General features: G+C 71.8%; 112 protein-coding genes (2 of these 112 only partly in view). 26 read left to right on the forward strand and 86 right to left on the reverse strand.

The genetic code is table 11. The annotated features are described in order from the left end of the window. On the forward strand, positions 1–348 hold the 3' portion of the coding sequence (gene rarD / locus ABD295_RS17235) for an EamA family transporter RarD (RefSeq protein ID WP_344305040.1). Its footprint begins 570 nt before the window's first position; the window shows 348 of its 918 coding nt (coding positions 571–918); its start codon lies beyond the left edge, outside the window; the stop codon is at positions 346–348. 44 nt (positions 349–392) lie between these two features. On the opposite strand, the gene ABD295_RS17240 is transcribed toward rarD, so the two are convergent. From ABD295_RS17240 to ABD295_RS17315, 16 genes are all read right to left on the reverse strand, one after another. Further along, positions 393–1,478: a polyprenyl synthetase family protein gene (locus tag ABD295_RS17240; RefSeq protein WP_425574107.1), complete on the reverse strand. Its 1,086-nt coding sequence runs from the start codon at positions 1,476–1,478 to the stop codon at positions 393–395. Continuing rightward, on the reverse strand, positions 1,475–3,076 hold the full coding sequence (gene nuoN / locus ABD295_RS17245; protein WP_344305041.1) for an NADH-quinone oxidoreductase subunit NuoN: 1,602 nt from the start codon (positions 3,074–3,076) through the stop codon (positions 1,475–1,477). The genes ABD295_RS17240 and nuoN overlap by 4 nt, the downstream gene beginning before the upstream one ends. Beyond that, entirely contained in the window at positions 3,073–4,725 is a 1,653-nt protein-coding gene (locus ABD295_RS17250; RefSeq protein ID WP_344305042.1) for an NADH-quinone oxidoreductase subunit M, read from the reverse strand. Before ABD295_RS17250 ends, nuoN begins: the two co-directional genes overlap by 4 nt. Continuing rightward, positions 4,722–6,692 (reverse strand): NADH-quinone oxidoreductase subunit L, encoded by a 1,971-nt coding sequence (nuoL, locus tag ABD295_RS17255; protein ID WP_344305043.1) that lies wholly within the window; start codon positions 6,690–6,692, stop codon positions 4,722–4,724. Before nuoL ends, ABD295_RS17250 begins: the two co-directional genes overlap by 4 nt. 10 nt (positions 6,693–6,702) lie before the next feature. Next, on the reverse strand, positions 6,703–6,996 hold the full coding sequence (nuoK, locus tag ABD295_RS17260) for an NADH-quinone oxidoreductase subunit NuoK (RefSeq protein WP_344305044.1): 294 nt from the start codon (positions 6,994–6,996) through the stop codon (positions 6,703–6,705). Beyond that, positions 6,993–7,826 carry an NADH-quinone oxidoreductase subunit J gene (locus ABD295_RS17265; RefSeq protein WP_344305045.1) on the reverse strand — a complete coding sequence of 278 codons (834 nt, stop codon included), beginning with the start codon at positions 7,824–7,826 and terminating at the stop codon, positions 6,993–6,995. The genes nuoK and ABD295_RS17265 overlap by 4 nt, the downstream gene beginning before the upstream one ends. Further along, entirely contained in the window at positions 7,826–8,440 is a 615-nt protein-coding gene (gene nuoI, locus ABD295_RS17270) for an NADH-quinone oxidoreductase subunit NuoI (RefSeq protein WP_344305046.1), read from the reverse strand. The genes ABD295_RS17265 and nuoI overlap by 1 nt, the downstream gene beginning before the upstream one ends. Further along, positions 8,440–9,822, reverse strand: a complete 1,383-nt coding sequence (gene nuoH / locus ABD295_RS17275; protein WP_344305047.1) for an NADH-quinone oxidoreductase subunit NuoH — start codon at positions 9,820–9,822, stop codon at positions 8,440–8,442. Before nuoH ends, nuoI begins: the two co-directional genes overlap by 1 nt. Beyond that, the gene (locus tag ABD295_RS17280; RefSeq protein ID WP_344305049.1) at positions 9,819–12,260 is read right to left on the reverse strand and encodes an NADH-quinone oxidoreductase subunit G; all 2,442 of its coding nucleotides are present in this window, start codon (positions 12,258–12,260) and stop codon (positions 9,819–9,821) included. Before ABD295_RS17280 ends, nuoH begins: the two co-directional genes overlap by 4 nt. Next, on the reverse strand, positions 12,260–13,576 hold the full coding sequence (gene nuoF, locus ABD295_RS17285; RefSeq protein ID WP_344305050.1) for an NADH-quinone oxidoreductase subunit NuoF: 1,317 nt from the start codon (positions 13,574–13,576) through the stop codon (positions 12,260–12,262). Before nuoF ends, ABD295_RS17280 begins: the two co-directional genes overlap by 1 nt. Next, positions 13,577–14,257 (reverse strand): NADH-quinone oxidoreductase subunit NuoE, encoded by a 681-nt coding sequence (gene nuoE / locus ABD295_RS17290; protein WP_344305051.1) that lies wholly within the window; start codon positions 14,255–14,257, stop codon positions 13,577–13,579. Continuing rightward, positions 14,254–15,618, reverse strand: a complete 1,365-nt coding sequence (locus tag ABD295_RS17295) for an NADH-quinone oxidoreductase subunit D (RefSeq protein ID WP_344305052.1) — start codon at positions 15,616–15,618, stop codon at positions 14,254–14,256. Before ABD295_RS17295 ends, nuoE begins: the two co-directional genes overlap by 4 nt. Beyond that, positions 15,618–16,460: an NADH-quinone oxidoreductase subunit C gene (locus ABD295_RS17300; protein WP_425574108.1), complete on the reverse strand. Its 843-nt coding sequence runs from the start codon at positions 16,458–16,460 to the stop codon at positions 15,618–15,620. Before ABD295_RS17300 ends, ABD295_RS17295 begins: the two co-directional genes overlap by 1 nt. After that, a complete protein-coding gene (locus ABD295_RS17305) occupies positions 16,457–17,011 on the reverse strand; it encodes a NuoB/complex I 20 kDa subunit family protein (RefSeq protein ID WP_344305053.1) in 555 nt (184 codons plus the stop codon). The genes ABD295_RS17300 and ABD295_RS17305 overlap by 4 nt, the downstream gene beginning before the upstream one ends. Positions 17,012–17,023: 12 nt before the next feature. Next, the gene (locus tag ABD295_RS17310; RefSeq protein WP_344305054.1) at positions 17,024–17,383 is read right to left on the reverse strand and encodes an NADH-quinone oxidoreductase subunit A; all 360 of its coding nucleotides are present in this window, start codon (positions 17,381–17,383) and stop codon (positions 17,024–17,026) included. A gap of 287 nt (positions 17,384–17,670) precedes the next feature. Continuing rightward, positions 17,671–18,360: a demethylmenaquinone methyltransferase gene (locus tag ABD295_RS17315; protein ID WP_344305055.1), complete on the reverse strand. Its 690-nt coding sequence runs from the start codon at positions 18,358–18,360 to the stop codon at positions 17,671–17,673. 116 nt (positions 18,361–18,476) lie between these two features. Here ABD295_RS17315 and ABD295_RS17320 point away from each other — a divergent pair, with 116 nt between their 5' ends. Next, positions 18,477–19,751, forward strand: coding sequence for an isochorismate synthase (locus tag ABD295_RS17320; protein WP_344305056.1), 1,275 nt, complete (start codon positions 18,477–18,479; stop codon positions 19,749–19,751). Between the two features lie 87 nt (positions 19,752–19,838). Here ABD295_RS17320 and ABD295_RS17325 read toward each other — a convergent pair whose 3' ends face one another. Both ABD295_RS17325 and ABD295_RS17330 read right to left on the reverse strand, forming a co-directional pair. Further along, entirely contained in the window at positions 19,839–20,861 is a 1,023-nt protein-coding gene (locus ABD295_RS17325; RefSeq protein WP_344305057.1) for a hypothetical protein, read from the reverse strand. 11 nt (positions 20,862–20,872) lie between these two features. After that, the gene (locus ABD295_RS17330) at positions 20,873–21,508 is read right to left on the reverse strand and encodes an MBL fold metallo-hydrolase (RefSeq protein WP_344305058.1); all 636 of its coding nucleotides are present in this window, start codon (positions 21,506–21,508) and stop codon (positions 20,873–20,875) included. Between the two features lie 251 nt (positions 21,509–21,759). On the opposite strand from ABD295_RS17330, the gene ABD295_RS17335 reads away from it, so the two are divergent. The 6 genes from ABD295_RS17335 to ABD295_RS17360 all read left to right on the forward strand — a co-directional run bounded on the left by ABD295_RS17335 (position 21,760) and on the right by ABD295_RS17360 (position 26,039). After that, on the forward strand, positions 21,760–21,921 hold the full coding sequence (locus ABD295_RS17335) for a hypothetical protein (RefSeq protein ID WP_344305059.1): 162 nt from the start codon (positions 21,760–21,762) through the stop codon (positions 21,919–21,921). Then, complete coding sequence (locus ABD295_RS17340; protein ID WP_344305060.1) at positions 21,918–22,400, forward strand: GNAT family N-acetyltransferase; 483 nt, start codon at positions 21,918–21,920, stop codon at positions 22,398–22,400. Before ABD295_RS17335 ends, ABD295_RS17340 begins: the two co-directional genes overlap by 4 nt. After that, a complete protein-coding gene (locus tag ABD295_RS17345; RefSeq protein WP_344305061.1) occupies positions 22,373–23,587 on the forward strand; it encodes a cytochrome P450 in 1,215 nt (404 codons plus the stop codon). Before ABD295_RS17340 ends, ABD295_RS17345 begins: the two co-directional genes overlap by 28 nt. A gap of 122 nt (positions 23,588–23,709) precedes the next feature. Continuing rightward, the gene (locus ABD295_RS17350; RefSeq protein ID WP_344305062.1) at positions 23,710–23,934 is read left to right on the forward strand and encodes a hypothetical protein; all 225 of its coding nucleotides are present in this window, start codon (positions 23,710–23,712) and stop codon (positions 23,932–23,934) included. A gap of 31 nt (positions 23,935–23,965) precedes the next feature. Further along, entirely contained in the window at positions 23,966–24,253 is a 288-nt protein-coding gene (locus tag ABD295_RS17355) for a hypothetical protein (protein ID WP_344305063.1), read from the forward strand. A 436-nt stretch (positions 24,254–24,689) separates the two neighbouring features. Next, positions 24,690–26,039 carry a hypothetical protein gene (locus ABD295_RS17360; RefSeq protein ID WP_344305064.1) on the forward strand — a complete coding sequence of 450 codons (1,350 nt, stop codon included), beginning with the start codon at positions 24,690–24,692 and terminating at the stop codon, positions 26,037–26,039. A gap of 168 nt (positions 26,040–26,207) precedes the next feature. Here the strand turns inward: ABD295_RS17360 and ABD295_RS17365 are convergent, their stop codons facing one another. From ABD295_RS17365 to ABD295_RS17390, 6 genes are read right to left on the reverse strand one after another with little or no spacing between them, the layout of a single operon-like run. Next, the gene (locus tag ABD295_RS17365) at positions 26,208–28,079 is read right to left on the reverse strand and encodes a cation:proton antiporter domain-containing protein (RefSeq protein ID WP_344305065.1); all 1,872 of its coding nucleotides are present in this window, start codon (positions 28,077–28,079) and stop codon (positions 26,208–26,210) included. A gap of 42 nt (positions 28,080–28,121) precedes the next feature. Then, positions 28,122–29,048 carry a helix-turn-helix domain-containing protein gene (locus ABD295_RS17370; RefSeq protein WP_344305066.1) on the reverse strand — a complete coding sequence of 309 codons (927 nt, stop codon included), beginning with the start codon at positions 29,046–29,048 and terminating at the stop codon, positions 28,122–28,124. A gap of 38 nt (positions 29,049–29,086) precedes the next feature. Next, a complete protein-coding gene (gene menD, locus ABD295_RS17375; RefSeq protein ID WP_344305068.1) occupies positions 29,087–30,733 on the reverse strand; it encodes a 2-succinyl-5-enolpyruvyl-6-hydroxy-3-cyclohexene-1-carboxylic-acid synthase in 1,647 nt (548 codons plus the stop codon). Further along, positions 30,730–31,689, reverse strand: coding sequence for an o-succinylbenzoate synthase (locus ABD295_RS17380; RefSeq protein WP_344305069.1), 960 nt, complete (start codon positions 31,687–31,689; stop codon positions 30,730–30,732). Before ABD295_RS17380 ends, menD begins: the two co-directional genes overlap by 4 nt. After that, positions 31,686–32,246: a P-loop nucleotide/nucleoside kinase family protein gene (locus ABD295_RS17385; RefSeq protein ID WP_344305070.1), complete on the reverse strand. Its 561-nt coding sequence runs from the start codon at positions 32,244–32,246 to the stop codon at positions 31,686–31,688. Before ABD295_RS17385 ends, ABD295_RS17380 begins: the two co-directional genes overlap by 4 nt. Beyond that, positions 32,243–33,235, reverse strand: a complete 993-nt coding sequence (locus tag ABD295_RS17390) for an AMP-binding protein (RefSeq protein WP_344305071.1) — start codon at positions 33,233–33,235, stop codon at positions 32,243–32,245. The genes ABD295_RS17385 and ABD295_RS17390 overlap by 4 nt, the downstream gene beginning before the upstream one ends. 57 nt (positions 33,236–33,292) lie before the next feature. On the opposite strand from ABD295_RS17390, the gene ABD295_RS17395 reads away from it, so the two are divergent. The 3 genes from ABD295_RS17395 (at position 33,293) to ABD295_RS17405 (ending at position 34,519) form a co-directional block, all read left to right on the forward strand. After that, the gene (locus ABD295_RS17395) at positions 33,293–33,433 is read left to right on the forward strand and encodes a hypothetical protein (protein ID WP_344305072.1); all 141 of its coding nucleotides are present in this window, start codon (positions 33,293–33,295) and stop codon (positions 33,431–33,433) included. 10 nt (positions 33,434–33,443) lie between these two features. After that, a complete protein-coding gene (locus ABD295_RS17400) occupies positions 33,444–34,325 on the forward strand; it encodes a 1,4-dihydroxy-2-naphthoate polyprenyltransferase (RefSeq protein WP_344305073.1) in 882 nt (293 codons plus the stop codon). A gap of 62 nt (positions 34,326–34,387) precedes the next feature. Then, entirely contained in the window at positions 34,388–34,519 is a 132-nt protein-coding gene (locus tag ABD295_RS17405) for a hypothetical protein (protein ID WP_344305074.1), read from the forward strand. A 66-nt stretch (positions 34,520–34,585) separates the two neighbouring features. Here ABD295_RS17405 and ABD295_RS17410 read toward each other — a convergent pair whose 3' ends face one another. Then, complete coding sequence (locus ABD295_RS17410; RefSeq protein WP_344305075.1) at positions 34,586–34,855, reverse strand: DUF4229 domain-containing protein; 270 nt, start codon at positions 34,853–34,855, stop codon at positions 34,586–34,588. Between the two features lie 58 nt (positions 34,856–34,913). On the opposite strand from ABD295_RS17410, the gene ABD295_RS17415 reads away from it, so the two are divergent. Then, positions 34,914–35,135 (forward strand): hypothetical protein, encoded by a 222-nt coding sequence (locus ABD295_RS17415; protein ID WP_344305076.1) that lies wholly within the window; start codon positions 34,914–34,916, stop codon positions 35,133–35,135. Here ABD295_RS17415 and ccsB read toward each other — a convergent pair. Genes ccsB through hemL form a run of 6 tightly spaced genes read right to left on the reverse strand, consistent with a single transcriptional unit; the run spans position 35,114 to position 41,166 of the window. Beyond that, entirely contained in the window at positions 35,114–36,151 is a 1,038-nt protein-coding gene (ccsB, locus tag ABD295_RS17420; protein WP_344305077.1) for a c-type cytochrome biogenesis protein CcsB, read from the reverse strand. The two genes, ABD295_RS17415 and ccsB, sit on opposite strands and share 22 nt — an antisense overlap. Then, a complete protein-coding gene (gene resB, locus ABD295_RS17425; protein ID WP_344305078.1) occupies positions 36,148–37,809 on the reverse strand; it encodes a cytochrome c biogenesis protein ResB in 1,662 nt (553 codons plus the stop codon). The genes ccsB and resB overlap by 4 nt, the downstream gene beginning before the upstream one ends. Positions 37,810–37,813: 4 nt before the next feature. After that, positions 37,814–38,563 carry a cytochrome c biogenesis CcdA family protein gene (locus tag ABD295_RS17430; RefSeq protein WP_344305079.1) on the reverse strand — a complete coding sequence of 250 codons (750 nt, stop codon included), beginning with the start codon at positions 38,561–38,563 and terminating at the stop codon, positions 37,814–37,816. Continuing rightward, positions 38,556–39,134: a TlpA family protein disulfide reductase gene (locus ABD295_RS17435; RefSeq protein ID WP_344305080.1), complete on the reverse strand. Its 579-nt coding sequence runs from the start codon at positions 39,132–39,134 to the stop codon at positions 38,556–38,558. The genes ABD295_RS17430 and ABD295_RS17435 overlap by 8 nt, the downstream gene beginning before the upstream one ends. After that, positions 39,131–39,823 (reverse strand): histidine phosphatase family protein, encoded by a 693-nt coding sequence (locus ABD295_RS17440; RefSeq protein WP_425574110.1) that lies wholly within the window; start codon positions 39,821–39,823, stop codon positions 39,131–39,133. Before ABD295_RS17440 ends, ABD295_RS17435 begins: the two co-directional genes overlap by 4 nt. Beyond that, positions 39,820–41,166, reverse strand: a complete 1,347-nt coding sequence (gene hemL, locus ABD295_RS17445) for a glutamate-1-semialdehyde 2,1-aminomutase (protein WP_344305081.1) — start codon at positions 41,164–41,166, stop codon at positions 39,820–39,822. Before hemL ends, ABD295_RS17440 begins: the two co-directional genes overlap by 4 nt. Before the next feature lie 200 nt (positions 41,167–41,366). Between hemL and ABD295_RS17450 the strand changes: the two genes are divergently transcribed. Further along, on the forward strand, positions 41,367–42,602 hold the full coding sequence (locus ABD295_RS17450; protein ID WP_344305082.1) for a lytic transglycosylase domain-containing protein: 1,236 nt from the start codon (positions 41,367–41,369) through the stop codon (positions 42,600–42,602). 110 nt (positions 42,603–42,712) lie between these two features. Here ABD295_RS17450 and hemB read toward each other — a convergent pair whose 3' ends face one another. From hemB to ABD295_RS17485, 7 genes are all read right to left on the reverse strand, one after another. Then, positions 42,713–43,693: a porphobilinogen synthase gene (hemB, locus tag ABD295_RS17455; protein WP_344305083.1), complete on the reverse strand. Its 981-nt coding sequence runs from the start codon at positions 43,691–43,693 to the stop codon at positions 42,713–42,715. 5 nt (positions 43,694–43,698) lie between these two features. Then, entirely contained in the window at positions 43,699–45,390 is a 1,692-nt protein-coding gene (locus ABD295_RS17460) for a bifunctional uroporphyrinogen-III C-methyltransferase/uroporphyrinogen-III synthase (protein ID WP_344305084.1), read from the reverse strand. Further along, positions 45,387–46,367, reverse strand: coding sequence for a hydroxymethylbilane synthase (gene hemC / locus ABD295_RS17465; RefSeq protein WP_344305085.1), 981 nt, complete (start codon positions 46,365–46,367; stop codon positions 45,387–45,389). Before hemC ends, ABD295_RS17460 begins: the two co-directional genes overlap by 4 nt. Then, complete coding sequence (locus ABD295_RS17470) at positions 46,364–47,728, reverse strand: glutamyl-tRNA reductase (protein WP_344305086.1); 1,365 nt, start codon at positions 47,726–47,728, stop codon at positions 46,364–46,366. The genes hemC and ABD295_RS17470 overlap by 4 nt, the downstream gene beginning before the upstream one ends. Then, positions 47,725–48,453 (reverse strand): redox-sensing transcriptional repressor Rex, encoded by a 729-nt coding sequence (locus ABD295_RS17475; RefSeq protein ID WP_344305087.1) that lies wholly within the window; start codon positions 48,451–48,453, stop codon positions 47,725–47,727. Before ABD295_RS17475 ends, ABD295_RS17470 begins: the two co-directional genes overlap by 4 nt. Before the next feature lie 206 nt (positions 48,454–48,659). Continuing rightward, on the reverse strand, positions 48,660–48,929 hold the full coding sequence (locus ABD295_RS17480) for a glutaredoxin family protein (protein ID WP_344305088.1): 270 nt from the start codon (positions 48,927–48,929) through the stop codon (positions 48,660–48,662). Further along, the gene (locus ABD295_RS17485) at positions 48,926–50,548 is read right to left on the reverse strand and encodes a class I adenylate-forming enzyme family protein (RefSeq protein ID WP_344305089.1); all 1,623 of its coding nucleotides are present in this window, start codon (positions 50,546–50,548) and stop codon (positions 48,926–48,928) included. Before ABD295_RS17485 ends, ABD295_RS17480 begins: the two co-directional genes overlap by 4 nt. Before the next feature lie 142 nt (positions 50,549–50,690). On the opposite strand from ABD295_RS17485, the gene ABD295_RS17490 reads away from it, so the two are divergent. The 3 genes from ABD295_RS17490 to ABD295_RS17500 all read left to right on the forward strand — a co-directional run bounded on the left by ABD295_RS17490 (position 50,691) and on the right by ABD295_RS17500 (position 54,008). Then, positions 50,691–51,587, forward strand: a complete 897-nt coding sequence (locus tag ABD295_RS17490) for an HAD family hydrolase (protein ID WP_344305090.1) — start codon at positions 50,691–50,693, stop codon at positions 51,585–51,587. 194 nt (positions 51,588–51,781) lie between these two features. Further along, on the forward strand, positions 51,782–52,552 hold the full coding sequence (locus tag ABD295_RS17495) for a sigma-70 family RNA polymerase sigma factor (RefSeq protein WP_344305091.1): 771 nt from the start codon (positions 51,782–51,784) through the stop codon (positions 52,550–52,552). Positions 52,553–52,697: 145 nt separating this feature from the next. Further along, positions 52,698–54,008: a DUF5667 domain-containing protein gene (locus ABD295_RS17500; RefSeq protein WP_344305092.1), complete on the forward strand. Its 1,311-nt coding sequence runs from the start codon at positions 52,698–52,700 to the stop codon at positions 54,006–54,008. Positions 54,009–54,035: 27 nt separating this feature from the next. On the opposite strand, the gene ABD295_RS17505 is transcribed toward ABD295_RS17500, so the two are convergent. The 5 genes from ABD295_RS17505 to ABD295_RS17525 form a co-directional block, all read right to left on the reverse strand. Further along, complete coding sequence (locus tag ABD295_RS17505; protein WP_344305093.1) at positions 54,036–55,250, reverse strand: lysophospholipid acyltransferase family protein; 1,215 nt, start codon at positions 55,248–55,250, stop codon at positions 54,036–54,038. Continuing rightward, positions 55,243–56,265: an NAD-dependent epimerase/dehydratase family protein gene (locus ABD295_RS17510; protein WP_344305094.1), complete on the reverse strand. Its 1,023-nt coding sequence runs from the start codon at positions 56,263–56,265 to the stop codon at positions 55,243–55,245. Before ABD295_RS17510 ends, ABD295_RS17505 begins: the two co-directional genes overlap by 8 nt. 42 nt (positions 56,266–56,307) lie before the next feature. Next, positions 56,308–56,409: a 30S ribosomal protein bS22 gene (locus ABD295_RS17515; RefSeq protein ID WP_008356322.1), complete on the reverse strand. Its 102-nt coding sequence runs from the start codon at positions 56,407–56,409 to the stop codon at positions 56,308–56,310. A 148-nt stretch (positions 56,410–56,557) separates the two neighbouring features. Then, positions 56,558–56,785, reverse strand: coding sequence for a helix-turn-helix domain-containing protein (locus ABD295_RS17520; RefSeq protein ID WP_344305095.1), 228 nt, complete (start codon positions 56,783–56,785; stop codon positions 56,558–56,560). 287 nt (positions 56,786–57,072) lie between these two features. Further along, on the reverse strand, positions 57,073–58,296 hold the full coding sequence (locus tag ABD295_RS17525; RefSeq protein WP_344305096.1) for an acetoin utilization protein AcuC: 1,224 nt from the start codon (positions 58,294–58,296) through the stop codon (positions 57,073–57,075). A gap of 219 nt (positions 58,297–58,515) precedes the next feature. On the opposite strand from ABD295_RS17525, the gene trpS reads away from it, so the two are divergent. Further along, positions 58,516–59,490, forward strand: coding sequence for a tryptophan--tRNA ligase (gene trpS, locus ABD295_RS17530; protein WP_344305097.1), 975 nt, complete (start codon positions 58,516–58,518; stop codon positions 59,488–59,490). Between the two features lie 38 nt (positions 59,491–59,528). Here the strand turns inward: trpS and ABD295_RS17535 are convergent, their stop codons facing one another. The 8 genes from ABD295_RS17535 to ABD295_RS17570 all read right to left on the reverse strand — a co-directional run bounded on the left by ABD295_RS17535 (position 59,529) and on the right by ABD295_RS17570 (position 66,439). Continuing rightward, positions 59,529–60,656, reverse strand: coding sequence for a Kelch repeat-containing protein (locus tag ABD295_RS17535; protein ID WP_344305098.1), 1,128 nt, complete (start codon positions 60,654–60,656; stop codon positions 59,529–59,531). A gap of 25 nt (positions 60,657–60,681) precedes the next feature. Next, positions 60,682–61,491 carry a pyrroline-5-carboxylate reductase gene (gene proC, locus ABD295_RS17540; protein WP_344305099.1) on the reverse strand — a complete coding sequence of 270 codons (810 nt, stop codon included), beginning with the start codon at positions 61,489–61,491 and terminating at the stop codon, positions 60,682–60,684. Between the two features lie 7 nt (positions 61,492–61,498). Next, positions 61,499–62,434, reverse strand: coding sequence for a proline dehydrogenase family protein (locus ABD295_RS17545; protein WP_425574115.1), 936 nt, complete (start codon positions 62,432–62,434; stop codon positions 61,499–61,501). A gap of 26 nt (positions 62,435–62,460) precedes the next feature. After that, entirely contained in the window at positions 62,461–63,198 is a 738-nt protein-coding gene (locus ABD295_RS17550; RefSeq protein WP_344305100.1) for an ABC transporter permease, read from the reverse strand. After that, the gene (locus tag ABD295_RS17555; protein ID WP_344305101.1) at positions 63,195–63,911 is read right to left on the reverse strand and encodes an ABC transporter ATP-binding protein; all 717 of its coding nucleotides are present in this window, start codon (positions 63,909–63,911) and stop codon (positions 63,195–63,197) included. Before ABD295_RS17555 ends, ABD295_RS17550 begins: the two co-directional genes overlap by 4 nt. Positions 63,912–64,045: 134 nt before the next feature. Beyond that, on the reverse strand, positions 64,046–64,642 hold the full coding sequence (locus tag ABD295_RS17560; protein WP_344305102.1) for a TetR/AcrR family transcriptional regulator: 597 nt from the start codon (positions 64,640–64,642) through the stop codon (positions 64,046–64,048). 21 nt (positions 64,643–64,663) lie between these two features. Then, positions 64,664–65,479: a sugar phosphate isomerase/epimerase family protein gene (locus ABD295_RS17565; RefSeq protein ID WP_344305103.1), complete on the reverse strand. Its 816-nt coding sequence runs from the start codon at positions 65,477–65,479 to the stop codon at positions 64,664–64,666. 24 nt (positions 65,480–65,503) lie between these two features. Further along, positions 65,504–66,439, reverse strand: coding sequence for a Ppx/GppA family phosphatase (locus ABD295_RS17570; protein ID WP_344305104.1), 936 nt, complete (start codon positions 66,437–66,439; stop codon positions 65,504–65,506). A 35-nt stretch (positions 66,440–66,474) separates the two neighbouring features. Between ABD295_RS17570 and ABD295_RS17575 the strand changes: the two genes are divergently transcribed. The 3 genes from ABD295_RS17575 (at position 66,475) to ABD295_RS17585 (ending at position 68,743) form a co-directional block, all read left to right on the forward strand. Next, positions 66,475–67,245 (forward strand): DUF3109 family protein, encoded by a 771-nt coding sequence (locus ABD295_RS17575; RefSeq protein WP_344305105.1) that lies wholly within the window; start codon positions 66,475–66,477, stop codon positions 67,243–67,245. 60 nt (positions 67,246–67,305) lie between these two features. Continuing rightward, positions 67,306–67,944, forward strand: coding sequence for a VOC family protein (locus tag ABD295_RS17580; RefSeq protein ID WP_344305106.1), 639 nt, complete (start codon positions 67,306–67,308; stop codon positions 67,942–67,944). A 91-nt stretch (positions 67,945–68,035) separates the two neighbouring features. Next, positions 68,036–68,743: a class I SAM-dependent methyltransferase gene (locus ABD295_RS17585; RefSeq protein ID WP_344305107.1), complete on the forward strand. Its 708-nt coding sequence runs from the start codon at positions 68,036–68,038 to the stop codon at positions 68,741–68,743. 29 nt (positions 68,744–68,772) lie between these two features. Here ABD295_RS17585 and ABD295_RS17590 read toward each other — a convergent pair whose 3' ends face one another. Together ABD295_RS17590 and ABD295_RS17595 are read right to left on the reverse strand one after the other, a co-directional pair. After that, positions 68,773–69,330, reverse strand: coding sequence for a TetR/AcrR family transcriptional regulator (locus ABD295_RS17590; RefSeq protein ID WP_344305108.1), 558 nt, complete (start codon positions 69,328–69,330; stop codon positions 68,773–68,775). A 383-nt stretch (positions 69,331–69,713) separates the two neighbouring features. Further along, a complete protein-coding gene (locus ABD295_RS17595; protein WP_344305109.1) occupies positions 69,714–70,772 on the reverse strand; it encodes a LacI family DNA-binding transcriptional regulator in 1,059 nt (352 codons plus the stop codon). Between the two features lie 191 nt (positions 70,773–70,963). On the opposite strand from ABD295_RS17595, the gene radA reads away from it, so the two are divergent. Further along, positions 70,964–72,406 (forward strand): DNA repair protein RadA, encoded by a 1,443-nt coding sequence (gene radA / locus ABD295_RS17600; protein WP_344305110.1) that lies wholly within the window; start codon positions 70,964–70,966, stop codon positions 72,404–72,406. A gap of 75 nt (positions 72,407–72,481) precedes the next feature. Further along, positions 72,482–73,567 (forward strand): DNA integrity scanning diadenylate cyclase DisA, encoded by a 1,086-nt coding sequence (disA, locus tag ABD295_RS17605; RefSeq protein ID WP_344305111.1) that lies wholly within the window; start codon positions 72,482–72,484, stop codon positions 73,565–73,567. Positions 73,568–73,684: 117 nt separating this feature from the next. On the opposite strand, the gene ABD295_RS17610 is transcribed toward disA, so the two are convergent. Then, complete coding sequence (locus ABD295_RS17610) at positions 73,685–74,440, reverse strand: hypothetical protein (RefSeq protein WP_344305112.1); 756 nt, start codon at positions 74,438–74,440, stop codon at positions 73,685–73,687. 101 nt (positions 74,441–74,541) lie between these two features. Between ABD295_RS17610 and ABD295_RS17615 the strand changes: the two genes are divergently transcribed. Beyond that, positions 74,542–75,408 carry an HhH-GPD family protein gene (locus ABD295_RS17615; RefSeq protein ID WP_344305113.1) on the forward strand — a complete coding sequence of 289 codons (867 nt, stop codon included), beginning with the start codon at positions 74,542–74,544 and terminating at the stop codon, positions 75,406–75,408. Positions 75,409–75,438: 30 nt separating this feature from the next. On the opposite strand, the gene ABD295_RS17620 is transcribed toward ABD295_RS17615, so the two are convergent. The 9 genes from ABD295_RS17620 to ABD295_RS17660 all read right to left on the reverse strand — a co-directional run bounded on the left by ABD295_RS17620 (position 75,439) and on the right by ABD295_RS17660 (position 86,178). After that, a complete protein-coding gene (locus ABD295_RS17620; RefSeq protein WP_344305114.1) occupies positions 75,439–78,048 on the reverse strand; it encodes an ATP-dependent Clp protease ATP-binding subunit in 2,610 nt (869 codons plus the stop codon). Between the two features lie 261 nt (positions 78,049–78,309). Beyond that, positions 78,310–78,636, reverse strand: coding sequence for a histone-like nucleoid-structuring protein Lsr2 (locus ABD295_RS17625; RefSeq protein ID WP_344305115.1), 327 nt, complete (start codon positions 78,634–78,636; stop codon positions 78,310–78,312). Positions 78,637–78,769: 133 nt separating this feature from the next. Further along, positions 78,770–79,579, reverse strand: a complete 810-nt coding sequence (locus ABD295_RS17630) for a type III pantothenate kinase (protein ID WP_344305116.1) — start codon at positions 79,577–79,579, stop codon at positions 78,770–78,772. A gap of 16 nt (positions 79,580–79,595) precedes the next feature. Next, positions 79,596–80,477 carry a carboxylating nicotinate-nucleotide diphosphorylase gene (nadC, locus tag ABD295_RS17635; RefSeq protein WP_344305117.1) on the reverse strand — a complete coding sequence of 294 codons (882 nt, stop codon included), beginning with the start codon at positions 80,475–80,477 and terminating at the stop codon, positions 79,596–79,598. After that, positions 80,474–82,171 (reverse strand): L-aspartate oxidase, encoded by a 1,698-nt coding sequence (locus tag ABD295_RS17640; RefSeq protein ID WP_344305118.1) that lies wholly within the window; start codon positions 82,169–82,171, stop codon positions 80,474–80,476. The genes nadC and ABD295_RS17640 overlap by 4 nt, the downstream gene beginning before the upstream one ends. Positions 82,172–82,180: 9 nt before the next feature. Further along, on the reverse strand, positions 82,181–83,095 hold the full coding sequence (panC, locus tag ABD295_RS17645; RefSeq protein WP_344305119.1) for a pantoate--beta-alanine ligase: 915 nt from the start codon (positions 83,093–83,095) through the stop codon (positions 82,181–82,183). An 11-nt stretch (positions 83,096–83,106) separates the two neighbouring features. After that, complete coding sequence (locus ABD295_RS17650) at positions 83,107–84,069, reverse strand: Rossmann-like and DUF2520 domain-containing protein (RefSeq protein ID WP_344305120.1); 963 nt, start codon at positions 84,067–84,069, stop codon at positions 83,107–83,109. 56 nt (positions 84,070–84,125) lie between these two features. Further along, entirely contained in the window at positions 84,126–85,085 is a 960-nt protein-coding gene (locus ABD295_RS17655; protein WP_344305121.1) for a glycosyltransferase family protein, read from the reverse strand. Between the two features lie 10 nt (positions 85,086–85,095). Further along, a complete protein-coding gene (locus tag ABD295_RS17660; protein ID WP_344305122.1) occupies positions 85,096–86,178 on the reverse strand; it encodes a sulfotransferase family protein in 1,083 nt (360 codons plus the stop codon). 76 nt (positions 86,179–86,254) lie between these two features. Between ABD295_RS17660 and ABD295_RS17665 the strand changes: the two genes are divergently transcribed. Continuing rightward, positions 86,255–87,478 carry a glycosyltransferase family 2 protein gene (locus tag ABD295_RS17665; protein ID WP_344305123.1) on the forward strand — a complete coding sequence of 408 codons (1,224 nt, stop codon included), beginning with the start codon at positions 86,255–86,257 and terminating at the stop codon, positions 87,476–87,478. On the opposite strand, the gene ABD295_RS17670 is transcribed toward ABD295_RS17665, so the two are convergent. The 3 genes from ABD295_RS17670 to ABD295_RS17680 form a co-directional block, all read right to left on the reverse strand. Further along, on the reverse strand, positions 87,479–88,477 hold the full coding sequence (locus ABD295_RS17670; RefSeq protein WP_344305124.1) for an ABC transporter substrate-binding protein: 999 nt from the start codon (positions 88,475–88,477) through the stop codon (positions 87,479–87,481). Positions 88,478–88,593: 116 nt separating this feature from the next. Next, entirely contained in the window at positions 88,594–89,325 is a 732-nt protein-coding gene (locus ABD295_RS17675) for an ABC transporter permease (RefSeq protein WP_344305125.1), read from the reverse strand. Further along, on the reverse strand, positions 89,322–90,035 hold the full coding sequence (locus ABD295_RS17680) for an ABC transporter permease (protein WP_344305126.1): 714 nt from the start codon (positions 90,033–90,035) through the stop codon (positions 89,322–89,324). The genes ABD295_RS17675 and ABD295_RS17680 overlap by 4 nt, the downstream gene beginning before the upstream one ends. Positions 90,036–90,087: 52 nt before the next feature. On the opposite strand from ABD295_RS17680, the gene ABD295_RS17685 reads away from it, so the two are divergent. Next, positions 90,088–91,053, forward strand: a complete 966-nt coding sequence (locus tag ABD295_RS17685; protein WP_344305127.1) for an ABC transporter ATP-binding protein — start codon at positions 90,088–90,090, stop codon at positions 91,051–91,053. Positions 91,054–91,171: 118 nt separating this feature from the next. Here ABD295_RS17685 and ABD295_RS17690 read toward each other — a convergent pair whose 3' ends face one another. The 12 genes from ABD295_RS17690 to dacB all read right to left on the reverse strand — a co-directional run bounded on the left by ABD295_RS17690 (position 91,172) and on the right by dacB (position 102,134). Further along, the gene (locus ABD295_RS17690; RefSeq protein WP_344305128.1) at positions 91,172–91,756 is read right to left on the reverse strand and encodes a hypothetical protein; all 585 of its coding nucleotides are present in this window, start codon (positions 91,754–91,756) and stop codon (positions 91,172–91,174) included. Between the two features lie 9 nt (positions 91,757–91,765). Next, entirely contained in the window at positions 91,766–92,281 is a 516-nt protein-coding gene (locus ABD295_RS17695) for a DUF3180 domain-containing protein (protein ID WP_344305129.1), read from the reverse strand. A 4-nt stretch (positions 92,282–92,285) separates the two neighbouring features. Then, the gene (folK, locus tag ABD295_RS17700; protein ID WP_344305130.1) at positions 92,286–92,855 is read right to left on the reverse strand and encodes a 2-amino-4-hydroxy-6-hydroxymethyldihydropteridine diphosphokinase; all 570 of its coding nucleotides are present in this window, start codon (positions 92,853–92,855) and stop codon (positions 92,286–92,288) included. 1 nt (position 92,856) lies between these two features. After that, positions 92,857–93,237, reverse strand: coding sequence for a dihydroneopterin aldolase (gene folB, locus ABD295_RS17705; protein WP_344305131.1), 381 nt, complete (start codon positions 93,235–93,237; stop codon positions 92,857–92,859). Then, a complete protein-coding gene (gene folP / locus ABD295_RS17710; RefSeq protein WP_344305132.1) occupies positions 93,234–94,109 on the reverse strand; it encodes a dihydropteroate synthase in 876 nt (291 codons plus the stop codon). Before folP ends, folB begins: the two co-directional genes overlap by 4 nt. Before the next feature lie 26 nt (positions 94,110–94,135). After that, on the reverse strand, positions 94,136–94,753 hold the full coding sequence (gene folE / locus ABD295_RS17715; protein WP_425574117.1) for a GTP cyclohydrolase I FolE: 618 nt from the start codon (positions 94,751–94,753) through the stop codon (positions 94,136–94,138). Then, on the reverse strand, positions 94,750–96,822 hold the full coding sequence (ftsH, locus tag ABD295_RS17720; RefSeq protein ID WP_344305133.1) for an ATP-dependent zinc metalloprotease FtsH: 2,073 nt from the start codon (positions 96,820–96,822) through the stop codon (positions 94,750–94,752). Before ftsH ends, folE begins: the two co-directional genes overlap by 4 nt. 102 nt (positions 96,823–96,924) lie before the next feature. Continuing rightward, the gene (gene hpt, locus ABD295_RS17725; RefSeq protein WP_344305134.1) at positions 96,925–97,476 is read right to left on the reverse strand and encodes a hypoxanthine phosphoribosyltransferase; all 552 of its coding nucleotides are present in this window, start codon (positions 97,474–97,476) and stop codon (positions 96,925–96,927) included. Positions 97,477–97,525: 49 nt separating this feature from the next. Then, positions 97,526–98,542 (reverse strand): Kelch repeat-containing protein, encoded by a 1,017-nt coding sequence (locus tag ABD295_RS17730; RefSeq protein ID WP_344305135.1) that lies wholly within the window; start codon positions 98,540–98,542, stop codon positions 97,526–97,528. 58 nt (positions 98,543–98,600) lie between these two features. After that, positions 98,601–99,587, reverse strand: a complete 987-nt coding sequence (gene tilS, locus ABD295_RS17735) for a tRNA lysidine(34) synthetase TilS (RefSeq protein ID WP_344305136.1) — start codon at positions 99,585–99,587, stop codon at positions 98,601–98,603. Between the two features lie 37 nt (positions 99,588–99,624). Continuing rightward, positions 99,625–100,671, reverse strand: coding sequence for a zinc-dependent metalloprotease (locus tag ABD295_RS17740; protein WP_344305137.1), 1,047 nt, complete (start codon positions 100,669–100,671; stop codon positions 99,625–99,627). Next, positions 100,668–102,134, reverse strand: a complete 1,467-nt coding sequence (dacB, locus tag ABD295_RS17745; RefSeq protein WP_344305138.1) for a D-alanyl-D-alanine carboxypeptidase/D-alanyl-D-alanine endopeptidase — start codon at positions 102,132–102,134, stop codon at positions 100,668–100,670. Before dacB ends, ABD295_RS17740 begins: the two co-directional genes overlap by 4 nt. A 69-nt stretch (positions 102,135–102,203) precedes the next feature. On the opposite strand from dacB, the gene ABD295_RS17750 reads away from it, so the two are divergent. Further along, a complete protein-coding gene (locus ABD295_RS17750; RefSeq protein ID WP_344305139.1) occupies positions 102,204–102,752 on the forward strand; it encodes an inorganic diphosphatase in 549 nt (182 codons plus the stop codon). A gap of 106 nt (positions 102,753–102,858) precedes the next feature. Here the strand turns inward: ABD295_RS17750 and ABD295_RS17755 are convergent, their stop codons facing one another. The 8 genes from ABD295_RS17755 to ABD295_RS17790 all read right to left on the reverse strand — a co-directional run. Continuing rightward, the gene (locus ABD295_RS17755; protein WP_344305140.1) at positions 102,859–103,524 is read right to left on the reverse strand and encodes a class I SAM-dependent methyltransferase; all 666 of its coding nucleotides are present in this window, start codon (positions 103,522–103,524) and stop codon (positions 102,859–102,861) included. Continuing rightward, the gene (locus ABD295_RS17760; protein ID WP_344305141.1) at positions 103,521–105,515 is read right to left on the reverse strand and encodes an acyl-CoA dehydrogenase family protein; all 1,995 of its coding nucleotides are present in this window, start codon (positions 105,513–105,515) and stop codon (positions 103,521–103,523) included. The genes ABD295_RS17755 and ABD295_RS17760 overlap by 4 nt, the downstream gene beginning before the upstream one ends. A 145-nt stretch (positions 105,516–105,660) precedes the next feature. Next, entirely contained in the window at positions 105,661–107,064 is a 1,404-nt protein-coding gene (locus ABD295_RS17765) for a C40 family peptidase (protein WP_344305143.1), read from the reverse strand. Between the two features lie 224 nt (positions 107,065–107,288). Then, entirely contained in the window at positions 107,289–108,332 is a 1,044-nt protein-coding gene (locus ABD295_RS17770) for a phosphatase PAP2 family protein (protein WP_344305144.1), read from the reverse strand. A 30-nt stretch (positions 108,333–108,362) separates the two neighbouring features. Beyond that, positions 108,363–109,373: an ABC transporter ATP-binding protein gene (locus ABD295_RS17775; RefSeq protein ID WP_344305145.1), complete on the reverse strand. Its 1,011-nt coding sequence runs from the start codon at positions 109,371–109,373 to the stop codon at positions 108,363–108,365. Continuing rightward, positions 109,373–111,070 carry an ABC transporter permease gene (locus ABD295_RS17780; protein ID WP_344305146.1) on the reverse strand — a complete coding sequence of 566 codons (1,698 nt, stop codon included), beginning with the start codon at positions 111,068–111,070 and terminating at the stop codon, positions 109,373–109,375. The genes ABD295_RS17775 and ABD295_RS17780 overlap by 1 nt, the downstream gene beginning before the upstream one ends. Then, positions 111,067–112,188: a thiamine ABC transporter substrate-binding protein gene (locus ABD295_RS17785; RefSeq protein ID WP_344305147.1), complete on the reverse strand. Its 1,122-nt coding sequence runs from the start codon at positions 112,186–112,188 to the stop codon at positions 111,067–111,069. The genes ABD295_RS17780 and ABD295_RS17785 overlap by 4 nt, the downstream gene beginning before the upstream one ends. A 158-nt stretch (positions 112,189–112,346) precedes the next feature. Then, a protein-coding gene (locus ABD295_RS17790; protein WP_344305148.1) for a type III PLP-dependent enzyme domain-containing protein crosses the window boundary here: on the reverse strand, positions 112,347–112,695 show its 3' portion. It continues 446 nt past the right edge of the window; the window shows 349 of its 795 coding nt (coding positions 447–795); the start codon falls outside the window, past its right edge; the stop codon is at positions 112,347–112,349.

Raw genomic sequence — 112,695 nt, forward strand, 5'->3', positions numbered from 1 at the left:
GCCGCGGGCTTCCTGCTCGTGCTGGAATGGCAGAGCCGGGGCACCTTCACCGCCGAGGGGCCGCACCACACCCTGCTGCTGATGACCACGGGCATCGTGACCGCCGGACCCCTGCTCTGCTTCAGCGCCGCCGCCGTGCGGATCCAGATGGTCACGCTGGGACTGCTGCAGTACATGACCCCGGTGCTCCAGTTCGCGCTCGGCGTCCTGTGGTTCCACGAGGCGATGCCGACCGGCCGTTGGATCGGCTTCGGCCTGGTTTGGGTCGCCCTCGCCATGTTCACGGTCGAGGCCCTCGGCCACCGCCGAAGACAGCTGGACCTGGCCGCCGAGGCCACAGCCCTCTGAGACCCGAGTCGGCACTGCTGAGCTCGACTTCACGCCGAGTCGGCTCAGCTGGAGCGGGTGGCGACGATGTCGGCGAACGCCTCGAGGGCGTCGCGGACGGGACCGGGCGGCAGCACCGCCAGGCGGGCCTTGGCCTCGGCAGCGCGGGCGATCACGTAGGCCTTCGCCTCGTCCAGGGCGGGGTGCGCCCGCAGCAGCGTCAGCGCTTCGGTGTGCCGGTCGTCGTCGGTGAGGTCGCCGTCGAGCAGCTCGAGCAGGCGCGCGTCGCCGTCGGTGGTCGAGCCCTGCGCCAGGTCCCTGGCCATCAGCACCGGCAGGGTCGGGACACCCTCGCGCAGATCGGTGCCCGGGGTCTTGCCCGACTCGTCGGAGTCGGCGTCGATGTCGAGGATGTCGTCGGAGAGCTGGAAGGCGGTGCCGACGATCTCGGCGTACGACGTCAGCGCGTCGACGACCTCCGGGGAGGCCCCGCCGAAGAGCGCGCCGTAGCGGGCGGACGTCGCGATCAGCGAGCCGGTCTTCCCCGCGACGACGTCGAGGTAGTGGGCGAGCCGGTCCTCACCGGGGCCAGGCACGACAGTCTCGAGGATCTGGCCCTCGACGAGCCGCGCGAAGGTCTCGGCCTGGATGCGCACCGCATCCGGACCGAGACCGGCGGTCAGCTCGGAGGACTTCGCGAACAGGAAGTCGCCGGTCAGGATCGCGACGTGGTTGTCCCAGCGGGCATTGGCGGAGTCCGCCCCCCGACGCAGGACCGCCTCGTCCATCACGTCGTCGTGGTAGAGCGAGCCGATGTGGGTGAGCTCGACGACGCAGGCCGCGTCGACCACGGCCTGCACCTCGGGGTGCTCGCCGGTCTCGGCGGCCAGCAGCACCAGCAGCGGCCGGAACCGCTTGCCCCCCGCCGCGAGCAGATGGGTGGCGGCCTCGGTGACGTACGCCGTCCGGCCGCGCACGTGGCGGGCCAGCTCTGCCTCGACGAACGCCATCCGGTCGCGCAGCCGCTCGGCGAGCGCGTCGTCCCCGACCGGCAGCGCCAGCAGCGACGATGCCAACCCCGGGGCCAACCCCGGGGCCAACCCCGGGGCCGACGAAGGCGGCGGCGCCGACGCGGACGGGCTGATGCTCACCTGATGAATTCTCCCGCATGGGCCGCGAGATCGAGCAACGGGCCGGGCAGCACCCCGAGCACCAGCGTCGCCGCCGTGCACAGGGCCACCGTGGTGGCGGTGAGCACGGAGGGCGTGGTGACCGAGGGGGCGGGTCCGTCAGGTTCGGCGAAGTACATGAGCAGGATCACGCGGACGTAGAAGAACGCGGCCACGATGCTCGACAGGATCGCCACGATGACGACGGGCCACGCGCCGGCCGAGAGGGCCACCGCGAAGACCGCCCACTTGCCGACGAAGCCCGAGGTCAGCGGGATCCCGGCCATGGCGAGCAGGAAGAACGCGAACACGCCGGCCACCATCGGGGACTCCTTGCCCAGTCCCGCCCACCGGCTCAGCGCGGTGGACTCGCCTCCGGAGTCGCGCACGAGCGTGACCACCGCGAAGGCGCCGAGGGTCGCGAAGCCGTACGTCGCCAGGTAGAACAGCACCGCCTGCAGCGACGTCACCTGGCCGATCGCGAGGTCGCCACGTGCCTGCAGGCCGAGCACGCCGGTGAGCAGGAAGCCGGTGTGGGCCACCGAGGAGTAGGCGAGCAGCCGCTTGACGTCGGTCTGGGTGAGCGCGAGCACCGCGCCGACGACCATCGTCAGGATCGCGATGACCCAGAGCATCGGCTGCCAGGTCCAGCGGTCGGACCCGAACGCGACGTAGAAGAGCCGCAGCAGGGCGCCGAACGCAGCCACCTTGGTACCGGCCGCCATGAAGGCGGTGACCGGGGTCGGGGCACCTTGGTAGACGTCGGGCGTCCATGCCTGGAAGGGCGCCGCGCCGACCTTGAAGAGCAGGCCCACCGCCAGCAGGCCCATGCCCGTGAGCAGCAGCGCCTGGTTGCCGACGTCGTTGCGGACCGCCTCGTTGATGGCGGCGAAGTCCATCGACCCGGCGAAGCCGTAGACCAGCGCGACGCCGTAGAGGAAGAAGCCGGACGAGAACGCACCCAGCAGGAAGTACTTGAGCGCCGCCTCCTGGCTGAGCAGCCGGCGCCGTCGCGCCAGGCCGCACAGGAGGTAGAGCGGCAGCGACAGCACCTCGAGCGCGACGAACATCGTCAGCAGGTCGTTGGCCGCCGGGAAGAGCATCATCCCGCCGACGGCGAAGAGCATCAGCGGGTAGACCTCGGTGTGCTCCCACCCACGGGTCGAGGCCTGGCGCTCGGCCTCGGTGCCGGGCAGGGCCGCGGCCTGGCCGGCGAACGCGGTGACCCCGCCCTCGAGGCGGCGCTCGGCGAAGAGCAGCACGCCCAGGATGGCGAAGACGAGCGTGAGTCCCCAGAGGTAGACCGTGGGCCCGTCGATCGCGATGGTGCCCATCGAGCCGACGATGCCGCGCGCGACGACGGTGTCGCCGTCCTTGAGCGTCTCGAGGTCGGTGCCGACCACGATCGTGCCGACCAGCGCAGCGACGAGACCGGACACCGCCAGGACCGTCTGGATCAGGTAGCGCGGCGGACGCGGCGCGAACGCCTCGACCAGCACGCCGAGGCAGGCGACGCCGAACACGAGGATGAGCGGCCACAGGTGGCCGTACTCCAGTGTGGGCTTGACGAACTCGTTCACTCGTGGCCTCCTTCGGCCGCGGTGTCGCCCGATCCGGTGCTCACCGTCGGGGACTCGTCGTTGACGCCCACGTGCGTCAGAGCACCGTCGACGTAGGGGTTGATCACGTCGAGCAGCGGCATGGGGTAGAAGCCGAACAGGAGCAGGCCGACCAGCAGGGGGACGACCGCACCGAGCTCACGACGGTCGAGGTCGGCGGTGCCGGCGACCTGGGGGACGGCCTCGGGTCCGGTCATCGTGCGTTGGTACATCCAGAGGATGTAGATCGCCGCGAGCACGATGGCGGTGACGGCCACCGCACCCGCCCACCAGGCGTGGTCGAAGGCGCTCACGATCACCAGCATCTCGGAGACGAACGGCGCCAGCCCGGGCAGCCCGCAGGCGGCCAGGCCCGCGACGAGGAACGTGCCGGCGAGGACCGGCGTGACCTTCTCCTGGCCGCCCATCCGGCTGATCAGCGGCGTGCCTGTTCGGCGGATGAGGTAGCCCGCGATGAGGAACAGCGCAGCGGTGGAGATGCCGTGGTTGACCATGTAGAGGATCGCGCCGCTGCTGCCGTTGCTGTTGAACACGAAGATGCCGAGGACGATGAAGCCGAAGTGCGACAGCGAGGTCAGGCCGATCAGGCGCAGCACGTCGTCCTGACCGATCGCGACCAGCGCGCCGTAGACGATGGAGATCAGGGCCAGCACCACCACGACCGGGGTCGCCCACTCCGAGGCGCCCGGGAAGAGGCCGAGGCAGAAGCGCAGCATCCCGAAGGTGCCGATCTTGTCGAGCACGCAGACCAGCAGCACCGAGGTCGGCGGCGTCGCCTTCTCGGTCGTGTCGGCCAGCCAGGTGTGCACGGGGAACATCGGCGCCTTGATCGCGAAGGCGATGAAGAAGCCGACGAAGAGCCACTTCTCGGTGGTCGGGTCGATGTCGAGCGCCGCCAGGTCCGAGAGGAGGTACGACGGCGTGCCCTCGCGGGCGGACACGACGTAGAGGCCGATCACCGAGGCGAGCATGACCAGCCCACCGGCGAGCTGGTAGATGAGGAACTTCACCGCGGCCCTGGCCCGGCCCGCGCGACCGAAGCCGCCGATCAGGAAGTAGGCGGGGATCAGGGTCGCCTCGAAGACGACGTAGAAGAGGAACACGTCGGTGGCGGTGAAGACGGCCAGCGAGAGCGACTCGAGCGCCAGCGTCCACGCGACGAACGCGTGGGTGCTGGACGAGGCCCCGGCGACGGCCGGGGTCGAGCCGTCGGCCAGCGGAGCAGGCGTGTCGGTGTCGCGCCACGAGGCGACGAGCACGACCGGGACCAGCACGGCGGTGAGCAGCACCATCAGCAGGCCGAGGCCGTCGACGCCCAGTGCGTAGTGGACTCCGAGGGGCGCGATCCAGTCGTGCTCCTCGGTCAGCTGCATGCCGGAGAAGTCCGGGCCGACGTAGTACTGCGTCGCCGCCAGCACCGCCACGAGCAGCGTGAGACCGGAGAAGGCGAGGCCGACCTGCTTGGCGAGCTCGCCGCGACGCTGCACCTCCATCGCGGTCGTGACGTCGTCACCGTCGAGCGCCTCTGCGGCACGCGGGAGGTAGAAGACCACGAGCGCACCCACCAGCGGCAGGGCGATCAGGATCGAGAGCCAGGGCATGTCGCTCATGCGAAGTTCACCGCCACCAGGGCCAGGACGACCAGCAGGGCGCCGACGAGCACGGACAAGGCATAGGAGCGGACGAAGCCGTTCTGGATCAGCCGGAGACGGGACGACAGGCCCGCGACGACGAACGCGCCGCCCTCGATGCCGCCGTCGACGCCGTGCCGGTCGGCGGTCGTCAGACCGCTCACCACCGAGCGGCCGGGCCCGACCACGAGACCTTCGTTGATCGCGTCGCCGTAGAGGTCCGCGCGCGCCGCCCTGGTCGCGAAGGAGACGTCCTGCGGCGCCTCGCGGGGCACCTCCTGCTTGCCGACCAGGAACCAGGCGGTGGCGACGCCCACGGCTACGACGAGGACGGCCAGCAGCGTGATCACGATCGCGGGCAGCGGCGGCTCGTGGTGCGGCGCCGTCCCGACGACCGGCGCCAGGAACTCGACGATCCAGTCACCGAGCAGCAGCACGCCGCCGAGCACCGAGAGCGCGGCCAGCACGATCAGGGGGACCGTCATCACCTTGGGCGACTCGTGCGGGTGCACGTCGTCGGCCCACCGCTTCTGGGTGAAGAAGGTCATCAGCATCAGCCGGGTCATGTAGAAGCCGGTGATACCGGCACCGAGCAGGGCACAGAGCCCGACCAGCCAGTTCTCGGCCAGCGCGGTCTCGATGATCTTGTCCTTGGACCAGAAGCCGGAGAAGCCCGGGAAGCCGATGATGGCGAGGTAGCCCATCGCGAAGGTCAGGAAGGTGACCGGCACCATCTTCTGCAGGGCGCCGTAGTGGCGCATGTCGACGTCGTCGTCCATGGCGTGCATGACCGAGCCGGCGCCGAGGAACATGTTGGCCTTGAAGAAGCCGTGCGTGAGCAGGTGGAAGATCGCGAAGGCGTAGCCGTACACACCGAGGCCGGCCGCCAGCATCATGTAGCCGATCTGGCTCATCGTCGAACCGGCAAGGGCCTTCTTGATGTCGTCCTTCGCGCACCCGATGATCGCACCCCACAGGAGCGTCACCACGGCGACGATGACCACGACTGTCTGGGCGTTCGGCGCGAGCTCGAAGATGAAGTTGGACCGGACGACGAGGTAGACGCCAGCGGTCACCATCGTCGCCGCGTGGATCAGCGCCGACACCGGGGTCGGGCCCTCCATCGCGTCGAGCAGCCAGGACTGCAGCGGCACCTGGGCAGACTTGCCGCAGGCGCCCAGCAGGAGCAGCAGACCGACGGCGGTGAGGGTGTTCTCGCTCGCCTCGCCCGAGACCGCCGAGATCTGCTCGAACGACGTGGTGCCGAAAGTGACGAAGAGCAGCGCGATCGCCAGGCTCAGGCCGACGTCCCCGACCCGGTTGATGACGAAGGCCTTCTTGGCCGCGGCCGCCGCGGAGTGCTTGTGCTGCCAGAAGCCGATCAGCAGGTACGACGCCAGGCCGACGCCCTCCCAACCGAGGAACAGACCGACGTAGTTGGCCGAGAGCACCAGCATCAGCATGGCGGCGAGGAAGAGGTTGAGGTAGCCGAAGAACCGGCGCCGCCGCGGGTCGTGCTCCATGTAGCCGATGGAGTAGACGTGGATCAGCGACCCGACACCCGTGATCAGCAGCAGGAACAGCGCGGACAACGGGTCGTAGAGCAGGTCGAAGCTGACCGAGAACTGTCCGGTCTCGAACCACGTGAAGAGGTGCTGGCCGACCTGGCGCTCCTCGTCGCCCCGGCCGAGCAGGCCGAAGAACATCACCAGGCTGATGACGAAGGAGCCGATCGGGAGCGCGGTAGCCAGGAGGTGGCCCCACTTCTCCGAGCTCTTGCCGATCAGGGGGCCGCCGACGAGCAGGATCGCCGCACCGGCCAGCGGCAGCGCGATCACCAGCCACAGCAGCGAGAAGACACCGTCGGCCGCGCCGGGGTCGACCACCGGGATGTGGTGGCCCTCCTCGGCGGCGGCCGTGAGGAGCGTCGTTGTCAGGGAGGACATCTGGGTTACCTCAGTACTTCAGCAGGCTCGCGTCGTCGACCGAGGCCGAGCGCCGGGTCCGGAAGATGGTCATGATGATCGCCAGGCCGACCACGACCTCGGCGGCGGCGACCACCATCACGAAGAAGGCCGCCACCTGCCCGTCGAGGTTGCCGTGCTGCTTGGCGAAAGTCACCAGCGCCAGGTTGCAGGCGTTCAGCATCAGCTCGACGCACATGAAGACCACGATGGCGTTGCGCCGGGTCAGCACCCCGATGCAGCCGATCGTGAAGAGGATCGCGGACAGGACGATGTATTCGTTCACGACCCCTCCTCCTCACTGTGAGCGGTCGTGCCGCGCTTCCCGCCGCCCTCGGGAGTGTCGGCTGCTCCGGTGACCGAGCCTGCCGAGATACCGAGCTGGCGCTGGACCACCTCGACGTCGTCGGCGAGCGCCGGGGCCGAGCGGACCGTGCCGCGGGCCGCCAGGACCCGCGAGACCGACGACTCCGCAGCCGTGCCGTCGGGCAGCAACGCCGCGGTGTCGACGGCGTTGTGCCGGGCGAAGACACCTGGTGAGGGCAGCGGGCCGGGGTGCTTGCCCGAGGTCGCGTAGTCACGCATCCGCTGCGCGGCCAGCTCGGCCTGGCCGGCCTTGGGCGTGGAGCGCTCGCGGTGGGCCAGCACCATCGCGCCCAGCGCGGCCGTGATGAGCAGGGCCGAGGTGGTCTCGAAGGCGAAGACGTACTTGGAGAAGAGGATGTTGGCCAGCGCCTGGACGTTGCCGCCCGCGTTGGCGTCGTCGAGACCGACGACCGCGCCGAGGGTGATCTGACCGAGTGCCGTCACGAGGACACCACCGAGGAGCAGGCCGGCGACGATCGCCATCGCGCGCTGGCCGCGGATGGTCTCGACCACGGAGTCGGACGCGTCGACACCGACCAGCATCAGCACGAAGAGGAACAGCATCAAGATCGCGCCGGTGTAGACGATGATCTGGACCGCGAACAAGAAGGGCGCGTCGAGGACGGCGTAGAGAACGGCCAGGCTGATCATCACGACGGCCAGCAGCAACGCAGCGTGCACGGCCTTGCGGACGAAGAGGATGCCGAGGGCGGCGGCGACCATGATCGGCGCCAGGATCCAGAACGCCATCAGTGGCCACTCCCCTCGTGGGCCTCGGGCTCGAGCAGGTGCGACGAGACGTCCATGTAGTCGCCGCGGTAGTAGGCGCCCTCGTCGTCGCCCAGCAACATCGGGTGGGGCGGCTGCTCCATGCCGGGCAGCAACGGGGCCAGCAGGTCGGACTTCTCGTAGATCAGGTCGGCGCGGTTGTTGTCGGCCAGCTCGTACTCGTTCGTCATCGTGAGCGCCCGCGTCGGGCAGGCCTCGATGCACAGCCCGCACAGGATGCAGCGCAGGTAGTTGATCTGGTAGACGCGGCCGTAGCGCTCGCCCGGGGAGAAGCGCTCCCCGTCGGGGCCGTCGGTGTTGCTCGCGCCTTCGACGTAGATCGCGTCGGCCGGGCAGGCCCAGGCGCACAGCTCGCAGCCGATGCACTTCTCGAGGCCGTCGGGCCAGCGGTTGAGCTGGTGCCGGCCGTGGAAGCGCGGCGCCGTCGGCATCTTCTCGAAGGGGTACTGCTCGGTGACGACCTTCTTGAACATCGTCCGGAAGGTGACGCCGAACCCGGCGATGGGGTCCCAGAACTGCTCGCGCAGGCCCTTGCCCTCTGACTGGTTCGACTGGCCCTTCTGCTCGTCGGCCATCAGGACTCCTCTCCTGCGGTCGAGGCGGTGCTGGTGGTCGGGCTAGTGGTCGTGCTGGTGGTCGTGCTCAGGCGGGACCCGGAGCCGAACGTGAGCGGCGCGGCGGCGCCACGGACGGCGCCTCCGGCCGGCATCGGCGGGACCGGGAAGCCCCCGGCGTACGCGTCGTGCTCGACAGGCTCGCGGTCACCCTCGGTGTCGTCCTCCTTGGGCTCCCCGATGAAGAAGAGGACCAGGAAGATCGCGGCGAGGACGCCGATGCCGATGAGCAGGTAGCGACGGTCGACGGTGCCCTCGGTGGTGATGCTGCGGATGGTCGCGACCGCGATGATCCACACGAGCGAGATCGGGATGAGCCGCTTCCAGCCGAAGTGCATGAACTGGTCGTAGCGCAGCCGGGGCAGCGAGCCGCGCAGCCAGATGAAGATGAAGATGAAGAAGAGGACCTTGCCGAAGAACCACAGCAGCGGCCAGTAGCCCTCGTTGGCGCCGGGCCAGATGTGCACGATGCCCCAGGGCGCGTGCCAGCCGCCGAGGAAGAGCGTCGTGGCCAACGCCGAGACCGTCGCCATGTTGATGTACTCGGCGAGGAAGAACAGCGCGAACTTGAGGCTGGAGTACTCGGTGTGGAATCCGCCGACGAGCTCGCCCTCGGCCTCGGGGAGGTCGAACGGGGCACGGTTGGTCTCGCCGATCATCGCGATCACGTAGATGACGAACGAGGGCACCAGGATCAGCCCGAACCACAAGGTGTCCTGCGCCTCGACGATCTCCGAGGTCGACATCGAGCCGGCGTAGAGGAACACCGCGACGAGCGCGAGGCCCATGGCGACCTCGTAGGAGATCATCTGGGCGCTCGAGCGCAGCCCGCCGAGCAGGGAGTACGTCGACCCGGACGACCAGCCGCCGAGCACGATGCCGTAGATGCCGATCGAGGCGACGGCCATCACGAAGAGCACGGCCACCGGCATGTCGGTCAGCTGGAGTGGGGTCCGGACACCGAAGAAGTTGACCTCGGGTCCGAAGGGGATGACCGAGAACGTCACGAAGGCGGGCACGGTCGCGATCACCGGCGCGATCAGGAAGACCACCTTGTCGGCGGCCTTGGGGATGATGTCTTCCTTCAACGCCAGCTTGACGCCGTCGGCCAGCGACTGGAGCAGGCCGAAGGGGCCGTGCACGTTGGGCCCGACGCGGTGCTGCATGCGCGCCACGACTCGCCGCTCGGCCCAGATGTTGAAGAGCGTCAGCAACACCAGGATCAGGAAGATGAAGACGGTCTTGAGCAGGATCACCCACCACGGGTCCTGGCCGAAGGCCGCGAGGCTCCCGGTCTCCTCCGCGGCACTTGCGATCCGGTGGTCGAGCAGTGTCGAGATCATGCCGACGCCTCCCTCACCTGGACGCGGCTGCCGGGCGAGGCCAGGTCAGCGAGCACGCCGTTGCCGAACGAGTTGGCCGGCACCCACACGACCCCGTCCGGCATGCCCTCGACGGCCTCGGCGGGCAGCGTCACCTCGCCGCGGTCGCCGGTGATGGTCACGGTCTCCCCGAGGGCGGCGTACGACGCCGGACTGAGCTTGGCGACCGCCGGGCGGGCGGTGGCCCGCAGGTGCTGCTCGCCGTCCTGCATCGAGCCGAGGTCGATCAGCTGCTTCCAGGTGGCCAGGGCGAAGCCCTCTCCGGAGGGCGGTTCCGACTGACCGCTCGCTTCGCCGTATCGGTGGTCGAGCTCAGCCGAGCCCCCGTCCCAAGGACCCAGCGCCTCCATCTCGGCGCGGACCTCGTCGACGGTGCGGAACTCGAGCGCCCGACCCGTGCCGAGCTCCCCCAGCTCCTCGGCGATGCCGGCCAGCACGCGCAGGTCGGGCAGCGAGCCGGGGTTGCCGAGCACCTGCTCGAAGGGACGGGGACGACCTTCCCACGTGACGAACGTGCCGGACTTGTCGGTGACGGGCGCGACCGGGAAGACCACGTCGGCCGCGCGGGTCACGTCGGTCTCGCGCAGCTCGAGCGAGACCACGAACGACGCAGCTTCGAGGGCGGCCCGGAAGGCGGCCGGATCAGCGGTGTCGTCGGGGTCGACGCCTCCGACGACCAGGCTGTCGAGCTCACCGGCGACCACGGCCGCGACGATCGCGTCGGCGTCACGCCCGGCGTCCTCGGGGAGCGAGGCCGTTCCCCACGCGGTGGCGACATCGACACGGGCGCCGGCGTCGGCCACCGGGCGCCCACCCGGCAGGAGGTTGGGCAGGCAACCGGCCTCGACCGCGCCGCGGTCTCCCGCGCGACGGGGCACCCAGGCCAGCTTGGCTCCAGTGGTCTTCGCGAGCGTGGCCACGGCCGAGAGCGCGCCGGGCACGGAAGCCATCCGCTCGCCGACCAGGATCACGCCGCCGGCGTCGATCGCGACGTCGCTGTTGTGGGCGAGGTCGGCGATGACCTGCGCCTCGGTGCCGGGGACGGCGGGCACCAGGGTGCCGCCGAGCTTGGCCAGCCCGCGCGTGGGCACCGCGCCGACCGACCAGATCGGCGTACGCCGGGCCTGGTGGGCCTTGCGCAGCCGCAGGAAGATCGTGCCGGCCTCGTCCTCGGGCTCGAGCCCGACGAGCACGACCGAGCGGGCCGTCTCGAGGTCGGCGTAGGTCACCTCGCCCGAGAGCGCGACCGTCGAGGCGAGGAAATCGGCCTCCTCGGCGGAGTGCGGGCGGGCGCGGAAGTCGACGTCGTTGGTGCCGAGGGCGGCGCGCGCGAACTTGGCGTAGGCGTAGGCGTCCTCGGCCGTCAGCCGACCGCCGGGGAGCACACCGGTCGCACCCGCGGACGCGAGGCCGCGCGCCGCGACGGCGAACGCCTCGGGCCACGACGCGGGCCGCAGCTCACCGTCGTCGTCACGGACCTGCGGGTAGCCCAGCCGGTCCTCCGCGCGGGCATAGGTGAACGCGAAGCGGTCCTTGTCGGTGATCCACTCCTCGTTGACCTCGGGGTCGTTGCCGGCCAGGCGGCGCATCACCTTGCCGCGGCGGTGGTCGACGCGGATGGCCGCACCGCAGGAGTCGTGCTCGGCCACCGATGGGCTCGAGACCAGGTCGAACGGGCGCGAGCGGAAGCGGTAGTCGGCCGAGGTCAGCGCGCCCACGGGGCAGATCTGGATCGTGTTGCCGGAGAAGTAGGACTCGAAGGGCTCCTTCTCGTAGATGCCGACCTGCTGCAGTGCACCGCGCTCGATCATCGCGATGAACGGGTCGCCGGCGATCTGCTCGGAGAAGCGGGTGCAGCGGGCGCAGAGCACGCAGCGCTCACGGTCGAGGAGCACCTGGGCGGAGATGTTGATCGGCTTGGGGAAGGTGCGCTTCACTCCCCCGCTGGCCTGGAAGCGTGACTCGCCGCGGCCGTTGGACATCGCCTGGTTCTGCAGTGGGCATTCGCCGCCCTTGTCGCAGACCGGGCAGTCGAGGGGGTGGTTGATGAGGAGGTACTCCATGATCCCCTCCTGCGCCTTGTCGGCGGCCGGGGAGGACAGCTGGGTCTTGACCTCCATGCCCTCGGACACGGCGAGCGTGCAGGAGGCCTGCGGCTTCATCCGGCCCGGAGGGCCCTGCATCTGCCGCAGCGAACCGTCGGGGCCGGGCATCGCGACCTCGACCAGGCACTGGCGGCAGGCGCCGACGGGCGCGAGGAGCGGGTGGTCGCAGAAGCGCGGGATCTGGATCCCGATCTGTTCGGCGGCCCGGATCACCAGCGTGCCCTTGGGCACGCTCACCGAGATGCCGTCGATCGTGAGCGAGACCAGGTCGGTCTTCTCCGGAGTCGTGGTCATCAGGCTGCTCCCACTGGGGCGAACAGGGTGGACGCGGCGTGGTCGAACGGGCAGCCGCCGTTGCTGGCGTGCTCGAGGAACTCGTCGCGGAAGTATTGGATCGACGACGAGATCGGGCTGGTCGCGCCGTCGCCGAGGGCGCAGAAAGCCCGGCCGAGGATGTTGTCGCACTGGTCGAGCAGCTGGTCGAGGTCGGCCTCGATGCCCTCGGCCGTGCCGCCGCCGTGCTCGATCTTGGACAGCGTCTGCACCAGCCACCAGGTGCCCTCGCGGCAGGGTGTGCACTTGCCGCAGGACTCGTGCTTGTAGAACTCCGTCCAGCGCAGCACGGCTCGGACCACGCAGGTGGTCTCGTCGAAGAGCTGGATCGCGCGGGTGCCGAGCATCGAGCCGGCCGCCCCCACGCCCTCGAAGTCGAGCGGGATGTCGAGGTGTTCGGCGGTCAGCAGGGGGGTGGACGACCCGCCGGGAGTCCAGAACTTCAGCTCGTGTCCCTCGCGCATGCCGCCCGCCAGGTCGATCAGGGTCCGCAGCGTGATGCCCAGCGGGGCTTCGTACTGGCCGGGACGGGTGACGTGCCCCGACAGCGAGAAGATGCCGTAGCCCTTGGAGCGCTCGGTGCCCATCGAGGAGAACCACTCGGCGCCGTTGGCGATGATGCTCGGGACCGACGCGATCGACTCGACGTTGTTGACCACCGTCGGGCTGGCGTACAGGCCGGCGACGGCGGGGAACGGCGGGCGCAGGCGAGGTTGACCGCGACGGCCCTCGAGCGAGTCGAGAAGCGCGGTCTCCTCACCGCAGATGTAGGCGCCCGCACCGGCGTGGACGACGAGGTCGAGGTCGTAGCCGGAGCCGTGGATGTTCTTGCCGAGATGTCCCGCGAGGTAGGCATCCTGGACCGCCTTCTGGAGCCGGCGGATCACGTGGAGCACCTCGCCACGGACGTAGATGAACGCGGTGTTGGCGCGGATGGCGTAGGAGCTGATGATCACACCCTCGACCAGGGTGTGCGGGCTGGCCATCATCAGCGGGATGTCCTTGCAGGTGCCCGGCTCCGACTCGTCGGCGTTGACCACGAGGTACTTCGGGTTGGGGTTGTCCTGCGGGATGAAGCCCCACTTCATGCCGGTGGGGAAGCCGGCGCCGCCGCGGCCGCGCAGGCCGGAGTCCTTGACCGCGGTGATGATGTCGTCCTGCGACATGCCCAGCGCCGTCTTCAGCGCGCCGTAGCCACCGCGCGCCTCGTAGGACTCGATCGTCCACGAGCGGTCGGCGTCCCAGTTGTCGGTGAGGACCGGGGTCAACGTGTGCATCTACTTGTCTCCCCCATCGGTGGTCGAGCCTGTCGAGACCTCCGGTGCCGTCCAGCCGTTCTCGCGGGCGATGCCGAGCCCGACCAGCGACGCCGGTCCGGCGCTCGGTCCCTCGTCGGCTCGGCCGTCGGCGAAGCCGGCGACCACCCGCTCGGCCTCGCGCCAGCTGGTGATGGTCGCGCCCCGGGTGGAGCGCACCTCCTTGCCCTCGCGCAGGTCGTCGACGAGCTGCGTCGCTGACTCGGGGGTCATGTTGTCCATGAACTCCCAGTTGACCGTCATCACCGGGGCGTAGTCGCACGCGGCGTTGCACTCGATGTGCTCGAGCGTGACCTTGCCGTCTGCGGTGGTCTCGTCGTTGCCCACGTCGAGGTGCTGCTTGAGGCGGTCGAAGATGACGTCGCCGCCCATGACCGCGCAGAGGGTGTTGGTGCAGACACCGACGTGGTGCTCGCCGACCGGCTTGCGCTTGTACATCGTGTAGAAGGTCGCGACCCCGCTGACGTCGGCGGTGCTGATGCCGAGGATCTCGGCGCACGCCTCGATGCCCGACGGAGTCACCCGGCCGTGCTCCGACTGCACGAGGTGCAGCATCGACAGCAGTCCCGAACGGGCCTGCGGGTAGCGAGCGGCGATCTCGCGCAGCTCGGCGTACGTCTCCTGGCTGATCTCGTCCGTCACCGGTCGACTCCTCCCATCACGGGGTCGATGGAGGCGATGGCCACGATGACGTCGGCGACCATGCCGCCCTCGCTCATCACGCTGGTCGCCTGGAGGTTCGTGAACGACGGGTCGCGGAAGTGCGCCCGGAACGGGCGGGTGCCACCGTCGGAGACGACGTGCGCACCGAGCTCGCCGCGCGGCGACTCGATCGGCACGTAGGCCTGGCCTGCCGGCACGCGGAAGCCCTCGGTCACCAGCTTGAAGTGGTGGATCAGGGCCTCCATCGACTCACCCATGATGTGCTTGATGTGGTCGAGGCTGTTGCCCATGCCGTCGGAGCCGATCGCGAGCTGGCTGGGCCAGGCGATCTTCTTGTCCGCGACCATCACGGGGGCGCCCTCGAGGTTGGCCAGCCGGTCGGCGGCCTGCTCGACGATGCGCAGGGACTCGTGCATCTCGTTGAGGCGCACCCGGAACCTGCCGTAGGCGTCGGCGGTGTCCCACGTCTGGACGTCGAAGTCGTAGTCCTCGTAGCCGGAGTAGGGCTGGGTCTTGCGCAGGTCCCAGGCGTAGCCGGTGGCCCGCACCGGGGGGCCGCTGAGGCCGAGCGCCAGGCAGCCGGCGAGGTCGAGGTGGCCGACACCCTCGAGGCGTGCCTTGAAGATCGGGTTGGCGTTGCAGAGGGCGGCGTACTCGGGGAGGCGCTTGCGCATGAGGGCGACGAAGTCGCGGATCTCGTCGAGCGCGCCGGGCGGCAGGTCCTGCGCGACGCCGCCGGGGCGGATGAACGCGTGGTTCATGCGCAGACCGGTGATCAGCTCGAAGAGGTCGAGCACCAGCTCACGCTCGCGGAAGCCGATGGTCATCACGGTGAGCGCGCCTATCTCCATGCCACCGGTGGCGATGCAGACCAGGTGGGACGAGATGCGGTTGAGCTCCATGAGGAGCACCCGCATGACCTGGGCCTTCTCGGGGATCTGGTCCTCGATGTCGAGCAGCCGCTCGACGCCGAGCACGTAGGTCATCTCGTTGTAGAAGGGACTGAGGTAGTCCATCCGGGTGCAGAACGTGGTGCCCTGCGTCCAGGTGCGGTACTCCATGTTCTTCTCGATGCCGGTGTGGAGGTAGCCGATGCCGCAGCGCGCCTCGGTCACCGTCTCGCCCTCGAGCTCGAGGATCAGCCGGAGCACCCCGTGGGTCGACGGGTGCTGCGGGCCCATGTTGACCACGATGCGCTCGTCGTAGCCGTCGTCGGCGAGACCCTGGGCGATGGAGTCCCAGTCCTGGCCGCTGACGGTGAACACGCGACCCTCGGTGGTGTCGGTGCCGCTGGCGTAGAGGTCCTGCGTCTCTTCGTTGGTCGAGCTTGTCGAGACCATTAGTTGTAGGACCTCCGCTCGTCGGGCGGCGGGACGGACCCGCCCTTGTACTCGACGGGGATGCCGCCGAGGGGGTAGTCCTTGCGCTGCGGGTGGCCCGGCCAGTCGTCGGGCATCAGGATGCGGGTCAGCGCAGGGTGGCCGTCGAAGACGATGCCGAACATGTCCCACGTCTCGCGCTCGTGCCAGTCGTTGGTGGGGTAGATCGCCACCAGGCTGGGGATGTGCGGATCGGCGTCGGGCGCGGTGACCTCGACGCGGATCCGGCGGTTGTGGGTCATCGAGAGCAGGTGGTAGACGGCGTGCAGCTCACGCCCGGTGTCGTCGGGGTAGTGCACCCCGCTCACCCCGGAGCAGAACTCGAAGCGCAGCTTGTCGTCGTCGCGCAGCAGCGTGGCGACCGCGAGGAGGTCCTCGCGGCGCACGTGGAAGGTGATCTCGCCGCGGTGCACGACCACCCGCTCCACGGCGTTCTCGAGCCCGGCGCCGCCGCCCAGGCGGGCCTCGATCGCGTCCGCGACCTCGTCGAACCAGCCGCCGTAGGGACGCTCGGAGCCGCCGGGGTAGACGATCGGGGCGACCAGGCCGCCGTACCCGCTGGTGTCGCCGGTGCCGCGCGCGCCGAACATGCCCCGGCGCACACCGACGGCCCGCTCCTCGGTCGCGCCGGCCGGGAGCACCGTGCGGTCCCCGCGAGCCGGGCTGTCGCTCGGGGGCTCCTGGATCACCTTGGGGCTGCCGTCGACGGGAACGGAGCCCACCGGAGCTGCCGGGGTCTTCTCGTCCGCGCCGTCGGCGCGCTTCTCGCCGCCCGGCTCGTCCTGCTTCTTCTCGTCGGTCACCGCAGGAGGCCCCGCATCTCGGACGTCGGCAGCGCGGCGAGGGCGGCCGTCTCGCGCTCCTCGATCTCGGCGCGACGGTTGGGTCCGAGCTTGGCGGACTGCACCTGGTCGTGGAGCTTGAGGATCGCGTCGATGAGCATCTCCGGGCGGGGCGGGCAGCCCGGGAGGTACATGTCGACGGGGACGACGTGGTCTACGCCCTGGACGATCGCGTAGTTGTTGAACATGCCGCCGCTGCTCGCGCACACGCCCATCGCCAGCACCCACTTGGGGGCGGCCATCTGGTCGTAGATCTGGCGCAGCACCGGGGCCATCTTCTGGCTCACCCGACCGGCCACGATCATCAGGTCGGCCTGGCGCGGACTGGCGCGGAAGACCTCCATGCCGAACCTGGACAGGTCGTACTTGGGGCCACCTGTCGTCATCATCTCGATGGCGCAGCAGGCCAGGCCGAAGGTGGCCGGCCAGAACGACGCCTTGCGCATGTAGCCCGCGACGCCCTCGACGGTCGTCAGCAGGACTCCGCTGGGGAGCTTCTCCTCTACACCCATGTGCTCGTTACCTCAGTCCCAATCAAGGCCGCCGCGACGCCACACATAGGCGTAGGCGACGAACACGGTGGCGATGAAGATGACCATCTCGACCAGCCCGAAGAAGGCGAGCGCATCGAACTGCACGGCCCAGGGGTAGAGGAAGATGATCTCGATGTCGAAGACGATGAACATCATCGCGGTGATGTAGTACTTCACCGGGAACCGGCCGCCACCCAGCGCCTGCGGCGTCGGCTCGATGCCGCACTCGTAGGAGTCGAGCTTGGCGCGGTTGTAGCGCTTGGGCCCGATCGCTGCGCTCATCACGACCGAGAAGATCGCGAAGCCAGCCGCCAGAAGGGCCAACGCCAGGACCGGCGTGTAGAGCTCCAATGCTGCCTCCCAGGTGCTGCGGCGATGCGGGGCTTGGGACCCGGCGGGGGTTCGTTCGTGACTTTGTGAACGGCTTCACGAGGGGTCCGCGGGACAGTCTAGGCCCGCCCCAAGGCATCCGACACCCCCGGGGCTCGCAGGTCAATTCAGTGCCTGACCTGGGCATTTAGGTCATCTCGGCGTTGCGATATTCGGCAGATGTTTGCTCACGGAAGATCGTGTGTCCTCTGTCGCACCTGGTACGTCGTGGACCACACGATGTGGTCGGTTCACGGAGGGCGCGTGGGTCAGGCGGTCGCGCGGTGCAGGGTGACGATGCCGCCGGAGAGGTTGCGCCACTCGACGTCGTGCCAGCCCGCGGCGGAGACCACGGCGGCCAGACCCACCTGGTCGGGCCAGGCACGGATGGACTCCGCGAGGTAGACGTAGGCGTCCGGGCTGGAGGAGACCGCGCGGGCCACGGGAGGGAGCGCGCGCATGAGGTACTCGGTGTAGACCGTGCGGAACGGCGCCCACGTCGGATGGCTGAACTCGCAGACGACCAGCCGGCCGCCCGGCCTGGTGACCCTGCGCATCTCCCGCAGGCCGGCGTCGGGGTCGACGATGTTGCGCAGCCCGAAGGAGATGGTCACCGCGTCGAAGGTGTCGTCGGCGAAGGGCAGACGGGTCCCGTCACCCGCCACGAACGGCAGCTCCGGCCTTGCCCTCTTGCCGACCTGGAGCATCCCGAGGGAGAAGTCGCAGGGCACGACCCGGGCGCCGCGCACCGCGAACGGCTCGCTCGAGGTTCCGGTGCCCGCGGCCAGGTCCAGGACCCGCTCGCCGGGCCTCGGGTCGACGGCGTCCAGCACGACCTTGCGCCAGCGCCGGTCCTGGCCGAGGGAGAGCACGTCGTTGGTGACGTCGTACCGCTTGGCGACCGCGTCGAACATGCGCCGTACGTCGGTCGGCTGCTTGTCGAGGTCGGCGCGGGTCACGACGAGCAGGATAGAAGGGCGGCCCGGTGGAGGGGTCGGCGGTGGGGACGACGTGTCCGACGTCGCACCCGCGTCGATGGCGTACCGTGCGGCACCGCCGCGTACTCTGGGTCTTCGTGACGAGCGCCCCCATCACCGGTGACCCCTCGCTCGTCGTCCGCACCGTCGCCCTCGACGACGCACCAGCCTCGCTGCTGAGTCGCGTCCCTGCGGAGGGTCCGCTCGCCTGGCTGCGCCGTGGCGACGGCCTGGTCGGCTGGGGCGAGGCGGCCGTGGTGCACACCGCCGGGGCGACCCGTTTCACCGACGCGGACAAGTGGTGGTCCGAGCTGGTGGGGCGCGCGGAGGTCACCGACGGGGTGAACGAGCCCGGGTCCGGCCTGGTCTGCTTCGGCTCCTTCGCCTTCGGCGACGAGCCCGGCTCCTCGGTGCTGGTCGTGCCTCGCGTCGTCATCGGCCGTCGCGGCGACCGGGCGTGGCTCACCACGATCGAGCTGGCAGGCGCTCCGAGCGTGGACAGCGCAGCCGTCGACGCCGAGGTCACCCAGATCGTGCCGCCGGCCAACGTGCTCTTCGCCGACGGCGCCCGCAACAGTGACGAGTGGCTCGCCGTGGTCAGCGACGCCATCGGGCGGATCGAGGCCGGCGCGCTCGAGAAGGTCGTGCTGGCGCGCGACCTCATCGCGACGACCGACGTCCCGATCGACGTGCGGTGGCCGTTGCGCAAGCTGAGCCGTGACTACCCGATGTGCTGGACCTTCCACGTGGACGGGCTGTTCGGCGCGACTCCCGAGATGCTGGTACGCCGGGAGCGCGGGCTCGTCACCAGCCGCGTGCTGGCCGGCACCATCCGCCGTACCGGCGCCGACGAGCGCGACCTCGCCCTCGCCGCCACGCTGGCCCGGTCGTCGAAGGACCTTGAGGAGCACGAGTACGCCGTGCGCTCGGTCGCCGATGCGCTCGACCCGCACTGCTCCTCGATGAACGTCCCCGAGGCGCCTTTCGTGCTGCACCTGCCCAACGTCATGCACCTCGCCACCGACGTCGCCGGCGTCGTCCATGATTCCGCGACCGTGTCGTCGCTGAAGCTCGCCGAGGCCCTGCACCCCTCGGCGGCCGTCGGCGGCACCCCGACCCCCGCCGCGCTCGCCCTGATCGACGAGATCGAGGGCATGGAGCGGGGCCGCTACGCCGGCCCGGTCGGCTGGATGGACGCCACCGGCGACGGCGAGTGGGGGCTCGCGCTCCGCTCCGCGGAGATCGTCGGCGACGGCGCGACCGTGCGTCTCTTCGCGGGCTGCGGCATCGTCGCCGACTCCGACGCCGAGGCCGAGCTCGCCGAGAGCCAGGCCAAGCTGGTGCCGGTCCGGGACTCGCTCGCGGGGGCTTAGGCGCCGTTTGCCTCACCGGGTCCCGATACGCCCGTTCTCGTCCTCGCAGGCTCGGACGAGAGGGCTACTCGACCAGCTCCTTCGTCGCTAGCAGCGGCTCGTCACAATCTTGCCGAAGGGCTTGACCACCTCGAAGCGGCCGCCGTCGAGCGGGTGGCTGTCGAACTGGTCGAGCGCGTCCTCCCAGCGGGGATCCGCGGTGCCCGTGACGTACATCGCCGAGCCCTGGTCGGCGTACATCAGGCCGTAGCGCTTCATCGCTAACGCGATCGCGCGCGCGGCACCGGTGTAGTGCGAGATGTCGGTGCCCTTCTTGAGCCGGAAGCGCATGCCGTAGGACGGCAGCGAGCTGCTCGTGTTGCCGCTGGGGCCGCAGTGCCGGGCGGGCACGGTGAACGCCGCCCGGGCGCTCGGGAGCGTGAAGCGGACAGCGTGGGTGATCCGGCCCGACACCGCCTCGTCGTAGGACAGCAGGCCGGGCAGGATCGGCAGGCCGGCGGCGTCGGCGGAGGTCCAGTACTTCGGGCGCAGCTTGTTGGAGCCGAGGTCCCACCGGGCCGCGGCGGACGCTCGCCACCCGACGACCTGGCCGCCGGCGTACACGCGCTCGGCCTTGTAGAGCTCGACCAGCCGGCAGCTGCCCTGCTGGACGGTGATCACGTGCCGGTCGCCCTCGTCGGGGTCGACGGCGCCGGTCCGCCAGCCCTCGATGTGCGCCCCCGGCGGGATCGGGACCGGCCCCCGGTCGCTCTCGTCGCCGTAGTCCTCGCCTTCGACGCCGAACGACAGGGGCAGCATCGGCTGGTCGGCAGGGGCCACGTTGACCGGGATCCCGTAGTACTCCTCGGTCACCCCGAGGTCGAGGTGGATGTCGTGGCCGGCGGCCTGGCGGGCCACGATCGCCTTGCTGTGCTTGTAGACCGGGCGCTTGTCGATCCGGGTGTTCCACCAGTTGTCGGCCGGGAACACCTGGCAGCCACCGACGGTGTGGACGCCCGCGGCCGAGTGCAGTGCCGGGTCTCGTGACGGTCGCTGGGCGACCTCCTCGAGACCTCCGGAGCCGACAGCGGCGCCCGCCGACAGCGTGAGCCCGGAGGCGACAGCCGCCACGACGAGCCGCCTCACAGGTCGGACCCGTCCGCGAGGCGCACGTAGTCCTGGCCCTCGGGCAACAGTCGCTGCAGGTGCCCGTCGACGATGCCGAGGCCGGCGTCGGAGTAGACGCGGTCGTGGATCGCGATGTTGCGCGGAGCGCCGACGAGCCTGGCGAAGTCGACCGCCTCGGCCGCGCGCATCCAGGGCGCCGACACGACGACCCCGAGCACGTCGACCGGCTCGTCGGGAGGCGTCAGCGCGTCGCCGGGGTGGAACACCTTGGTCTCGCCAAGGGTGAGGACGTAGCCGCAGTTGAAGTTGCGCGGCAGGTCCGGGTGGATCACGGCGTGCAGCTCACCAACGGCACGCACCGTGAGCCCGGCTGCCTCGAAGCGGTCGCCGGGGGTCACCACAGTGATGCGCTCGGTGAGGTCGGGCGCGTTGTCGGCGGCCTGGCGCGCGACCTCGTCGATCGTGAAGATCGGGACGTCGGTACGGCGGAGGTTGCCCGGGTCGAAGTGATCGGCGTGAAGGTGCGTGACCAGGACGGCATCGGCGCCGTCCACCGCCTCCGGATCGGTGAACCCGCCGGGGTCGATGACCACCGTGTGACCGTCGTGCTCGATCCGCACGCAAGCGTGCCCGAACTTCGTCAGCCTCATGTGACGTCACGCTAACGCGATCGCTGCGTGGCGGTTGTCCATTGGCTCAGCGAGCCTCCGGGCTGCCAGCATCTCGGCCGTGATGGAGGTGATCGTCAAGGGTCTCGACCCGACCGGCGATCGCGGTGCCGATCCGCGGCCGGGAAGGCGCTGTCGACGCAGATCGGACCCGTCGCCGACCAGCTCCGGATCGCGTCGGCGGTCGTGCTCGGCAACCAGGACCTCGCGACCGCGGAGCGGAAGCGGTCTTCGTGGTCGCGGCCCTGGTCGCGGCGGCCGCGTGGCAGCTCACGCTCGCCATTGGTGGCGCGGCGCTCGGCAGGTTCGTGACCGGCCTGCGAGGGCGGCCACTCACCGGCGTCGTCTTGGCCCTGGTGGTCGCCGGTCTGGCCTTCCATAGGATGCTCGCGTGAGGTCCTTCGAGCTGCGCGCCGCGACTCCCGCGGACGTCGAGGCCGGCGGGCGGCTGCACAGGGCGTGCTGGCGCGAGACCTACGGCCCGCTGGTCGACCCGGGTCTGTTGCTCGCCCGGCTCGGTGACCCTCTCGACTGGGTCGAGCGATGGCGGCAGCTCGTCGCCCACCAGCCACCGATGCTGGCAGTCCACGACGACGAGCCGGTGGGTTTCGCGATGGCCGGCCCGGCCCGCCGAGAGGACGCACCGACGGGCTTCGAGCTGTACGCCGTCTACGCGCGCACGGCCTGGCACGGGTCAGGGGTCGGCCAGGCGCTCTTCGACGCCGTCGTGGGCGAGAACCCCTGCCATTGCTGGGTCCTGGAGGCCAACGACCAGGCCAGGGCGTTCTACGCGAAGCAGGGCATGCTGCCCGACGGGATGCGCAAGCGCTACGACCCGCTCGACGCGTGGGAGCTGCGGGTGACCCGCACATGACCGGGCCGGCGTCGTACCTCGACCTTGCCGATCCCGCGTGCGACGTGACCTCCCCCGCCGTGCACGCCGCGCGCGAGGAGCGCTGGTGGGTCGAGACGTCGTACGGCTGGGCGGTGCTGCGGTACGCCGAGGGGTCGGCCCTGCTGCGCGACCGGAGGTTCCGCCAGGGCAACGCGCGGTGGCCCGAGCAGAACGGCATCCACTCCGGCCGCTTCGCCGGCTGGTGGAAGGAGACGCTGCTCTCGCTCGAGGGCGACGACCACGCGAGGCTGCGGCGGCTGCTGATGCCGGCGTTCCGCAACAAGACGATCGCCGCCATGCAGCCACGGTTCCAGGCGCTCGCCGACGAGCTGGTCGACGGGTTCGCGCCCCGCGGGCAGGTCGAGTTGATCTCGGAGTTCGCCGAGCCGTACGCCGCCCGCATCATCTGCGTGCTCCTGGGTCTGCCCGAGGACCACTGGCCGCAGGTGGCGCACTGGGCCGACGACCTCGGCAAGGCCTTCGGCACCGCGATCGCGGACGACCTGCCACGGATCGAGGCGGCGCTCGACGGCCTCTACAGCTACGTGGACGACGTCGTCGCCGCGCGCCGCGCCACCCCGACCGGCGACCTGGTCTCGACCCTGGTCGCCGCCCAGGAGGCCGACGGGTTGTCGGCGCGCGAGCTCGGCGTCGCGCTGGTCTTCCTGGCCATGGCGGGGATGGAGACCACCCGCAACCAGATCGGCCTGGCGGTGCAGACGCTGCTGCGGCACCCGGACCAGTGGGCGTTGCTCGGTTCGCGGCCCGACCTGGGCGCCTCGGCCGTCGAGGAGGTGATGCGGGTCAACCCGACGGTCACCTGGGTCACCCGCGAGGCGCTCGAGGAGGTCGACCTCGGCGACGGGCTCGTCGTGCCTCCCGGCGGCATCGTGCAGGTGCTCTCGCATGCCGCCGGCACCGATCCGTCGGCGATGCCGGACCCGTCGTTCGACATCACCGCGTCGCGACCACCGCACCTCGGGTTCGGCGCGGGCGCCCACCACTGTCTCGGCCACTTCGTCGCGCGCACCGACATGGCGGTCGCGCTGCCGCTGCTGGCGCGCCGGATGCCGGGCGCGGTCGCCGACGGGCCCGGCTCGTGGCTGCCCGTCTCGGGCAACACCGGGGCACTGGCCTTCCCGATCGCCTTCGAGCCCGGACACTGAGTGGTGACCGAAGACCCCTGAGTTGGCGCACACGTCGCGGCCTTCAACGCCGGGGTGGCATCGGACGACTGGGCAGCCTTCGCCGCGCGGTTCGCCGAGGATGCGGTGATGTCGTTCGAGGCGTGCCGGCCGGGCCGTTCGAGGGCCGCGCGTCCATCGCTGCGGCGTACGCCGCCGACCCGCCCCGCGAGGGCATCGAGCGCACTGGGCCCGTCGCCGTCGACGGGGACGACAGGGTCGTGCCGTACCGCTGGCTCCTCAGTGGCGAGACCGGGACGATGCGGCTGAGGTTCGGGTCGGACGGCGACGTACGCCGTCTCGTGGTCGCGTTCGACCAGCCGTCCTAGAGTTGCGGCAGGACCGTGAGAGGGGACTGACATGGGCTTCTTGGACGAGGTCAAGGCCGCGGCCATCGACCTCAAGGACACCGTCGAGGGATCACTCTCCTCGACCAACGCCGCACGCGACGTCGAGCGGATGTATCGCGACCTCGGGATGCTCACCTTCCTCCAGGACACCGGCCGCGCCATCGACGTCGCCGATCGGGAGCGCCTGCTCAACGGGCTCAAGGCCGCCGAGGCGGCCGGGTCCATCGCGGCGTTCACGCTGGTGACGGGGCCTCCGCCACCGCCTCCTGCTGCAAGGGGGCCGACCGTCACGGACTGACCTTCGCGGGCTGATCGCAGGGATTGCGGCATGAAGATCCGGCGCCTCTCTCCGCCCGACGGCGGTCGCATGCCTCCGAAGGTAAAGAGCATCGGGCCTCGCCAGTCTGTGAACCACAATTATCCATCCTTCGCGAATTTCTGAGACGCTTGCCTTACTTAATAGGACGTTCGTCTCAATCTGCGCGGAATCTTGGGGGCGAGCGCGCAGGCATCCAGGTCACGAAAGGCTTCATCATGCGTCGATCGCTCCGCCAGACGAGTGCCCTCTTCCTGCTGGCCCCGCTAGCAGCCGCGGCCACCGCGCTCACGCCCGGCGCCACCGCTCTGGCCTCGCCCACGAGTGACAGCGCCCAGGCCGTGGAGACCAAGGCGCACCCGCCCGGGGAGCCGTGGTTCCACCGGCAACTCCGACACCCGACGAAAGTGGTGGCCCCATGGCACGTTCACGTTCGCTCGCTTCACTGAGCGCCCTGCTCCTCGCCACCACCCTCGGGGCGACGACACTCGTCGCGACCCCCGCCGCGTCCGCGGTCGTGGCCTCGGCCGGCGTGAAGGAGGTGGTCCGCCAGTACGGCGACAAGCCGGTGCGGCAGGACCGCTCCGGCCAGGTCGTGGAGATCCGGTTCAAGGGTCACCGTGGCGACCTCGTCATGCTCACCTCGGCCAAGTCCGGTGACGTGACACCGATGAAGGCGTCGCTCACCGGACCCGGCGGAGCCGTTCCGCGCGGCACCGCGCCGTGGTTCGAGCTGACCAGGAATGGTTGGCACACCATCCGCACCCGCCCTGCCGCGGGCTCACAGCGAGCCAGGGTGCTGCTCAACGAGGTGCGGGCCGTCGCGGTGACCCGCGACGCCGCGGCCACCACGATGGCGGCCCGACGCGGGCTGGTCTACGCCGCCGGCTTCGAGGTCCCGGCCAGCGGCATGCTGTCCGGAGCGGTCTCCGGCCCGGGCGTCGAGCAGCTGGCGCGCCCCGGCAAGGCCACGCTGACGGCGTTCGACGACACCACGCTGCTGCTGGGGGCCGGGCTCCCTCTGGCGCCGTACACCAGCAAGGACGCCCGCACCAAGTACGCCGCCGGATCGGTGATCCGGCTGCTCGCGCGCAGCGGCCAGGCCTCCGCCGTGACGCCCACCCGCGTCTCCGCGACCATCGACGGACCGGCCGTGACCATCGACCGCAGCGACCCCGCGCGGGTGACCGAGGTCGTCCTGCCCGGCACGCCTGGCCAGTGGGTGCACGCTCCCGAGGGTCTCGCCGAGAACGGCCTGGACCGCACGATGCTGCTCGGCGGCGAGGGCTACGTCACCGCCAGCGCGGTGCCGGGCCTGTGGCGGCGGCCGGCGAAGGGCACCGACAGCCGGTTCCTGGTCTTCCCGAGCCGGTCCGTCACCGACCCGCTCTCGATCGACTTCGACAGCCTGACGGAGGGGCCCGCTCTGGCCCTGGGTGCGGCTCCCGCGAAGGTGACCCAGACCGTCGCCGGACGCGGCGTCATCCTGCCCGTCACCGGCCTGGCCACCGGCGCGTCGGCCAAGGTCGCGGCCAGCGCTGTCGCCCTGCCGGGTGACTGGCGGGTCCATCTTCTCGTCCCCCGCCTCGGCTGCGCCGGCTGCGGCACCGGAGACCTGGTGTCCGCCACCCCCGCCCAGCCACCTCACCGTCGGGCAAAGGCACGTGGGTCTACATCCCCTTCGCTCCCGGCACCACCGGCAGCGTCGACCTGCAGGTGCTCCCGGGCTAGCCGAGTCCAGGAATCGCCCACGCCGGCGAGACCTTAATGCAATTATCTTATTCCGGCTTCAGGCTCTTCGACCGCCTCCGAGGGAGGTCCCCCATGCGTCAGCGAATCTTCGCCCTGGGCGAGGTGCTCCACGACCAGCGACGCGAGCCGCCGCGCACGCCGCCGCGACTCATGGTCACCCGGCGACGGGACGTCGTGACACGGCTCAGGCCGTCTTGTGGTGCACGTAGCACCAGCGCCAGTCCTCGTCCGGCTCTGCGGACTGCATGACCGGGTGGGCGCTCTCCTGGAAGTGCGCGGTCGCGTGCCGGTTGGGTGAGGAGTCGCAGCAGCCGACGTTGCCGCAGATGAGGCACTGGCGCAGCGAGATCCAGATGTCGCCCTTCGCCACGCAGGCGGGGCACTCGGTGGCGTCGGTCTCGACGACGGGGTAGGCGTCGAGGTCCGGGCAGCCCTCACCGGTCTGCCGGATGCGGCTGAAGGTGCGCAGCTCCTCGCGCTGCTGGCTGGCGCGATCGATCATGCTCTCCTCGATGTCGAGGAGGGTGAGCACCTCGGCGATCACGTCCGCGGCCACCTGCCCCGAGTCGCGGATCTGCAGCACGCGACGGCGCTCGGCGTCGATCATCAGCATGCGCACGCGGGCGTACATCTCGCTCGGCGTCTCGATGTCGGGGTTCGTGCCGAGCCGCTCCCAGGCCGCGAAGTTGCGCTGCTCGATCCGTTGCTTGATCAGCGCCATCACGCCGTAGGGGTCGTCGACCTCGAGCTGCTCGAGGGCCGCGAGCTCGTGGTACGCCGCCTTGGACGCCTGCTGGAGCACGGTGGCGCGGGCCAGCGCGTCCTCGGCCGGGTCGGGCGCGGGCACCTCGAGCCGGCGGGCGAACCACGGCAACGACATCCCCTGGATGAAGAGCGTGCCCGCCACCACCGTGAAGGCGATGAGCAGCAGCACCTCCCGGTCCGGGGTGCGCTCGGGGATCACGAACGCCGCCGCGAGGGTGACCACACCGCGCATGCCGGCCCAGCCGAGGATGAAGGTGAAGGTCCAGGGCGGGCCCTGTGGTTGGCCGGCCTCCGGGCGCGGCCGGACGAGCAGGTAGCGGGCGGGGAAGACCCAGACCAGCCGCAGCACGATGACGGCGACCAGGGTCCCGATGCAGGCCAGCGCGATCCGGGACGCCGGGATGTCGCTCTGCGCCACGTCGTCGAGGATCCAGCTGGCCTGGAGGCCGATCAGCAGGAAGACGGCGTTCTCGAGGACGAAGGCGATGGTGCGCCAGTTCATCCGCTCGGCGATGCGCGACTGCGCGGTCTGGATGATCGGCGCCTTGTGGCCCAGGAGCAGGCCGGCGACGACCACGGCGATGACCCCTGAGCCGTGGATGAGGCGGTACTCCGCGGCGACGTACGCCGCAAACGGCACCACCAGCGAGATGCCGGTGTCGAGGATGGGGTCGGTGACCGCCTTGCGCACCCAGGCGACCAACAAGAACACCAGGAAGCCGACCAGCGCACCGCCGCCCGCCGCCCGGACGAAGTCCTCGGTGACGTGGAGGGCGTCGACGCCGACGGCGGTGGCGGCCAGGGCGGTGCGCAGCGCCACCAGCGCCGTCGCGTCGTTGAGCAGCGACTCGCCCTCGAGGATCGTCACGATCCTTCGTGGCAGTCCGATCCGGCGTCCCACCGCGGTCGCGGCGACGGCGTCGGGCGGGGCGACCACTGCGCCGATCGCGAGGGCGATCGGCCACGAGACGTCGATGACGGAGTGGACGAGCACGCCGACGCCGAGCGTGGTGAACGCGACCAGGCCGACGCTCAGCAGCAGGATGGGGCGCCGGTTCGCGTTGAAGTCGACCAGCGACGTCTGCACGGCCGTCGCGTAGAGGAGCGGTGGCAGCAGCCCGAAGAGCACCACGTCGTGGTCGAGGTGGACCTCGGGGACGAACGGGAGGTAGGAGGCGACGACCCCCACCACGATGAGGAAGAGCGGCGCCGGGACGTCGAGCTTGTCCGCCACCGCCGTGAACGTCAGGACCACGACGGCGAGGATGACGAGCGACGCGGCGATCTCCACCCGGCCATTGTGTCGGCAGCGTCTAGCGGCGCCCGGCCGTGCTCAGGTGGCGGCCACCCACAGCATCGGGTCGCCCCAGCCGAGGTCCTGCACGCCGTGGCTTCCGAACGCCAGCGCGACCAGGGTCCGCCGGTGCGCGGCGAAGGTGAGCACGTGCGCGATCATCCCGCCATAGGTGAACACCTCCGCCGGCTCGCACAGCGCGTCGACGAAGGTGTCGTCGAGCCGATCGGCCTCGACGACGCCCCGCACGTGGGCGAGGTACGTCGGCCCCTCGATCGCGAGCCGCTCGCGCATCGAGCTCAGCGACTCGTGCTCCTCGACCGACCAGTCGTAGTCACGCGTCGCCATGGCGGCGTTCCACATGCCCATCTGCCCGACCAGCCGGCTCAGCAAAGATCTGATGGTCTGCTGGTCCTCATCCACGTCGAGGACGATCGGCTGGTCCAGCTGCTCGTCGCTCAACCTCTCCGCGAGCCGGACCATCTCGCCGGTGAGCCAGACGTGGTGCTCGACCATCCTCGTGAGCAGCTGCATGCCGGTGACCTTGTCTCGTGCGGGCAGCCGGAGGCCGCCGGGTGGGTGGAAGTGGACGCCGCTGGGCGCCTCGACCTGGAGGTGCCCGGGCTTGCGCCGCCAGGTGGCCGGCGCGACGCCGTACGCCTTGGTGAACGCGCGGGTGAAGGCCTCGTGCGAGCCGTAGCCCGCCTCGACCGCGATGTCGATCAGCGGCGCGGTGGTGGTGATCATGCGGTACGCCGCCCGCTCCAGCAGGATGCGCCGGCGGAAGGCAGCCGGCGGCTCCCCCGCCACTGCGCTGATCATCCGGTCGAAGTGGAACCGCGAGAAGTGCAGCCGCGCCGCCCACTCGTCACCGCTGATCGACGCGGCCTCGTCGAGCGCCTCGGTGAGGTGATCGACGAACCGGACGAACGTGTCTCGCGAGGAGGCGTCGGCGGTGATGGTCATGCGGCCATCCTGACCCGGCGCAGCGCCCTCCGTCTTGATCAGCCTTGCGCGAGCCCGCGGATCCGGGCATCGAGCTCGCGGCGGTCCGCGCGACTCACGACCGCCTCGACCACCTCGATGCCGCCGTTGGGGTTGGCCAGCGCGTGCTCGAGCTCGGCCAGGTCGCCGACTCGCCAGTGCGGGGTACGGGTGGCGGCGCAGAGCGCGGCCAGGTCGACGCCGTGGGGCGTGCCGAAGAGCCGCTCGTAGCGGTCGGCGTACGCCGGGCCGCCCTGCTCGAGCACCGCGAAGATCGACCCGCCGTCGTCGTTGACCACCACGATCGTCAGGTCCGGACGTGGCTCGTCGGGGCCGATGACCAGGCCGGTCATGTCGTGCAGGAAGGTCACGTCGCCGACCAGGGCCATCGCCCGGCTGGACGACGGACGCCCCAACGCAGCGCCGATGGCGGTCGAGACGGTGCCGTCGATCCCGGAGAGGCCACGGTTGGCGATCACCTTGCGCCGGTCGCCGACGCGGTAGCGCGGCACCATGAGGTCGAGGTCGCGCAGCGGGTTGGAGGCGCCCACGACGAGCAGCCCCTCGGCCGGGAGCGCACGGGCCACGGCACCGGCGACGGCGTACGGCGTCAACCGGCGCTCGTCGGCGAGAAGCCGGTCCAACCTCGACGCGACGGCCCCGTCGGCCTCGCGCCAGGCGGCCAGCCACGCCGGATCGTCCGGACCTTCGACCGCGGGTCTGTCGACCTCGTGGTCGACCTCGAACGGGCGCTCCGACCAGACGCCCGCCGTCGGGACCGACCAGACCTCGACGTCGGTCCGGCCGAGCAGCCGGGTGACCGGCCGCGACAACGTGGGGTGCCCGAACACGACCACGCGCTCGACCTGCTCGCCGAGCGCACCCTCGAGAAGCAGGCGATAGGCGCGCATCGCGTGCGTGCCCGTGCGCGACCCGCTCGTGGGCTCGGCCAGCAGCGGCCAGTCAGCAGCCTCGGCGAGCACGCGTGCGGGCGGACCGGCGTCGTCGCCGGCGACCACGACGGTCCTCGGCCCCAGCGGCAGCGGGCTCGTGGGCCCGGTCGGCCGCATCGACCGTCGCTCGTCGCCGGTCTCGCCGACGTGAGGCGGCACGGAGTCCCACCGGTCGTCGGGCACGAGCGGCTCGTCGAGGGGGACGTTGACGTGGACCGGCCCGTCGACGACCAGCAGGTCGGGGAGCGACGGACCCGTCGGCGTCGCCGCACCCTCGGCGTTGCGCAGTCCTGGCGAGATCCCCGAGAGGTCGTGCAACGGGACCATCGGCCCGAAGATGCCGACCTGGTCGGTGGTCTGGTTGGCGTTGGTGCCACGGAACCGAGCAGGCCGGTCGGCGGTGAGCGCGACCAGGGGGACGCCCGCGTGGGCGGCCTCGAGCATCGCCGGGTGCAGGTTCGCCACCGCGGTGCCCGAGGTGCACAGCACCGCGACGCGACGGCGGGTCACCTTGGCCAGCCCGAGGGCGAGGTAGCCGGCCGTCCGCTCGTCCACGCGGGTGTGCAGCCGGAGCACGCCCGCGGCCTCGGCGTCGTACGCCGCGAAGAGCAGCGGGGCGTTGCGTGACCCCGGGGCGGCCACCAGATCGGTCATGCCGTGCTGGAGCAGGGCGTCGAGCACGGCACGGGCCAGGGCCGACGACGAGTTGGTCACGATGGCCCATCCTTCCTGGTAGTGCCCTGCGAACGCACCTCGGCGAGCCGGGCCTCCCAGTGGGCAACCCGGTCGAGGCCGGCGGCCACGGCTCCGAGCCGGTCCGGGTCGACGACCGGCGTGCGCACCGGCAGCATCCCGTCGACCGTGACGAGCGGGTCGGCCACCACGTCGCCGTCGAGCAGCCGCAGCGTGTCGAGCCCGCAGGCGTACGGCAGCTCGGGCAGCGCCGCCGCAAGGGCGACGCCTGCGGCGATCCCGACCGAGGTCTCCAAGGCCGACGAGACAACGACGGGCATGCCGATGTCCTCGGCGATGCGCAGGCAGGCCCGCACCCCGCCGAGGGGCTGCACCTTGAGCACGGCCAGGTCGGCGGCCTCCAGGTGCCGCACGCGGTAGGGGTCGTCGGCCCGGCGGATCGACTCGTCGGCGGCGATCGGCACGTCGACCCCACGGCGTACGACGGCGAGCTCCTCGACGGTCGCGCACGGCTGCTCGGCGTACTCGAGCCCACCTGCGGCCCGGTCGAGTCGCCGCAGCGCGGACGTGGCGTCGGCGACGCTCCACGCGCCGTTGGCGTCGACACGGATCTTGCCGTCGGGGCCGAGGGCGGCGCGTACGGCGGCCACCCGGTCGAGGTCGTCGTCGAGCCGCTGTCCCGGCTCGGCGACCTTCACCTTCGCGGTCCGGCACCCGCTGCCGGCGACGATCTCGTGCGCACGCTCGGGCCCCACTGCTGGAACCGTGACGTTGACGGGGATCGCGTCCCGCACGGGCGCCGGCCAGTCACCGGCCGCCGCCTCCTCGGCGCAGCGCAGCCAGGCCTGCGCGACGCGCGCGTCGTACTCCAGGAACGGGCTCCACTCCCCCCAGCCCGCGGCGCCCTCGATCAGCACGCCCTCGCGGACGGTGATGCCCCGGAACCTCGTGCGCAGCGGGATCGACCAGACCCTCATCGGCCCACCCCGTGGCTGCGCAGCGACGAGACGAGGTCGGCGAAGCGGTCGTCGTCGACCGGCTCCGAGGTGTCGACGTCGAGGTGCGGGCCCATCCCGGTCGGCCCGATGTGCGGCGCCGCCAGCTCCATGCGCTCCAGCGTGGCGTCGTCGAGCGGGAGGTGGGCCCCGTGCCGGTGTCCCTGCAGATCTCGTGCGGTGTACCGCTCCAGCGCGATCGCGAGCGGGACCCGGCACACGACCTCCACCACGGAGATGCCCTCGACGCCGCCCAGCACGTCGGTGAAGGAGCTCTCGTCGCGCGTCGGGTTCAGCCAGATGTCGATGACGCTGCCCTGCGGATTGTCGGCGACCAGGCGTACGACGACCTCCCGCGCCGCCTTGCGGATCGCGAACCGGTCATCCGGCGTGGCCTCCCCGAGACCGTCGACCACGCCCTCCTTGACCGAGTCGAGGCTGAGCAGCGGGAGACCGAACGCCTGGCCCAGCCGCGCCGCCAGCGCGGTCTTGCCCGAGCCCGGCAGACCGGTGACGAGGACGACCGGTCCGCGCGTCACGCCAGGTCCCGGAGGCGGAGGCGGTCGACCTTGCCGTTGGCGAGCAGGGGCAGCTCGTCGAGGACGACCACCGTCTGCGGCGCCCACGCGCGTGAGTGACGCTCGGCGACCCAGTCGCGTGCGGCGCTCCGATCGAGGCCGGACTGCTTGGCGACCACGAAGGCCACCACCCGCTGGCCCCACTCCTCGTCATTGATGCCGACGACCTCCACGGCGATCACGTCGGGGTGCTCGCGCAGCCGCGCCGCCACCGCAGGGAGGGGGACGTTGACGCCACCGCTCACCACGACGTCGTCGAGCCGCCCGATCACGCGGAGTCGACCGTCCTCGTCGAGCTGACCGGCGTCGGGGGTGAGGTACCACCCGTCGACCAGGGTCTCGGCGGTCAGGCCGGGGTCGCCGTCGTACCCGTCGAAGAGCACCGGGCCTGCCAGCCGGATCCGTCCCTCCGCACCGATCGCGACCGCCACCCCGTCGAGCGCGACCCCGTCGAACACGCAGCCGCCCGACGTCTCCGACGAGCCATAGGTCGCGACGACGTCGATGCCCTCGGCCTCGGCGCGCTGACGCAGCGACGGGTCGATCGCGCCGCCGCCCAGGAGCACCGCCCGCATCGACGCAAGCGCCGCGACGGCATCGCGGTCGTCGAGCAGCCGGTGGAGCTGCGTGGGCACCAAGGACGTGTAGGCCGCGTCGCCCCACCCGTCGAGCACCGGCTCGTGCCCGGCGAGCAGTGAGCGCACGATCACGTTGACGCCGGCGATGTACGACGGCGGCAGCACCAGCGCCCAGCGGCCGGCCGGTCCGAGCCGCCGCTCGGCGGCCCGCGCCGACGCGAGCACGGCGTCGCGCGAGAGCACCACCCGCTTGGGCGACCCCGTCGATCCCGACGTCTCGATCAGCAGCGGGTCGGGCCGCTCCGCCGCCAGCCAGCCGCGCAGCTCGCGCACCGCCTCGGCGGAGTCGGCCGACGGCTGGAGGAAACCCATGCGACGCACGCTAATCCCCCGTGTTCTCATGGCCCGCAGGCGTACACGTTCCTCGCCATGGAGTGGGGCGCCTACGGCTGGGCCCTGATCGCATCGATCGTGGTGCTGGCCGCCGCCGCCATGGGTCCGGCCGCCCGGGCGTCCGAGCGCTTCCTGCAGCGCGACCACCGTCCGGCGGACGTCACCCGACCTGCTTGAATCCACCCTCGTGACCTCCCCCGCACACTGGCTGGCAGGCGCGCGCCCGCGGACCTTGCCGGCCGCCGTCGCGCCCGTCCTCGCCGGCACCGCCGTGGCGGCGTACGAAGACGGCGCGGTCTGGTGGAAGGCGCTGCTCGCCCTCGTCGTCTCCCTGGCCCTCCAGGTGGGTGTCAACTACGCCAACGACTACTCCGACGGCATCCGCGGCACCGACGACGAACGCGTCGGACCCCTCCGTCTGGTCGGCTCCGGGCTGGCCTCTCCACGGTCGGTGAAGCTCGCGGCGTTCGCGGCCTTCGGCGTCGCCGGGGTCGCCGGCCTGGTCCTGGCCGCGACGACCGCGTGGTGGCTGGTCGCCGTCGGCGTGCTCGCGATCCTCGCCGCGTGGTTCTACACCGGCGGCTCGTCGCCCTACGGCTACCACGGCCTCGGCGAGGTGATGGTCTTCGTCTTCTTCGGGCTCGTGGCCGTGCTCGGCACGACCTACGTGCAGACCGAGGCGTTCGCCTGGCCCGCGCTGTACGCCGCCGTCGGCATCGGTGCGCTGGCCTGCGCGATCCTCGTGGTCAACAACCTGCGCGACATCCCCACCGACACCGAGGCCGGCAAGCGGACGCTGGCCGTGCGGCTCGGGGCCGAGCGGACGCGTGGGCTCTACGCTCTGCTGGTGCTCGCCGCGGCCGCCGCCGTCGTCGCCGTCGCGGCCGCCACCACGTGGTGGGCGCTGGTCGGGCTCGGCTTCCTCGCGGTGCTGGCCCCGGCGGTGCGGACGGTGCTGTCGGGCGCCACGGGCCTGGCGCTGGTGCCTGTGCTGCAGAAGACCGGCCTCGCCGAGCTCGTCTGGTCGGTGCTCGTCGCCGTCCCGCTCCTCGTCGCCGCGCGACCCTGACCCACCCCTGATCTTCGCCGCCGGCCCTCGGGAGCCGGCGTTCGCCGCCGTACGCTGGCGGCATGTGGTTCCTGATCCTCGTCGTGCTGGTCGTGGCCGGCGTCGCCGCCTACCGATACCGCGTCCCGCTGCTCGCCAAGATCCTCGGCCAGCCGCAGAGCCGCATCGAGCGGCGCCTCAACGGCCCCAAGTAGCGCAACGTCAGGCGAACTGAGCCGTCTATGACTCTGGACGCATGACGATGCGAGCCGAGAGCTTGCTCAGCCGGGCTCGTCCTCCTTGGCCTTGGCGGCCTCGAAGCGCGCGGTGGCCCGGTCGGCGCGGTCCTCGACCCGGCGGGCGAAGGCTTCGCGCTGGCGGTTGAGGAGGAACAGCGAGGCGACGCCGGAGATCAGGAACGCGAGGAGGACCACCCACAGCGCGGGGACCTGGTCGTCGCCGGTGACCAGCGCCCAGGCCCCACCGACCACGAGGAGCGAGGCGAGGAAGATGCCGGCACGCAGACCGGTGTAGACCAGGAACTCCTTCACAGCACCAGAGTACGGCGACCTGAGTACACGGTTACCGGGTGGCATCTACGCTGGAGCCGTGAAGTTCCTGCTCGTGGTGATCGTCCTGGGCGTGCTGGTGTACCTCGTCGTCCGGACCGTCCAGCGAGGCGGCTTCACCTCCCCGTCAAGGCAGCGCCCGCCCAAGCCGTCGGCGCCCCCGCAGCAGCGTCGGATGATCGCTCCCGACGACGACCCCGACTTCCTGCGCGACCTCGACCGGAAGCGCAAGCACAACCATCAGGACGACGCGGACACCTGAACCGAGTCGGCCGCCGGCTCGATGATCGAGATCGCCGGAGCGCCCTCCGCGTAGGAGTGCTGGCTGGTCGTCGAGAAGTAGTTGATCCCGATGAAGTTGAACCACAGCGTCGCGGTGCCGAGCAGCGCGAGGTACGCCGCCCGCTTGCCCTTCCAGCCGGCGGTCGTGCGGGCGTGGAGGTACGCCGCGTACACGACCCAGGTGATGAAGGCCCAGACCTCCTTGGGGTCCCAGTTCCAGTAGCGCGCCCAGGCCTCGTGCGCCCAGATCGGGCCGGTGACGAGGACCGCGAAGGTCCAGACCGGGAACGCGAAGGCATGCAGCCGGTAGGACATCCGGTCGAGCGCGACCAGGGCCGGGACCCGGGCGAGGTAGCCGGTGGTGCCGCCGCCCCGCGACTCCTGCCGTGCCTTGAGGAGGTAGAGCACCGACAGGATGCCGCCGAGGGTGAAGGTCGCCGTGGCGATCACCGCGGACACCACGTGGATCACCAGCCACGGTGAGTAGAGCGCCTCGGTCAGCGGCGCGACCGGCCCGTAGAGCCAGATCACCGCGACCATCAGCAGGGTCAGCACGACACCCAGGACGACGGGCGCCAGCCACTGCCACTTGAAGCGCCGGACCAGCGCGATGTAGGCGAACGCCACGAAGAACGTGCCGCTGATCGTGAACTCGTACATGTTGCCCCAGGGCACCCGGTTGGGGTCCGCGGCCATCCCGCGGCCGAGCAGCCCGACGAAGTGCACCGCGACCGCGAGGCCGGTCAGCATCAGGCCGAGCCGGCCGAACATCGCGATGCGGTCGGCCGTCCGCTCCCCGTCCCGACTGTCCTCTTGCTGCTCGATCACCGGGGCGCCTGCACCGACGGCGACGGACTCCTTGCGGGCCGCCCGGCCCAGCGGCACCTTGCGCAGGGAGCTCCACTCGACGAGGTGCGCCAGGAGGGCGAGGAAGTAGACCACCCCCGCCGCAGCGATCGCTTGGTTGGAGAGGGTCTCCCAGCTCGCGTCGGTCATCGCCAGTCCTCTTCGTGGGTGTTGTCGTCGTCAGGCGGCTCGCGCAGCCCCATGGCCGCGGCGACCAGTGCTGTCTCGCGAGGCAGGTCGCCGTTGCCAGACCGGTCGAGTCCCGCCACCTCGACCAGTGTGCCGTCACCGTCCTCGTCAGTGACACGCCGGGCGCGCACCCAGATCCGCCGCGGCCGGATGAAGAGCGAGCCCAGCAGCCCCAGGAGGGCGAGCAGGACGCCCGACAGCGCGACGAGCTTGCCCGGCGTACGGCTGATCTGGATCTTGTTCCACCGCTCGATCCCGTCGAAGGACACCGACCCGAGACCGTCGGGCAGGTCGACGCTGTCGCCGAGCTCCAGGTCCACGCGGAAAGGCGTGCCGTCGTCCTTGAGCACCGGCGTGGCCGTCTCGGTGTCGAGGAGGTAGACCGACTGGCCGTTGCCGCTGTCCATCCCGAGGTCGCCGGTGAAGACAGTCATCGAGAGCGCGGGGTTGAGCGCGTCGCCGAAGAGCGAGTAGGGACCGCGCTCCATGGTGAAGTCGTACGTCGGGTAGAACTCGCCGGTCAGCCCGATCTGCTCCGGCAGCGCGTCGGGAGCCTTGACCACCCCGAACGACGCGAAGGTCGGGTTGCGCGGCAGGAAGACAGTCGGGCCGCTGTAGGCGACGTCGCCGTTGCCGTCGCGCACGGTGATCACGGGGGCGTAGCCGTGGCCGATGAGGAAGACCTCCGTCCCGCCGATGTCGAGCGGGTGGTTGACCTTGAGGTCGTAGGTCTGCGGCTCGGCGTCGCGCGACTCGCGGTAGGTGAGGTGCGAGACGAAGGCCCGGGCCTGTCCGGCCGACGGCCCCTCGGTGAGCCACTCGATGTCGAAGTCGTCGATCGAGAAGGTGAAGGCGGGCGTGAGGTCCTCGGGCCCGAAGAGGCTGCCGGGGTCGAGCTCGTCGTATTGCGCTGCGTAGTTGCTGAACCCGCCGCCCACCAACACGATCACGCCGCCGCGGTAGCCGAACATCGAGCCCATCGCGAAGCCGACCAGCACCACCAGCACCGACAGGTGGAAGAGCAGGTTGCCGGCCTCGCGGAGGTAGCCACGCTCGGCCGAGACCCAGCCCCCTTCATCGACGGCCTCTTCGCCGTCGGGCGAGGCCGCCGAGCGCCGGATCCGGTAGCCGCGCGAGCGCAGCACCCGCTCCGCGTCGTCGAGCACCGCGACTGGCAGGTCGTCGACCTCGTACGCCGCGTGGCCCGGCATCCGCGACAGGCGACTCGGCGCGGCCGGCGGCTGGGCGCGGATGCCGCGGAGGTAGACCGCGGTGCGCGGGATGATGCAGCCGACCAGGGAGATGACCAGGAGGATGTAGATCGACGCGAACCACGGGGTGTCGTAGACGGCGAAGAGGCCGAGGCGCTCGAAGACCGGCGTGAGGTCGGGATGGCGGCCCTGCCACTGCGTGGTCCCGATCGAGTCGACGCTGCGCTGGGGGATCACCGAGCCGGGGATCGCGGCCAACGCGAGCACGAGCAGCAGCACGAGCGCGGTCCGCATCGAGGTGAGCTGGCGCCAGGCGTAGCGCAGCAGCTCGCGAGGACCGAGCTCGCCGGCCCGTGGGGCCTCGGGGTCGTCGGGCTGCGCGGGCTGGCGCACCTCGGTCGTCGTCATCGCCTCACACCGCCGGCACGAACGTGTCGATCAGGCGCACCTGGAGCCACTGGACGGAGTCGTCCCACCACCCCGTGACCATCAGGACGCCGACGACGACGAGCATCAAGCCGCCGAGGCGCATGAGCGCGACCTGGTGCCTGCGCATCCACGCGACGGCACCCATCGCCCGGCGGTAGGCCAGCGCGACGACGATGAAGGGCAGCCCCAGCCCCAGGGCGTAGACCCCCGACAGCAGCGCGCCACGCGGCGCCGTCCCGTCGATGAGCGACAGGTTGAGGATGGCGGCCAGGGTCGGGCCGACGCACGGCGTCCACCCGAGCCCGAAGAGGAAGCCGAGCAGCGGCGCCGCCGCCAGGCCGACCGCGGGCACGGCGTGCACACGTACGTCGCGCTGCAGCCACGGCAGCACGCCCGCGAAGACCAGCCCGAGCACGATCGTCACCACACCGAGCACGACGCTGATCTCCCGCTGCCAGTCCACGAGCCACGCGCCGGCCGCCCCGAAGAGGCTGCCCAGCAGCATGAAGACCGAGGCGAAGCCGAGCACGAAGAGGATCGAGCCGGCCAGCATCCGGCCGCGCCTCGCCTGGCCGAGGTCGGCAGCGGAGAGGCCGGTCGTGTAGGAGAGGTAGCCGGGCAGCAGCGGGATCACGCACGGCGAGAAGAACGACACCAGCCCGGCCAGCAGGGCCACGGGGAGGGCGAGCACGAGGGTGCCCGACGAGGCCTGCTCGGCGAACCAGTCACCCATCGGTCGATCCCGCCGCGTCCTCGACGACGTCGACCAGGGTTTGCGCGGACGGCAGACCACCCGGGATGGTGGCCGCGACCCGGCCCTCCGCGTCGAGCACGATCGTGGCGGGGACCGTCGCGATGGCCAGCTGGGGGAAGGCCAGCGCCGCCTCACCCGTGGGCGAGTAGAAGGACGGGAACGTGATGCCCGCTCGGCGTTCATAGCTGAGCGCCTGGGCGGTCGAGGTGTCGCGCGAGTTGATCCCGACGAACTCGGCGACACCCTCCAGCTCCTCCTCGGCCTCGAGGAGGTCCGGCGTCTCGATCCGGCACGCGGCGCACCACGAGCCCCAGACGTTCACCACGACCGGCTTGCCGCGGTAGTCGGCGAGGTCGAGGGGCTGGCCCTCGAGGTCCTCGCCCTCGAGCACGATGGGCTCGCCACGGTCGACGGCAGCCACCTGGGTCACGCGGCCGTCGCCGCTGACGTACCCCTTGTCGCCGGTGCCCTCGAACGTCGAGCACCCGGTCAGCACGAGCGCGCACGCGAGGCCGGCGACAGCGCGTCTGGAGCCCCTGAGGCCTTTCATGTCGGCTTCTTCTCGTCGGGTGCGCCACCCGCCGAGAAGGGAGCCGACGCTTCCGCTCGCGGCAGCATGTCGCCGGCGGGCTCGGAGTAGGTGACCTTGACCAGCCGGGGCCGCTCGACCGGGCCGTCGAAGTGCAGCGAGGTCAGCGAGCACAGGGAGCACTGGCGCTTGCGGGGGTCGTGCAGGAACGGCCGCCCCTCGGCCGACAGCCGGGTCACCCAGATCGGCAGCTGGTGGCTGACCACGACCGCCTCGCTGTCCGGTCCGGACTTCAGGGCCTCGGCGCGCGCGTCGAGCACGGCCGCCCGCATCCGCGCCGACACCTGCTTGTAGGGCTCCCCCCAGCTCGGCCGGAACGGGTTGTAGAGGTAGCGCCAGGTGCGCGGGTCCAGCAGCGTCAGCGGACCGTTGCTGAAGGTCCGGCCCTCGAAGCAGTTCTCCGACTCGATGACCCGCTCGTCGACCACCGGCTCGAGGCCGCGCGCGGCAGCCAGCGGCGCCGCGGTCTCGCGGACCCGCTCGAGCGGGGAGATGCGCAGGTGCACGATGTCGCGGTCGCCGATCGTGTCGGCGACCCGCTGAGCCATCGCCTTGCCGCGCTCGGAGAGGTGGAAGCCGGGCCGCCGTCCGTAGAGCACGCCCTCGGGGTTGTGCACCTCGCCGTGCCGCAGCAGGTGGACGATGGTCACCGCGCCTCCCCCCCGGCAGCCGCAGCCGCGCGGGCGGCGCAGGGCAGCGCGGCGAGCACGGTCTCCACGGCGGCGTCGTCGTGGGCGGACGACACGAACCACGCCTCGTACGCCGACGGCGGGAGGTAGACCCCCGCGTCGAGCATCGCGTGGAAGAACGCCGCGAACGCCGCGGTGTCCTGCGTCGACGCGTCCGCGAAGTCGCGGACGGGCTGACCGGTGAAGAAGACCGAGAACATCGTGCCCGCGCTCTGCACGACGTGGGGGACGCCCGCCTGCGTGAGCGCCTCGGCGGCGGCGAGACGGATCGCGTCGCCGACCTTGGTCAGGTGCTCGTAGACGCCCTCGTCGGCGAGCCGCAGCGTGGTGAGACCGGCGGTGGCGGCGACGGGGTTCCCGCTCAAGGTGCCGGCCTGGTAGACCGGCCCGTCGGGCGCCAGCATCGCCATCACGTCGGCGCGGCCGCCGAACGCCGCGGCCGGGAAGCCGCCGCCCATCACCTTGCCGAAGGTCATCAGGTCCGGAGCCCACCCCTCGGCCGCGCCGTCGAGGCCCCAGTAGCCCTGGCGCGACGCCCGGAAGCCGGTCATCACCTCGTCGGACACGAAGAGCGCGCCGTGGGCGCGGCAGGTCTCGGCGAGGAACCCGTTGAAGCCCGGCTCCGGCGGGACCACGCCCATGTTGCCGGGCGCGGCCTCGGTGATCAGGCAGGCGATCCGGTCGCCGTGCTGGGCGAACGCGGCCTCGACGGCCGACCGGTCGTTGTAGGGCAGCACGACGGTGAGCGCCGCGGCGGACTCGGGTACGCCGGGCGTACCGGGGACCGCCAGCGTCGCGAGCCCCGACCCGGCCGCAGCGAGCAGCGGGTCGACGTGGCCGTGGTAGCAGCCGGCGAACTTCACCACGACGTCGCGACCGGTGAAGCCCCGCGCCAGCCGGATCGCCGACATGGTGGCCTCGGTGCCGCTGGAGACCAGCCGCACCTGCTCGACAGGGGTGCGGCCCACGATCTCCTCGGCGAGCTCGACCTCGGGCTCGGTCGGAGTGCCGTAGGACGTGCCGCGCGCGACCGCCGCCACGACCGCCGCCTGCACCTCCGGGTGCGCGTGGCCGAGCAGCATCGGGCCCCACGAGCCGACCAGGTCGACGTACTCCTGCCCGTCGACGTCGGTCAACCGGGCCCCGCTCCCGGAGGCCATGAAGCGGGGCGTGCCCCCGACCGCGTTGAACGCGCGCACCGGGGAGTTCACGCCTCCCGGCGTCACTGCGCGGGCGCGCGCGAGCAGGGCGGTCGAGCGCGGCGACGCGTCTGCGGAGCCGGCACGGGCGTCGGCTGGAGTCACCCGGACATTGTGACCGAGGCACCTGAGAGCAGCTCGCCCGGTCCCATCCGGAAGTGGGGTCCGTCACGGATTCCAGGTGTGAACGTAACCACGAGTGGGAACATGCGTTGTACCAGGCAGTCGGGTCGACCCACTGACGTGGGCCATGGGAGCGGCCTCCTGAAGTCACGGGAGGACGACCCGATCCTGGGGAGGACCTCATGACGCACCGTTGGACGAACGCAGCGAAGGCCGCCGTGCTGGCGCCCCTCGCCGCACTGTCGCTCGCCTGGACCGCGGCCGTCGTCACGACGGAGACCTCGAGCCCCGCGGCCGGCTCGGCGGAATCGTCCGAGCCCGGCACGCTGCCCGATGGATCCACGGTGCCCGCCGAGGCCATCGAAGCTCCGGCGAGCATGTCGTGGGGGCATGCGATGGGTGCTGGTTCGGCTGCCCAGGCGATCGCCTCGGCCTCGACCAACGCCATCCCGTCGGCCGCGCTGGCGGCGTACCAACGCGCGGAGGCGATCATCAACAGCGCCGACCCGTCGTGCCACCTGCCCTGGCAGCTGGTCGCCGCCGTCGGCCGCGTGGAGTCCGACCACGGCCGGTACGGCGGCAACTCGCTCGACGACCAGGGTGAAGCGACCCCGGGCATCTTCGGTCCCCGGCTCGACGGCCGCCCCGGGACCCGCGCGATCAGCGACACCGACGCGGGCGAGCTCGACCGTGACCGGCGCTTCGACCGCGCGGTCGGACCGATGCAGTTCATCCCGTCGACATGGTCCGTGGTCGGCGTGGACGCCGACGGCGACGGCGTGCGCAACCCGCAGGACATCGACGACGCCGCGCTCGCCAGCGCGGTCTACCTCTGCTCCGGGCAGGACGACCTGTCCACGGACAGCGGCCAACGCGCCTCGGTCTTCCGCTACAACCACAGCCGGGAGTACGTCGACCTCGTGATCGCGATCATGACGGCGTACCTCCAAGGCGACTACACCGCCGTGCCCAACAGCACCGTGGCGGGCGGCTACCTCACCCCCCTCGCGCCCGGCGAGCAGCCGCGCGACGGGGCTGGTGGCGGTGGTGGCGGCCCGAAGGAGCCCGGCGACCTCGACGGCGGACCCGACGGGCCGGGCCCCAGCCCGGCCCCGTCGGACGGACCGACCGCCGGACCCGCTCCTGCTCCCACGGGCGGCCCGACCGGCGGCCCTACGGGCGGGCCCGCCCCTGACCCCTCCGAGCCGGTCCCGGACCCGACCACTCCGGCGGCCCCGCTCCCGAGCCCGACCGTGCCGGTGCCGTCGGTGCCGCTGCCGTCACTGCCGGTGCCGACCCCGACGGTCATCACCGAGGTCGAGGCGATCGCGCAGTGCCTCGCCCAAGGGCTGATCGACAACCCGCTGGACCCCAACGACCTGTTCGACCAGTGCGTGGCGGACCTGCTCAACCCCTAGTTGAGTTGGCTGGAATGGCCCCTTGAGTTGGCCCGAAGGGCCCCCTCTAGGGGCCGAAGGGCCCCCTCTGGGGGCCGTTCGGGCCAACTCAAGGGGCCATTTCGGCCAACTCAACGAGTCTGCAGGAGCCGAGCCGCTTCAGCAGCCCAGTACGTCAGCACGATGTCGGCGCCGGCCCGCCTGATCGAGGTGAGCGTCTCCAGGATCGCCGCCTCGCGGTCGATCCAGCCGTGGGCGGCGGCAGCCTCGAGCATGGAGTACTCACCCGAGACGTTGTATGCCGCCACGGGGACGTCGACGGCGTCGCGGACCCGGCGTACGACGTCGAGGTAGCCGAGGGCCGGCTTCACCATCACGATGTCGGCGCCCTGCTCCACGTCGAGGAGTGCCTCGCGCACGCCTTCGAGGCCGTTGGCGGGATCCTGCTGGTAGGTGCGCCGGTCGCCGACCAGCGAGGACGCGACGGCCTCGCGGAAGGGGCCGAAGAAGGCGGAGGCGTACTTGGCGGAGTAGGCGAGGATCCCGACCTCGCTGTGGCCGGCCGCGTCGAGGGCGTCGCGCACGACACCCACCTGGCCGTCCATCATGCCGCTGGGTCCGACCATGGTCACGCCGGCCTCGGCCTGCGCGACACCCATCGCGGCGTACACCTCGAGGGTGGCGTCGTTGTCGACGCGACCTTCTGCGTCGAGCACCCCGCAGTGGCCGTGGTCGGTGAACTCGTCCAGGCACAGGTCGCTGATGACCGGCAGGGCATCGCCGACCTCGGCCACGACGTCGGCGATCGCGACGTTGAGGATGCCGTCGGGGTCGATGCCACCGGACCCGGTCGCGTCCTTGTGCGTCGGGACCCCGAAGAGCACCACCCCGCCCAGTCCGAGCTCGGCGGCCTCCGCGGCCGCTTTCACCAGCGACGAGCGGGTGTGCTGGACGACGCCCGGCATCGACGAGATCGGCTGCGGCTCGCTGGCGCCTTCACTCACGAACACCGGCAGCACCAGCTGCCGCGCCTCGAGCGAGGTCTCCGCGACCAGTCGCCGCAGCGCCGGCGTACGCCGCAGCCGACGAGGACGCTCCAGTGGGCCGCCCACGACGGCTACTTCGAGGAGACGCGGCGGCGAGCGGCGGGCTTGCGCTCCGACGGCTTCGTCACCGGCTCGCCGGCCTCGATCATCGCGAGCCGGCGGGCGGCGCCGAACTCGGCGAGCGCGTCGACCAGCACGTCGACGTCCGGCTGCGAGGCCATGACGTCGACCCGCAGGCCGTGCTCCTCGGCCGTCTTGGCCGTGGCCGGGCCGATGACCGCGATCACCGTCGACGGGTGCGGCTTGCCGGCGATGCCGACGAGGTTGCGCACCGTCGAGGACGACGTGAAGACGACCGCGTCGAACTTGCCGGACTTGATCGCGTCGCGCACGGGTGCGGGCGGCGGGGTGGCGCGGACCGTGCGGTACGCCGTCACGTCGTCGCACTCCCAGCCGAGGTCGATCAGCCCGGCGACCAGCGTCTCGGTCGCGATGTCGGCGCGCGGCAGGAACACGCGGTTGATCGGGTCGAGCACCTCGTCGAACTCGGGCCACACCTCGAGCAACCCGGCCGCGGACTGCTCGCCGTCGGGCACCAGGTCGGCACGCAGGCCCCAGGCCGCGATGGCTGCGGCGGTCTTGTCGCCGACGGCAGCGATCTTGAGGCCGGAGAACGCGCGGGCGTCGAGACCGTACTCCTCGAACTTCTCGCGCACCGCCTTGACCGCGTTGACCGAGGTGAAGGCGATCCACTCGTAGCGACCCTCGACGAGGCCGCGCACGGCCTTGTCCATCTGCAGCGGGTTGCGCGGCGGCTCGACCGAGATGGTCGGCACCTCCTCGGGCACCGCGCCGAAGCCGCGCAGCCCGGACGAGAGCGAGCCGGCCTGCTCCTTGGTGCGCGGCACCAGCACGCGCCAGCCGAAGAGCGGCTTGGTCTCGAACCACGACAGCGCGTCGCGCATGCCGACCACGTCGCCCACGACGACGACGGCAGGCGGCGCGATCTTGGCGGCGCGCACGTCAGCGGCGACGTGGGCGAGCGAGGTCACCAGGGTCTGCTGGTCGGTGGTCGTGCCGACGCGGGTCACGGCGACGGGCGTCTCGGGCGAGCGGCCCGCGTCGATCAGCGCCTTGGCCGTCTCGCCGATGGAGCCGACCGCTGACAGCAGCACCAGCGTGGGAGTGTCGATGTGGTGGGACCAGTCGACCTTCTCGCGGCAGGAGACGACCGCGACCGCGCGGTTGTCCTTGGAGGTGAGCGGGATGCCGGCGTACGCCGGGACCGCGTTGACCGACGAGATGCCGGGGACGATCTCCAGACCCAGGCCGGCCTTCACGCACGCCTGCGCCTCCTCGGGCCCCGAGGCGTAGAGGAACGGGTCACCGGCCATCAGCCGGACCAGGCGCTTGCCCTTCTTGGCCTCACGGACCACGACCTTGGCGCGGGCGGCGTGGGTGAGCGGCTGCCCGTCCTCGCCGAAGCCGCCGTCGATCAGGGTGGGTGCGTCCTCGCCGGCCAGGCGCTCCGGCCCGAGGACCGTGCGCAGCAGCTCTTCGTGGCCGGGGACCTCGGTGACCACCACCTCGGCCTCGCGCAGCAGCTCGACGGCCCGGACGGTGAGCAGGCCCGGGTCGCCAGGCCCGCTGCCGACGAAGGCGACCCAACCCCGTGAGGTGGTGCCGAGCGTGCGGGTCTTCCCCGACCGGCTCGACGAGCCGGACGGCGTGGGGGCGTTGGCAGGGGTGTTGCGTCGCGTCATGCGTGCAGCTGCTTTCTCGATGGACTCGTCATGGGGATGGCCATGAGTTCGGCGGCGCCGTCGTCGAGCATCAGCTCTGCGAGGCGGGTCCCGACGCCGTGGGCGTCGCCGGTGGGACCAGAGATCGATTGGCGGACCGAGAGTCCGCCGTCCAGGGTGAGCACGATGGCGCGGACCCACAGCTCGTCACCGTCGTCGCCCTCGACGACCTCGGCGAGCGCCCCCACGGGAGCGCTGCAACCGGCCTCGAGCACGGCGAGCACGGCGCGCTCGGCCTCGACGGCCGCGCGGGTGCGCGCGTCGTCGAGCGGCGCCAGGAGCTGCACCAGAGGGTGGTCCGTGCGGCACTCGACCGCGAGGGCCCCCTGGCCGGGTGCGGGCAGCATCTGGAGCGGGTCCATGACCTCGGTGATCGCGTCGAGCCGGCCGAGCCGGGCCAGCCCCGCGCGCGCCAGGAAGACCGCGTCGACGCCGCCCTCCTCGGCGGGGGCACCCACCTTGCCGAGCCGCGTGCCGACGTTGCCACGGATCCCGACGACCTCGAGCCCGAGACCGAGGGCGTGCAGCTGCGCGGCTCGCCTCGGTGAGCCGGTGCCGACGGTGCTGCCGGCCGGCAGCTCGCCCAGGGTGAGCCCGTCGCGGGCGACGACCACGTCGCGGGGGTCCTCGCGCAGCGGGATCGCAGCGATGGTGAGACCGGGGGCGGGCGCGGTCGGCAGGTCCTTGAGGGAGTGCACGGCGAGGTCGACCCGGCCGTCGAGCAGGGCGTCGCGCAGCGCGCCGACGAAGACCCCGGCACCGCCGAAGCTCGTCAGTGCGGCCCCGCTGGTGTCGCCCTCGGTGGTCACCTCGACCAGCTCGACGTCACGACCGGTGTGGCGGCGTACGGCGTCGGCGACCAGCTCGCTCTGGGTGCGGGCCAGAGCCGAGGCGCGGGTGCCCAAGCGGATGGCGGTGCGGTCGGAAGGAACAGTCATGGCCGCTCCTCGGTGACGTTGGCCCGGGTGACGGCGTCGACCGCCTCGGGGTCCAGCGAGAACAGTTCGGCCAGCGCGGTGGCGTAGGAGACGCCGTCCTGCGCGTCGGCGAGCTCCTTGACCCGCACCGTCGGCTGGTGCAGCAGCTTGTCGGCCACCCGGCGCACGGTCTGGAGGAGCTCCGCGCGCACCGCCGGGTCCAGCTCGGGCAGTCGGGAGTCCAGCCGCTCGACCTCGGCGTCGACGACCGACGTGGCCATCGAGCGCAGGGCGACGACGGTGGGCGTCACGCTGGCCTGGCGGCGCGCGGACGCGAACGCCGTGACCTCCTCGGCGACGATCCGGCGAACACCCTCGATGGCGTCCTCGCTGGCACCCTCGCTGACAGTCTCGTCGGCACTCTCGTCGGCACTCTCGTTGGCATGGGAGCGCTGCTCGGCCAGCATCGTCAGGTCGACCAGCGTCACGCCGGCGACGTCGCGAACGGTCGGCTCGACGTCGTGCGGCAGAGCCAGGTCGACGACCAGCAGGCCCTGGTCCGCCGGCCGGCCCGAGAGCGCCGTCTCGACCATGTCGCGGGTGACCAGCAGGCCGGTCGCTCCGGTGCAGGTGATGATGACGTCCGCGTCGCCCAAGGCGTCGGGGAGGTCGGCGAGCGCGACCGCGACCGCACCGTGCTCGGCGGCGAGCCGGTCGGCTGCCTCCGGCGACCGGTTGGCGACGGTCACCCGGGCCGCACCGAACCGGGCCACGGTCGCCGTCGCCAGCGCGGCCATGGAGCCCGCTCCCACGACGAGGACGCGCCTGCCGCGCACGAGCTCGGCGGGGTCGGCAGCATCACCGGACAGCGACAGGGCCGCCTGGACCATCGAGGGCGCCGAGTGGTCGATGTCGGTCTCGGCGTGCGCGCGCTTGCCGACCCTGAGGGCCTGCTGGAAGAGGGAGTTGAGCGCCGGACCGACCGTGCCGAGCTCCTGGCCCAGGCGCAGGGCGTCGCGGGTCTGACCGAGGATCTGGGCCTCGCCGACGGCCATCGAGTCGAGGCCGGACGCCACGTGGAAGAGGTGCGCGACCGCGCTCTCGTCGTAGTGGACGTAGAGGTGCGGCACGAGGGCACCGCTCGACTCGCCGGACCGCTCGACGAGCAACCGGGAGACCTCCTCGATCGAGCCGTGGAACCGGTCGACCTCGGCGTACACCTCGAGCCGGTTGCAGGTCGCGACCACGGTCGCCTCGGTGACGTGCTCGGCAGCGGCCGCGTCGGTCGCGAGCTTGACCATGCCGTCGGCGTCGAGCGCGAGGCGCTCGAGGACGGCGACGGGGGCGGTCTTGTGGCTGACTCCGACGACCAGGACGCTCACGCGGCACCCCCTCGAGCAGTGCTCCCCTGCTCCACGGACTCGGGCACCACGGACGGGACCACGGCGTCGGCCCCGTTGGCCTTGCGCTGCTCGTGGTAGGCGAGGATCTGCAGCTCGATCGAGAGGTCGACCTTGCGCACGTCGACGTCGTCGGGCACGGCCAGCACGATCGGCGCGAAGTTGAGGATGCTGCGGATGCCGCAGGCGACCATCCGGTCGGCGACGTCCTGGGCCGCCGCGGCGGGCGTCGCGATGACCCCGATGGCGACCCCGTGCTCGCGCACCATCCGGTCGAGGTCGTCGAAGGGGCGTACGTCGACACCCGCGACGGTCTCGCCGTGGCGGTGCTCGTCGGCGTCGAGCAGGGCGACCACCCGGAAGCCGCGACTGCGGAAGCCGGAGAAGTTGGCCAGGGCGTGACCGAGGTTGCCGATGCCGACGATCACGACGGGCCAGTCCTGGGTCACCCCGATCTGGCGCGCGATCTGGTAGCGGAGGTACTCGACGTCGTACCCGACCCCGCGGGTGCCGTAGCTCCCGAGGTAGGAGAGGTCCTTGCGGAGCTTGGCGGAGTTGACCCCGGCGGCCGTCGCCAGCTCCTCCGACGAGCACGTGGTCGTGCCCTGGTCGGCCAACGTGACCAGCGCCCGCAAGTAGACGGGGAGTCGCGCGACCGTGGCCTCGGGGATGTCCCGGGCACCGTCGGTGGAGGTCCGTGTGGTCACAGCTCGCTCTCTAACCGGGACCCGGCTGAGGGACGTGCCCCCCTGGGTGTGCGGCTGAGTGTGCCGCTTGTGTGCCGGACCCGGCCGGGCCACTTTAAGAGCCTTGTGAACGCGGGAACAAATCGGCTGCCGCGCCGACCGTGGGCAAGCCCTAGCACACGTGAGGTTTCGCACGGCGCGGGGGTCGCCGCCGGCGGGGGTCCCGGCTAGCCGCGCGTTGCTCCACCACCGAGGGCAGCGCGCAGTCGGGCCTCGTCGACCCGCCAGAAGTCGTGGCGCCTGCCGTCGACGAAGGTCACCGGGATCTCGTCGGCGTACGCCGCCAACAGCTCGTCGTCCTCGTCGACCGAGACCTCGTCGTAGGACTCCCCCAGGTCCGCGCACACGCGCGCGATCACCTCGCGAGCGGCGTCGCAGAGATGACAACCCTCGCGGCCGACCAGCCGCACGCGGGCCGCCTTCCCGGCGGCGCTCACTGGTGCTCGCCCAGCAGCTCGAGGGCCCGGCGCCGCTCGAGTCCGCGCAGCCGTCCCTTCTGCACCTTGCCGGTCACCGACAGCGGCAGGGTCTCGACGACCTCGATGCGTGCCGGCTGCTTGAAGCGGGCCAGTCGCTGCGCGCACGCGTCGCGCACGAGCGCCTCGGCCGCTCCGGCGTCGAGGCCCGGCGCGACGACGTACGCCACGACCGCCTCGCCGGTGTCCTCGTCCGGGACACCGATCACCGCGGCCTCGGTCACCTCGGGCAGCGAGGCGATCACGTCCTCGACCTCGTGGGGATAGACGTTGAAGCCCGAGACCAGGACGAGCTCCTTGAGACGATCGACGAGGAACAGGTCGCCGTCCTCGTCGAGGAGACCGACGTCGCCGGTGGCCCACCAACCATCGGCATCAGGGCCGCCGTCGGCGTCTGGCCAGTAGCCCTCGAAGAGGTTGGGACCGCGCAGCTGGATCTCGCCAGGGTCGTCGCCCTCGACGGTGACGCCACGCTCGTCGACCAGGCGCAGCTCCATGCCGTCAGGGCCGCCGAGGACGGCGCCGACCGAGCCGGGCTTCGGCGAGGCGCTGTGCAGGGTGCTGGTCACCACCGGAGCGGCCTCGGTGAGGCCGTACCCCTGGTGGACCGGGAGGCCGGTCGCCTGCTCGAACTGGTCGACGACCTCACGCGGGAGCGGAGCGGACCCGGACAGCACGAGGCGTACGCCGGCCAACCGCTCACGCAGGTCCGGCAGCGCCAGCCACGGCCGGAAGACCGCCGGCGCCACCGGCACCATCGTGCAGCCGCGGGCCGCCACCAGGTCGAGGGTGCCGACCGGGTCGAAGCGACGCTGGACGACCAGCGTCGCCGCGTGCCGGACGACGCCGCCGAGCACCGCGTTGAGCCCGTAGACGTGGAACAGCGGCAGCACGCCGAGGATGACGTCGTCCGTGTGGATCATCGGCGGCTCGACGCGCGCGACCTGGTCGATGTTGGCCAGCAACGCGCGGTGGGTGAGCATCGCCGCGCGCGGTCGGCCGCTCACGCCGCTGGTGTAGAGCAGCACCGCCAGCTTGTCGGGGTCCGGCAGCGGCGGAGCCGGGCGCGGCTCGTCCGCGCGCAACGCCGCGAAGGGCCGCTCGCCCTCCTCGGGCGGTCCGTCGAGGACGACCAGCTCGGTGCGCGGCGGGACCCGGTCGTGGAGATCGGCGTCGAAGAGCTCCATCGCCCCCGCCACGCCGGCCAGGGCCGCCTCGATGGTCCGCAAGCCGTAGCGCGCGGCGTGGATGGAGTCCTCGTCGGCCAGGAGCAGCCGAGCACCGGAGTCGACGACCATGCGGGCCAGCTCGGCCGCGGTCGCGTGCGGGTTCACGGGCACGGCGACCGCCTGGGCGCGCAGCACGCCGAGGTACGCCGTCACGAGCTCGACTCTGTTGCCCAGGGCGAGCACCACGCGATGCCCCCCGAGCACGCCCGCTTGGGCCAGACCGGTCGCGAGCCGGTCCACCTCGTCCTCGAGCTCGGCCCAGGTCAGCGACCGGCCGTCCTCGTCGACGACCGCCGTCCGACCGGGCGCCTCGAGGGCCGCGCGGGTCACCAGCTGGGCGACGTCGTCCATCCCTCGAGGGTAATGAGGGAGGCGACACACCATGGGCACAACCCCGGATCTCCGGTGGTCGGCCAGCGAGCCGCAGACCCGGTGGTCGAGCAGCGAGCCGGCGAGCGGCCAGTCGAGACCACCCGCCGACTACCCTGCCCCTGTGACCCCGCAGCGCCGGAAGGCACCGAGCCGCCCGCTCGACCTGCGCCAGCGCTCGGCCCTCGCCGGCGAGGCCGCGGCCGCGAACGCGGAGGTCGAGGAGGCGCTCGGTTACCCGGCCGACCCGACCTCGGCCGCGTTCTTCGACGTCGACAACACGCTGATGCAGGGCGCCAGCATCTTCCACCTGGCACGAGGCCTGCACCGCCGCGAGTTCTTCACGACCCGCCAGATCCTCGGCGCCGCCTGGAAGCAGGCGTACTTCCGGGTCGTGGGGGTCGAGGACCCCGCGCACGTCGCCGACGCCCGCAGCTCCGCGCTGAGCTTCATCGCCGGGCACACGGTCGAGGAGCTGGAGGCGCTGGGTCGTGAGATCTTCGACGAGGCCATGGCTCACAGGATCTGGCCGGGCACGCGAGCCCTGGCGCAGCTGCACCTCGACCAGGGCCAGCGGGTGTGGCTGGTCACCGCGGCCCCGATCGAGATCGCCCGGGTCATCGCGCAGCGGCTCGGGCTGACGGGCGCCATGGGCACGGTCGCCGAGCACGTCGACGGGGTCTACACCGGTCGGCTGGTGGGCGACATGCTGCACGGTCCCGCCAAGGCCGAGGCGGTGCGCGCGCTCGCCGAGCGGGAGGGGCTCGACCTGGCCCGCTGCTCGGCGTACTCCGACTCGTTCAACGACCTGCCGATGCTCTCGATGGTCGGCGACGCCTGCGCGATCAACCCCGACGCGCGCCTGCGTGGGCACGCCCGGGCGCACGGCTGGCGGATCCGCGACTACCGCACCGGGCGCAAGGCCGCGCGTGCGGGCGTCTTCGCGGCCGGCGTCGCGGGTGCCGTGAGCGGCGCCGTGGCCGCCGGGGTGGCGCTGCGTGGGCGTCGCCACCCGGCCTGAGCGGTCTCTGCGCCGCGCTTCCCAGCGGACGTACGACCGCTGTCCTGTTCGCCTGACGGAGCGGACTTCACCCCTAAGTGTGGGATCGCCCGCGTGGTTGGCCGACGAAAAGTTACTGATCGGTTCCCTCCAGAGGGCTACCGCTTTAATCTGGACACTTGTCCCAGACGTGGGACCTCGGAGGGACGCACCACATGGACAGGCTCGGGAAGGACGACCTCACGCACGGCTTCGACGCCTTGCGCGCGGCCGTGCTTGCCGTCCTCTCCCCCCTTCCGGTGGCGGCACCCGCCTCCGGCCCGGCCCTCGATCGTCTCCTCATGTCCGAGGTCGCGGCCACGGCCGACCCGGGCGGGGCCCACGGCGGCGGCTTCGGGGACGGCGAGCTGGCGACCTCGTCGGAGGAGTCGGAGGAGGAGCGGTCCCGGCTGATCGCCCTGGTCGAGCTGGCCCGCACCGGCGACAAGGAGGCGTTCGGACTCCTCTACGACCACTACCACGTGTCGGTGCACCGCTTCCTCTACTACCGGACCCGCTCGCAGACCCTGGCCGACGACCTCACGTCGGAGACCTTCTTCAAGGCCCTGCGCAGCATGAACAACTTCCGCTGGCAGGGTCGGGACTTCGGTGCCTGGCTGATGACGATCGCCCGCAACCTGGCCACCGACCACTTCAAGGCCGGCCGGACCCGGCTCGAGCTGGTCACCGAGGACATGAGCCAGCACGACGACGCCACCGAGGGGCCTGAGACCGCGGTGCTCGCGTCGCTGACCAACGAGGCGCTCATGCAGGCCCTGACCGAGCTGCCCGACGAGCAGCGCGACTGCCTCATCATGCGGTTCCTCCAAGGCATGAGCATCGCCGAGACCGCCGCCGTGCTCGGCCGCTCGGACGGTGCCGTCAAGCAGCTCCAGCTCCGCGGCGTACGCAACCTGGCCAAGCTGATCCCCGAGGGGCTGCGCTGATGGGACGCCCAGAGCCCTGTCCGGTCGGCCTGCTGCGCACTTCAGTGGTCTGGACCGCCCGTAACCCGACCTGGCAAGTCCTCGTTGCCCCCTGTGGACCCGGACGCTCGGGGTCCGGGGGGCACACCATGACGGGACTTCGCTGATGGCATCCGTTTTCGCGTCACGCGCGAACGAGTTCGCCGCGCTGGTCGATGGCACATCGACCAGCGGGCTGGATCGTCATGCCCGCCTGCTCGACGTCGTCGGCCAGCTGCAGGTCGTCGCGACGGAGCACGCCCCGGCCCCGAGACCGGAGTTCGTCGCCGACCTCCGCGAGCGACTGCTCGCGGAGGCCGAGACGGTCCTGCTGCCGCTGAGCGACGACACCCGCCGCCAGGTCGTCGCCGAGGACCGGCTGCGCCTGCCGGGCTCGGCACGGCGTACGACGCGGGAACGGCGGCTAGCACTCGGCGTCGGCTCGCTGGCCCTGCTCACCAGCGCCGCGACGATCACCGTGGGCTCTCAGGTGGCGCTGCCCGGTGACACGCTCTATCCCATCAAGCGAGGGCTCGAGGGGATCAGCACGACCCTCGCCGTCGGCGACGGCGAGACCGGGGAGCGGCTGCTCGCCCACGCCACGGAGCGGCTCGACGAGACACAGGGCCTCACCCGCCGCGCGGAGGTGGACGCGGACGCCACCGAGAGGTCGCTGCGCGACTTCACCAGCCAGGCCCAGGACGGCGCCGTCCTGATGACCGAGTCGTACGCCGACACCCGCGACGAGTCGCGGATCTCCGACCTGCGCGACTTCACCGGCGACAGCATGGAGCGGCTGGCAGAGCTCGAGCCTGCGGTGCCCGACGAGGCGCGCGACGAGCTGGTGGCGGCGGCCGCCGCCGTCGTGCAGATCGACGACGACGCCCGCAACACCTGCCCGCAGTGCGGCGGGCGCGGCGTCACCTCGCTGCCGATCAGCCTCATCTCGTCCTCGGTCCCGACCGGGGCTCTCGGTGACCTCGGGCTCGAGGGCAGCGGCGACGCCACCGGCAACGGCGGTCCGGACATCCCGGGGACGATCGTCCCGACCGACGTACCCACCGACCTGCCGACGCTGCTCCCGACCGCGGCGCCGACCCCCACGGGTGGCGTTCCGTCCGGCGCGCCGACAAGTGGTCTTCCGTCGCCGGCGCTGCCCACGGCGAGCCAGACACCGAAGCTGCCCCTCCCGACCGCGCTGCCGACCCTGCTGCCGACCGCGCTCCCGACGCTGCCCACCCTGGTCCCGAGCTCGCTGCTCACCCCGCTCGACCCGATCACGTCGGCCATCCCGCTGGACCCGATCACCTCGGTCCTCCCGCTGGACCCGATCACCTCGGTCCTCCCGCTGGACCCGATCACGTCGATCCTTCCGCTCCCGCTGGGTCAGAGCGTCCCCGACGACCTCGGCTCGCCCAGCCCCACCCCGCTGCCGTAGCGGCGCGGCGATCCTGCGCCCGAAGAATCAGCCGAAGACCGACTCGCGCCCCATCAGCAGGTTGTAGAGGGTCTGCTGGATCGTCTCGCGGACCTGGTCGGTGACGTTGAAGACCAGCATGGGGTCCTCGGCGGCGGAGTCCTCGAGCTCGTCGGTGCGGATCGGCTCGCCGAACTCCAGCAGCCACTTGGACGGCAGCGGGACCAGGCCGAGCGGACCGAGCCAAGGGAAGAACGGGGTGATGGGGACGTACGGCACGCCGAGCAGCCGCGCCAGCGCGGGCATGTTGCCGACCAGGGGATAGATCTCCTCGGCGCCGACGACCGAGAGCGGCACGATGGGTACGCCGGTGCGCAGCGCGGCCGACACGAAGCCGCCGCGGCCGAACCGCTGCAGCTTGTAGCGCTCGGAGAAGGGCTTCCCGATGCCCTTGAAACCTTCAGGCCAGACGCCGACCAGCTCGCCGCTGCTCAGCATCCGCTCGGCGTCCTCGTTGCACGCGAGGGTCGCGCCGGTCTTGCGGGCGAGCTGGCTGACCACCGGCATCCGGAAGACCAGATCAGCACCGAGCGGGCGCAGGTGCCGGCCGGTGTGCTCGTAGACGGTCGACATGGTCATCAAGCCGTCCATCGGGAAGGTGCCCGAGTGGTTGGACACCACCAGCGCGCCGCCCTCGCCCGGGATGTTGTCCAGGCCGCGCACCTCGATGCGGAACCACTTCTCGGCGATCGGCTTGAGCGCGGCCATGACGAAGCGGTCGGTCACCTCGGCGTCGAAGCCGTACTCGTCGACGACGTAGTCGCCGGTGATCCGCCGGCGGACGAACGCGAGCAGCCGCGCCAGCCCGGCCTGCCAGTCGTCGCCGAAGACCTCGCGGGCGCCGGCCTCGATCGCAGCCAGCCAGTCACCGACGGGGATCCCGTCGGTCGCGCCGCGGTCGTGGGTCGTCGAGGCCGGCCGCTGGCCAACGGGCTCGAACAGCGGCTCGGCCGCAGGCTCGGCGACCGGGGGCTCGGCGACCGAGTGCTGATTGACGGGCGTCTGGGTGATGGGCGCTGGGCGCGGCTTGCGCGGCGGCGGCGGCTTGCGGGCCGGCTTCTCCTTCGCGACGGGAGCCGGCGCGGCCTTCGCGGCCGGACGCGGTGCGGCAAGGTTGCGCGCCGACGACGAGGGCCGGGCCTTGCCGGTGCCGCGGCCCGGGCGACCACGCGTCCCGATGGGGATGATCTCGGCGTCAGCCACCCGAGACACCTCCGCCCGGCAGCCGCTGGGCGAGCCCGGCGAGGACCTGCTCGCGCAGACCCGCCGCAGGCCGCAGGTCGCGGCCGAAGTCCTCGAAGGCCCCCGCCGTGGTGTACGCCGGCGTGAACCCGAGCTCCTCGCGCATCCGGGTCGTGTCGACCCCGCGGCCGAAGGTCAGGAAGCCGAGCTGCTCGGGCGAGAAGTCCGCCGCGCGCGCCTGCCGCAGCGTCGAGGCGATGCCGCCGACCGCGAAGGCCGGCAGCGGCACCGTCGGCCGCCGCAACCGGCGCAGGGCCTGCGACAGCATCATCACCCCGTCACCTGCGACGTTGAAGGTCCCGCCGACCTCCGTGACGACCGCGTGGGTCATCACGTCGATCAGGTCGCGCTCGTGCAGGAACTGCAGGCGCGGGTCGAACCCGGCCACCGTCGGGACGACGGGAAGCCGGAAGTAGGAGGTCAGCGGGCTGGAGACGTGCGGCCCGATCACGTTGGCTGCCCGGAGGGTGGTGACGCGGACGTCGGGGCGCCGGCGGGCGAAGCCGCGGACGTAGCCCTCGATCTCGTAGACGTCCTTGGCGTAGCCCGATCGGGGCACCCGCTTGGGGCCCATCTCCTCGGTGAACATCGCGGGGTCGCGGGGCCCGGCGCCGTACACCGTGGTCGTCGACTTCACCACGAGGCGCCGCAGGCCGGGTGCGCGCTGCGCGGCCGCGAGGAGCTGCATCGTCCCGATGACGTTGAGCTCTTTCATCGTGCCGCGGCCGCCGGCGCTGCCGGGGGTCGCGATGACGCTCATGTGGACGACGGTGTCGACGTCCTCCATCGCGATCACCTTGGCGATCACGGGGTTGCGGATGTCTGCGCGGTGGAACCGGAAGCCTTCGATGTCACCCCGGGGCGGCACCACGTCGACGCCGACCACACGGTCGACGTCGGGGTGCTCGGCCACCGAGCGGGCGAAGCGGCGGGCGATGTCGCGAGACACGCCCGTGACGAGGACGACGCTGCCCATGCTCGCCCGCCTCAGCCCGAAACCAGCCGGCCCGGAACAGGCCTACTTACCGAGCTTGCGACGCTGCACCCGCGTCTTCTTCAGCAGCTTGCGGTGCTTCTTCTTGGCCATGCGCTTGCGACGCTTCTTGATGACGGAACCCACGGACTACCTCTCACAGACGATCGTTGGCGCCGGGCCGAGTCAGGACAGCCTGCAGAAGAGCAGGCGCCGTAGCCGGGCGCGACCCGGACAGCCTACTGCCCGGTCACCGAGCGCCAGAATCCGTGGCTCGCGGTGGATCCGACGGGCACTAGCCAGCGGAGTAGAAGCTCTTGCGGAGGTATTCCTGCACGTCGTCCTCCGTCACCCGGAAGGACCGGCCCACGCGCAGTGCGGGCAGCTCGCCGCCATGCACCAGGCGGTAGACGGTCATCTTGGACACGCGCATCATCGTCGCGACCTCGGCGACGGTCAGGAACTTGACGTCGGAGATGTCGCCCGGGCCGGAGCCCTGCGAGTCGAACGGGGTGGCTGCCATGGCTGCACCGATTCCTTCTCGTGCACGCCACCGGCTTCCCCACCGATGACCAACATGCACGCCATTCGTGAGAATAGAGCCTTGTGTGACGCATGGGGAAGGGGATGCGAAACAAAGTCCCTCGAATTGCGGCGTGTCGGGTTGATTTACGCTCATTCACGTCCGCTCGGCACCGGCTGCGTGGTCGTCACGCGCGCGCCGCAGGCCCCACCAGCCCCCGTGGGGGCGACTGTACGTCGCTCGCGGTCAGACGGGAATCCCGGGCTCGAGGAGTTCCAGACCACCCGTCACGGCATCGGGTCGAGCCCGTGCAACGGGAAGACCGCCGCCCGCGTGGCCAGCACGGCCTGGTCCAGGCGCGACTCGGGGTCGTAGCCGTCCTCCCAGTCGCGCCAGGCCGGCGTACGCCCGTCGGTGAGCCGCGAGGGTGCCGACCAACCGGTGATTGCCTCGACGTGCTCGCGCCAGGCCGCGGGGACGCGAGTCTCGGGGTCGAGGGGGCGGCCCGCCACGATCGCCAGGAGGTGCACCCACGCGCGCGGGACGACCTCGACGAGGGCGTAGCCGCCACCACCGGTGGCCACCCACCGCCCGCCGCAGACCTCGTGGGCGAGGTCGTGCAAGGCGAGATAGCTCGCCCGCTGGCCGTCGACGGACAGCATCAGGTGCGCCAGGGGGTCGTCCATGTGGGAGTCGCAGCCGTGCTGGGTGACCAGGACCTGGGGCTCGAAGGCGCGCACGACCTGGGGTACGACGGCGTGGAAAGCACGCAGCCAGCCGGCGTCGCCGGTGCCCGACGGGAGGGCGAGGTTGACCGCCGTGCCGTCGGCACCCGGCCCGCCGGTGTCGGTCGGGAAGCCCGTGCCCGGGAAGAGCGCCTGGCCGGTCTCGTGCACGGAGATCGTGAGCACCCTCGGGTCGTCCCAGAAGATCTGCTCGACGCCGTCGCCGTGGTGGACGTCGACGTCGACGTACGCGACCCGCTCGACGCCGTCGTCCAGCAGCGCCTGGATGCCGAGCGCGACGTCGTTGTAGACGCAGAAGCCGCTGGACCTGTCGCGCATGGCGTGGTGCAGGCCACCGGTGATGCTCACCGAGTGCAGGCTCTCGCCGCTCCCGACCTGACGCGCGGCCTCCAGGGTGGCGCCGACGACGTGCGCGGCCGCGTGGTGCATGCCTGCGAAGACGGGGTTGTCGCTGCTGCCGAGCCCGCGACCGAGGCACTCCGCGTCGAGGTTGCCGGGGTCGGCGCCCGCCCGACTCACCGCGGCGACCAGGCCCTCGTCGTGGACGCGGGTCAGCTGCTCGTCGGTGGCGACGGGGGGCTCGACGAGCCGGAGGCCGCCGTCCCCGAGCAGGCCGAGCTGCTCGGCCAGCCGCATGGTGAGGTCGACCCGCATCGGCGACATGGGGTGGGTGGGCCCGAAGTCGTACTCGGTGAGGCTGGCGTCGAAGACCGCTGTCGCCGGTCCCGCACACGCGTCACCAGCACCTCCCCTGTCCTGGGCCATGACTCGGAGGCTACCCGTGACGCCACCGATGCCGAATGGCACACTGGTCACGTGCACGGACTCCGGACGTCCCAGTGGTGGCCCGCCTGACGGCGGACCCCGTTCGAGCACACCTTTCGAATCCACGGCCGCCTTCGGGCGGCCGTCGTGCTTCCTGCCCCTTTCCGGGGCGGCACGGGCCCGCTCGTACGGCGGCTCCGACACCTCCAGGAGCACGACATGACCAGCATCCCCACCAGCAGGGCCCTCTCCCTCCTCAAGCCGACCGGGCACCTGACGCTCGGCAACCTCCTCGGCGCACTGCGTCCGATGGCCGCCGCCCAGCATCGCGACTGCTTCTTCGGCATCGCCGACCTGCACGCGATGACCGTCGCGCACGACCCTGCGCGGTTGCGCGCGCTCTCGACCGAGATGGCCACCCTGCTCCTCGCCGTCGGCCTCGAGGACAGCACGCTGTTCGTGCAGAGCCGGGTCCCGGCGCACTGCGAGCTGGCGTACCTGCTCGAGTGCACGGCGTACACCGGCGAGCTGAACCGGATGATCCAGTTCAAGGAGAAGGGTCGGGGCGTCGACAGCACGCGGGTCTCGCTCTACACCTATCCGACGCTGATGGCGGCGGACATCCTGCTCTACCGGCCCGAGCAGGTGCCCGTCGGTGACGACCAGCGCCAGCACGTCGAGCTGACCCGCGACCTGGCGCTGCGGTTCAACAGGACCTACGGACCCGTCTTCACGGTGCCGGAGATCAACACCCCGCCGGCCGGCGCCCGGGTGATGTCGTTGTCTGACCCGACGTCGAAGATGGGCAAGACGGGCGGCGACGACGCCGGCACGATCTTCCTGCTCGACCCGCCCGACGTCGTACGCCGCAAGGTGTCCCGGGCCGTCACCGACTCCGACACCGGGGCCGACGCGGTGCGGGCCGATCGTGCGGGGAAGCCCGGCGTGACCAACCTGCTGGAGATCCTCGCGGCGTGCGGGGGGTCCGCCGACGGGCTGACGACGTACGGCGCACTCAAGGCCGCCGTCACCGACGCGGTCGTGGCCGAGCTGGAGCCGCTGCAGAAGCGGTACGACGAGCTGGCGGCCGACGCGGCACACGTCTCCTCGGTGTACGACGCCGGCGCGGCCCGTTGCCGCGAGGTCACCGCACCCGTCCTCCAGGCCGCGCGCGCGGGGGTAGGGCTGGTGTGAGGTCAGGGCGACCAGACCCAGACCTCGCTCTCCGTGCGCTACCGGAAGCCTGGCGGCGCCCAGAACCAGGCCTCGGGCCCGGCCGGAGCCTCGTGGCCCGCGTCGGCGTCCACGCCGCCGAAGACGAACAACCGGCCGTCGGCCCAGGTGCCGGCGAGCTCGGAGTCCAGGCGCGAGTCGGGCCGCCCGATCTCCGTCCAGTCACCGTCGCGGTCGTCGACGAACCAGCCGCCGACGACGTCGAGAGGTCCGTCGTGGGCCGAGAGCCTCCAGGCGTCGTCCGCGGCCGAGAGGTCGCGCGCCACGTCGAGCGCCGCCCACTGCTGAGTGGCCGGGTCGAACGTGCCGCCGTTCGGGTACCAGCGCCCCCAGCCGTTGACCTCGCCCCCGTCGGCACCCGTCGAGTCGTGCAGCACCAGCTGCTCACCGTTCCAGTGCGAGAACCCCGACAGCTGTCCCGTCGTCGAGCGCTGCCAGCCGCCCTCCACGGGGACGTCGACGACAGTGAGCGCAGGCTCGTCCGGCGCCACGTCGTAGTCGACACCGACCACGACCGGACCCGCGTCTGTAGGGATGACCCGGGCGTCATCCATCGGGTTCGCGGGACGGTAGTCGCGCTCGACGATCACCTCCCCGGTCGCGGGGTCCCACGAGAGCACCCGGTCGCCGTCCAGCGCCCAGAGCCGCTCGCCGTCGCTGGAGAGCGAGCTGACGAACGCCGGGCCGGGCGACGAAGGGGTCGACCACTCGTCCGCGGCGGGGTCGTAGACGATCCACGCTTCGTGGGACCAGTCGTAGAACACCAGCCGTCCCGCGACGAACGCGTGGGACGCCCCGCCGGCGTCGTACAGCCCGCGCGGCGCGTCGGCGATCGTCCGCCACTCGCCGGTGTCGGGGTCGTACGCCGCCCCGTCGCTGGCCAGGTCGTCGGGGTCAGGAGCCGGGCATTCCGCGTTCGGCGGGCAGACGAAACCCTCGTTGCCGCCGACGACCAGCACCTCCGCTCCGGTCCAGGCGACGAGCGGCCACGTCCGCGCGGACAACGGCGGGGCGTCGACACGCGTCCACGCGCCCTCGGTCGCGACGGGACCCGAGCCGGCGGTCCCTGTGCCGCATCCGGCAAGCAGGACACTGACGATCGCGAGGGTCGCCGCCGTACGTCTCACCCGAGTGGGACGCGCCGGGGCCTCGTCAGGATCCCTCGGCCAGCTCGCGCGAGCGGTCCCGCGCGGCCTCCATCGCGGCCAGGAAGGCCGCGCGCACCTTGTGGATCTCGAGCTCGCGAAGGGCAGCCGCGGTCGTACCGGCCGGAGACGTCACCTGCTCGCGCAGCACGACCGGGTGCGTCCCGGTCTCGCGCAGCATCTTGGCCGAGCCGACGACGGTCTGGACGACCAGGTCGGTGGCGGTGGCGCGCGGCAGGCCGAGGTGGACGCCGGCCTCGATCATCGACTCGACGACGAAGAAGATGTACGCCGGCCCCGAGCCGGAGATCGCGGTGACCGCGTCCTGCTGCCGCTCGGGGATCCGCAGCACCTTGCCCACCGAGGCCATCAGGCCCTCGGCCTCGGCCAGGTGGGCGTCGTCGCAGTGGGAGCCCGGCGAGATCGCGGTCATGCCCTCGTCCACGAGAGCCGGCGTGTTGGGCATCACGCGCACGACGGCGACGCCCTCGGGCACCCGCGACTCGATGAAGGCGGTGGTGATGCCCGCCGCGATCGAGACCAGCAGCTGTCCGGGCCGGAGCACCGGGGCGATCTCGTCGAGCAGGTCGCCCATGTCCTGCGGCTTCACCACGAGGGCCACCGTGTCCGCCTTGGTGGCCGCCTCGACGTTGGAGACCACGGCGACGCCGTACCGCTCCACGAGCTCGGCCGCCCGGTCGGCACGCTTCTCGCCCACGAGCAGGTTGTCGACCCGGCGACCCGCGCGCACCAGGCCCGACAGCAGCGTCTCGCCCATCACGCCGGCGCCGATGATGGCGGTCTGGTTGCTGGTCATGTCGTGCTCATTTCTTCGAGATCAGCGACCGCAGGAAGAACGTCAGGTTCTGCGGACGCTCGGCCAACCGCCGCATCAGGTAGCCGTACCACTCCTGACCGTAGGGGACGTACACGCGCACCGTCTCGCCCTTTCGTGCCAGCCGCCGCTGCTCCTCGGGCCGGATGCCGTAGAGCATCTGGAACTCGTAGGTGCCCTTCTCGCGGCCGTAGCGTCCCGCGATCGACGACGCGATCGAGATCAGCCGGGGGTCGTGGCTGGCGACCATCGGATACCCCTGGCCGGCCATCAGCACCTTGAGGCAGCGCACGTAGGACTTGTCGACATCGGCGCGACCCTGGAACGCGACCTCGTCGGGCTCGTTGTAGGCGCCCTTGCAGAGCCGGACGCGCGACCCCTCGTAGGCGAGCGCGCGGCAGTCGGCCTCGGTGCGGTGCAGGTAGGCCTGCAGCACCGCACCGGTCTCGGGGAAGTCCTTGCGCAGGTCGCGCAGGATCGACAGCGTCGAGTCGGTGGTGGTGTGGTCCTCCATGTCGAGGGTCACCGTCGTGCCCGCGTTGCGAGCGGCCCGGCAGATGGCGCGGGCGTTCTCGAGCGCGACCTTGTGGCCGTGGTCGTCGAGTGCCTGGCCGATCGCGCTGAGCTTGACCGAGACCTCCGCGTTGCGGGCCAGCCCACGCCGCGAGAGCTCCGCCAGGACGTCCTTGTACGCCGCCACGGTGGCGTCGGCCTGCGCCACGTCGAGAGTGTCCTCGCCGAGGAAGTCCAGCGTGACCGTCAGCCCGTCCTCCACCAGCCGGGCGGTCGCATCGACCGCGCTCTCGGTGGTCTCACCGGGCACGTAGCCGTTCACGATCCCCGCGGACACCGGCATCGTGCTGACGAGCTTCTTGATGGTGCCGCTGCGGCTGAGCAGGAGCAGGGGTTCGCGGAGCAACGCCATGCTCCTCAGGCTACTTCGCCTCAGGATCAGGCCGTACGCCGCCGCAACGTCGCCGCGCCCAGACCGAGGCCGGCCAGGGTGAACGCCAACACGACCCCGAGGTCGCTCCAGACCTCGGACGTGGAGGTCGAGGTGACCAGGTGGGTCATGGCGTCGACGGCGTACGACAGGGGGAGCACGTCGCTCACCGCGCCGAGCGCCGTGGGCAGCGCGTCGCGCGGCACGAAGAGACCGCACAGCAAGAGCTGGGGGATCACCACGAGCGGCATGAACTGCACGGCCTGGAACTCGGTGCCGGCGAAGGCCGACACGAAGAGCCCCAGGGCCGTGCCCAGGATGGCGTCGACGACCGCGACGAGGGTGAGCAGCCAGACCGGGCCGGCCACGTCGAGGTCGAGCAGGGCGACGCTCACCGCGACCGTCAGCACCGACTGCACGGCGGCGACGAGGCCGAACGCGACGGCGTACCCCAGCAGGAAGTCGAGCTTGCCCATCGGCATCGCCAGCAGCCGCTCCAGGGTGCCGCTCGACCGCTCGCGCAGGGTCGTGACGCTGGTGACAAGGAACATGACGATGAAGGGGAAGAGCGCGAGCAGGCCGGGACCGAGGCGGTCGAAGGTCTCGCCCGGCAGGTCGACGAGCATCCACCACAGCAAGGTCGTCAGCAGGCAGGGCAGCACCAGCAGCATGACCAGCGTCCGGTGGTCGCGCCGGATCTGGATGAGCACCCGGGTGGCGACGGCGAGGAGGACCCGCGGGCTCACTGGGGGGCTCCTCCTCCGACCACGGCGAGGAACGCGCCCTCGATGTCGGCGGCGCCGGTGCGTTCCCGGATCTCGTCAGGCGTCCCGTCGGCGATCACCTCGCCCGAGCGCATCAGGAGGAGCCGGTCGCAACGCTCCGCCTCGTCCATCACGTGGCTGCTGACGAGGACCGCCGCGCCGGCGTCGGCAAGCCGGTGGAAGAGGCCCCACAGCTCCTGGCGCAGCACCGGGTCCAGGCCCACGGTCGGCTCGTCGAGCACCAGCAGGTCGGGGTGCTTGAGCAGCGCCACGGCGAGGCTGACTCGGCTTCGCTGGCCACCGGACATCGTGCCGACGACCTGGCCGAGGTGTGGGGTCAGGTCGACGGCCGCGGCCGAGCGCTCGACCTCCTCGGGCCCGACGCCGAGCACCTGCGCGAAGAAGCGGAGGTTCTCGGAGACGGTGAGGTCGTCGTAGACGCTCGCAGCCTGCGTGACGTAGCCGACCCGGTCCCGCAACGGCGGGGTGCCCGCCGGCTCGCCGAAGACGGTCACGGTGCCCGACCGCACCTGCTGCACGCCGACCAGCGCGCGCATCAGCGTCGTCTTGCCGCACCCGCTGGGGCCGAGCAGCCCGGTCACGCCGCCCCCGATGACGAGGTCGAGCCCGTCCAGCACCGTCGTGCGCCCCCGCACGACCGTCAGCCCGCGCACCTCCACCGCGTTTTTCATCATGCGTTGAATTATGCTCTTGCCGGCCTCCGGAGGCAAGGGAGATCCCCCGGGCCCGGGGAATCTCGAGCTGGACGGGCAAGGCAATGCCCCCTCAGCGCGAGAAACGCCCGACACGCCGCCCAGCGGGGTGAGGGTCAGGGCAGCGGGCCGGTGAGATAGCGCTGGAGGGTGGGGGCGTACGTCGCCACGACCTGCTCGGTCGGCATGGAGGCGAGCGGCTCCACGAGCAGCACGTAGCGCAGCAGGATCAGGCCGACGACCTGGCTGGCGACGAGGGGCATGCGCAGCTCGGGCCGGTCCAGGTCGAGCGCGACTCCGAGCGGCCCGATCACCACGGGCAGGAAGCCGTCGGCGAACACCCGCTGGGTCGCCGGCTCCATCATCGTCCGGGCCACGGTGAGCAGCGCGGGCCGCACGTCCGGGTCGTCCCACACCGAGAGGAACGCGAGCAGGAACCGCTCGGCCGCTCCGTCGGCGCCGCCCGCCACGACGGGCGCGAGGATCTGGCGCGGGTCTACGGGGATGTCGAGCGCGGCGACGAAGAGGTCGTCCTTGGTGCCGAAGTAGTGGTGCACGAGTGCGCCGTCGACGCCCGCCGCGGCGGCGACGGCACGGATCGTCGTACCGGAGTAGCCCTGCGTGGCGAAGAGGGACCGTGCCGCGTCGAGGATCGCGGCGCGGGTGTCGGGGGCGCCCGGGCGCCGGCCGCGCTTGGCCGGGCCGGAGGTCATGAGCCCATCACGAGCCCGGCGTCATCGGGCGGGGACCACGAAGTGCTCGCGCGCGAAGGCGAGCGACTCGACCAGATCGACCTCGCGCTCCTCTCGCGTGGAGCAGCGCCGGGTGTTGATCTCGAGCACGATGTGGCCCGAGAACCCCTGCGCAGCAAGGTGTCTGAGGAAGACGTCCGCGTTCATCGAGCCCCGGCCGGGCACCAGGTGCTCGTCCTTGGCCGAGCCCGTCCCGTCGGTGAGGTGCACGTGCCGCAGCCGGTCTCCGAGCCGGTCGGCCATCTCGACCACGTCGTCGTGGGCGATAGCGGCGTGCGACAGGTCGACGGTCGTGTTGGCGTAGTCCTCCTCGGACGGGTCCCAGCCAGGAAGGTACATCTCCATGCTGCGCTTGGTCGGACCGCGCTTCGCCGCGCCGCGTGACGGGGACCGCCAGGGATACATGTTCTCGACCGCGAAGGCGATCCCGGTCGAGGACTCGAGGGCCGCGATGCCGTCGACGAACCCTGCGGCGTACTCCTTCTGCCAACGGAACGGCGGGTGCACGACGACCACGTCGGCACCCACGGCCTCGGCCATCTCGGCCGAGCGCTCGAGCTTGCCCCAGGGGTCGGTGCCCCAGACGCGCTGGGTGAAGAGCAGGCACGGAGCGTGCACGGCGCAGATGGGCATCTCGTGGTGGTCGGAGAGCTGCTTCACCGCGGCGGTCTGCTGGCTCAGCGCGTCGATGCCGACCATCACCTCGACGGCGTCGTACCCCAGCGACGAGGCATAGCCGAACGCGTGGGCCGTCGACTCGGGGTAGACCGAGGCGGTGGAGAGGCCGAGGAGGGGCACGAGCGTTGGATCCTAGTCGTGGGTCTAGCCGCGGGCGCCGATGTGGTCGATCCGCTCGAGGATGACGCCCTCACGCAGCGCCCACGGGCAGATCTCGAGCTCGGGCAGGTCGAAGATGTCCATGCAGGCCTCGGCGACCAGGGCGCCCGGCACCACTTGGTGGGCACGCGACGCCGAGACACCGGGCAGGGCGATGAACCTCTCGTCGTCCATCGCGACCAGCTTGGGGATCCACTGCGACAGCTCGCGCAGCGGCAGCACCCTCGGCACCAACGGGCCTTCCGCCGACGGGGCCGCACCACAGATGCGCGCGAGCGACCGGAACGTCTTCGACGTCGCCGCCGCACGGTCCGGCGTGCCCCACCGCAGCAGGTGCCCGGCGTCGCGGGCGATCTCGGCACGGATCTTCTTGCGCAGCTGGCGTACCTGCTCCTCGCCGGGCAGCCCGGACGCGAAGAACTCGCGCGCCAGCCGCGCGGCGCCCAGCGGCATCGACCAAGCCACGTCGGGTGCCTCGTTGGCCCCGCCCGCGATCTCGAGCGACCCGCCGCCGATGTCGAAGAGCGCGAGCCGGCCGGCCGACCAGCCGAACCAGCGGCGTACGGCGAGGAAGGTCAGCCGCGCCTCGTCCTCGCCCGACAGCACCTCCAGCAGCACGCCGGTGCGGGCACCCACCTCGGCGAGGACGTCGTCGGAGTTGACCGCGTCGCGCACCGCCGAAGTCGCGAAGCCGATCATCTCCTCGCAACCCTTGTCCTCGGCGACCACGATCGCGGAGGCCACGAAGTCCGACAGCGCCTCGACCCCGGCCCGCGTCACCGCTCCCGAGGCGTCGAGGTGCTCGGCGAGACGCAGCGGCTCCTTGTGGGAGTACGCCGGCAGCGGGGCCGCGCCGTCGTGGGCGTCGACGACGAGGAGATGGCCCGTGTTGGACCCGATGTCGAGGACGCCCAGCCGCATGGGTGAACGCTACTCCCGCGTGACAGGCTAGACGCGTGGCTGAGGTGGATCTGGTCTTCCCGCGGGCGTTCGTGGAGTTCGCCGACCCCGCCGACCCGGGCGGTCAGGTCTTCCGCTGCGACCTGACCTGGCTGACCTCGCGCTACCACTGCATCTTCGGCCAGGGCTGCCAGGGGATCTACAGCACCTCGCCCGACACCGGCTGCTGCACGCTGGGTGCGCACTTCTCCGACAAGGCCGACGAGAAGCGGGTGGCGGCGTACGTCGACCAGCTCACCGACGACGTGTGGCAGCACCGGCCCGCGAGCGGCAAGAAGCTCAAGCGCTCCGACTGGGTCGAGCTCGACGAGGACGGTGAGCGCAAGACGCGGACCCTCGAGATCGACGGCCAGCAGGCCTGCATCTTCCACAACCGCACCGACTTCCACAGTGGTGCCGGCTGCGCGCTGCACGCACTCGCGTTGCGCCAAGGACGCAACCCCCTGGAGACCAAGCCCGACGTGTGCTGGCAGCTGCCGATCCGGCGCACCTTCCGCACCGTCGAGCGTCCGGACGGCACGTCCTACTCCGAGGTGTCGATCCTGGAGTACGACCGGCGCGGCTGGGGCCCTGGCGGCCACGACCTCGACTGGTACTGCTCGGGGAACACCGAGGCGCACAACGCGCCCGAGCCGTTGTACGTCGGCAGCGCGGCCGAGCTCGTCGAGCTGATGGGCCAAGCGGCGTACGACGAGCTCGTCGGCCACTGCGAGGCGCACCTCGCGTCGCGTTCGAGGCTCGCGCTGCACCCCGCCGACCCCCACTGAGGGGTCGAGAAATCCGACCCCGGTGCACGCGCCGCGAGGCCACCGAGTCACAATCCCTGCATGCGCCTGGACCATCTTTCCTACGCCGCTGGCCCCGACGGTCTCCGAGGGACGGCGCAGCGGATCGGTGAGCTGCTGGGTGCCGAGTTCGTCGACGGGGGCGTCCACCCGCGCTTCGGCACGCGGAACATGATCCTTCCTCTGGCCGAGCGCACCTACCTCGAGATCGTCGAGGTGCTCGACCACCCCGCGTCGGACAAGGCACCTTTCGGCCAAGCCGTCCGCGCGCGCTCCGCCCTCGGTGGCGGTTGGCTGGGCTGGGTGGTGGCCGTCGACGACATCTCCGAGATCGAGGCCCGACTCGGTCGCGAGGCCGCGCCCGGCAACCGGCACCGCCCCGACGGCACCAACCTCGAGTGGAAGCAGATCGGCGTCAACGGACTGATCGCCGACCCGCAGCTGCCGTTCTTCGTCGAGTGGCTCTCGCCTCACGAGCTGCACCCGAGCAACGGTGCGGACGACCGTTTCTCCCTTGCCTGCTTGGAGATCGCGGGCGATCCGCGCCGGGTCAGCGAGTGGCTCGGCGTCACGGTCGAGGCGCCGCTCGAAGACGTCAAGGTCGACTGGGTCGCCCCGCACGGCACGCCCGGCGTCCTGGCCGCCCAGGTCCTCACGCCGAACGGGCTCGTCCGTATTTGAGGCGGGCAGCAGATCGCGAGGAACGAGCGAGCTGCGTGGGCCCGGCCAGGTCGAGCAGCCCCGCGACCGAGGAACGAGGTCGCGCTAGGGCGTGTCGAGACTGAGCGATGGACCTGACGCCGTCCCGAGCCCGAACATCTGGCAGCACCCGGCGACGTACGAGCTCGAGAACCGCGGCGTCGATCCCGAAAGGGTGATCGAGGCGGCGATGGTCTCGGTCGCGGACTGGGCCGGCCGCGCGGTGCTCGACCTCGGCTGCGGCTCGGGATTCCACCTCCCACGCTGGGCGGAGACGGCGCGCAGTGTCGTCGGCGTCGAGCCGCACCCCGAGCTGGTCGCGCTCGCCCGGCGGCGTACCCGCTCCCTGCCGCACGTGCGCGTGCTCGTCGGCAGCGCGCAGGCCATCCCGCTCCCGCCTGCGTCGGTCGACGTCGTGCAGGCGCGGTGGGCCTACTTCTTCGGACCCGGCTGCGAGCCCGGCCTCGAGGAGCTGCACCGCGTCGTGCGGCGCGGCGGCGCCGCCTTCGTCATCGACAACGACTACAGCCGCTCGACGTTCGGCCGGTGGTTCCGCCGCGGCTACCCGCACCTGCCGAGCTCGAGGGAGGTCGAGGCGTTCTGGTCGCAGCAGGGCTGGACCCGGCAGCCCCTCGACATCCGATGGTCCTTCGACTCGCGCGAGGACTTCGAGGCGGTCGTCCGGATCGAGTACGACGCCGCCAACGCCGACCTGATCCTGGCCGAGCACGACGGCACCGAGGTCGACTACGCCGTCAACCTGTGGTGGAAGCGGTTCTGACCCACCGACGCCGGCAGCTTCCTGCCCCCTCAGCTCTTCAGCAGTGCGACCAGTCCGCGCACCAGCGCCTCGCGTTCCTCCTCGGAGTCGAGCGGCAACGCCACCCGCGCGTCGACGATCCCGTTGAGCGCGGCGAGGGTGGCGACGACCCGGACCCGGGCACCCGTGTCGGCCTCCTTGGTGGGACAGCCGAGCAGCCTTGCCGTGCGCCGGTTGATCCCGGCGGCGCGCTCGCCGATGCCGCCGACGGAGTACTCGTTGGCGAAGCGGGTGATCAACGCGATCGGCCGCCGGTGCTCCAGCACGACCTCGACCAGGGCCCGGACGATCGTCTCCTGGTCCACCAGGCCGGCGCCGTCGCGCTCGACGTCCGCGACCACCGCCTCGACCGCCTCGAAGCCTGGGTCGACGACGCTGAGCAGCAGCGCCTCCTTGCTGCCGAAGTGGTAGAGCACGGCCGGCCGGGTCACGCCGACCTGCTCGGCGACCTCCTCGAGCGAGGTGCCGTCGTACCCGTGCTGGAGGAACAAGCCCAGCGCGGCCTCACGGATCTCGCTCTTGGCGTCCTCGGACGTACGTCGTCTCAACGGCCCCCCTGCTCCCCCAACGAACTCCCCCGACAGCGACCGCCGTGTGGTTACGATGCCTCTGACCAACTGCCTGACTAACCCGTAAGTCAGTCGATCGGGTCAACGACGACATCATCGCCGACCCGGGTCCGCCGAGCTCGTCGCGACACCCCTGCGAGACGGGACCGCGGACCGACCCGCTCGACCCGTCAGTGGCCATCGGCCACCGGCCGCCTGGGCTGCCGCACCGCTCCCCGAGGGCACCGCGGCGTCCCGATCGGCCGGTTCACCAGGTGCGGCGGGGGTGGTGACTCAGCACCACCGCCTCTGCCGCACCGTGCCGCGCCCGTCACCTGCGCCCGTCACCTGCGCCCGTCACCTGCGCCCGTCACCTGCGCCCGTCACCTGCGTTGGGAGGAGCCGCGCACCGCGAGCGTCGGCTCGAGGAGAACTCCGGGGACCATCTTGGGTGGTGTCGCGAGCAGACCGGCCAGCGCCCGCACGACCTCGACCGCGACGTCCTCGAGCGGTTGGCGCACGGAGGTCAGCCCACCCGGCACCACCTGCGCGACCTGGCTGTCGTCGAAGCCGACCACCGCGACGTCGCGGCCGGGCTGCAGTCCGCGCTCGTCGAGCGCGTGCAGCACGCCCATGGCCAACGTGTCGGAGGCGCAGACGAACCCCGTGGGGCCGGACTCGTCCAGCAGCCGCCCGGCCGCCTCGCGACCGCTCGCCACGGCGTCCTCGACCCGGCACGCGAGCCCGGAGGTCACCAGGCCGCGGCTGCGCATCGCCCGGCTCCAGCCGGAGCGGCGGTCCTCACCGATCCAGGAGTCCTTGCGCCAGCCGACCCAGGCGATCTTGGTGTGATCGGCCTCGATGAGGTGATCGGTGGCGAGCGCGGCACCAGCGGCGCCGTCGACATCCACCCAGGGATGCGTCGACTCGGGGGTGTCCCACGGGCGCCCGAACGCCACGAACGGTGCCCGCCGAAGCTCGAGCCAGGTCGCCTGCGGGTTGCCGAGGAAGGTGTCGGTGACGACGAAGGCGTCCACGGCCGTCGACCGCAGCAGGTCGTCGTAGCCGGAGACCGGATCGGTCGGGTCGCCGGCGAAGAGCAGCACGTGGTAGCCCGCCTCGGCGGACGCCTCGACCAGCGAGTGCACGAAGCGGTCCATCAGCGCGTTGGCCGTGCCCTCCTGGGCGGGCGTGAAGCGCATCCCGACGAGGTGGCTGGCCCGGGTGCGGAGATTCCGGGCGGCACGGTTGGGCGAGTAGCCGAGGTCGGCGATGGCGTTCTGGACCCGGCGGAGGGTGTCGGCGCGCAGGAGCTCGGGGTTGTTGACGGCGTTGGACACCGTCTGCCGGGAGACCCCGGCGAGCTCGGCGACGTCCGCGAGCGTCGGGGGGGACACGGGGATCGTCCCGAGCGAGAGCGGCTCGTCTGCGGTCCGGCTCATGCACCCCTCCCCTCCCGGCCCGCTCTCACGGGCTCTGGATCGTTCCAATTCACGATACAAGGGCCTGTCGGATCACGGGTACACCAGTACGGAGGTGGCTGCACCGGTCCCGGAGGGCCCAAGGCGGCCGGGCACGCGCGGCGAGGCGCGGCGTGCGCCGGTTGTCGGCGGGCTCGCCTAGCGTGCCGGGCATGACCACGAGACCGATCCAGTCCGGCGGCAGCCGGAGCCGCGGCAAGCCCGCGCGGTCGACCTACCGCTGCTCCGAGTGCGGCTGGGAGGCGGCCAAGTGGGTCGGCCGGTGCGGCGAGTGCCAGGCGTGGGGGTCGGTCGCCGAGGCGGCTCCTCCTCGTGCCGGTACGGCGCCGGGGCCGGTGACCTCGCGCGCGGTGCCGATCGGCCAGGTCGACGTCTCCGAGTCGACGTTCCGCTCCTCCGGCGTGCCCGAGCTCGACCGGGTCCTGGGGGGCGGGCTGGTGCCGGGCGCCGCGATCCTGCTCGCCGGCGAGCCGGGCGTCGGCAAGAGCACGCTGCTGCTGGAGGTGGCCTCGCAGACCAGCCGCTACCAACGCCGCACGCTCTACGTCAGCGGCGAGGAGTCCGCCTCGCAGGTGCGGCTGCGGGCCGACCGCACGGGCGCCGTCCACGACGAGCTCTTCCTCGCGGCCGAGAACGACCTCGGCGCGGTGCTCACCCACATCGAGGAGGTGCGCCCCGCCCTCCTGGTCGTCGACTCCATCCAGACCATCGCCGCTCCCGACGTCGACGGCGTCCCCGGCGGTGTCACCCAGGTCAAGGAGGTCGCCGCGGCGCTGATCAGGGTGGCCAAGACCCGCGGCATGACGTTGATGATCGTCGGCCACGTCACCAAGGACGGCTCCATCGCGGGGCCGCGCGTGCTGGAGCACCTGGTCGACGTGGTGCTGCACTTCGAGGGCGAGCGCACGTCGCGGTTCCGGATGGTGCGGGCCATGAAGAACAGGTTCGGACCTGTCGACGAGGTCGGCTGCTTCGACCTCTCTGCCGAGGGCATCGTCGCGGTCACCGACCCGACGGGGCTCTTCGTGGAGCACCACGCACGCCGAGTGCCGGGCACCTGCGTGGCCGTGAGCATGGAGGGACGGCGGCCGTTGCTGGCCGAGGTGCAGGCCCTGGTCACCCACACGCCGGCCGAGCGGCCGCGGCGCACGACGTCGGGCCTCGACTCCGCCCGCGTCCACATGCTCCTCGCCGTGCTCGGCCAGCACTGCCGGGTGCGTCTCCACGGGCACGACGTCTTCGCCTCCACGGTCGGGGGCGCGCGGCTCAGCGAGCCCGCGACGGACCTGGCCACGGCCCTGGCGATCGCGTCCGCCCATCATGCGGTGCCGCTCCCCCGCGGCCTGGTCGCGATCGGCGAGATCGGCCTGGCCGGCGAGCTGCGCGCGGTCCGCGACCTCCCCCAGCGCATCGCGGAGGCGGCCCGCATGGGGTTCGAGGTCGCGATCGTGCCCGCCGGCTCCACCGACCGCGGCGGGGCGACCAAGCCTCCGTCCTACCCCGACGGCATCCGGGTGGAGGCGATGTCCGACCTGGTCTCCGCGCTGGCCGTCTGCGGGCTCCTGGCGCCGCGATCCGATCGTGACCTGATCTGACCTTACGCGTGCAGACGCTGGCTTTAGACTGACCGCGCGACGCCGGAGCCCCGGCGGCCCAGAGAGGGAGGCTCCGTGGTCAGCACCGAGCGCTCGGACGACGCGCTGAGGCTGCGCGCCGTCCTTGCCTCGATGGCTCCCGGCACTGCGCTGCGCGACGGCCTCGAGCGGATCCTGCGCGGCCGCACCGGCGCGCTCATCGTGCTCGGCCGCGACCGCACCGTCGACTCGATCTCGACCGGCGGCTTCGAGCTCGACGTGCCCTTCACCGCCACCGGGCTGCGCGAGCTGGCGAAGATGGACGGCGGGATCATCCTCGACAGCGAGATCAGCCGGATCCACCGGGCCGCGGTGCACCTGATGCCCGACCACACCATCCACTCCGAGGAGACGGGCACCCGCCACCGCACCGCCGACCGGGTGGCCCGCCAGACCGGCTTCCCGGTGATCTCGGTGTCCCAGTCCATGCAGATCATCGCGGCGTACGTCGGCGACATCCGGCACGTGCTCGAGGACGCCGGCCAGATCCTCGCCCGCGCCAACCAGGCGCTGGCCACCTTGGAGCGCTACAAGCTCCGCCTCGACGAGGTCGCCAGCACTCTGTCGGCGCTGGAGATCGAGGACCTGGTGACGGCTCGCGACGTGGCGGTGGTCGCGCAACGGCTCGAGATGGTCACCAGGATCGCCCGCGAGATCGAGGACTACGTGCTCGAGCTCGGCACCGACGGGCGGCTGTTGTCGCTGCAGCTCGAGGAGCTGGTCACCGGTGTCGACGCCGAGCGCGAGCTGGTGATCCGCGACTACCTCCCCGTCCGTCGCGGCACCACCCCCGAGACCTCGCTCCAGCTGCTGAGCGGCCTGTCGGCCACCGAGCTGGTCGACCCGGCGTCCGTCGCGCGCGCCCTCTCCCTGGGCAACGGCGAGCACCTCGACGCCGCCGTGACCCCGCGCGGCTACCGCCTGCTCGCCAAGGTGCCGCGGCTGCCGACCTCCGTCGTCGACCGCCTGGTCGACCACTTCGGCACGCTGCAGAAGCTGCTCTCCGCCGGCATCGACGACCTCCAGGTCGTCGAGGGCGTCGGCGAGCTGCGCGCCCGCAGCGTGCGTGAGGGCCTGAGTCGCCTGGCCGAGTCCAGCATCCTGGGTGACAGGTTCGCCTGAGCAGTCGGCACCGAGGGACGAGGTGCCGGCGTGGCGAAGGCAGGTTGAGCAGCCCCGCGACTGAGCTTGCGAAGTCGCGCAGGGGCGTGTCGCAACCGGGTGAGACGACTGCCGACCTCAACCCCGGTTCTTGCGCTTGTTCTTCTTCTTGTCCTTCTTGGGATCCGGTGACGGCGTGATCGTCTTGATGACGACCTCGGGCTCCGGCTTGAGCAGCTCGAACTGCACGTCGGTCGGCTCGCCGGCGTACGCCGCGGCGACCACGTGGTACCAGCCCGGCCGCGCCCAGGCGGTGAAGGCGGAGCAGGTGTCGTCGGAGCGCTTGGCGTTCCAGCGCACGCCGACCTTGGTGGCGACGGCCTGACGGACGATCAGGTTGCGCGTCGGCACCGCGCGCGGGCACTGGCGGCTGGACCAGATGTCGTCCTCGCCGGAGGTGATCTTGAGGGTCAGGGCATCCGGCGAGACCGCCCACGTGCAGGCCGCGGACTCCTTGGTGCGCAGCTCGACGGCGATCAGCACGTCGCTGCCCCCGACCGCGTCCGTCACCACCGGCGTGGCGACGATGTCGTCGTTGGCGCAGGGGCCGGTCGGCTGCGCCAAGATCGGGGTAGGCGTGGCCGACTCGGTCGGCCGCGTCCGATGCTTCTTGCTTTTCCTCTTGCGCTTCGTCTCCTCGGCGGTCGGAGTCGACGGGTCGGCCGCCACCTGCTGGGCCCGGTCCCCGGAGCCCGAGTCGGACGCGTCGCTGCCCGCCGTCAGGATCCGACCGAGGCCGAAGACCAGCAGGGTCGCGATGCCGAGCACCATGAGGCGGCGCACCCAGTAGACCCGCCGGGGCAGCGGGCCGCGCGGACGGCTCAGGGAGGACACGCCGAAACGCTAACGAGCGCAGGGCCCCTGGGCCGGGTGCCACTCCGTCGGTCTCCGAGCGAAGCGAGGATCGAGCCGGGTCGAGACCTAGGATCGGCGACGTGTCCGACCTCCACGAGCCAGTGCTCGGTTGGTACGACGCCCACGCGCGCGACCTCCCGTGGCGGGACCCGAGCGCATCGGCCTGGTCGGTGACGGTCAGCGAGTTCATGCTCCAGCAGACCCCGGTGGCCCGCGTGCTGCCCGTGCACGCCGCGTGGCTGGAGCGCTGGCCGACACCTGCAGCGCTGGCGAGCGAGCCCGCCGGCGAGGCGGTCCGGGCCTGGGGCAGGCTGGGCTACCCGCGGCGGGCGCTGCGGCTGCACGCCGCGGCGGTGGCGATCACGGAGCGGCACGGCGGCGAGGTGCCGGCGGGGTACGACGACCTCCGGGCGCTGCCGGGCATCGGCGACTACACCGCGGCAGCCATCGCGGTGTTCGCGCACACCCGACGGCACGCGGTGCTGGACACCAACGTGCGCCGGGTGCTGACCCGGCTGCTCGGCGCGCGGGAGCTCCCGCCCACCGCGGTGACGGTGGGCGAGCGCGCCCGGGCCACCGCACTGCTGCCGGACGAGGACGCGACCGCAGCGACCTGGTCGGTCGCCCTCATGGAGCTGGGTGCGCTGGTCTGCACGGCTGCCCGGCCCCGGTGCGGAGAGTGCCCCGTGGCCGATGCCTGCGCCTGGCGGCTGGCCGGCTACCCGGCGTACGACGGTCCGCCGCGGCGCGTCCAGACCTACGACGGCACCGACCGACAGTGCCGGGGACGGCTGCTGGCCGTGCTCCGCGACGCACCCGGGCAGGTGTCGCGCGCTCGTCTCGACGCCGCCTGGCCGGGAGCGGAGCAGCGCGAGCGCTGTCTGCGCAGCCTCCTCGAGGACGGCCTGGTGATCAGGACCTCCGAGAACACCTACGCCCTGCCCTGACGTGGTCAGGGCAGGGCGTCGGTTGGTCGATCAGTCCTGGGACTTCTCGATGTCGATCGGTCCGAGCGAGTCGTCGGGACCCTCGATCGGAGCACCGTCGGGGCCGATCGGCGGGCCGGCCTCGATGTCGGCGGTCTCGAACGGCGGCAGGTCCGGCAGTGCGCTGACCTTCTGGCCCTTGAACGTGAACGTCGCCTTCGAGGTGTCGTCGCCGACGGCGCCCTCGACACCCACCACGATGATCTGGCCGGGGCCGATCTCGCCGTAGAGCATCTTCTCGGCCATCACGTCCTCGATCTCGCGCTGGATCGTGCGTCGCAGCGGACGCGCGCCCAGCACCGGGTCGAAGCCCCGCTGCGCCAGGAGGTTCTTGGCGTCCTGGGTCAGCTCCAGCGACATGTCGCGGTCCTTCAACCGCAGCTCGACGCCGGCGATCATGTTGTCGACCATCGCGACGATCTGCTCCTGCGACAGCGGCGGGAACACGATGATCTCGTCGACACGGTTGAGGAACTCGGGCCGGAAGTGCTGCTTGAGCTCGTCGGAGACCTTGTTCTTCATCCGCTCGTAGGACCCAGCGGTGTCGCCGGCCTGGGCGAAGCCGAGGTTCTGGCCCTTGGCGATGTCACGCGTGCCGAGGTTGGTGGTCATGATGATGACGGTGTTCTTGAAGTCGATCACCCGGCCCTGGGAGTCGGTCAGGCGACCTTCCTCCAGGATCTGCAACAGGCTGTTGAAGATGTCGGGGTGCGCCTTCTCGACCTCGTCGAAGAGCACGACCGAGAACGGCTTGCGCCGCACCTTCTCGGTGAGCTGACCACCCTCCTCGTAACCGACGTAGCCCGGAGGCGAGCCGAAGAGGCGGGAGACCGTGTGCTTCTCGCCGAACTCGCTCATGTCGAGCTGGATCAGCGCGTCCTCGTCGCCGAAGAGGAACTCCGCGAGCGTCTTGGACAGCCAGGTCTTGCCGACACCGGACGGGCCGGCGAAGATGAACGAGCCGCCGGGACGCTTGGGGTCCTTGAGGCCCGCACGGGTACGCCGGATCGCGCGGGAGAGTGCCTTGACGGCCTCTTCCTGCCCGATGACCCGGCGGTGGAGCTCGTCCTCCATCTTGAGCAGACGGGTGGACTCCTCCTCCGACAGCTTCACGATCGGGATGCCCGTCGCGACGGCGAGGACCTCGGCGATCAGCTCCTCGTCGACCTCCGCGACCTCGTCCATGTCGCCGGCGCGCCACTGCTTCTCACGCTCCGCCTTGCGGTGCATGAGCTGCTTCTCCTCGTCGCGCAGTCGCGCGGCAGCCTCGAAGTCCTGACCGTCGATGGCGCCTTCCTTGCGCTGCCGCACGTCGGCGATCTTGTCGTCGTACTCGCGCAGGTCCGCGGGCGCGGTCATCCGGCGGATGCGCAGCCGGGAGCCGGCCTCGTCGATGAGGTCGATGGCCTTGTCGGGCAGGAACCGGTCGCTGATGTAGCGGTCGGCCAGCGTCGCCGCCGAGACCAGGGCCTCGTCGGTGATGGTGACGCGGTGGTGCGCCTCGTAGCGGTCGCGCAGGCCCTTGAGCATCTCGATGGTGTGCGCGATCGACGGCTCGGCGACCTGGATCGGCTGGAAGCGGCGCTCGAGCGCGGCGTCCTTCTCGAGGTACTTGCGGTACTCGTCGAGCGTGGTCGCACCGATGGTCTGCAGCTCGCCGCGGGCCAGCATCGGCTTGAGGATCGACGCGGCGTCGATCGCACCCTCGGCCGCACCGGCGCCGACGAGAGTGTGGATCTCGTCGATGAACAGCACGATGTCACCGCGGGTGCGGATCTCCTTGAGCACCTTCTTGAGGCGCTCCTCGAAGTCGCCGCGGTAGCGCGAGCCGGCGACCAGGGCGCCGAGGTCGAGCGTGTAGATGTGCTTGTCCTTGAGCGTCTCGGGAACGTTGCCCTTGACGATGTCCTGCGCCAGGCCGGCCACGATCGTGGTCTTGCCGACGCCGGGCTCACCGATCAGCACCGGGTTGTTCTTGGTACGCCGGCTCAGGATCTGCATGACGCGCTCGATCTCCGGCTCGCGGCCGATGACCGGGTCGAGCTTGCCCTCGCGGGCGGCCTGGGTGAGGTTCTGGCCGAACTGGTCGAGCACCAGCGAGGACGACGGCGCCTCGCCGCCGCTGCCACCGGTGGCCGAGCCCGAGGAGGCCGACTCCTTGCCCTGGAAGCCCGAGAGCAGCTGGATGACCTGCTGGCGGACCCGGTTGAGGTCGGCGCCCAGCTTCTGCAGCACCTGGGCGGCGACGCCCTCGCCCTCACGGATCAGGCCGAGCAGGATGTGCTCGGTGCCGATGTAGGAGTGGCCGAGCTGCAGCGCCTCGCGCAGGGACAGCTCGAGCACCTTCTTGGCGCGAGGGGTGAAGGGGATGTGGCCGGACGGCGCCTGCTGGCCCTGGCCGATGATCTCCTCGACCTGGGCGCGGACCGCCTCCAACGAGATGTCGAGCGACTCCAGCGCCTTGGCGGCGACACCCTCGCCCTCGTGGATCAGGCCGAGCAGGATGTGCTCGGTCCCGATGTAGTTGTGGGAGAGCATGCGGGCCTCTTCTTGGGCCAGCACGACCACCCGTCGGGCTCGGTCAGTGAACCGCTCGAACATCTGCAACTCCTCGCCCTGTGGGGCCAACGTCTCGGTGCGGCGGAATCCTTCGTACGGGTACTGCTCGCACGATGGTTCCAACTCCTCACCCAGCCTACGTGTTCCCGGGTCACTGCCGCCGGGGTCTGCTGACAGCGAACAGCGCCAGGCACGGGTCCAGGCGGGGTCCAGGGATGGGTAACGCCCCCTCAGCGTCGCTCCCGCCCCTGTATATCGGGGCGGGAGCCGTCCTGAAGGGGCGTTACCGAGAAGGGACGCGCGCTAGTTGGCCGCCTCGAAGGCGGCGATGACGTCGGCGGGGACGCGGCCGCGGTCGGAGACCTCGTAGCCGTTGGAGCGGGCCCAGTCGCGGACCTGCTTCGGGTTGGGGCCGGAGCCACCGCCAGAGGACTTGCGGCCGCGACGGCCGGCGCCGGTCACCTTGCGCGCGTGACCGAGGTAGGGCGCAAGGGCGTCACGCAGCTTGCCGGCGTTCTTGTCGTTGAGGTCGATCTCGTAGGTCGCGCCGTCGAGACCGAACGAGATCGTCTCGCTGGCCTCGCTGCCGTCGAGGTCGTCCACGAGGACGATGTTCACCTTCTGAGCCATCGGGTTTAATTCCCTCCCATGCAGTGGTGCCGCTATTACGGCGAATTCACCTTAGTAGGAAACACCCGGTCATGCACATCGAGTCGCAATTAGAGCCGTTTGTCTTGGTAATTGTGAAGAGCGGCTTGACTGATTAGACGTTTCGTTCGAAAACTCGCCGCAATCCGTGCAACGTGAGCCACGGGTCGTGCGCGGTGACGGTCTCGCATTCGGCGACCACCAGGGGCGCCAGAGGTCCGGTAGCGAGCACGGACAGGTCGGTCACTTCGATGCCGAGCTCTCGGGCAATGCGCGCGACAAGGCCGTCGACCTGGCTGGCCGCACCGTAGAGCAGCCCTGACTGCAGGGCCTCCACGGTGTTCTTCGCGACGACCGAGCGCGGCGCCCGGAGCTCGACCTTGCGCAATTGCGCACCGCGTTGTCGCAAGGCGTCGAGAGAGGTCTCGATTCCGGGTGCGATCGCTCCGCCGACGTACTCGCCTTTCGCATTCAACACGTCCAGGGTCGTCGCCGTCCCGAAGTCGACGACGACAGCCGGGCCGCCCGCTATGTCGGCCGCCGCGATCGCATTCACGATCCGGTCGGCCCCGACTTCACGCGGATTGTCGACTCGCACCGGGATCCCGGTGCGAGTTCCGGGTTCGACGAACACGTGCGGCACGTCGGGGAATTCCTTGAGAACCATCTCGCGCCAGGTGCGCTGGATAGCGGGAACCGCGCTGCAGAGCGCGACGCCGTCGACCTCGACGTCGGGACCGGCACGGAGCAGGGCCCGCAGGAGGATGCGCCACTCGTCAGGCGTACGCCGCTCGTCGCTGGCCACGCGCCAGTCGGCGAGGACCCCGCGCCCGTTCACCCTGCGCCCATCCGCTGTGGGACCGTCGCGGTCGAGCAGGCCGAGGACGGAGTGGTCGTTGCCGATCCGGACGGCGAGGAGGGCCACAGGAGCGGTCACCGGGCTACACGTCCTGCAGGTCCATGCCGAGGTCGAGCACGGTCACCGAGTGCGTCAGGGCGCCGACGGAGATGAAGTCGACCCCGGTCTGCGCCACCTCGCGGGCACGCGCCAGCGTGAGCCCGCCCGAGGCCTCCAGCGAGGCCCGGCCCGAGGTGATGCGGACCGCCTCGGCCATCGTCGGGCTGTCCATGTTGTCGAGCAGGATCCGGTCGCACCCGGCGTCGAGCAGCTCGCGGAGCTGGTCTAGGTCGGTGACCTCGACCTCGACCGGCACGCCGGGGTGCGCCGACCGCACGGCGTCGTACGCCGCCACGACCCCGCCGGCGGCGATGACGTGGTTGTCCTTGACCATCGCCATGTCCGAGAGCCCGAAGCGGTGGTTGACCCCGCCGCCGCACCGCACGGCGTACTTCTGCAGCGCCCGCCAGCCGGGCAATGTCTTGCGGGTGTCCAGCACCCGTGCGCGGGTGCCGGCCAGGGCGTCCACCCAGGCGGCCGTCGCGGTGGCCACCCCCGACAGGTGCGAGGCGAAGTTGAGCGCGGTGCGCTCCGCGGTCAGCAGTCCCCGTGTCGGTCCGGCCACGCGCATCACCACGTCACCGGCGGCCACGCGGCTCCCGTCGGGCAACCGGTCGGTGATCTCGACGTCGTCACCGAGCACCTCGTGGAAGACGACGGCGGCGATCCCCAGCCCGGCCACCACGCCCGCCGCGCGAGCCCCGAAGTCGGCCTGCCCACGGGCGTCCGCCGGGATGGTCGACGTGCTGGTCACGTCCACGGACCCGCCGGGGAGGTCCTCCTCCAGCCCGGCGCGCACGTGGGCCAGGACGGCGTCGGGGTCGAGGCCGGCTTCCTCGAGCTCGGCGCGCAGGTCCGCCCTCACGCGACTCCCCCGTCGGTCGGCGGCGCCGGGCGGAAGGTGGTCGCGGTGACGCCGTCGACCAGCACCGTGTCGAGGTGGCCCGCCCAGCGCGCGTCGTCGCGGTCGGGATGGTCCTCGCGCCAGTGCGACCCGCGCGTCTCCTCGCGCAGGCGCGCGGCGTCGGCCAGGGCCAGGCTGAGGGTCACCAGGTTGGTGGTCTCCCACGCGTCCTGGTCGACAGCCGACTCCGCGTCACCGACGAACGACTGGATCGCGTCGAGGGCGTGGGTCAGCCCCTCCGCCGAGCGCAGCACGCCGGCCTCCTCCGTCATCACGGCCTGCAGCCGGCGTCGTACGCCGCCGGCGACGAGTCCCGTCTTGCGGCTGTCCTGCGCCGGCTCCGCCCAGGGGCGCAGCTCACCGGGCAGGACCTCGGCGATGCGCCGGGAGAAGACCAGGCCCTCGAGCAGGGAGTTGGAGGCGAGCCTGTTGGCGCCGTGCACGCCGGAGCAGGCGACCTCGCCGGTGGCGTAGAGGCCGGGAACCGTCGACCTCCCGAAGAGGTCGGTGGCGACACCGCCGGAGGCGTAGTGGCAGGCCGGCGCGACCGGGATCAGCTCGGTGACCGGGTCCACCCCGTGCTCGCGAGCGGTGGCGAGGATGGTCGGGAACCGCCGCTCCCAGAAGCTCGACTCGGCTCGATCACCGCGGCCCAGATGGCGCGCGTCGAGCCACATGTGCGGGTGGCCGGCCTCGTGCATCCGGCGGGTGATCGCCTTGGCCACGACGTCGCGCGGCGCGAGGTCGGCGAGCTCGTGCACGCCCTGCATGAAGCGGTTGCCCTCGAAGTCGACGAGGAAGGCGCCCTCGCCGCGGACGGCCTCGCTGATCAGCGGTTGCTGGCCGTGGGAGTCGGGCCCGAGGTACATGACCGTCGGGTGGAACTGCACGAACTCCAGGTCGCGCAGGGTGGCGCCGGCCCGGAGCGCGAGGCCCATGCCGTCACCCGTCGAGACGGCGGGGTTGGTGGTCTGCGAGAACACCTGGCCCAGTCCGCCCGAGCCGAGCACGACCGCCCGGCAGAGGACGGCGCCGACGCCGTCGCGCTGACCCTCGCCCATGACGTGCAGGGTCACCCCGGCGACGGCGGCCCCGGTGCCGGGCGGGCCGTCCAGCAGCAGGTCGACGGCCAGGGCGTGCTCGACGACCTCGATCTCGGGAGCGCGCTCGACCGCCGCGATCAGCGCTCGTTGGATCTCCGCGCCGGTCGCGTCACCTCCGGCGTGCGCGATCCGGTCGCGGTGGTGGCCACCCTCGCGGGTCAGGCTCAGCTCGCCGTCGGGGTCCTTGTCGAAGACCGTGCCGAGCGCGATCAGCTCGTGCACCGCCGCCGGCCCCTCGGTCACCAGGGCGTGGACGGCGTCGAGGTCACACACCCCCGCGCCGGCGACGAGCGTGTCGCGCTCGTGGTCGGCCGGGGAGTCCTCGGGACCCAGCGCCGCGGCGATCCCGCCCTGCGCCCACTGCGTGGACCCGGCGTTGAGCACGTCCTTGGTGACCACGAGAAGCTTGAGCGCCCGGTCGGCCGCGTGGATGCGCAGCGCGGCGGTGAGCCCGGCGATCCCGGACCCGATGACCACGACGTCCGCGCGGGTGGACCACCCGGGCTCGGGCGCGGTCAGCCGTTGCGGCACCCGCCACCTCGGACTGGTCATCCCCGGACCCTAGTGGTCGCGCGTCGCGCCGAAGGCGAGCGGGACGTTGTCGATCAACCGGGTGGTGCCGACCCTGGCGGCCACCAGCGCGCGCCCCTCGGTCCCAGGGGGTACGTGGACGGGCAGGTCGCCCAGGTCACGGTCGGTGACCGCCACGTAGTCGACCTCGACGCCGTCCGCGTCGTCGAGCACGCCCAGCACTGCCGCCAGGGCCGCGGCCGGGCCGTCGACGGCGGCGGTCTGGGCAGCCCGCAGGGCACGACTCAGGGCCAGCGCCTGGGTGCGCTCGGTCGGCGACAGGTAGCGGTTGCGGCTGCTCAGCGCGAGCCCGTCGGGCTCGCGCACCGTGTCGCCGCCGAGCACCTCGACCCGCAGGCAGAGGTCGGCCGACATGCGGCGGACGAGCACGAGCTGCTGGTAGTCCTTCTGCCCGAACACCGTCACGTCAGGGCGGACCAGCCCGAAGAGCTTGGCCACCACCGTCAGCACGCCGCGGAAGTGACCTGGCCGGCTGGCCCCTTCGTAGCGCTCGGCGAGGGATCCCGGCTCGACGGTCACGGCGTCCACGGTGGCCGAGCCCGTCGAGACCCCGCGGGGATACACCTCCTCGACCGACGGCGCGAACACCACGTCCACGCCCTCGCGCGCACACATGGCCAGGTCGTCGTCGAGGGTGCGGGGGTAGCGGTCGAGGTCCTCGCCGGCTCCGAACTGCGTGGGGTTCACGAAGATCGAGACCACGACGGGGCCGTCGTCGACGAGCTGGCGGACGCGGGCCATCAGGCTGGCGTGGCCGGCGTGCAGCGCGCCCATGGTGGCGACGAAGCCGACCCGTCGGCCCGCGGCTCGCGCGGGGGCGAGCACTGCGTCGAGCTCGGCGCGCGTGGTCGTGACCACGGGCCCGTCGCTGGGCGGGGTGGCCATCTGGGGCGGGGTCAGCGCTGCTCGCGGCGCACCACAGCCGCGAGGCGGGTGGCCCCGCTGGCGAGCGGTCCGGCGACGGCGGCCTCGAGCAGTCGCCGGATCTTGGCGGCGCGGATCGGCAGCACCCGGCCGTCGGTGACGACCCGGTCGAGGGTGTCGCCGGCCAGCGCGACGTACGACGGCAGGGTGTGCGGCGCGACGGCCGCGACCTCCTGCAGGTGGGCCTCGACGGTGCCGGCGTCGCCGCGGACCATGGGGCCGGTGAGCGCCGCGTCGCCGTCGTGGAGGGCGTTGTCGAGGGCCGCGGTGAGCAGCGGCCGGAGGGTGTCGGCCGGGTCGTACCCCGCTTGAGCGGGATCGTCGGCGGCGACGGCGGACAGCATCTCGCGCGCCTGCGCGACCAGGGTGACCAGGTGGTTGGCGCCGTGTGCGAGGGCTGCGTGGTAGAGCGCGCGACGCTCCTCCGGCACCCACATGGGGCTGCCCCCGAGGTCGGCGACCAGGTCGTGGGCGACCTCGCGCTCGTCGGCGCCGGCGGTCACGCCGAAGACGCAGCCCAGCAGCCGCGGCAGGTCGACCTCGGTGCCGGTGAAGGTCATCGCCGGGTGCATCGCGATGGTGCGCGCACCCACGGCGGCTGCCTCCGAGAGCACGCCGAGACCGTGGCGACCCGAGGTGTGCAGGACCAGCTGTCCCGATCGGATGGCGCCGCTCGCACTCAGCATGTTGGCGACGTTGGCGAGCATGTCGTCGGGCACGGTCAGCACGAGGAGGTCGGCCTGGCGGGCGACCGCCGTGGGCTTCTCGACCGGCACGCCGGGCAGCAGCGCGGCGGCACGACGGCGCGAGGCGTCGGACTCGCCGGCGACCGCGACGATCTCGTGGCCGGCGGACCGGAGAGCAGCGGCCAGGACGGAGCCGACGCGGCCGGCCCCGATCACGCCCACGCGCAGGGAAGCCCCGGATCGGGTCATCTGTGTCACCTTTCGTTCCAGTCCACTCATGGGTACCGGACTACTTGACGATCAACTCAACGCAAGGTTACGGGGGCGTCTTCCGCGCGTGAACCGGAGCGATACGTGCCCTGCGTCACACGCTTCATGGCCGGCAGCACCGTGCGGACCACGTGGTCGACCACGTGCACCCCGTCAGGGGCCGTCACCTCCAGGACGCCCTCGGGCACCTCTCCCTCGCGAAGCGCATGGAACACCTCCCACTCGCGGCGCTTGCGCTGCGTGCGCCACGAACCCGCCGGATCGGCGAACGACGCCGGATCGGTCCAGTGCGCGAACTCGTCGCCCGCAAGGTGCTTGAGCTCGACGCAGAGCAGGTCGGGCAGCGCCACGCGGCGTACCTGCGCCGGCGTACGCCGGATCTCCCACTCGAACGCCTTGGCGTAGACGAAGTCCGGTCCGGTCGGGAAGCCCCACTCCTCGCGGTTGCGCCAGCCCAGGTCGAGCCAGCCGCGTCGGTCGTCCTCGAGCGGATCAGGGAGGAACAACCCGTGGCGCGGCATCCGCACCACGACCGGCTCGCGGCCGACCTGCCAGCCGAGGTCGCGCAGCGACAGCTCACCCTCACGCGTCAGGACCATGTCGCCGTCCCACTTCCAGGAGTACGCCGTGGTGACCTGCGCGAAGGCCCAGTTGTAGAAGTAGCTCAGCGAGTGCACGGACCGCTCGTGGACCTCGAGGTGCTCGGCGCCCGCGCGGGCGACGGCGAAGGGGTAGTCGCGCACCGTCAGCCGCTCGCCCAGCCCGAGCGAGCGCGCCGTCTCGATCGCCACCTCGGCGGTGCCGTCGGTCGACCCGTTGTCGACGAGCAGCACGGCGTCGGTGCAACGCAGCAGGGGCGGCAGCACGAAGGGCAGGTTCGCGGCCTCGTCCTTCACCCGCAGCACGGCGGTCGCGCCTCGCCGCAGCCGGTCGTCGCGCTCCCACGGCCACGTGATGTCGAAGTCGTCGTGCCCCTCGAGGTTGCGCAGGCTCATCGGGTCGGGGTCACCGCTGCTTGCCCAGCGCCTTCCGCAGACCCCGGCGCAGGGCCGGCGGGATGGCGGCGCGCAGCCCGTGCGGCACCCGGTCCACCAGGCTGGTCTCCCCCAGCGACGGAGACCCGCCGCGGTCGACCGTGCCGCCGGGCACGCCGCCGCCCGCCCGCGCGGTCGCCGCCACGACGGTCGAGCGGCTGATCGCCTCGGACTCGGCGTAGAGGTCGACGTACGCCGCCAGCAGCTGGTCGAGGGTCGCGCGGCGCTCGGCGTTGTCCCCTGCGGGCTCGACCAGGGCGTCGAGCTCGCGCCAGGACTCCTCGGTGATCTCACGCAGCCGCGCCGGCAGGTCGAGCTCGTCGAGGGTGACGGTGATCCGCCGCAGGCTCGGGTCGATGAAGCGGTGCCCGTCGCGCACCTGCTCGCTGCGGGCGTCGAGCACATGACGCAGGTCGAGGGTCCGGCCGACGTGCTGGGTGGTGCGCACCCAGTCGTCCAGCAGGTCGGCGTACCGCACGAACGCGCGGTCGGTGTCGCGCGTCGCGAGCTCGGTGTGCAGCAGCATGTTGACCCAGCTGGCCACGAGGTGGGCAGCGCCCAGCTTGTTGTTGTAGTACTTCGCCCGGCTGCCCGCGACCTCGGCCGGCGGTCGCAGCATGGTCGCCACGACCGGGCGGGCCTGCGCCCGCTCCGCCGCGACCCGCCAGAGCCCCAGGAACCAGCTCAGCCGCGGGTCCTTCACGACGAGCTCGGGGTGGTCCGCGAGATGGCCCTCGAGCCACGAGGCGACCGTGGCCCGCTCCTCGTCGCTCGCGGCGAGCTGCCCGGTGTCGAACCACGCCTGCGGCCGCGCGTCGCCGACGGCGACGCCCGCCCGGGCGAGCAGCCGGTCGTGGTGGTCGACCGCCCAGCGGGGCTCGCCGAAGCCCTTGGGGTTCGACGCGTCCGCGGCCACCTCGGGCTGCGGGACGTGCATCCCGAGGATCTGCAGGAGGACGGCCAGCGTGCTGGTGCCGCTGCGGCCGGCCCCGGCGACCAGGAGGACCGTGCGGGGGTACGTCGCCGGGTCCGGCGGTCCCGTCTGCTCGCTCACGACCCAGAGCCTAGGGCTCCGCGGCGGCTCCTCCGTTGCGGCCATGTCCACCAGGGGGGGCGGCTAGGGTCCGGGCATGCGATGGCGCCGGCGATCCGAGGGCGACCTGGGGTCGGCTGCCCCAACCGGGCGGGACGAGGGTCGGCACGAGGGTCGGCACGAGGGGCGGCACGAGGGTCGGCTCAGCGTGGTGATGCCGGCGTACAACGTCGCGGGGTACCTGCCCGCCGCGCTCGACAGCGTGCTCGGCCAGGACCTCAGCGAGGTCGGGACCGAGCTCGAGCTCGTGGTCGTCGACGACGGCTCGACCGACGAGAGCGGTGAGATCGCGGACTTCTACGCCTCCCGCGACCCGCGCGTGCGGGTGGTGCACACGGACAACCACGGCCTGGGTGCGGCCCGCAACGAGGGTGCGCGGCACGCGACCGGAGACCTGCTGGCCTTCTGCGACTCAGACGACGTCGTGCCGCTCGGCACCTACGCCACCCTCGTGGCGACCCTGGGCGTCACCGGCTCCGACTTCGTCACCGGCAGCATCGCGCGGCTGGAGTCCGACCCCGCGGGCCGGCCGGTGCTCACCGAGCCGCCCTGGATGCACCGCCTGCACAACCCGCCGCGCGCCCGGATCGAGGCCCGCGAGCACCCCGAGATCCTGGGCGACGTCTTCGCGTGGAACAAGCTCTTCCGCCGGCCCTTCTGGGACGAGCAGGAGCTGGTCTGGCCCGAGGGCGTGCGCTACGAGGACCAGCCGACGACCACCCGCGCCTACCTGGCGGGACGCTTCGACGTGATCCCCGACGTCGTCTACCACTGGCGGATCAGGCGCGACGGCTCGTCGATCACCCAGCAGCGCTCGTCGGTGCAGGACCTCGCCGACCGGATGACGACCAAGCTGATGGCGCTCGACGCGGTCACGGCGTACGACGACCAGACGACCAGCCGGATCTTCCTGGACCGCGTGCTGGCCGGCGACCTGCACCGCTACTTCACCGAGATCCCCGGTTGCTCCGACGACTGGTGGGCGCTGCTGCGCGAGGGGATCGGCGAGATCTGGGGGCTGCACTCGCTGGTGAACAGCGGGCTCCCCCCGGCGCACCGGCTCACGGCCTGGCTGGTCGAGCAGGGTCGACGCGAGGACGCCGCCGCCGTCATGACGTACGTCGCCGGGCTGTCAGGGCCGTTCCCCCGCACCAGCGGGGGCGGGCCCGCGCGCCTGGACCTCACCGAGGTCGACCGCCTCACCGGCGGTCGCCTCGGTGACGTCCCGAGCGCCGCGATCGCACTACGCGACCACGAGTGACTAGCCGAGCAAACCCTCCGACTGCAGGAAGTCCGCCGCCACGTCCTCGACCTTCTCGCGGTCGACGGAGACCCGGCCGTTGAGCTCGGTGAGCTTCTCGGTGGTCAGCGCGGCCATCAGCGGGTTGAGCACGTCGGCGATGTCGGGGTGCTCGTCGAGGAACGCCTGGCTGACCGCCGGCACGAGGTTCTGAGCCGGCTGGATCTGCTTGTCGTCGTCGAGCACGACGAGGCCCTGCGACTCCAGGGAGCCGTCGGTGGTGCTGGTCTCGCCCAGCTCCGACTCCCCGTCGAGCACGGACTTGTAGGTCTGCGCGCTGGCGTACCCCAGCGGGAGCACCTCGGTCACGTCGATGCCGTACTCGTCGGACAGCCCGCCCTCGCAGTCGAGGCGGCCCTCGCAGTCGGGCGCCGCCGCGAGAGTCACCGACTCGCCCTCGAGGTCGGACAGCTTGGTGACGCCGTTGGCGTCGCTGTAGTCCTGCGTCACGAAGAACGCGTTGGTGTCGGTGGCCTCGGAGATGTCGAGCAGCTCGATGCCGGCGTCGGCGAGCAGCTGCTCGCCCTGGTCGGCGAGCTCGCCGCCGTCACCTGCCTCGAAGGGCTCGGCGTCGTCGCCGTTGGCCTGGGCGTTGAGGAAGTTGACGATGCCGCCGACGTACTCGGGAACGATGTCGACGCTCTTGCCGATCTCGGTGGCGTAGCCGTCGCGCGAGTCGACCAGCTTGACGGTGGGCTCGTAGCCGGCGTCGGCCAGGAGCTGTTCGTACATGGCCGCGACCAGCGCCGCCTCGTCGAAGCTCTGGCCCGAGATGGAGACGGGGCCCTTGCTCTCGGAGGCCGAGCTGCCCCCGTCGTCCGGTGCGTCGTCGCCCTCGGAGGAGAGGTCGTCGCCGGCACAGCCGGCCAGCAGCAGAGCGCCGGCGGCGATGGCCACCGCGAGAGTGTGGCGTACGTGCCGACGGGTCCGGGCGGGCCGGATGGAGTGGAGCGTCTTCATGTGTGTCACCTTCTGTGTCCCGCCGGCGTGATCTACGCCGACGCGTGTCCGGTCGATTCGGGCAGGACAACTCCCGAGAGCCCGTAGAACTTCCCGCCGCCGCGGCTTCCCGCCGGTCAGGTGGCGGGTTGGGGAACGGGTACCCCCTTTCGGCTTGTGGAAGCCGCGCGCGCGGGTGTCGCCGCGCGCTGGGCGACGGCAGCGAGGATCTCGAGGACGAGGGCGACCAGGGCGACCACGATCGCGCCGGCGATGCCCTTGCCGTAGTTGGTGCGGAAGAAGCCGTCGGTGATGATGCGGCCGAGGCCGGGACCGGCGACGAGGGCGGCGATCGTCGCCGTCGCCCAGATCTGGACCAGCGCCAGGCGCAGGCCCGAGACGATCAGCGGCATCGCCAGCGGCAGCTCGACCCGGAAGAATCGCTGCGACCCCGTCATGCCCATGCCGCGCGCGGACTCCTTGATGTCGGCGGGCACCTCGCGGATGGCGACGTAGGCGTTGGTGATCACGGGCGGCAGCCCGAAGAGAGTCAGCGCCAGCAGAGTCGCCAGCCCGGCACGGCCGTAGGCCCCGAAGTCGCCGTCGCCCGGAAAATCGAGGGTGACGAAGAGTGCGAGCAGGGCGAAGGTGGGGATCGCGCGGCCGATGTTGCTGACGTTGATCGCCAGGAACCCGCCGCGGCCGTGGTGGCCGAGCCACAGCGCGATCGGCAGCCCGATGGCCATGGCCAGGCCGAGGGCGGTCGCGGTGAGCAAGAGCTGCTGGAGCAGCAGCTGGAGCATGCCGCCGTCGCCGGACCAGTTGGCGCCGGTCGTGAGGTAGTCCCATGCGTCGGAGAGGACGGTCATGTCGTGACGCCTCTCGTCCACGGGGTGAGGAGTCGTTGGGCTCCGACCAGCACCACGTCGAAGAGGACCGCCAGGATCACGCAGAGCACCGAGGCGGCCAGCAGCTGGGCGTGGAAGTCGGTGTTGACGCCGTTCTTGATGAGGTTGCCGAGCCCGCCGTAGGCCACCAGCGAGCCGACCGTCGTGAGCGCCACCGTGGACACGGTCGCCACCCGGAGCCCGGCCATGATGACCGGCAGCGCGAGGGGCAGCTCGATGCGGAACAGCCGCTTGGTCGCGCCGTAGCCGAGACCGGTCGCGGACTCACGCACGTCGTCGGGCACGGACCTGAGCCCGTCGAGCATGCTGCGGACGAGGACGGTCAGCGCGTAGAGCGCCAGGCCGATCACCACGGTCGTAGCGCTCAAGCCGGTGAACGGCAGGAGCAGCGGGAAGAGCGCCAGCGAGGGGATGGTGTAGATGCCCGTGCTGACGCCGAGGACGGTCGACTCGAGCCGTGGGTAGCGCCGGGCGGTCAGCGCCAGCGGGAAGGCGATCACCAGGCCCAGGAGCACCGACACGAGGGTGAGACCGAGGTGCTCAAGGGTCGCGTCGACCAGCTCCGCCTGGCGGTCCTCGACGTACTGCCAGCAGAACCAGTCGTTGGTCAGCCGGCTGTAGCACGTCGATCCCCCGGCCTGCTCGACTGCCGCCAGTAGGGTCACGGCCATGGACGCTACCTCGGACCGCCGACAGTCCGGGTCTCGGAGAGATGACGATCCGATGATCAATCTCTCGGGAGTCGGCAAGACGTACGACGACGGCACGGTCGCGGTCCACGAGCTGGACCTCGAGATCGGCCGCGGCGAGCTGGTCGTGCTGGTCGGGCCGTCCGGCTGCGGCAAGTCCACGACGCTCAAGATGATCAACCGGCTGATCGAGCCGACCACCGGGCGCATCGAGATCGACGGCGTCGACGTGACCCGGCAGGACCCGGTCCAGCTGCGGCGCGGCATCGGCTACGTCATCCAGCAGGTGGGGCTCTTCCCCCACCAGAAGGTCGTCCGCAACGTGATGACCGTGCCGCTGCTCTACGGCGAGTCCAAGCCAACCGCCCGCAAGCGGGCGCTGGAGCTGATGGAGCTGGTGGGGCTCGACCCGGCGACGTACGCCGACCGCTATCCGCACCAGCTGTCCGGCGGCCAGCGTCAGCGCGTCGGCGTGGCCCGGGCGCTCGCGGCGAACCCGCCCGTGCTGCTCATGGACGAGCCCTTCGGCGCCGTCGACCCGGTCGTGCGCACCCGCCTGCAGGACGAGTTCCTCCGGCTCCAGCGCGACCTCGGCAAGACCGTCGTCCTGGTCACCCACGACATCGACGAGGCCGTGCGGATGGGCGACCGGGTCGCGATCTTCGCGGTCGGCGGCCGCCTCGCCCAGTACGGCACCCCCGCCCAGCTCCTCGCCCACCCCGCCGACGACTTCGTGGCCGACTTCGTGGGCTCGACCAAGGGCCTGCGCCGCCTCACCGTCACCCAGATCGACCCCTCCCACCTCGAGCCACTCGACGGCGTCGCGACGGGCGACCTCGCCGGTGCCATCGACGTCGACGCCACCCTGGAGGAGGCCTTGGCCGCGCTCCTGCGCGAGGACAAGAACGTGATCGGGGTCAAGCAGGGCGCGACGTTCCTCGGCGTGCTGACGCCCAACGGGATCCACCGGGCGCTCCGGGAGAGCCTCAAGACTCGTTGAGTTGGCCGAAATGGCCCCTCGAGTTGGCCCGAATGGCCCCTGTCACCGCCGTGCGGCGCTCATCCAGGGGCCATTCGGGCCAACTCGAGGGGCCATTTCAGCCAACTCAACTAAGAGATCAGGCGAGCTTGGACTCCTGGCTGGCCACGCCCTGCCACGCGAGGATCTCGGCCTGCAGCACCTCGACCTCCGACTCGAGCTCGGCGACGCGGACGATGGCCTCGGCGGCGCGCTCGTCGGCCTCCTCGAGACGACGGGTCAGGTCGGTGCCCTCGGCCTCGGCGAGGTCGGCACGTCGGGCTTCGGCGTTGCGCTTGCGGGTGGCCTCGGCGGCGCGGCGCTGCGCGGCGACCAGGGCCTCCTCGAGCTCGTGCAGGGCGGACTCGCGGTCGGCCAGGCGCGTGGTCAGGTGACCGGCCGCCTCGGCGTGCTCGGCGACCCGCGAGGCGTCGAGGGCGACGTACTCCTTGGCCAGGCGGACCCGGTCGCGGCCGGCCTCGCGGCGCGACTCCATCAGCTCGGAGTGGGTGATGCGGGTGGCTGCGGCGCCGAGGAGCACGGCGACGACGGCAGAGCCGGCCAGCAGGCCGGACACGTTGTCCAGCACGCCCCAGGTGACCAGGGCGGCGGCGATCACGAGCAGCGTGACCGCAGTGACCAGACGCGTGCTGCGCTGGCGGCGACGAGCCTTCGGGGAAGTCATGGGAGCAGGCTAGGACGCATCGTCCGCCTCAGGGACCCGACACGCACGCTCCAGCCACAACGACATCATCAGCACCAACAGCCCCCCGAGTCCCGCCAGCCCCGAACGGAGCGCCCGCTGGGAGGCGAGCTCGGCGCCCACGCCGAGCCAGGACAGCGCGTAGCCGAGGTACCCGCCAGCCACGAACGCCCCTGCCAGAGCGCTCGCGCGGGCCAGCACCAGCCGGTTGACCAGGCGGTGCGCCTCGGGGCGCCCGGCCGGCGCGTCGCGCAGCACCCGGCGCGTGTGCCACACCAGCAGCCCGAGGATGCCCGCAGCCAGGAACAGCACCGCGGGCTGGGTCCAGGTGACCAGGGGGCCGGTGCTGCCGGCGTACGACGCCACCCGCCGCACCAGCCAGCCGCAGACGAGCCCGGCGCAGAGCGCCAGGACGATCGCGCCAGGGCCGAGCTGCCGCAGCGTTCCGGGGGGCGACGGCGACCTCTCTCCGTCGGACTCCTCCGGCGGGTCGGGCTGGTCCCTCACACCCTCACTGGAGCTCCAGCTCCAGGTCGTCGCGCCGGGTGACCACCGAGCGGTCGGTCTTCTCGAGCAGGTCGGCGATGGCGTCGCCGCCTGGGAAGACCGCGTCGGGCTCGACGTCGTACCAGGGCTGGAGCACGAAGGCGCGCTCGTGCGCCCGGGGGTGCGGCAGCCGGAGCTCGTCGGTGTCGCTGCGCCGGTCGCCGACGACGATGAGGTCGACGTCGAGGGTGCGGGGCGCGTTGCGCACGTCGGTCCGCTCGCGGTCGAAGGCGTCCTCGATGGCGAGGGCGCGGTCGAGCAGCCGGGGGGCGGAGAGGGTCGTGTCGATCAGCACGACGGCGTTGAGGTAGAGACCCGAGTCGTCGGTGGCCTGGATGGGCTCGGTCTCGTAGACCGGCGAGATGGCCGTGACGAACACGTCGGGGGTGTCCTTGAGGGCGTCGACGGCGCCCTGCAGCGAGGTGAGCCGCTCGCCCAGGTTGGAGCCGAGGGCGAGCACAGCGCGCCGGATGGGCCGCATCTCACCGGTGATGGTGTCGGCGTCGACAATGTGCGGGTTGGGGGTTTCGGTCACGTCAGGCCCCGCCTTTTCTAGTGATCGTCAGCGCGACGTCCGAGTACGTCGCGTCGATGGGCGCGTCCGGCTTGTGGACCGTGACACGGGCCCATTCAACACGAGCGTCCGAAACGCCCCCCTGTGACAAACAGAGTTCCGCGATCCGCGCGGCCAGCGTCTCGATCAGGTCGACCGGGTCCCGCTCCACGGCGGCCTTCACCGCCGCGACGAGACTTCCGTAGTCGACCGTCTCCTGCAAGTCGTCCGAGGCCGCCGCAGGCGCGGTGTCCAGGCCGAGCGTGAGGTCGATCACGAAGACCTGGCCATCGCGTCGTTCGAAGTCGAAGACCCCGTGGTGGCCGTAGCACTCGATGCCGGTGATGGACAGCTCGTCGGTCATCCTCGATCCTCCTGGTCTCGACTGTGCGCTCGCTTCGCTCGCTGCTCGACCAGCGGAGGTCGGGTCAGCCGGTCGACGACGGCGAGGGCGTCGCGGGTGCCGCGGACGTCGTGCACGCGCACCCCCCACACCGGCGCAGGTTGCAGCGCCAGCCACGTCGTGATCGCCAGGGTGGCGTCGTCGCGCTCGGTCGGCGGACGCAGGGCTCCCCGGTCGCCGAGCAGCCGGCCCACGAACGACTTGCGGCTGGCCCCGACCAGGAGCGGGAGCCCCAGACCCGCGAGGACGTCCAGCCCGCGCAGGAGGGACCAGTCGTGGTCGGGCTTCTTGGCGAAGCCGAGGCCGGGGTCGAGCACCAGCCGTGACCGGTCGACGCCCGCGGCCTCGATCGACTCGACCCGCGCCTGGAGCTCGGCATGGACGATGCTGACCACACCGCCGTCCTCGGCGTCGTAGACGGCGAAGTCAGCCATGTTGTGGCTGTGCGCACGCCAGTGCATCGCGACGTACGTCGCCTCGCTGGCCGCGACGACCGGCAGCATCCGCTCGTCGGCCAGACCGCCGGACACGTCGTTGACGATCCGCGCCCCTGCGGCGATCGCGCGCTCGGCCACCTCCGCGCGCATCGTGTCGACCGAGACGGTGACGCCGGCGGCGGCGAGCGCCTCGATCACCGGGATCACCCGGCCGAGCTCGTCGGTGACCAGCGGCCGGGTCGCCCCGGGGCGGGTGGACTCCCCGCCGACGTCGACGATGTCGGCGCCCTCGTCGACCAGCTGCAGCGCGTGCGCGATGGCGGACTCGGCGTCGTCCCACAGACCGCCGTCCGAGAAGGAGTCAGGGGTCACGTTGACGACCCCCATGACCAACATGGGCCCGAGGCTAGTGGAGAGGGGCGCTATCGACTGGAGTGGATGAGCGCCATCGCCTCTTGGCGGGTGGCGGAGTTGGTGAGCATGCTGCCGCGGACGGCCGAGGTGATCGTGCGCGCGCCGGCCTTGCGCACGCCGCGCATGGTCATGCAGAGGTGCTCGGCCTCGATGACGACGATCACGCCGCGCGCCTCGAGGATCTCCATGAGCGCGTCCGCGACCTGGGTCGTGAGCCGCTCCTGGACCTGCGGCCGCTTGGCGTAGACGTCGACGAGGCGGGCCAGCTTGGACAGGCCGGTGATCTTGCCGCTCTCGGCCGGGATGTAGCCGACGTGCGCGACGCCGGTGAAGGGCACCAGGTGGTGCTCGCACATCGACCACAGCTCGATGTCGCGCACCAGGACCATCTCGTCGTGGCCGAGGTCGAAGGTGGTGGTGAGCACGTCGAGCGGGCCCTGCCGCAGCCCGGCCGTGAGCTCGGCGTACGCGCGCGCCACCCGGGCCGGGGTGTCCCGCAGCCCCTCCCGGTCGGGGTCCTCGCCGATCGCGAACAGCAGCTCGCGCACCGCAGCGGCGGCCCGGTCGTGGTCGAACTCCGGGACGTCGTGCGGGTCGCGCTCGGAGTACGCGATGGGGTCGGTCACGACGACGGGGACGGCGGGGTCGGCGGCTCGCCGAGGCCGCCGCCGAGGCCGGCGTCGCCGTGCACGTCACCGCCCGGGCCCGGAGGCGTGACGACCAGGCCGCCCTCGTGGTCCTCCTCGTTGGCCGGCTTGCCGTTGGAGTAGACGCGGTCGCGGATCTCCTGCGGGATCTCGATCGGCGGGATCGACGACGGGTTGCGGTCGGGCGAACCGGTCCAGGCCGGGCGGACGGTACGCCGGCGCAGCGGCTCGAAGACCTCGGCGACCTCTTCCTTGTCGAGGGTCTCGCGGTCGACCAGGGCGAGCACCAGCGCGTCGAGGACGTCGCGGTTCTCCTCGAGGATGTCGAAGGCCTCCTGGTGCGCCCCCGCGACGAGCTTCTTCACCTCGTCGTCGACCTGCGCGGCGACGTCTTCGGAGTAGTCGCGGCTGTGGCCGATGTCGCGGCCCAGGAAGGGCTCGGAGTTGGAGACCCCGAGCTTGACCGCACCGAGGCGCTCGGTCATGCCGTACTGGGTGACCATCGCGCGGGCCAGGTTGGTGGCCTTCTCGATGTCGTTGCCGGCGCCGGTGGTCGGGTCGTGGAAGACCATCTCCTCCGCTGCCCGGCCGCCCATCATGTAGGCCAGCTTGTCGAGCAGCTCGCCGCGGGTCTGGGAGTACTTGTCCTGGTCGGGCAGCACCATCGTGTAGCCCAGCGCGCGACCGCGCGGCAGGATCGTCACCTTGTGCACCGGGTCACTGCCTGGGAGCGCCGCCGCGACCAGCGCGTGGCCGCCCTCGTGGTAGGCCGTGACGAGCTTCTCCTTCTCGCTCATCAGGCGGGTCCGCCGCTGCGGGCCGGCGATCACGCGGTCGATCGCCTCGTCGAGCGCTTCGCTGTCGATCAGCTTGCGGTTGGCGCGCGCGGTGAGCAGCGCGGCCTCGTTGAGCACGTTGGCGAGGTCGGCGCCGGTGAAACCCGGCGTACGCCGCGCGAAGGCCATCAGGTCGACGCCCGGAGCCATCGGCTTGCCGCGCGAGTGGACCTGGAGGATCTGGTGGCGGCCGTTGAGGTCGGGGGCGTCGACGCCGATCTGGCGGTCGAAGCGCCCGGGCCGCAGCAGCGCCGGGTCGAGGACGTCGGGACGGTTGGTGGCCGCGATGAGGATCACGCCGCCGCGCACGTCGAAGCCGTCCATCTCGACGAGCAGCTGGTTGAGGGTCTGCTCGCGCTCGTCGTGACCGCCGCCCATGCCGGCGCCGCGGTGGCGGCCGACCGCGTCGATCTCGTCGATGAAGACGATCGCGGGTGCGTTCTCCTTGGCCTGCTCGAAGAGGTCGCGCACGCGGCTGGCGCCGACGCCGACGAACATCTCGACGAAGTCGGAGCCGGAGATGGAGTAGAAGGGCACGCCCGCCTCGCCCGCGACGGCGCGGGCGAGCAGGGTCTTGCCGGTGCCGGGCTGGCCGTAGAGCAGCACGCCCTTGGGGATCTTGGCGCCGACGGCCTGGAACTTCGCGGGCTCCTGGAGGAACTCCTTGATCTCCGAGAGCTCCTCGATGGCCTCGTCGCAGCCGGCGACGTCGGAGAACGTGGTCTTCGGCATGTCCTTGGAGATCAGCTTGGCCTTGGACTTGGCGAACTGCATGACCCCGCGGCCCCCGCCGCCCTGCACCTGGTTCATCAAGAAGATGAACAGCAAGATGATCAGCGCGAAGGGCAGCAGCGTGATCAGGATCGAGCCGATGACGTTGGGCGAGGGGTTGTCGGAGTTGGCCTCCTTGATGGTGCCCTCCGCCAGCTGCGCGTCGACGAGGTCGAGGATGCGCTCCTGCTGACCCTGGATGTAGTGGGTCATCACCTTGTCGCCCTCGCTGCGGACGTTGGCGTCCAGGGTCGCCTGGATCTCCTGGTCACCGTCGATGAAGGTGATCTCGTCGACCTGGCCGGACTCGATGTACTCCTGCATCCGCGAGGTGGTGATCTCGTCGTACCCACCGTTGGGCGCGAGGTACTGCAGCGCCAGCAGGACGCCGACGACGGCGAGGACGATCCAGAGCCACGGACCCTTGAATATGCGCTTCACGAACTTCTTTCGGCAGACCAGATGAGCAACTGACGGTACATGTCAACCTCAACGGTCGATTCTCGCAGACGGTGCCGCACGCGGCGCATCCTCAGGAGGAATTCAGGAGTACACGTGCGGCGCCAGGGTGCCGATGTCGCGCAGGTTGCGGTAGCGCTCGCGGTAGTCCAGGCCGTAGCCGACCACGAACTCGTTGGGGATGTCCCAGCCGACGTACCTCGGCTCGACCGGCATGGTCAGCGCCTCCGGCTTGCGCAGCAGGGTGGCGATCTCGACGCTGGCCGCGTTGCGGCCGCCGAGGCTGTTGACCAGCCAGCTGAGGGTGAGACCGGTGTCGATGATCTCGTCGACGACGAGCACGTGCCGGTTGGTGATGTCGGTGTCGAGGTCCTTGAGCAGGCGTACGACGCCGCTGGACTTGGTGCCCGAGCCGTAGGACGAGATCGCGATCCAGTCCATCTCGCAGTGCCGCGGCAGCGCCCGGGCCAGGTCGGCCATCACCATCACCGCACCGCGCAGGATCCCGACCAGCAGCAGGTCGCGCCCCTCGTAGTCCGCAGCGATCTGGTCGGCCATCTCCTGGAGACGATCCTGGATCTGCTTCTCGGTGAAGAGCACCTCGACCAGGTCGTCCTGAACATGGGCGGAGTCCATGACTGCACCCTAGAGGTGCCGGTGAACCCGGACAGAGGAGAGTCGGCGGTCAGCCGACCTGTTGGGCCGGGTCTCCCGGGTCGCCGGACCACACCCAGGTGTCCTGGTGCCGCTCGGTCGAGCCCGGCTCGACGAGGCCGCCGGTGAGGACGACGACGGCTTGGTCGGCGTCGTACGCCGCGCCGAAGGCCTGCCGCCCCGGCAGCAGCCCCGGCGGCAGTGCGCGCCACTGCGCGCCGGTCCACCGCCACACCCGGCCGCGCTCCCGAGAACGCACGTCGCCGCCGCCGAGCAGCAGCAGGCCGTGGGCCGGGTGGACCACCATGGCCGCGTTGACGAGCGGTCCCGGCTGGGACGCGCCGGGCACCTCCCGCCAGCCTCCGCCGTCCCATCGCCAGGTGTCACCGAGCGCGAGCGGCGCGTCCTCGTCGACGACCTGGTGGCCGCCGTACAGGACGACACCGCCATCAGGATCGGTCTCCATGGCGGCGGGCCAGCGCACGGGGTCGGGTCCGTCCTCGGCGAGGCGCTGCCACGTCGCGCCGTCGAAGGCCCAGGTGTCCCCGTGTTGTTCGCTGCCGTCGTCACCTCCGTAGAGCAGGGTCCGCCCGGAGGTCTCGTCATGGGCCATCGTGGCTGACGCCCGCGGTCCCGGGCCCGGGCCCTCGACCCGGGTCCAGGCACCGTCGTACACCCACGTCTCGTCGGAGACCCCGTCGACTGTGAGTCCCCCGTGCAGCACGACGTCGCCGGTGGTCGGGTCGACCGCCACGGCGACGAAGTTGCGCCCGGTGGGGCCGTCCGGCGCGTCCACGGGCTCCCAGCCCTCGTCGGTGCGCCGCCACAGCTCGAGCGGTCGGGCGTCCGTCGCGTCCTCGGGGTAGCCGTTGACCAACAACAGCCCGTCTGGGGTCGTGACCAGGTCGTGCCAGGCGCCCAGCTCGAGCGCGACCGCAGCCTCTGCCGCGCCCTGGTCGGGCGCCCGGTCGGGCGGCACCGACGGCTCCTGCCCCGTGCAGCCGGCCGCGAGCGCGGCCGTGAGCAGGAGGGCGAGGAGTCGAGGCACCCGACCACCGTCGCGGCGGGTGACGGGTCCGGTCCAGCACGGACGCGTCACGTGGCCGTCACGGATGCGTCACGAAGTGCAGCCGGTCGTCCCTCCGGGCGGCTCGCAGGTGTCCGGGGAGGTCGATCCACTTCTGGCCGTGCCAGTCGGTGAGCAGCGCGTCGACGGCGAGCACGTGCTCGTGGAAGAGCTCACCTGCGGGCGCGCCCGCGTCGAGGGCAAGGCGGCGCAGCACGCGGCGGCGTACCGCGGTCGGCAGCGCCTCGAGGGCCGGCACCGACAGCGGGTCCGGCAACGCAGCGAGGGCCTGCTCCGCGAGGTCGTCCAGGTGCTCGACGTCGACGCGGAGCTGGTCCGCGGTGCGGGCCAGCGTCTCGGCGACGCCCGGGCCCAGCTCGGCCTCGAGGACCGGGAGGACGCGGGCGCGCACCCGGGTGCGCAGGTACGCCGGGTCGGCGTTGTGCGGGTCGTCCCACACCTCGAGGCCCTCGACCTGGCAGGCGGTCACCGTGTCGGCACGGGCGACGTCGAGCAAGGGCCGCCGATAGCGGCCGTGGCCGCGGCGCATCCCGGCGAGCGAGCGCGGGCCCGACCCACGGGCGAGCCCCAGGAGCACGGTCTCGGCCTGGTCGTCGCGGGTGTGTCCTAGCAGGACGGCCGCGGCGCCCAGCCGCTCGGCCACCTCCTCGAGGACGGCGTACCTGGCCTCCCGGGCGGCCGCCTCGGGCCCCAGCCCCGCGGACTCGACCGTCACCCTGACCGCCACGGTCTCGGCCGCGCCGATCGCGGCCATCCGCTCGACGACGCGAGCGGTGTGGTCGTCCGAGCCTTCTTGCAGACCGTGGTCGACGGTCACCCCGACCACGTGCCAGCCGGCCTTGCCGCCCTCGAAGACGGTGGCGGCCAGCAGCGCCGTCGAGTCCGCCCCTCCCGAGCAGGCCACCGCGACCACCCGGCGGGCGGACGGCTCGGCCCCGCGGGCCAGATCGGCCAGGCAGCGGCGTACGCCGAGCCGGACGGCGGCGACGGACGGGTGCAGGGTCATGGGGTGGTGGGTGGGGATGGGTGGTGGGGTAGGTGGGTCAGCCCAGGACGCGGGTCACCCAGACCGCGGGGTCGTGGATCTCGGTCTTCGTCGGCAGGTGCTCGGGCCGCTCCCACACCGCGTTGAAGCCGTCCATGCCGGCCTTGTCGACGACGGCGCGGACGAAGCCGGCGCCGTCGCGGTACTGCGCCATCTTCTGGTCGAGACCCAGGAGTCGGCGCAGCATCTTGTCGAGCACGCCGACGCCCTTGCGCCGCTCGTTGAACCGCTTGCGGATCTGCTTGACCGACGGGATCACCGTCGGGCCGACGCCGTCCATCACGACGTCCGCGTGGCCCTCGAGCAGCGACATGACACCGGTCAGCCGGTCGACGACCTCCTTCTGCTCCGGGGTGCTCATCAGGTCGAGCAGGCTGCCCTCGCCACGGACCATCTCGGAGATGCGGCGGCCGAGGTCGTCAGGGATGGCATCCGGCTTGACCGCGTCGATCAACCGGCCGATCTCGGCGAACAGGTGGTCGCGCATCCAGGGCACGGCCGTGAACTGCACGCGGTGGGTCTCCTCGTGGAGGCAGACCCACAGGCGGAAGTCGTGCGGGTCGGCCTCGAGCTCGCGTTCGACGTGCACGATGTTGGGCGCGACCAGGAGCAGCCGGCCGGCAGGCTCGGCGAAAGGGTCGAACTGGCCGAGCACCTTGCCGCCCAGGAAGCCGAGCAGGAAGCCGACCTCGGCGCCGGTGATCTTGGACCCGACGGTCTTGGACAGCCCCGTGGGCGGCCCCTTCTTCTCGGACAGCTTGGCCGCGAGCGGCTCGATGATGGTCGAGAACGCCTCGGCGTTGGCCCGCACCCAACCCGGCCGGTCGACCACGAGCACCGGGGCGGTCCGCTCCGCGGCGTGCAGGCCGGTGAACTCGCGCACCAAGGCGGTGGAGCGGTCGGCCCCCTCGCGCAGCTCGGCGACGACGTCGCGCGCCTCCGCTGCTCCGACGGCAGGCCCGTCGCCCGCGATCCGGGAGCCGATGCTCACAGCGGTCTCCCAGTCGACCATCCCGGTAGGGCCGGTTGACCCGCTGCTGCTCATGACGTCGACCCTAAGGTGCACGTGCAACCGGTGAGGGCGGCGGCGATCCGGTCGACGGCCAGGCGGGCCTCGAGGTTGGCCAGGTCGTCCTCCCTGGGGACGCCGTCGGCGACCGCCACCATCACCACCGGCTCGCCCTTGGCGTCGGTGACGATGCCCGCGAGGCCGTGGACCCCGGAAAGCGTTCCGGTCTTGGCCCGGACCAGGCCGGCCCCGGCCGCGGCGTTGGTGGCGTCGAAGCGCAGCGCCAGCGAACCCGTGAAGCCCGCCACCGGCAGGCCCGTCACCACCGCGCGCAGCTCGGGGTGCTGCGGGTCGGCCGCCACCCGGAGCACCTCGACGAGCGTGTCGAGGCGCACCCGCGACCGGCGTGAGAGCCCGGAGCCGTCGTACACCTCGACGCCGGTGAGGTCGATGCCGAGACCGCCGAGCGTCTCCGCCACGCCGCGCCGCCCGCCGGCGAAGGACCCCTCCCCCGTCACCGCCAACCCCGTCTGGTGGGCGAGCACCTCGGCGGCCTCGTTGTCGCTGACCTCGAGCACGTGCTCGACGACCTGGTCGAGCGGGGCGGAGGCGACCTCGGCCAGGGGCGCGGCCTCGGGAACCGCGGGCCGGTCGGCGAGCTCGCCCCGGATCTTGATCCGCTGCCGGCGCAGCGCGTCGGCGAAGACGCGGGCGGCGTACTCCGACGGGTCGTCGACCCGGCCGACGCCCGACTCCGGCCGGCCCCCGTCCACCCACAGCGCGGTGATGGGCGCGACCACGGCGTCAGGGAGGTAGCCGGGCTCCCAGTCGGGGCTGGCCACCGGGCCGGAGAAGAGGGTGTCGTCGTAACCGATGGCCACCGTGCGCACCCCCCGTGCGCGCAGCTCGCGGGCCGTCAGGCGCGCCAGGGTGAGCACGTCGGCGCGAGGCGGGTACGCCGCGTCGTCCGGTGCTGCCGGCCGGCTGGCGAGATAGGGGTCCCCGCCGCCCACCAGCGTCACCCGTCGAGAGGCGCCCTGCCCCGACAGCACGGTCCTCGTCGTGAAGACGTGGTCGGGCCCCAGGGCCGCGAGCGCGGCGGTGGTCGTCAGGAGCTTGGTCGTGCTCGCCGGCGTCACCGTCTCGCCGCCCCGGCCCTCGACCGCGGAGACGACCGGACCGCCGTCGACCCCCGCCACCGCCACCGCGACGTGCTTGCCGAGGTCCGGGTCGTCGAGGGCGGCGGCCAGTGTGCGGCGTACGGCGCGGGGTCTGACGGCCGGCTCGCCGGCGGTGTCGGCCACGGGTGCGGGAGCCACGAGCTCGGGCAGCTCGAGCCCGGCGGGCGGTTCGACCTCGGCCGGAGCGGTGACCGGGTCGGGCTCGGCCTGCAGCGCGTCGTCGAGCCACGCGCGGCCCACGCCCAGCTGCAGCTCCGCGACGACGAGGCCGCCGATCACGAACAGCGCGAGGAGCGCCAAGACGCGACGGGACCTCACCTGCGACACTGTGCCAGAGGCCCCTGACGAACCGACTCGGGCCCTGATCGGCGACCGGAGGGCGTGGACGTGCTCGAGTTCGACGTGTTGGTGGAGATCCCCAAGGGGAGCCGCAACAAGTACGAGGTGGACCACGAGACCGGCCGCATCCGGCTCGACCGGACGCTCTTCACCTCGACGCAGTACCCCGCCGACTACGGCTACATCGAGAACACCCTCGGCATGGACGGCGACCCGCTCGACGCCCTCGTGCTGCTCATCGGCGAGCCGACCTTCCCCGGCTGCCTGATCAAGTGCCGCGCCATCGGGATGTACCGCATGACCGACGAGGCCGGCGGCGACGACAAGGTCCTCTGCGTGCCGGCCGCCGACCCCCGGCTCGAGCACATGCGCGACATCAACCACCTACCGAAGTTCGACCGCCTCGAGATCGAGCACTTCTTCACCGTCTACAAGGACCTCGAGCCCGGCAAGTCCGTCGAGGGCGCCGAGTGGGTCGGCCGCACCGAAGCCGAGGCCGAGGTGCACAACTCCTTCAAGCGCTTCGAGGACGAGGGCCACCACGACGACCTCGCCAACGCCGCCGACGACTCCCTGGGCGAGAACAAGAACAGTTGAGTTGGCTGAAATGGCCCCTCGACTTGGCCCTCCGGGCCCCGCTCACCGCCCGTAGGGCTCCAACGAGAGGCCCGGAGGGCCAAGTCGAGGGGCCATTTCAGCCAACTCAACGAGTCTTTGCTGCCGAGAAGTAGACGAAGGCGCCTGAGGTCTCGGCTCGGATCCGCGTGAGCCCCGCGTCGCCCAGGGCGTCCAGCAGCTCGGGGGTGGACAGCGACGGACCGAGTACGCCGGCAACACGACCGGCCAGGCGCAGGCCTTCGAAGCGCAGCCCGGTGTCGGTCAGGAGGGCGCTGCCCGTGAGCCGGCCGCCGGGGCGCAGCACCCGCGCGAGCTCGTGCACGGCGCCCACGGGATCGGGCACGACGTGCAGACCGGTCAGCGACACCACGAGGTCGAACGAGTCGTCGTCGAAGGACAGCGCCTGCATGTCCTCCACCTTGGGACGCACCTGGTCGAGGACGCCGCGCTCGACCGCTGCCGCCACGGTGCGGTCCAGCATCGCCGGCGAGATGTCGGCGGCGACGTACTCGATCCCCTGCCCGCGCTTGAGCCCGCGCAGCGCGACGCCGCCGCCGCACGGCACGTCGAGGACCCGCGAGCCGGCGGGGAGCCGGCCGATCTCGGCGGTGGCGGCGTAGAGGTCGGCGAGCGAGCTGTCGGTGCCGAGCCGCCAGATCAGGCCGCCCACGGTCTCGTGCTCGACGAGCCAGTCGTACGCCGTCGCCCACAGCGGGTCCGTGGCCCACGGCCCGATCAGCGGCATCCTCATGCCGGTCCCAGGAGGTCGGGAGCGCGCAGCATCTCGGCCGGGATCCCGAAGGCGTCGACGAGGTCCTGCGCGAGGGGGCGGAGCTTGCGGCAGAGGTCGTCGACCTCACGACTGATGGCCTTCGACCGCGCGGACCCCAGCCGGCCGTGCTCCATGAACCAGGCCCGGTCGGCCTCGATGGTGCTCAGCGCGAAGAGGTCGCAGAGCAGGCCGAGCGCGACCTTCAGGTCGGGCTCGGCGGCGACCGAGCGGCAGGCGTCGACGAACGCGTCGAGGACGAGTCGCTCGACGTGCGCGTTCGCGGCGGCGATCACGTGGGCCTGCACCCGCGAGAAGACCACACCGGGGTTGTCACCCGCGTCGATGCCGCGCTTGAGCCGCCGGGCCAGGCCGGCCAGCATGTGCTCCTCGCGGAAGCGCAGCATCGCCAGCTGGTAGTTGGGGTCGAGCAGACCGGCCTCCTGCGCCCACTCGTCGCCGCCGGGCAGCACGTCCTTGAGCCGGGTCAGCAGCTTGTGCACACGGGTCCGCTCGATGACGGTCTCGACCGCGGTCGCCGCCACGAAGCGGACCATGCCGAACTGGTCGAGGTCCTCGAACTCACTGGCGTAGTCGGTGAGCAGGCCCTTGGCGACGAGCTGCAGGAGCACGTGGTTGTCGCCCTCGAACGTGGTGAAGACGTCGGTGTCGGCCTTCAGCGCAGCGAACCGGTTGGCCGAGAGGTAGCCCGCACCCCCGCAGGCCTCCCGGCACTCCTGGATCGTCCGGGTGGCGTGCCAGGTGCCGAGCGCCTTGGTCCCCGCCGCTCTCGCCTCGAGCTCGCGCCGGGCCTTCTCGCCGTCCGTCCCGGCGACCTCGTTGGTGAAGACGTCGTGGAGCTGCTCGGCCACCACCTGCTGCGCGAAGTGCAACGCATAGGTGCGGGCCAGCAGCGGCAGGAGCCTGCGCTGGTGCAGGCCGTAGTCGAGGAGCACGTCCTCTTCCGGCGGCGCGGTCGCCTCGAACTGGCGCCGGCGCCCGGCGTACGTCGTGGCGAGGGTGATCGCGACCTTGGCGGCGTTGATGCCGGCGCCGCCGACGCTGACCCGGCCCTGCACGAGCGTGCCGAGCATCGTGAAGAAGCGGCGGTTGGGGTTGTCGATCGAGCTGGTGTAGACACCGCTCGCGGAGACCTGCGCGAACCTGTCGAGCAGGGCCTCGCGCGGGACCCGCACATGGTCGAACCAGATGCGCCCGTTGTCGACGCCGTCGAGCCCCATCTTGGGACCGCAGTCCTCGATGCGGATGCCGGGCAGCACCTTCCCCTCCCGCCGGAGCGGGACGACGAAGGCGTGCACCCCCTGGTCGGTCGGCGTGCCCCCTTCCTCGGTGGCCACCCGCAGCTGCGCGAAGACCACTGCCAGCTCGGCGTGCGCCGCGGCGTTGCCGATGTAGTCCTTGCGCGCCTGGTCGTCGGGCGTGTGCAGGACGAACTCCTGCGTGGTCGCGTCGTACGCCGCCGTGGTGCCGAGCCGCTGCACGTTGGACCCGTGACCGGTCTCGGTCATCGCGAAGCAGCCCATCGTCGTACCGGTGATGGTGTCGCGCAGGTAGGCGTCGTGGTGGGCCTTGGTGCCGAGCTGGAGGATCGCCCCGCCGAAGAGGCCGAACTGCACGCCGACCTTCACCAGGACCGAGAGGTCGCCGTAGGCCAGCGTCTCGAACGCGGCGATCGAGGCGCCGAGGTCACCGCCGCCGCCGTATTCCGCGGGGAAGCCCATGCCGGTCTGCCCCGTTGCTGCGATCTCGACCACCAGCTCGCGGACCCGCTCGCGGAACTCGTCGCGCCCCATGGTCTCGGCGTCCTCGAGGACCGCGGCGTGGGAGGCCAGGTTGGTGCGGACCAGGTCGCGCACCTCGGCGTACGGCCCGTCCAGGACTCGTTGCAGGGCGAGGACGTCGATGTCGGGCTGTCGGTAGCCGGGCGTCTCGGGAGCCGCTTCGGTGGCCATGCTCGGACCCTACCCACGGGCAGATCACCACCGGTGGCCGAGGAGGTCGTGCAACGACGGTCACGAGACCCCCGACGGCAGACGTCGCCGACCACCTCGCTGTCTCGTGACGGTTGCCAGGGCAACCTCCTCGACCACCGGAGCGTCAGGGGCGGGCGAAGAAGTCCGGCGCGGTCCAGTAGTAGAGCGAGTTGCGCTCCACGGGGCGGCCGGTGCGCGGCGCATGGATGATCTGGCCGCCGCCGACGTAGAGCGCGACGTGGTAGATCCCGCCGGGGCTGTCGCCCCAGAAGACCAGGTCGCCCGGCTGGAGCTGCGCCTCGGCGATCGGTGTCGATGCGGCGTACTGCGCGGCAGAGCTGTGCGGCAGGGAGCGGCCGGCGGCCTCCCAGGCACGCATCGTCAGGCCGGAGCAGTCCCAGGCGTCGGGGCCGCTCGCGCCCCAGCGGTAGGGGTCGCCGATCTGGGCGGCGGCGAAGTCGACCGCGGCCTGGGCGCCACCGGCCGGAGCGGGCGGCGTCGGCGTCGGGACCGGGGCCGGCGCAGGAGCCGGGACCGGCGCGGGGGGCGGGACCGGCGCGGGAACGGGAGGCGGCGCCGGAGCGGGGACGGGCGCGGGTGCCGGTATGGGGCTCGGTGCCGGGGTCGGGGTCTTCGGACCCTTGGGAGCGGGCGCAGGTGCCGGTGCCGGCTCTGGTGCTGGTGCCGGCTCTGGTGCTGGTGCCGGCTCTGGTGCTGGTGCCGGCTCTGGTGCTGGTGCCGGCTCCTCCTCGCGCTCCCTCTTGCGACGGCGCTCCTCGGCGCGCTTGCGGCGCTCGTCCGCGCGGCGCTCGAGCTCGGTCTGCCGCTGCGCGGCGAGCTCGACCGACACGCCTTGCAGCTCCGCGAGCTCCCCGATGAGCCGGTCCCGCTCGGCGGCCACGGCGTCCGCCTCGGCGACGGCGGCCTCCTCGGCCGCCGCGGCGTCGTCACGGGCGCCGCTGGTGCGCTGCTCGAGCTCGGCCGCCGCGGCCCTGGCCTCGTCGGCCTGCACCGACGCCGCGTCGGCCAGCGTCTCGGCGGCGGAGTAGTCCTGGAAGGTCTGCTCGAGCGCCTGCTCGGCGTTGCTCAGCGTGGTGGTGCGGTCGAGGACGTTGCTGATGCCGTCGGACTCGACGATCGCGGAGAGTGCGTCGAGCTCGGGTGCCTGCTTGTACGACGTCGCGAGCATCGCGGCGTACACCTCCCGCTGCCCCTCGAGCACCTCTTGCGCGTCAGCCTGGGCGGCGGCCGCGCGCGCCGCCTCCTCCTGGGCGAGCGACAGCTGGTAGCGCGCCGCGTTGAAGGCCTCGGCCGCCTTGGCAGCCTCGATCGAGGCGTTCTGGACGCGCTGACCGGCGAGCACGAGCTCGGTGCGCACGCTGGCAACGGTCCGCTCAGCAGCGACGGCCGCCTGCTCAGCAGCGGCGACGTCCCCCGCGCTCGGGAGTGCGGAGTCGTCCCCGGCGGCTGCAGCGGCGGTCGGCATCACGGTGGACAGCAGGCCGGCGAGCAGGGCCAGCGCCGCCACCCCGGCAGGGGACGGCCTGGACGGTCGGGACACGGGTCTGCTCCAGCTGAGGTCGGCGAGGGGGACGTGCTGCTCGCGGCGCCTCGAGACTCACGAGGCCCGCAGGCACCTCGCAGCACGCTAGATCGCTTTCGTCACAGGCGGAACAGTTTTCACAACTTTTCTCGACAACCTCGGCGTGTCGCCTTGACGGACTACACGGTTGTAATTCGTGAGGGGCCGGTTCAGTCCTCGGAGATGGGCACCAGCGACGTCTCGGTCGTCGGGTGCGAGGCGAGTCCGTGCTTGTCGAACTTCTGTCCTGACGCGACGCCGCCGAGGTAGAAGGAGACCAGCGCGATGACGATGCCGGCGATGTCGTCGGCGACGTAGTGCCAGCCGAAGTAGAGGGTCGCGAAGACGGTCGCCACGAAGTTGACCCAGAAGACCCACTTCACGACCTTCGAGCGCAACGTGTACTGCACCATCAGCGCCACCAGCAGCGTGATGGCGACATGCAGGGACGCGAAGCCGGCCACCGATTGGACCGCTCCCGACACGGTCCCGAAGAGAACGTTGTCCCGCCCGTTGTCGAGCGCCTCCATCAGCTGGGTGCTGCCGGTGACCGCGAGACCTTCGTAGAGCCAGGGGTACTCGAAGCCGGGGCCGAGGGTCGGCAGCGCGTAGTAGGACGCCGTGCCGAGCGTCCACGCGATGCACTGGGAGGTGGCGAACCAGTAGCCGAAGCTGATGTTGCGCGACCAGATCAGCCACGCGGTCAGACCCAGCGGCACCATCGGCAGGAACCACAGGTAGATCGTTGACAGCACGTGCGCCGAGATCGAAGTCCCGAGCAACGAGTGCAGCGCGACCGCGGGCTCGGTGCCGAAGAAGAACGCCTTGTCGATCAGGTGCAGCTCGCGGTCGTACTTGGTCTCGATGATGAACGGCAGGAACGACTTGAGGTTCCGATAGCTGACGTAGGTGATGTAGAAGCAGACGACGCCGAGCACGACGAGGGTGATCCGCTCGCGGGTCCAGTGCTCGACGAAGCGCTCCCTGACGACCTGCTTGAGGTTGCTGCGCGGCGGCCTCAGCGCCAGCACCACCCGCGGCAGCATGTCCATCACGAACGCGCCGAGCAGCAGCATCGGCAGGCGCACCCAGGCGGGGCCGAGGAAGCCGTCCGGGTCGGCGAGCCGCCGGTCGACCACGATGGCCGCGACGATCGCCAGCAGTCCCATGCTCGCGGCCACCCCGATGAGCAGCACATAGGCCCGGCGATACATGCGGTGAGTCTAGAGAGGCGGGGCTGGGGGTTACGAACTGGAAACCTGGCGCGGGACAGCGGCCACCCTGCTCACGTCCACGCGCAGGCGCACGCCGTCGCCGACCGCGAGGTGCGAGTCCAGCGGCGCGACGGCGTCGAGGAGCCCGAGGTCGTCGACGTCCACCTCGAGACGGAGCTGGTCGGGCGTGGTGCGCAGGGACCGGACGCGACCGGCCAGTGCACCGTGTGGATCAGGCACCAGAGCGGAGCGGCGTACGGCGACCGCAGGCGACACCTCCAGGCCGGCGGCGACCAGGATCCGGGCCGCGTCGTCGCCCGTCAGCACGCGGGCGTAGCCCAGGAAGAGCGCGGTCTCGGCATCGGCGGGCGCTCGCCAGACTGTTGACAGGTCACCGCTCTGCACGACGCGCCCGGCACGCATCACCGCCATCTCGTCGGCGACCGCGAAGGCCTCCTCGTGGTCGTGCGTGACCAGCAGCGCAGTGGTGCCGGAAACGTTGAGGATCTGCCGCAGGTCGAGGGCGAGCCGCGTCCGCAGCGTCGCGTCCAGCGCCGACAGCGGCTCATCGAGCAGCAGCAGCCGCGGTTGCACGGCGAGCGCCCGTGCCAGCGCCACCCGCTGGCGCTCGCCGCCCGAGAGCGTGGCGGGCAGCCGGTCGGCGTACCCCGTGAGCCCGACGAGCTCGAGCAGCTCGTCGACCCGGCGGCGTCGCTCGATCGCCCCCACCCGGCGCAGCCGCAACGAGTAGCCGATGTTGCCGCCGACGGTCAGGTGGGCGAAGAGCTGGCCGTCCTGGAACATCAGCGCGAAGCCGCGCTTGTGGGTGGGTACACCGCCCAGGTCGCGCCCGTCCCAGGCGATCGTGCCGCGACTGACCGGCTCGAGCCCCGCGACCGCCCGCAGCAGCGTGGACTTGCCGCACCCGGACGGGCCGAGCACCGCGAGCACCCGGCCGGGAGCCAGGTCGAGCGAGACGTCGTCGACGGCGAGCAGGTCGTCGTACCGCACCGAGACGTGGTCGAGCGAGAGCCCCGCCATCAGAACGCACCCGCCGACGGCACCCTGAGCCGCTCGACCGCCAGCACCACGACGGCCGTGGTGGCCGCGAGGACGACCGACGCGGCGAGGGCCATGGCGTAGTTGAGCTCGCCCGGGTGGCCGAGGAGACGGTAGATGACGACCGGCAGCGTCGGATGGTCGTCACGGGCGAGGAACGAGGTGGCCCCGAACTCGCCCAGCGACACCGCGAACGCGAAGCCCGCCGCGGCGAGCAGCGGCTTCCACACCACGGGCAGGTCGACGGTGAGCACAGCACGCAGCGGGGACGCACCGAGCGATGCGGCCGCCTGGCGCTGCCGGTCGTCGACACCGCCGAGCACCGGGGCGATGGTGCGCACGACGAGCGGCAGGGCCACGAGGGCCTGGGCGATCGGCACCAGCAGCGGACTGTCGCGCAGCGCGAGCGGCGGCTCGTCCAGGGCGATGAGGAAGCCGAACCCGACCGTCACCGCCGAGACCCCGAGGGGCAGCATGAAGACCGCGTCCAGCCCGGACCGGACCCGCCGCTCGACGCGGCCGCGGGAGTGACGGGTGACCACGACGGCGACCAGCAGTCCGACCAGCAGCGACATCCAGGTCGCGTCGACGGCCGTGCGCAGCGAGGTGAGCAGCGCGTCGGTCACCGGCACGGCGAGCACCTCGGCCCCGCCCGGGCTGGCGCCGGTGGTGGCCAGGGCGCGGTACGCCGCCAGTCCCCACCCGTCGCCCACCCGCAGCGAGCCCAGCAGCAGCGACGTCATCGGCGCGAGGACGAGCACGAGGAGCAGGCCGGTGGCGACGAGGGCGGCGACGTCGCCGCGACGCGCTCGCCGCGGGCGCGGCGGGGTGCGCTCCTGCGTCGGGTCAGGGGTGGCGCGCAGCCGTTGCGCGACGACGAGGAGCACCACGACGACGAGGATCTGCAGCACCGAGAGAGCCGCTGCCGCGCGTAGGTCGAGCAGGTTGTTGGTGAGCAGGTAGATCTCGGTCTCCACGCTGGAGTAGCGCAGCCCACCCAGCGTGAGGACGACGCCGAACGAGGTCGCGCAGAAGAGGAACACCACCGACGTCGCCGACACCAGCGCCGGCTTCAACGCCGGCAGGGTGACCGTGCGCAGCACCTGCCACGGGCTCGCCCCGAGGGCCGCCGCCGCCTCGGCCGGCCGGGGGTCGAGACCCTCCCAGGCCGTCCCGACGGCACGGATCACCACCGCGGCGTTGAAGAACGTCAGGCCCAGCACGATCGCGATCGCCGACCCGTCGAGGCCGAGGAAGCCCAGCGGCCCGGAGTCGGCCAGCAGCCTCCGGAACGCGACGCCGACGACCACGGTCGGCAACGCGAACGGCACCAGCAGCAGGGCCCTCAGCGGCCGACGCAGCGGGAGGTCGAGCCGATAGAGCGCGTACGCCGCCGGGAGCCCCAACGCCAACGACATGACCGTTCCCGCAGCGGCCGACCACAACGTGAACCACAGCACCCGGTGCACGCGTGGTCGCGCCAGCACGTCGAGCACCCCGCCCACGTCGAGGGAACCGTCCACCACGAAGCCGCGGGCGAGCATCGCGCTCACCGGCAGCACGAAGAAGACGCCCAGCACCGCCAGGGGGCCGAGGGCCAGCCCGACGAGCGTGAGTGGTCTCGACAGGCTCGACCAGCGACGTCCGCTGGTCGAGCTCGTCGAGACCATGTCCCTCATCGCGAGGTGATGTCGGTCCACTCGGTCAGCCACTGCTCGCGGTTGGCCGTGATCTCGTCGGCATCGACGGTGTAGGCGTCGGTCGGCTGCTCGGCGAACCGCGCCCAGTCCTCGGGGAGCTCGACTCCCGACACCACCGGGAAGACGTACATCGACTCCGGCAACGCCGCCTGCACCTCGGGCGAGAGCAGCCACTCGATGACGGCACGGGCACCGTCGGGGTTCGCGGCCCCGGCCAGCACGCCGGCGTACTCCACCTGGCGGAAGCAGGTGTCGAGCAGCGCTCTGGTCGTCGTCGCCTCGCCGTCCTCGGTGAGCGTGAAGGCCGGCGAGGAGTCGTAGGACAGCACGATCGGTCGGTCGCCGTCGCCGCCGCCCTGGGTGAAGTCGACGTAGTAGGCATCGCTCCAGCCGCTGGTCAGCTTGGCGCCGTTGGCCATCAGGTCCGCCCAGTAGTCGGGCCAGTCGTCGCCGTGCTCGGCGATCGTGGCCAGCAGGAAGGCCATGCCGGGCGAGCTCGTCGCCGCACCGGGGGTGACGAAGAGGTCGGCGTACGCCGGCTCGACGAGGTCGTCGAGGGTCTCGGGCTCGGGGATGCCCTGCTCCTCGAACCAGCGGGTGTCGACGTTGACGCAGACCGCACCGGTGTCGATCGGGACGAGCCGGTCGGTGCCGTCGTCGAGCGTGTAGTCGGCGGCGCCGTCGGGCAGCGTCACGCCGGAGTCGGCGAAGACGCCGGCGTCGAGCGCGCGGCTGGCGAAGCTGTTGTCGACGCCGTACGCCACGTCGCCGGTCGGGCTGTCCTGGGTGAGCACCAGCTTGTTGGTCAGCGCTCCCGCGTCACCGCTCGCGCGCACCTCGAGCTCGTAGCCGGAGTCGGCCTCGAAGGCCTTCACCAGCTTCTTCGGCAGCGCGAACGAGTCGTGGGTGACGAGCACGACCTCGCGCGGAGCCTCCTGGCCCGGGCTGGCCGAGCTGCCGCCCGGCGAGGTGGCGGGCTCGTCGTCCCCCTCGCCCACCAAGGAGCAGCCCGCCAGGACGGTCACTGCCGTGACGAGGACGAGGGTGGTGATCGTGCGCGTGCCTGGTCGATGAGCTCGTCGGAGAATGCGCCGCATCGTCGACTCCCTTCGCCGGTGCTAACCGGAGCAGGTTCGGAGGGTCTGCGGCTCGTCCGCACTCTCAGCCCGTCGCCGGCTCCCGCCGGCCAGGGCTCCCCTGTCTGTCGTGGCGATGCTACGCCTGTTGGCCGCAGGGGTGGTCAGGTGGCAGGTGGTCAGGCGGCAGCGGCGCCCACGACGGCGCGGCCGACGCGGACCAGCGTCTGCGGGCGCGCGATGCCGAACTCCTGGAGGAGGGAACGGTCGAGGGTGGCGGCGTACGACGCCAGCGGCGGGGCGCCGTCCTCGAGCGCCGGGAGCCCGCCGCCGAGGTCGATGGTGTCGAGCCGGAGCCCCACCTCCGCGGCCGCGCCGAAGAGCCGAGCAGAAGCGCCGACGGCGGCGGTGATCGCACGCGGGCTACGGCGCAGGGAGGCGATCTCGAAGGAGACCCCGACCGCGTCGAGTCCGCTCGCGCCGGCCTGGCGCAGCACGGTCACGGCCTCGGGGACGGTACAGCCCTCG

It is taken from the genome of Nocardioides bigeumensis (assembly GCF_039531755.1).
Taxonomy (GTDB): domain Bacteria; phylum Actinomycetota; class Actinomycetes; order Propionibacteriales; family Nocardioidaceae; genus Nocardioides; species Nocardioides bigeumensis.

Bases quoted from the DNA above. Each gene is read 5' to 3' on its own strand.
- ABD295_RS17395 (WP_344305072.1), top strand. From the start codon at position 33,293: ATGGAGTGGGGCGCCTACGGCTGGGCCCTGATCGCATCGATCGTGGTG.
- proC (WP_344305099.1), bottom strand. From the start codon at position 61,491: ATGACCAGCAACCAGACCGCCATCATCGGCGCCGGCGTGATGGGCGAG.
- folP (WP_344305132.1), bottom strand. From the start codon at position 94,109: ATGTTGGTCATGGGGGTCGTCAACGTGACCCCTGACTCCTTCTCGGAC.
- ABD295_RS17485 (WP_344305089.1), bottom strand. From the start codon at position 50,548: ATGGACGACGTCGCCCAGCTGGTGACCCGCGCGGCCCTCGAGGCGCCC.
- ABD295_RS17435 (WP_344305080.1), bottom strand. From the start codon at position 39,134: ATGAAAGGCCTCAGGGGCTCCAGACGCGCTGTCGCCGGCCTCGCGTGC.
- nuoF (WP_344305050.1), bottom strand. From the start codon at position 13,576: ATGCACACGTTGACCCCGGTCCTCACCGACAACTGGGACGCCGACCGC.
- ABD295_RS17525 (WP_344305096.1), bottom strand. From the start codon at position 58,296: ATGGCCCAGGACAGGGGAGGTGCTGGTGACGCGTGTGCGGGACCGGCG.
- ABD295_RS17545 (WP_425574115.1), bottom strand. From the start codon at position 62,434: ATGGCGTTGCTCCGCGAACCCCTGCTCCTGCTCAGCCGCAGCGGCACC.
- folB (WP_344305131.1), bottom strand. From the start codon at position 93,237: ATGACCGACGAGCTGTCCATCACCGGCATCGAGTGCTACGGCCACCAC.
- ABD295_RS17625 (WP_344305115.1), bottom strand. From the start codon at position 78,636: ATGGCTCAGAAGGTGAACATCGTCCTCGTGGACGACCTCGACGGCAGC.
- ABD295_RS17620 (WP_344305114.1), bottom strand. From the start codon at position 78,048: ATGTTCGAGCGGTTCACTGACCGAGCCCGACGGGTGGTCGTGCTGGCC.
- ABD295_RS17370 (WP_344305066.1), bottom strand. From the start codon at position 29,048: ATGACCATCACCGCCGACGCCTCCTCGCGAGACACGTTCGTCCGGTTC.
- radA (WP_344305110.1), top strand. From the start codon at position 70,964: ATGACCACGAGACCGATCCAGTCCGGCGGCAGCCGGAGCCGCGGCAAG.
- ABD295_RS17780 (WP_344305146.1), bottom strand. From the start codon at position 111,070: ATGAGGGACATGGTCTCGACGAGCTCGACCAGCGGACGTCGCTGGTCG.
- ABD295_RS17555 (WP_344305101.1), bottom strand. From the start codon at position 63,911: ATGATGAAAAACGCGGTGGAGGTGCGCGGGCTGACGGTCGTGCGGGGG.
- ABD295_RS17500 (WP_344305092.1), top strand. From the start codon at position 52,698: ATGGCATCCGTTTTCGCGTCACGCGCGAACGAGTTCGCCGCGCTGGTC.
- ABD295_RS17640 (WP_344305118.1), bottom strand. From the start codon at position 82,171: ATGACCAGTCCGAGGTGGCGGGTGCCGCAACGGCTGACCGCGCCCGAG.
- ABD295_RS17280 (WP_344305049.1), bottom strand. From the start codon at position 12,260: ATGACCACGACTCCGGAGAAGACCGACCTGGTCTCGCTCACGATCGAC.
- ABD295_RS17680 (WP_344305126.1), bottom strand. From the start codon at position 90,035: ATGGCCGTGACCCTACTGGCGGCAGTCGAGCAGGCCGGGGGATCGACG.
- ABD295_RS17740 (WP_344305137.1), bottom strand. From the start codon at position 100,671: ATGAGCAGCAGCGGGTCAACCGGCCCTACCGGGATGGTCGACTGGGAG.
- ABD295_RS17675 (WP_344305125.1), bottom strand. From the start codon at position 89,325: ATGACCGTCCTCTCCGACGCATGGGACTACCTCACGACCGGCGCCAAC.
- nuoI (WP_344305046.1), bottom strand. From the start codon at position 8,440: ATGGCCGACGAGCAGAAGGGCCAGTCGAACCAGTCAGAGGGCAAGGGC.
- ABD295_RS17650 (WP_344305120.1), bottom strand. From the start codon at position 84,069: ATGACCCGATCCGGGGCTTCCCTGCGCGTGGGCGTGATCGGGGCCGGC.
- ABD295_RS17755 (WP_344305140.1), bottom strand. From the start codon at position 103,524: ATGAGGATGCCGCTGATCGGGCCGTGGGCCACGGACCCGCTGTGGGCG.
- ABD295_RS17655 (WP_344305121.1), bottom strand. From the start codon at position 85,085: ATGAGCCTGCGCAACCTCGAGGGGCACGACGACTTCGACATCACGTGG.
- ABD295_RS17690 (WP_344305128.1), bottom strand. From the start codon at position 91,756: ATGACTTCCCCGAAGGCTCGTCGCCGCCAGCGCAGCACGCGTCTGGTC.
- ABD295_RS17520 (WP_344305095.1), bottom strand. From the start codon at position 56,785: ATGGCAGCCACCCCGTTCGACTCGCAGGGCTCCGGCCCGGGCGACATC.
- nuoL (WP_344305043.1), bottom strand. From the start codon at position 6,692: ATGTCCTCCCTGACAACGACGCTCCTCACGGCCGCCGCCGAGGAGGGC.
- ABD295_RS17770 (WP_344305144.1), bottom strand. From the start codon at position 108,332: ATGTATCGCCGGGCCTATGTGCTGCTCATCGGGGTGGCCGCGAGCATG.
- ccsB (WP_344305077.1), bottom strand. From the start codon at position 36,151: ATGACCGACGCGAGCTGGGAGACCCTCTCCAACCAAGCGATCGCTGCG.
- ABD295_RS17360 (WP_344305064.1), top strand. From the start codon at position 24,690: ATGGCACGTTCACGTTCGCTCGCTTCACTGAGCGCCCTGCTCCTCGCC.
- ABD295_RS17560 (WP_344305102.1), bottom strand. From the start codon at position 64,642: ATGACCTCCGGCCCGGCCAAGCGCGGCCGGCGCCCGGGCGCCCCCGAC.
- ABD295_RS17760 (WP_344305141.1), bottom strand. From the start codon at position 105,515: ATGGCCACCGAAGCGGCTCCCGAGACGCCCGGCTACCGACAGCCCGAC.
- hemC (WP_344305085.1), bottom strand. From the start codon at position 46,367: ATGACTGTTCCTTCCGACCGCACCGCCATCCGCTTGGGCACCCGCGCC.
- ABD295_RS17785 (WP_344305147.1), bottom strand. From the start codon at position 112,188: ATGCGGCGCATTCTCCGACGAGCTCATCGACCAGGCACGCGCACGATC.
- ABD295_RS17390 (WP_344305071.1), bottom strand. From the start codon at position 33,235: ATGGGTTTCCTCCAGCCGTCGGCCGACTCCGCCGAGGCGGTGCGCGAG.
- ABD295_RS17430 (WP_344305079.1), bottom strand. From the start codon at position 38,563: ATGGGTGACTGGTTCGCCGAGCAGGCCTCGTCGGGCACCCTCGTGCTC.
- ABD295_RS17460 (WP_344305084.1), bottom strand. From the start codon at position 45,390: ATGACGCGACGCAACACCCCTGCCAACGCCCCCACGCCGTCCGGCTCG.
- ABD295_RS17670 (WP_344305124.1), bottom strand. From the start codon at position 88,477: ATGAAGACGCTCCACTCCATCCGGCCCGCCCGGACCCGTCGGCACGTA.
- ABD295_RS17250 (WP_344305042.1), bottom strand. From the start codon at position 4,725: ATGAGCGACATGCCCTGGCTCTCGATCCTGATCGCCCTGCCGCTGGTG.
- resB (WP_344305078.1), bottom strand. From the start codon at position 37,809: ATGACGACGACCGAGGTGCGCCAGCCCGCGCAGCCCGACGACCCCGAG.
- ABD295_RS17355 (WP_344305063.1), top strand. From the start codon at position 23,966: ATGGGCTTCTTGGACGAGGTCAAGGCCGCGGCCATCGACCTCAAGGAC.
- ABD295_RS17495 (WP_344305091.1), top strand. From the start codon at position 51,782: ATGGACAGGCTCGGGAAGGACGACCTCACGCACGGCTTCGACGCCTTG.
- ABD295_RS17510 (WP_344305094.1), bottom strand. From the start codon at position 56,265: ATGGGCAGCGTCGTCCTCGTCACGGGCGTGTCTCGCGACATCGCCCGC.
- trpS (WP_344305097.1), top strand. From the start codon at position 58,516: ATGACCAGCATCCCCACCAGCAGGGCCCTCTCCCTCCTCAAGCCGACC.
- nuoH (WP_344305047.1), bottom strand. From the start codon at position 9,822: ATGATCTCGACACTGCTCGACCACCGGATCGCAAGTGCCGCGGAGGAG.
- ABD295_RS17380 (WP_344305069.1), bottom strand. From the start codon at position 31,689: ATGAGGGTCTGGTCGATCCCGCTGCGCACGAGGTTCCGGGGCATCACC.
- ABD295_RS17595 (WP_344305109.1), bottom strand. From the start codon at position 70,772: ATGAGCCGGACCGCAGACGAGCCGCTCTCGCTCGGGACGATCCCCGTG.
- hpt (WP_344305134.1), bottom strand. From the start codon at position 97,476: ATGGACTCCGCCCATGTTCAGGACGACCTGGTCGAGGTGCTCTTCACC.
- ABD295_RS17305 (WP_344305053.1), bottom strand. From the start codon at position 17,011: ATGGGTGTAGAGGAGAAGCTCCCCAGCGGAGTCCTGCTGACGACCGTC.
- ABD295_RS17665 (WP_344305123.1), top strand. From the start codon at position 86,255: ATGCGATGGCGCCGGCGATCCGAGGGCGACCTGGGGTCGGCTGCCCCA.
- ABD295_RS17580 (WP_344305106.1), top strand. From the start codon at position 67,306: ATGCGCCTGGACCATCTTTCCTACGCCGCTGGCCCCGACGGTCTCCGA.
- ABD295_RS17775 (WP_344305145.1), bottom strand. From the start codon at position 109,373: ATGGCGGGGCTCTCGCTCGACCACGTCTCGGTGCGGTACGACGACCTG.
- ABD295_RS17570 (WP_344305104.1), bottom strand. From the start codon at position 66,439: ATGCGGCTGGGCGTCCTCGACATCGGGTCCAACACGGGCCATCTCCTC.
- ABD295_RS17450 (WP_344305082.1), top strand. From the start codon at position 41,367: ATGACGCACCGTTGGACGAACGCAGCGAAGGCCGCCGTGCTGGCGCCC.
- panC (WP_344305119.1), bottom strand. From the start codon at position 83,095: ATGGCCACCCCGCCCAGCGACGGGCCCGTGGTCACGACCACGCGCGCC.
- ABD295_RS17685 (WP_344305127.1), top strand. From the start codon at position 90,088: ATGATCAATCTCTCGGGAGTCGGCAAGACGTACGACGACGGCACGGTC.
- ABD295_RS17295 (WP_344305052.1), bottom strand. From the start codon at position 15,618: ATGGTCTCGACAAGCTCGACCAACGAAGAGACGCAGGACCTCTACGCC.
- tilS (WP_344305136.1), bottom strand. From the start codon at position 99,587: ATGACCCTGCACCCGTCCGTCGCCGCCGTCCGGCTCGGCGTACGCCGC.
- ABD295_RS17405 (WP_344305074.1), top strand. From the start codon at position 34,388: ATGTGGTTCCTGATCCTCGTCGTGCTGGTCGTGGCCGGCGTCGCCGCC.
- ABD295_RS17330 (WP_344305058.1), bottom strand. From the start codon at position 21,508: ATGAGGCTGACGAAGTTCGGGCACGCTTGCGTGCGGATCGAGCACGAC.
- ABD295_RS17265 (WP_344305045.1), bottom strand. From the start codon at position 7,826: ATGGCGTTCTGGATCCTGGCGCCGATCATGGTCGCCGCCGCCCTCGGC.